Here is a 115343-nt window from a genome sequence, read left to right on the forward strand (position 1 = left end):
AACTACAGCCATGGGTCCGTAATTTACTGCGGTTTAGTTTATATCAAATTATGTATCTCGATCGTATACCGTCCCATGCAGCTGTAAATGAGGCTGTTAATATAGCGAAGAAAAAAGGCCACCAGGGAATCTCAGGGATGGTTAACGGCGTGCTGCGCAGTGTATTGCGTGCTGGTGATCTGCCAGTTCTGCCTGAGGGGCTAAGTCAAGCGCAGCGGATATCGATATTATATTCACATCCGTTGTGGTTAGTGGAACGTTGGATTACCGAGTACGGTGCCGACACGGCGGAAGCTATTTGTGCATCAAACAATGAGCCGCCTGCGGTCAGTGTACGCGTGAATACAACGATGATCTGTCGTGAAGCTCTGCTGAACCAGATGATTGAACAAGGTCTGCAAGCTTCAGCATCTGATGTTAGTCCCTATGGCATTGTTGTGAAAGGCGGCGGAAACCTGGCACTCACCTCCTGGTATCGTGATGGATATATCTCCGTTCAGGATGAGAGTTCTATGCTTGTAGCTGAAGCGGTAGCTCCGGAGCCTGGCATGAGAGTGCTTGACTGTTGCGCTGCTCCTGGGGGCAAAACAGCACATATGGGCGAGCTCATGAAAGATGAAGGATCGATTTATGCTAATGATCTGCATTTGCATAAAGCGAAATTGATCTCAGATCAAGCAGAACGTTTAGGTCTTGATTGTGTATCTACAGGCAGTGCAGACGCGCTGGAGCTGGAGCACACGTTAGAGCATCAATCCTTTGATAGAATTCTTCTCGACGCACCTTGCTCTGGACTCGGCGTAATTCGCCGTAAGCCAGACCTCAAATGGCGTAAGCAGTCGGAAGATGTGGCTAGTGTAGCATCATTGCAGCGGGAGTTGCTGCAGTCGGTCTCTAAACTGTTGAAACCGGGTGGCATTCTGGTATATAGTACCTGTACGACTGAACAAGCGGAAAATAGTGAAGTAGTAGCTGACTTTTTGAAGCAGAATCCTGATTTCACCGCAGTGACCTTTGCTTCACCATTGTGGGACAGGCTGGAGGGTACCGCGCTGGCTGAGGGTGATGGAATTCAACTGCTGCCCCATCATTATGGGAGCGACGGGTTCTATATTTCTAAGCTCCAGAGAGTCTTGTAATATAGCAAATTTTCTGACAATTGTAGTATCCTCCGCCCGCCGGGCTACCGTACGGCGGGCGTTTTCTTTTACCGTCTCTGAAATTTGTGTTAAAATAGGAAGAATGAGAAATAATACGCATATCCTTATGAAAGAACAGGTGTAGATAATAATGAAACCTTTAATATATGATTTTTCTTTAGAAGAGTTACAACAGTGGGCGAAAGATAATGGTGAGCCTGCTTTTCGTGGTGGACAAATTTTTGATTGGCTGTATGTAAAACGTGTGAATGACTTCGAAGCAATGAGCAATTTGTCCAAAGGGCTTCGCCAGAAGCTGAATGAACAATTCTCTATTGCAGCACTAACTGAAATTACTAAAATGGAATCTAAAGATGGAACTGTAAAATTCCTGTTTGGATTGCATGACGATCATGCTATCGAAACAGTTATCATGAAACATAATTATGGCAATAGCGTTTGCGTAACAACCCAAGTAGGATGCCGAATCGGCTGTACTTTCTGTGCTTCCACACTCGGTGGATTAAAACGGGATTTGACAGCGGGAGAAATTGTAGCTCAGGTTGTACGTTCCCAACAAATCCTGGATGCGCGCGGCGAACGTGTCAGCAGCATTGTTATCATGGGTACTGGTGAACCGTTTGAGAACTATGATGCAACAATGAGATTCCTGCGTCTTATGATTCATGAGAAGGGCTTAAATATCGGACAACGGCATATTACTGTTTCCACCAGCGGTATTGTACCGAGCATTTATAAATTTGCAGAAGAAGATACCCAGATTAATCTGGCGATTTCGATTCATGCGCCTAACGACGCCTTGCGTTCAAAGCTAATGCCTGTTAACCGCCGTTTTCCGTTTGATGATGTAATTGAATCATTGCGTTATTATCAAGCTAAGACGGGACGACGTGTCAGCTTTGAATATGCCTTGATCGGCGGGGTAAATGACCAACCGGAGCATGCTGAGGAATTGGCTGGGGTGCTTAAGAGCATGCTGTGCCACGTCAATTTGATTCCGGTAAACCATGTGCCTGAGCGAAAATATGTACGTACTTCACGCAATGATATCTTTGAGTTTCAACGTATTTTGGCTGATAACGGGGTGAATGTTACTATTCGCCGTGAGCAAGGCCATGATATCGCGGCCGCATGCGGACAGCTGCGTGCCAAACATATGGAGTTGGGGTGAGGATATTTGATCAGAACAGTTCATGCCAGCGATATTGGCCGAGTGCGCTCTGTCAATGAGGATTCGGTCTGGATCGGCGCGACGCGCCACGGTTATACACTCGGTATTATTGCCGATGGGATGGGTGGACATCAGGCTGGTGAAACCGCAAGCAGGCTCGCTTTGGAGACAATGAGGAATAACCTAGACGGGTTAGAGTCTGGCCTTCAAGACGAAGCTCTGCGTGATGCGTTGTCAGCTGCTATTTTGGAAGCTAACAGCACTGTGTTCAGGGAGGCTTCCGGTGACGATAAGTATCATAATATGGGTACTACTGTCGTTGCTGTTCTTTTGAATGGATCAAACGGATATATTGGCCATATCGGAGACAGCAGAGCCTATTTAATAAAAGACAGTGCGGCAGTTCAACTAACCGAGGATCATACGCTAGTCAATGAGCTGTTCAAGAACGGTCAGATCAGTGTGGAGGAATTGGATAATCATCCGCGTCGTAATGTGCTGACGAGGGCACTTGGAACAGATGCTGAGGTTGAAGTTGATATGGCGCCTATAGCTCTGCTACCTGGGGAAATTTTGCTTCTATGCAGCGATGGTTTAAGCAACTTTGTCACAAATGAGCATTTAGGCAAAGTAGCAGGTATACATGAGATATCGTTAGAGGAAAGAGCGGACCGTTTACTTCAGCTGGCACTGCTCGCCGGCGGTGGCGATAATATTAGCGTCGCTTTGTTAGAACATCATGGAGAGGCCGCTGTGCCCGAAACAAAGGAGTGGGATTGATGATCGGTCACGAATTGGGCGGCCGTTACCAAGTCATCGAACGGATCGGCGGAGGTGGAATGGCGCTCGTCTATAGAGCACATGACATTCTTTTAAACCGAAATGTCGCCATCAAAGTATTGCGCAATCAGTTTGTGCATGACGAGGAATTTATTCGCCGTTTTAGGCGTGAGGCGCAATCTGCCGCATCTTTGTCTCATCCGAATGTCGTCAGCATATACGATGTAGGACAAGAAGACGAAATTCATTACATTGTCATGGAGTATATTGAGGGTCAGAATCTTAATGAAATTATAAAAGAACGAGCGCCATTGCAGGTTGATGAATCCGTACGGATCGCTTCACAAATCTGTGATGCCCTAGATCATGCGCATCAGAATCAAATTATTCATCGTGATATAAAACCACATAATATCCTGATCGGACGCAACGGCCGGGTGAAAGTAACCGACTTTGGGATTGCCCGCGCAGTTACGTCAACAACCATTACACAGACCGGTTCTGTGGTTGGTTCAGTACATTATTTCTCGCCAGAGCATGCCAAAGGTGTCTCTACAGGAGAAAAGTCTGACTTGTATTCATTAGGTATTGTACTTTATCAAATGCTTACCGGAAGCCTGCCCTTCTTGGGAGAGAGTCCGATTAGTGTAGCTTTAAAACATCTGCAAGAAGAGTTTGAAGAACCAAAACTTCTGAATCCACTCATTCCGCAAAGCGTTGAGAATGTAATTCTGAGATCAATGCGTAAAAATCCGGAGGAGCGGTACGACTCTGCCAAAGAAATGTTGCAGGATTTGGAAACATGCTTATTGCCGGAGCGCCGCAGTGAGGCGAAGATTCTGTTCAACGATGAAGAAGATGAGGATCGTACGCGGGTTATCCCGGCGATAAAACCGATTCAAAGAAGCAATGGTAATCGTAATCATCGTGAGGAACGGATGGTTCGTGATGAAGATGATGAACCGGTGCCTTCAAGCAAAGGTAAAAAACAATGGGCAAAACCCACATTATGGATTGGGCTAACCTTGCTGTTGCTGTTGGCTATGGCCAGTCTCGTATGGTACGTTAAATCACAGCTAGTTGTTCCTGAGGTTTCCGTTCCTTATGTAGTAGGTAAACAGATAGAACAAGCACAAACTGAGCTTGAGGATTTGGGGCTTGAGGTTGCTGATCCTATTCTGTATGACTACAGTCCGAATTTTGAAGAGAATGTGGTCATTAAGCAAAGTAGGGAAAAGGATGCCAAAGTGAAAAAAGGAGCGTCCCTAATACTCACTGTGAATACGGCTAAGCCACTACCCAAGATGCCAGATGTAGTTAACAAGAGCTTTGATGATGCGGTTAAAGCATTGATGGCGCTGGGTGTAGCCCAGGACCGGATTGATAATAAACCTCTCTATGACGAAAATACAGATGAAGGTCTCATTGTAAAATCTGACCCTGCATTAAATACAGAATTCGATCCTGAGACGGTTCAAATCACCCTTTACGTTAGTAAAGGAGAAGAAAGTGTACTGTTGCCAGATCTCATCGGTAAGACGGAGAGTGAGGCAAAGGCGCTGCTGGAAGGTGCCAAGCTTGTTCTTGGAGAAGTTAAACAAGAATCCAGCTTCAGCATTGAAGAAGGTAAAGTAACAAAGACTTGGGCATTTGATAAGGGGACAGGTACTTCTGTTCCACCTGGAACAGCGATTACGATTTACTTAAGTACAGGTTATCCACCTGAAGCCCTGAAGTATACCTTTAATGTGCCAGTCGCTCCTGCTCAGGATGGGAAAAAGAGCAAGATTCGTATCGAATTCGTGGATGCGCGCAATAATGGAGAGAAGCAGGATTGGGGAACACGTACCATTGGAAAGAGCCAAGTGTTATCTGTGAATCTAGTATTGGCTCCTAATAAAGATGGTTCAGTTATTGTTACCCGTGACGGTGTACTTTTGGATACTTATGTTATTCCTTATATCGATGCTAAGAACGGAACCGTTCAGGAGCCTGAACCACCAGTTATAGCAACACCACAGCCAACTCCAACACCTTCTGCTGAACCTACGCCTACAATTGAACCTACGATTGAACCGGAGATCTTGCCAGGTTCAGGTTCAGAGAATGACGGAGGGAATAACGGGGCGGTGAATCAGACAGGGTTCGTAAACAATAGTTCTATAAATAGTGAATCGACTAATAATGGCAATAATAAGCACAACAATAAAGGCAAGGATAAATCTAAAGATAAAAACAACAACTAAACAGGGTTTAACCTGAACGGTTGGCGTAGCGAAATGACCCGGGGATATCAGACTTGGGTCATTTTCGCAAAATCAGGAGAGGAAGGCTCACTATGTATGCCTGAAGGTATAATTGTTAAGGCGTTAAGCGGTTATTATTATGTGAAACCGCTCCGCGAAGGATTAATTGCGACTGAAGAGCATTCTGTTCAATGCAGAGGCCGAGGAATTCTTAAGAAAAAAGGGATCGCTCCGCTAGTTGGAGATCGGGTTATTTATATTCTTACTGAGCATGGAGAAGGAATGGTGGATGAACTTCTACCTAGAGAATCTGAACTGATTCGTCCACCTGTAGCGAATGTTAAGCTCGCAGTCCTTTTATTCTCCGTTCGGGAGCCCGATATGAACCTGAATCTGTTGGACAAGTTTCTAGTTCATATTGAGCATTCAGGTCTGGAACCCCTAATTGTTCTGACTAAACAGGATTTGGCGGATGATGATGGTGAAGCTACTCGTTATGTTAAAGAACTTTATGAGGATATCGGATATGAAGTGATGGTCACAAGTTCACTTACTGGTGCCGGAAGCGATGAGCTAAGACAACGGCTTACTGGTGGTATTAGCGTATTTGCGGGTCAATCGGGGGTTGGTAAGTCCACCTTATTGAATCGTATTGTTCCAGGGCTTAAACTGGAGACTGGAGAGATCAGTTTACGATTGGGACGTGGTCGCCATACGACCCGTCATGTGGAGCTGATGGATATTGGTGGTGGAGGTTTTGTTGCAGATACCCCAGGTTTTAGTCAGCTTGATTTCTTAGAGCTTGGTGTAGAAGAGCTGTCCACTTGTTTTCGTGAATTTGCTCAATATGCATCCGATTGTAAGTTCCGGGGCTGCAGTCATCAGCATGAACCAGGCTGCCGTGTAATAGAGGCTTGGAAAGCAGGGAAAATTGCGGATAGTCGCTATGATCATTACAAACTGTTTTTTAATGAAATGAAAGATAAAAAGCGGAGGTACTAACATCATGATACGAATAGCACCATCTTTATTGTCGGCGGATTTCGCGCGTTTAGGTCCAGAAGTAGCAGAGGCGGAAGCCAGTGGTGGAGATTGGATACATGTGGATGTAATGGACGGTCATTTTGTGCCGAATATCACATTGGGTCCACCTATTGTAAAAGCTGTATCGTTACATACCAAGCTGCCACTTGATGTTCACTTGATGATTGAGTCGCCAGAACGTTATATCCCTGATTTTGCTGCAGCAGGTGCAAGTGTGATCACCGTTCACGCTGAGGCATGCGTTCATTTGCATCGTGTGGTTCATCAGATCAAGGAGCTGGGGCTGAAGGCAAGTGTAGCAATTAATCCGGGTACTCCGGCTTCAGCGGTGCGTGAGGTGCTGGAGGATGTGGATATGATTCTGGTGATGACCGTTAATCCAGGCTTTGGTGGTCAAGCATTCATTCCTAACACTTTGCGCAAAATCATTCAAATTCGAGAATGGGCGAATGAAGTGAATCCAGATTTATTGATCGAAGTAGATGGTGGAGTCTCGGAAGAGACAGCACCCTTAGTTGTGGCAGCTGGAGCCGATGTTTTGGTAGCGGGGAATGCAGTTTTTGGCCGGAGTGATCGTGCTGCGGCGATCCGCGGAATTCGAGAAGCAGCCGAATCTGCACTGCGTTAAAAAAATAGGCTATTGAGACTAGAGGTATAGGCCAAGTCCTCGGTGCATAAATATGGTTACATGAGCAGAAATCTCATGTAGCCTTTTTTGTTTTGGCAGGGAGGACTGCAGTTCGTTTCCGTTATTGACAAGAGGAAAGTCTCCTGCGTACGGCATGAATTGATGGGAGGGTAAATCATGAAATTTTACACGTTTAAGCTGCCAAGGTTTTTGGGAGGTTTTGTTAAAGCAATATTGAACACATTTCAGAAGAGTTAAGCCGCTAACAGAAAAGAAAACATGAAAAAAAGCACCTTACAAATGTAAAGGGTGCTTTTTGCTTCATATAAGTTATCGTTCGGTCTTAAAATTGCTAAAGACTAAACGCGTTCAACTTTACCGGCTTTCAAAGCACGGGTGCTGACGTACACGCGTTTTGGTTTACCGTTCACGAGGATACGGACCTTCTGAACGTTAACTCCCCAAGAACGACGGTTGCGGTTATTAGCGTGAGACACGTGGTTGCCGCTGCTCGGTTTCTTGCCTGTTACTGCACATTTGCGGGACATAGATTACACCTCCTTATTCCTAACACCTGCATAAACAATACTTATCTATAATATCACAGCAAATTTTGCTACGTCAACCGATTCAAAAACATTTATTTCTTTTAATACTTATAGTACAATGTAAATTAGTGCATTATGTCCTGTTAATCATAGAATGATTAGGCATGAAGTTAGGAAGGGGAATTCTCAATTGAGTAAGCGTTCTATAAACGGAACAGATTTTACCGCTATGGTATTGGCTGGAGCGGATAAGCTGCAACAGCATGCAGAACACGTCAATTCCCTAAATGTTTTTCCGGTCCCAGATGGAGATACCGGCACAAACATGAATTTGACGATGACCGCAGGTGCGAATGAATTAAAGAAAAATAACACCACTTCTGTGGGCCAATGTGCAGGTGTACTCTCCAAGGGCTTATTAATGGGAGCTCGTGGGAATTCCGGCGTTATTTTGTCCCAGTTATTCAGAGGGTTTAGCAGGTATGCGGCTCAACATGATGAGCTTAATACACAGCAGTTCGCTGCTGCGCTGCAAACCGGAGTGGACGCTGCGTATAAAGCAGTTGTAAAGCCCGTAGAGGGAACTATTCTTACTGTAGCTAAAGAGGCTGCAAGACATGCTGTTTATTATGCCCGCCGTACTACTGACGTTGTGGAGCTGATGACAGAGGTATTAGCCAAAGCAAAAGAAGCCTTAGCTTATACGCCTGAGCAATTGCCTGTATTGAAGCAAGTCGGTGTTGTAGATTCTGGCGGCCAAGGTTTGGTCTACATTTATGAAGGGTTTCACCAGCATCTGACGAATGGAAGTACTACCGGTCTGTCTGAATCTGTGCAAGGACAAACCTACACACCCGTTGCACCAGCGCCTAAACCCGTATTAACGAAACCTGAAAGTGAACTGTTTTCTGTACAGTCTTCTGCGCAGTCACAGCTATCTACTGAAGATATAGAATTTCTATATGATATGGAGTTTTTCATTAATCGCCAGTTAGGCGTTAACGTGAGAACCAATTTTGATGAGGAAGCTTTTAGGAAAGCGTTGTCAGTTAATGGCGACTCCATTATTGTTATTTCGGATGATGAGACGATTAAAGTGCATGTGCACTCTAAGGCTCCAGGTGAAGTGATGAACTTGGCTCTTCTTTATGGGGAGATCACGCAGATTCACATTCTTAATATGCGAGAGCAGCATCGTGACCTGCTGACTGCGGGCATGGATATTGCACCAATGCCTGATGTATTCGCTGATATGCCGAATGAGAAGAGCGCAGTGCAAATGTCTCCTGCTGAACCACCGGCCGATGATTTGGCGCCTTACGGCTTCATCGCGGTATCATCTGGCGCAGGTATTGCTGACATTTTCAAAAGCCTTGGAGTGGACGTAGTCCTAGCTGGCGGTCAGACAATGAATCCTAGCACTGAGGATTTCGTGAACGCGATTTCTTCCATATCTGCGAAGCATGTTTATATTTTGCCAAATAACTCGAACATTGTTCTTGCCGCTCAACAAGCTAAAGATCTTCTAGAGGGCGAACGTGAGATTACGGTGATTCCAAGTAAAAGTATTCCGCAGGGAATAGCAGCAGCTTTTGCATTCCAAGAGGAAGATGCAGTGGAGACTAATTCTGAGAATATGCTGGAAGCAATCTCTCATGTGAAGTCCGGACAAGTAACGAACGCTGTGCGTGATACAAGCTTTGATGAGCTGGAGATTAAATCGGGCCAATTTATTGGGATTTCTAATTCCAAAATTGTTGCTGCTGCAGATGATCTTTTGGCTGCAAGTCAGGCGCTGTTATCCAATATGCTGGAGAATGGCGACGAAATCGTTACGATCCTTATTGGTGCAGAAACAGAATCCGAGGCTACTGATTCTTTGAGTGAGTGGCTGGAAGAGACTTATCCGAATGTGGAAGTTGAGATTCATGAGGGTGGCCAACCCCTGTATTATTATCTGTTCTCTGTAGAGCCATAGGTAGGAATTAATGGTTCTTTAACAATGGAGTAGAAATTTGTTATTGCGTAGTTGGCAAAATTATAGCTTGGGGGAGAAAATCCATGAATCGTACCATTATCGTCACCGACAGCACTTCAGATATCCCGCCAGCAATGGCGGAAACGTACGGAATTGAGGTAGTACCGTTGACCTTAATGTTCGGCGAAGAGGCTTTTAGGGACAATCTGGATATGACTCCGGAGCAGTTCTATGAGCGTCTTCCCCGTACCTCACAGCTGCCGACTACTTCTCAACCCTCACCGGTTGAATATATGAATGTGTACCGCAGTATTCTGGAGCGTAACCCGGGCTGTTCTATCCTTTCCTTTCATATTTCTTCTGGACTGAGCGGGACTTATCAATCTGCATTGCTGGCTAAATCGATGCTGGAGGAAGAGGGAGAAGGAATCACTGTTGTGGATTCTCTCTCCGCTTCTTATGGTTTTGGATTTATGGTAGTGGAAGCTGCCAGAATGTCTGCTGAAGGCAAAGGACCTGAAGAGATACTTGAGGCTGTAGAAAGCCTACGTCAATCGCGTAAGCTTTACTTCTTAGTAGATACACTTGAATATTTACAAAAAGGCGGGAGAATTGGGAAAGCCTCCGCTATTCTGGGGACACTTCTGAATATTAAGCCGATCCTGTCCATTGATGCAGAAGGAATTATTTATGCGGTGGAGAAAGTTAGAGGCCGTAAGAAGGCTGTCGCCCGTATGATTGAACTGTTCAAGCGGGATCTGCAGGGTGTAAACAAAATCAATGTGGCCGTGGGTCATACGGCTGAACCGGCTTCCGGCGAAGAATTCTTGAATGAGCTTGCGGGACACTTCACCTTGGAAGAAAAAGTGCTGACGAACGTCGGCCCTGTCGTGGGCAGCCATGTCGGTAACGGTACATTAGCTGTGTTCATTTGGCCTGCAAAATGAGGGATAAATATGACACTGGCATTAAATCAAATTGAAGTAAAAAACATAACTGGCGTGAGTGCTCAAAAGCAAAGCGAGCTTCACGCCTTTGGCGTCTTTACAGTAAAGGATTTATTAGAGTATTATCCGTTCCGCTACGAGGATTATCGGCCCCGCTCGCTGAGTGAGACTAAACACGGGGATAAAGTGACCGTTGAGGCAAAAGTAATCGGTATCCCTGTACTGCAGCGTTTTGGCGGCAAGTCACGTCTTAGCTGTAAGATGGTTGCAGAGCCATGGATGTTCACAGCAACCTGGTTTAACCGCCATTATGTAAGAGAGCAACTCACTGTGGGACGGGAAATTGTGCTGACCGGGAAATGGGATCAGAAGCGCAATCAGATTACAGTGACTGATTATGAATTTCCGGATCGTGGTGAAGGGAAGACGGGAACACTGCAGCCAGTCTATTCGGTAGGTGGTAAGATCACTCAGTCCTGGATCAGGAAGGTTATTAATCAGGGACTTCAGCAGTATGGGGATCTGATTCCGGAGATTTTACCGCATTCTATTATGAGGGAATATGACTTCATGCCGCGTAAACGGGCCATTGCCACTATCCATAGGCCTGAGGACACTCGTGAGGGGCAGCAGGGGCGCCGTAGGATGGTATATGAGGAACTATTCCTGTTCCAGTTGAAGATGCAAGCGTTCAGGGTTCTGAACCGCGGGCGGATGGATGGGGTAGTCCACACAGTGGATAACGCGACGGTACGCCAGTTCGTTCGCAGTCTGCCCTTTGAGCTTACAGATGCACAGAAACGTGTAGAGCTGGAGATTTTACATGATCTGCGTTCACCATATTGCATGAATCGTCTGCTGCAAGGAGATGTTGGCTCGGGTAAAACAGTGCTTGCGGCTGTGGCGCTTTTTGCTACGGTAAGATCTGGTTTTCAGGGCGCACTAATGGTGCCCACAGAGATTTTAGCAGAACAGCATATGCGTTCACTTACCAGGATGTTTGAGCCGTTTGGGATTACTGTAGGACTCCTGACGGGCAGTGTGACTGGCCGAAAACGTAAAGAATTATTGGCCTCGTTGCAAATGGGGATGCTTGATATCGTGGTAGGAACACATGCTTTGATTCAGGAGGATGTATTTTTCCGTGATCTGGGTCTTGTGGTAACTGATGAGCAGCATCGTTTTGGTGTGAATCAGCGTGGTGTATTGCGGCGAAAAGGATATAATCCGGATGTACTGACGATGACTGCGACGCCTATTCCACGTACACTTGCGATCTCTGTTTTTGGCGATATGGATGTATCCACTTTATCTGAAAGGCCGAAAGGCCGAGTTCCTATAACTAGTTATTGGGTAAAACATGATCTCATGGATCGTGTGCTGAATCTGATTAAGCGTGAAATTGATCTGGGTCGTCAGGCTTATCTGATCTGTCCGCTCATTGAAGAGTCAGAGAAGCTGGATGTGCAGAATGCTATTGATTTGCATATTCAGATGAGCCAAGCTTTCCCTAGCTATAAAGTTGGGCTTTTGCATGGGAAAATGACTCCCGCTGAAAAAGATGAAGTGATGCGGGCGTTTTATAACAATGAGCTGCAGCTGCTTGTGTCCACTACGGTGGTGGAGGTTGGTGTAGACGTTCCTAATGCTACATTGATGATCATTATGGATGCGGATCGTTTTGGCCTGTCACAGCTGCACCAGCTGCGTGGACGGGTAGGAAGAGGGCAGCATGCCTCTTTTTGTGTGTTGGTAGCTGATCCAAAATCTGAAATCGGACGTGAGCGAATGACTGCCATGACCGATACGGATGACGGATTTGAGATTTCCCGAAGGGATTTGGAGCTGCGTGGACCGGGGGATTTTTTTGGGACAAAGCAGAGTGGATTACCGGAGTTTCGGCTGGCAGATATGACGGCTGACTTTGAAATTCTGGAGCAGGCGCGTGATGATGTCGCAGAGCTGCTTAAGGATGAAGCTTTTTGGACATCACCTGAATATGCATCTCTTCGGCATTATTTACAGAGTGAACAGATCTTCCAAGGAGAATTAATTGACTAACTAGGCACATGTAGCACTGAAGGCTCATATACTGTGAAAGATTGGATATGACGGGAGGTGCTACACTTGGGTTATCAACAATTCGGAATTAGCCCTCAGTTGGTGGATCGCATCAAGCTGAAGATGAAAAACTCGACTGTGAAGGATCGTATCAAAAGTATGATTGAGGGCATCTCGAAACAGGAGCTGCAGGATCCTGCGGTTGTTCGCAGATTGGTACGGAAAGCGTCAGGTGTACTGAACGAGAAATTGACCTCGACACAGGAAGAACAAATTGTAAAGTTTATCATCGCGCAGAAAATCGATCCGAACAACACCTTTCATTTAATCCGCTTGTGGGGAATGTTCCGTTAAGTAGCGGATTAAATGAAAGTAGGGGTTGTCCATGGGTGTTTTTTTCATCGTATGTGACAGTCTGCAAGCAGCGATCCTCCTATTACTGGAGGATCGATGCTTTGCGTTTTTGGCCGTAGTTACGGCATGCTGCAATATGTCTCTAATCCGGATAAACCGATGCCACCGAACATAGTCATTCGTCGTCCGGTAACGCCTAATCATAGTCAACCGCCGTCTGATGTCACTGAATCATAGTTCCGCTTATCCGATACCGCTGAATCACATTCAACCATCTTCGGACGCTACCGAATCATGGTCATCTGTCGTCCGATCCCGGCGAATCACATCCATCCATCGTCGATGCCCCCGAATTACATACCTCCATCGTCCGATACCACCGAATCATGTTCATCCACTGTCCGATACCGCCGAATCACATTTACCCATCGTCCGATCCCACCGAATCATGTACATCCGCTGAAGCTTTCGGACTCCAATGACGTTATTCGCAAATATATCGCCTTTGGAGCAAGGTTTCGGACCCCAGTGCAGCTATTCATAAGAAATAGGCTCGTAGTTGGCGTTTTTTGTGCCAATAGGGGCTATGCGGTCCGATGTCATCCAAAATTCGAGATAATTCCGCATTTAAGGTCCGCTGTGTCCGATACCACCGAATCATAGTCAACCGCCGTCTGATGCCACCGAATCATAGCTCTCCGCTTATCCGATACCACTGAATCACTTTCATCCATCGTCCGATACCACCGACTCATGTTCATCCACTGTCCGATACCGCCGAAATATGATCATCCGCTGAGGTATTCGGACTCCAATGACGTTATTCGCAAATATATCGCCTTTGGAGCAAGGTTGCGGACCCCAGTGCAGCTATTCATAAGAAATAGGCTCGTAGTTGGCGTTTTTTGTGCCAATAGGGGCTATGCGGTCCGATGTCATGCAAAATTCGGGATAATTCCGCATTTAAGGTCCGCTGTGTCCGATAGCTGCCTCATGCGCGTAAACGTCTTCGAATAATGCGAAATTTGAGTTCTCGCAAGAAGTTTGGGGTCTCGAACAAGAAGTTTGAGGCCTCGCTCAGAAAAATTGCTTGCGATCAAAGACTAAATTCAAAAAGAAGGGAGCGCTCCAGCCATTTTCATGGCTTAAGGGCGCTCCCTTTTTTTATTCGTGTAAGCGTGTTTGTCTATGATCTTTAGTGGCTGATCTGAACACGATTTGGCTCTCTGAATCACACTGTAGAACGATTGCCCGAAGATGATCTTCTTCCATTCTGTTTGTCAGACAAAACAACGTGCTAACCTCTCCATCTTGCCCTGAACCTTCGGCAATCGCAGCTTCTCGGTTTAGAGAGGTTGCGATTGCTTGCTGAATGTCCAAACATCGGCTGCTGGTAATCCAAGCAGTGCGGGAGTGGGATAATCCCCGTAGTGAGATACGAACACCTTCGAAAGCCAGCAGGTAGGCAATAATAGAATACATTGCTTGCTCCCAACCGAACAATGTACCTGCAAAAAGCAGAATTGCACAGTTCAGGATCATAATGACGACTTCCGTTGATTTTGGAGGTCCGCCGCTCAGCAGAGAATACCCCTGGTCACTGGCTTGTTTATTTACACCGCCGAATCTCACAGATATTCCAATACCTACTCCAAGACAGATGCCTCCTGCCATTGCGGCAGGTAAAGGATCGCTAATCACAGCAGGAAAACGATGCAGTGCAAGAGACGCGATGGTTAGGCAGGTTAATCCCAAAACAGTGTAAAGAGCAAAGCGGAGATTTACTTGTTTTCGCGACATAAATATAAAGGGCAGATTGAATAGAAATAGAAACAATCCAAGCTGCATTTCAGTAGTATGAGCGAATAATGCGGATAAGCCTGTAATCCCGCCGACAACAAGGCCATGTGGCATTAAAAATAATTCCAATCCTACAGCAGCAAGCAATGCGCCGGCAATGACGGTAAGAACTCGGAAGGTAGAGCTTCTTTGTAGCTGTTGACGTTGATTTATTTTGTTCTGCATAGTTTTTCCTCCTTCAACAGGGGAAACGACCTTACTCATTTTCAGTGGCTATGGCAGATTTTTTGGATATTCGTGCATCATGTCGTTTCTCAAAGTTGAATACTTTATCCATTATTTATAAATCTATTTAGATTCCTTCGTCAGACAATGTCCAAGGAGAACAAGGATCAGCACGTAAATGGCTGCGAATGGCTGCAAATGGTTGCAAGTGGCTGCGAATGGCTACAAATAGTGAAGAATAGCCAGCACTCCGCAATGCTTTACCCAAATTGGCCATAATTATTGAAAATTCATCCCGCGCGGCTATGGGCATCCAATGTTGGATGAAGCATGAAGGCTGTGACCAACGCTACGTCCGGCCAGCAAGCCTGCAATAAAGTTGCCATTTAGCGTAACGATAACTGCTGCAAGGGAGTACCAGAGCGCCTCACTGCCTAAGGTGAGTGGATCTATGTCAGTCCGAAGCTGAAGCAGAAGATGACACTGAAGAAATCACGAAACAGGATCACCAGATTTATCAATCCGTTTCACATGTTCGGTTTCAGCGAGGACAAGTCCACTAGTAGTGCGCCAATAACTTCTGTCTGCTAGATGAATGGTCTCGGAGAATCCAGCAATCAGGAATAGTGCTGCGAATATTACTAATGCAAAAAGCTCACCGGAAGAGATATTCAGGACACGTTTCAGCCAAAATACTTGCTTTCTTCCGGTGGAGGATGAGCAATGCGAGCATGTATACCAACCGGTAAATCCGCTTCTCTATAATTCATGAATCATAAGATTATTTATCAATCGAAGTTCTAAAATCCCTTCAGCAGACATTCAATTAGGGCAGAGGTGAACTTCGCTAGGGGAGTGATATTAGAAAATGAGAAGTGAATTTTAACAGGTACAGCCGAAGTCGAAGCAGGAATTTATAAATCACTGGACGGAACAGTAAAGAAAGTACAGGGAGTATTGCAGCTACCGCAATAGACTTCGTTCCCCACTGTTCAGCTATTTTGATGGCTCCTACCTGAGGGGTTATTTGAGGTGCAATCCTTACGGGAGGTGTAAACTTTCGCTCGTAGCGTTCATTTTCGGATGTCGTTGATTCTTGCTCCGTAGTGAATGATCCTCCAGACCAGGCAGGTGGAAAAGAAAATATCATCCCCAGAATTAGGACTATACGAAGAAACCAAAGTAATGACAAACGCGCTATATATTGCACCGAAATAACACCTCCCAACTGCATGTAGTATAAAAAGCATACCATACCTTTTCCTTTGAATCCAAATTGTTTTGTGAAAAAAATTCATATATAGATGATGAAAACATGAAACCGAACGGGAAAAATGACGTATTTCGCAGCATAGATAACTTTTATTATCTTGTTTCAGTCAGGAGGGATAAATTTGAGCGAATGGCAGGATTTTAACGGTTTTGATGAGCGCAGCTTTTTCGGAAGTTTCATTCATGAGATGCCACTGTTTTTTAAATTATTTGCTTTGCTTTTTCTTGGCCTTTTTGTTTTTATAATTGTTAAATCAGTGAGAATCTGGATATCCAATAACGCAAGTCCTTTGATAAAAGCAAACTGCACAGCGGTCACCAAACGAACCGAGGTATGGGGGGGATCCGGTGAATCGAGAGCAAATACTAGCTATTTTGTTACGTTTGAGTTTGCCGATGGCTCTCGATTGGAGTTGCAGGTAAGAGATCAGGATTTTGGTCTGATTGTGGAAGGGGATCGAGGCGAACTCCTGTATCAAGGGACCAGGTTTAAAAGCTTCAATCGCGATTTGAAGAAAGAACATCTAAATTTCTAAAAAAGTACATACCATTCAAGAATCACCATGCCTATTTTGGGTAAAACTCATATGAGAGGTTTTACCAGATCTCAATTCTGGAAGGAGGCTATGGTTTGAATTCAAATAATCCACAATCGCAAGGGCTGGTACCCTTCCATACACTGATCGAGGAAGAAGTGCTGAATAGGCTGGAAACTCGGAAAGAGGGTTTATCTTCCGATGAAGCGTCCAAACTTGTGGAGCGATATGGGAAGAACGTACTTCAAGAAGCGAAGACCAAATCGCTATTAGGAAAGTTTATCGAACAATTTAAAAATGTAATGATCTTTATTTTGCTAGTAGCAGCTGTATTGTCAGGAGTCTTGGGGGAATGGACGGATACGATCATTATTTTGCTTGTAGTCATTTTGAACGCGGTGCTTGGAGTTATTCAGGAAAATAAGGCTGAGCAAGCACTCGATGCGCTAAAAAGTATGTCCTCTCCACACGCCAGAGTAAGACGTTCCGGCCAGGTTACTGAGATAAAAAGTGAAGACCTTGTGCCCGGGGATATCGTATTGCTGGAAGCTGGAAATGTAGTTCCGGCGGATATAAGACTTTTGGAAGCCGCTTCGTTGAAGACGGAGGAAGCCGCGCTTACCGGAGAATCATTGCCCTCTGAAAAGCGGGCCGGTGTGCTTGAGGGTAGCGACATTGTAATCGGCGACCGCACCAATATGGCTTATATGAGCAGCAGTGTAACTTATGGCCGCGCAATTGGTGTAGTTACAGCTACAGGAATGCAGACGGAGGTCGGTAGAATTGCCGGTTATATCTCGGAAGAAGATACAGATGTAACACCGCTGCAAAAAAAGCTGGATGAGCTAGGTAAATATTTTACCTTTATTATTCTTGGCGTCTGCGTGATTATCTTTGCCGTTGGGATCTTCGAAGGAAGAGAGCTGCTGGATATGCTACTTACCTCGATCTCACTCGCGGTAGCGGCTATCCCGGAAGGGCTGCCAGCAATTGTTACGATCATTCTCGCGCTTGGTGTGCAGCGAATGGCGGGACGAAAAGCGATTATTCGCAAGCTTCCCGCCGTGGAGACACTTGGAAGTACAGAGATTATATGCTCCGATAAGACAGGTACTTTAACATTAAATAAAATGACTGTCGAAAAAGTGCATGTCAACGGAAAGACCACTGATTCCAGTGCAGGGCTTGAAGGGATTCCTGGTGGCGAGTTATTGCTTCAAGCTATGACGCTTTGTAATGACTCCAGTATTGACGAAGGAAAGACTCCTAGTGAACCTGAAGCAAAAGCTGGAGCTAAGGACCCACAAACCAAGAGTGGAAAAGCAATCATCGGCGATCCGACGGAGACTGCGTTAGTCGATTATGCGCTTAGTATAGGCACTGACAAAAGGGAGCTGGAAAAGAAATACCCACGTATAAATGAGCTGCCTTTTGACTCCGATCGCAAGCTGATGACAACGGTTCATGAGGTCGAAGCTGGACGTTATCGTGTGCTGACAAAGGGTGCACCAGATGTACTTTTGTCCAAATGCAGCCATATCTATGTGGATGGAGAAATTGTAACTCTACAAGACGAACATAAGCGGAATATCATGGAAAGTAATAAATTACTTGCGAATGATGCACTTCGAGTCTTGGCATTTGCTTTCCGAGATGAGGAGCAGCTGCCGACCGATCTCTCACCAGATACCACGGAGAAAGAGTTAGTATTTATTGGTTTGGTCGGTATGATTGACCCGCCGCGTGAGGAAGTACGGGATGCGGTAGCTATCTGCCGTAAAGCGGGAATTAGACCTGTAATGATTACAGGCGATCATCGTGATACAGCAGCGGCTATTGCCAAAAGATTAGGGATTATTGAAGATGAATCAGGTGTATTAACGGGTAGTGAGCTGGATAAATTCAGCGAAGAGGAATTTGCGGAGAAGGTTACCGATTATTCGGTTTATGCACGCGTCTCTCCTGAACACAAGGTTCGTATCGTTAAGGCTTGGCGACAAAAAGGAAAAATTGTGGCGATGACCGGAGATGGTGTAAATGATGCTCCTGCACTTAAATCATCCGATATCGGCGTGGGCATGGGAATAACCGGAACGGATGTTGCCAAGGGTGTATCAGATATGGTGCTTGCCGACGATAACTTTACGACTATAGTTGTTGCCGTAGAAGAAGGACGGAAGGTTTACAGCAATATCCGCAAGGCTATCCAGTTCCTTCTCTCCGCTAATCTTGGGGAAGTGCTGACATTATTTATTGCCACTATGATTGGCTGGCGTATTCTAGAGCCGATCCATATTCTGTGGATTAATCTCGTTACGGATACCTTACCTGCACTTGCCCTCGGACTTGAGAAAGCCGGCGAGGATGTAATGGCGAAGAAGCCGCGTAAAGCAAGCAGTAGCATCTTTGCGGGCGGCGTGGGGATCGGGATTATATATCAAGGGATTATAGAAGCGGCGCTTACGTTGATCGTGTATCAATGGGCGCATACGCATTACAATGAAGGTATTGCGGTTACAATGGCCTTTGGTACATTAGGATTACTGCAAATCGCTCATGCTTTTAACGTCAGATCCAATAAAAAATCGCTATTCCAGATCGGTTGGTTCAGCAATCGCTATATGTTATGGGCTTCGCTGATCTCTATACTAATGCTTGTGCTTGTGATCATCATCCCGGGCTTAAACGACTGGTTTGGTGTTTCACATTTAAGTGGATTACAGTGGGGAATAGTATGTGCAGCGGCCGTAGCGATTATTGTTATAGTTGAACTTGTAAAGCTGTTTGTCCGGATGAGCGGAAGGGGCAAGAGCTGGGATTAAGAAACTGGATAAAAGTTATAGTCAAAAAGCCTGAACCCCTTCAATAGGGATTCAGGCTTTTTGAATGATTTCTTTTAAAGTATGGGAAGCTTATAAAACACGTTGCATATGGAGGATTACATTACTCCAATAACCTGAGTCGAGGTCACTGATCTGAACTCCGGGTTCACCCCAGGTGTGGATAAACTTTCCGTCTCCAATGTAAATACCGACATGACCAGGTATAGCATCACTTTCAAATCGACCGGGAACGGTAAAGAAGATAAGATCTCCTACATCCAGTTCGTCTCGACTTACACGGGTACCTAAATTGTCCTGATCTTTAGCTAAACGAGGTAAGCTGACTCCGAATTTTTTGAATACATGCCTTGTAAAAGAAGAGCAATCAAATTTTTTGGTTTCTTCATAAGATCCAGCGCCAAAGTCGTAGGGAACACCCAAGAAATTTTTGGCAAAAGAGATTAACTCCTTTTTATCCGCTTCAGAAATACTTTGAATGCGTAAAGATTTAGATTCACTCGTGGATTCGACCGTCGATAATTTTTCGATAGTCTTACGTTCGGACGGTGTAGCAATGTTTATCTCACCCGACTGGGGATTCCAGCCTACTTCTGTTTGCAAAAATTTGGACAAGGCTAAAGGGGTGATATAGATTTGCCCTTCTTGCCGTCTAGGGGCTTGTGGCAGTGTGATTTTTTCCCCAAGTGAGAATACCTGTGGAGAGCCAGGGCGCAGCATATACATAACATCGCTATAACCGATTTTAGTGTATCCATCACTAGAACCATCATCCTTCATCCGATATCCGAGCGAAGTAACCGCAGGCTTGAGTGGAATCCAGTACTTTCCCTGAGCGTCAGTAATTGCAGATTGTTCATAATAACTGGAGGCATTTTTACCAGCAGGAGTTAGCGCGTTAACCTTAGGTTTTTGCGATTGAGAAGAATAACCGCAGGATGAACTCGTTAAAGCGACAGCAAGCAATACAGTAGCGGTGGTTAGTAGTCTTTTGTGATTATTAGCCATTTAACACGCTCCATCTTCAAACTGTAAATTAAGTTTGTGCAGGGCGATTTTTTTTATGTAAAAGAAACGAAGGCAATCGCTGTAAGAGACAACCAAGCATTACCTCTTTTGATGTCATATATTCTTCAGAATTTGAAATCTATGGAAATATGATAAGTGATTGACGGATAAACAACCTCCATATAATATAGGTTTAATAGATTTCTATCATTAATGTGAGGTACGTGTAAGCTTATGCTTTAATGCTTTTATCGATAAAAGTGATAATGCTGAGTCGCTCACCTTGATGTATGCGTTAATAAACTAATGAAATGGGGTACTTTGATGAAAAAGAGAAACATTTTGGCGGGATTAAGCTTATGCTTCATGCTCGTAGCAGCTGGTTGTGGCAACAATAACACCGCTGAAAACTCAGGAAATGCAGCGAATTCCGGTAATTCCCCTACGAATGCAGGAGCAGCAGATTCAAAAACGTACAAAATTGCGATCTCACAATATGTGGAACACCCCTCACTCGATGCTACACGCGAAGGAATTCTCGCTGCTTTGAAGGATGCGGGAATCGTTGAAGGCGAGAACCTGAAGGTTGACCTTGAAAATGCTCAGGCTGACCAAGCGAATAACTTGTCCATTGCTCAAAAGATTGCCGCTGACTCAAATGATTTGGTATTGGCAATTGCAACGCCTTCCGCTCAATCAATTGTTCAAGCACTCAGCAAAGCAAGTAAGGATACACCGATTTTGTTCGCAGCAGTAACTGACCCACTCGACGCAAAGATTGTCACGGATCTGGAGCATCCAGGTGGAAATGTATCAGGTGTATCGGACACCAATCCCGAAGCGATTAACAGATTAATGCAATTTATAGCTACCCAATTTCCTAACGTGAAAAAGCTGGGCATCGTTATTAATGAAGGTGAACCCAATGCAGTAATTATGGCTGAGATTGCTAAAAAAGAATTGGATAAGCATGGAATCGAGCTAGTGAAGGCTGCCATCACGAATACCTCTGAAGTCAAACAAGCTGCGGAATCACTTGTGGGTCGTGTAGATGCATTCTACATTACTTTGGATAACACAGTCGTAAGTGCAGTGGATACCATTATTCAAACGGCTAATGACAAGAAAATCCCGTTCTTCTCCAGTGACCGTGATACGGTTGAAAAGGGCGCTTTTGCCACCGTTGGTTTTAAATATTTCGATCATGGTTATCAAGTGGGTCAAATGGCCGTGGATATCTTGAAAAATGGTAAAAAGCCAGCTGATATGAAAGTAACCATGCAAGAAAAACTTGATCTCATTCTTAACCTGAAATCTGCAGCAGCACAAGGCATAGAAGTGACTGATGCAATGAAGGCAGAAGTTGCCGATCAAGCTAACAATATTATTCAATAAGCCATTATATAGGGGCGATTTCGTGAGAACGCCCCTTTCCGCTCGAAGGAGGAAGTCATCTATGTTAAATTCGATGCTCGGGGCCGTTGAAATGGGTTTGCTTTACGCATTTATGGCTTTAGGTGTATACATTACCTTTCGTATTCTTGATTTCCCTGATTTGACTGTAGATGGGAGCTTTACCACTGGTGGCGCCATTGCCGCTGTTATGATTACTAACGGTTATGCACCATGGCTTGCTACCTTGGCCGCTATTGCTGGTGGAATGCTGGCAGGAATGTGCACGGGCCTATTACATACGAAAGGCAAGATTAATGGACTGTTATCCGGTATTTTGATGATGATTGCACTTTATTCCATTAATCTGCGGATATTTGGTGGCAAACCCAACTGGTCTTTAATGGGCGACACTACCTTGTTCACTTCCATTGATCCTCTGCTCGTACTGCCGTTTGTAGTTATTTTTGTGAAAATAGTAATGGATTTATTCCTGCGTACGGATCTTGGACTTGCGCTGCGGGCTACCGGAGATAATGCAAGAATGATCCGTAGTCTGGGTGTAAACACGGATAATACCACTATTCTTGGTGTCAGTTTATCCAATGGAATGGTGGCGCTCTCGGGAGCGTTAATTACTCAGTATTCTACTTTTGCGGATTCCTCGATGGGTATTGGGATGATTGTAATCGGTTTAGCTTCGGTCATCATCGGTGAAGCCATATTTGGTGCCAAAAATGTATTTCGGGCCACATTGGCTGTTGTGCTCGGATCCATAGTTTACCGGATCGTAGTTGCACTTGCCTTGCGGGTACCGTGGCTGAAAGCTTCGGATCTTAAGCTGATCACAGCAATTATCGTTATTTTCGCTCTTGTATTCCCGTCGATTCAGCGTTTCCTGAAGCAGAAGAATATGGCACGGAGGCGTTCCGTTGAATTAGCTGAGCAAGCGCTAAGCAGCAAGAGAGGAGGCACCATCGATGCTTAAACTGGAGAACGTATCTAAGCTGTTCAATCCCGGAACACCAGATGAGAAAATAGCGCTGCTCGGCATTGACTTGGAGCTTCTTCCCGGTGATTTTGTCACCATCATTGGAAGTAATGGAGCTGGTAAATCTACGTTGATGAACATTATTTCCGGTGTCATGAAGCCGGATCTGGGTACAGCCAGCATTGAAGGAAATTCAATCAGCCATTTGGCGGAATTTCAACGGAGTCGCTGGATCGGCCGGGTCTTTCAGGACCCAATGGCGGGTACGGCTCCACATATGACGATTGAAGAAAATTTAGCTATGGCTTATAAAAGAGGCAAAAGCAGAGGGTTAGTCTTTGGCGTAAATAAAGCAAAAAGAGCCTTGTTTCGCGATGAGCTAAGCCGTCTGGGGATTGGGCTGGAGGATCGCCTGCGGGCAAAAGTAGGGTTGTTGTCAGGTGGAGAGAGACAAGCGCTAAGTCTGCTAATGGCGACCTTTACTCAACCGCAAATTTTGCTTTTAGATGAACATACAGCAGCCCTTGACCCTTCTCGTGCGGAGCTGATTACTAAACTGACAGAGTCCATTGTCCGTGAGATGAAGTTAACCACCCTAATGGTTACCCATAACATGGAGCAGGCCATTCGTCTTGGCAATCGTCTAATCATGATGGATAAGGGCCGTATTATTTTGGATATCGACGAGGTTCGTAAAAAAGATCTTACCGTAGAACGGCTGCTCGGAGAATTCGAGACAATCAGCGGACATAAATTGGCAGATGACCGAATGATGCTTGGTTAGTCTGTTGTAGGTGTGAAGGTAGCTCAATATAAGGGCTTGAAGTGAACTCTGATTCTGGATTTCATTTCGAGCCCTTTTTTACATAGGATTTTTTTCGCCGAGCCATTATACTATCCTTATCTTTCAGTTCACGTAAATTTACCCAAATGGAACATTATGGTTTATAATGGAATTATAGTGATAATAAATGAAAATTATCATATTTAGGGAGCGGAGAAAACAGATGATTTGGAAAAATGTTAGCGCTTACAGAAGTTCGGGCATTTTCAACAAAATGATACTGATTATTTCCTTTTTGCTTCTACTTTCTTTTTTATTCTCGTTGACCGTTTTGCAATATGTGTATCGTATCTATGACAAGCAAATTTATGAAAAGGCCTCTGAGGTACTGGGGATGTCCTCTATAAGCATCGAAAATGCCCTAAGAGAATTGGATCAGCTTTCTTTTACAGTGGTGTCTGATGAGCAAATCCAAGAATGCCTGCGCCAATTGCAGAATGATCCACAGCCTTATGAAAGACAAGTTCTACATAACAAGATCATAAACAGGCTGGTTGCTTTTGCAGGGGCAGAGAAATACGTTTATTCCATGATGCTGATGGATACGAGTGGCGGAGTAATGACTGCGGGCAATCGTGAAGGGGTATCACAGGATCTGCAGGATCAGTTAAAGCCGTTAGCTGCGGAAGCTAGCGGGAGTATAGTGTGGTATCCGCAAGGAAACAGAAATTCACTTTTGGCGGTTCGGCAGATTAAATCTTATACAGGGTCAACGTTTACGCTGGATGATCTGGGAACACTCGTGATCCGTATTCGGATCGATCTAATCATTGCGGATAGTACGAGCGATACCGACCAATTAATAGCTGTTGATGCCACGACGGGACAGGCGATCTATCCTGAAGCACCGATTCTTTTGCCAGAAGAGCTTAAAGAAGAGACAGAACGTCCGGAGCTATATCGCACGGCCAAATATCAAGAAGGTACTTATTTTATAACCAAGACGAAATCATCTTATATAGATTGGATCTACATCAATGCAACTCCATTTAATGAGATGTTCAAACATATTACTTTTGTCAAAAAGCTGGTCGTCATCATATTCGCACTAATCTTATTAATTGGTCTCCTTTTAGGCTACAGGCTTGCTCGTAGTATTGTACGTCCGATCTCTAAGCTGACCAAAAAAATGAAGCAAATCGAGAAGGGCGATCTGGACAATCTGGAGGAACAGTCATTAGGTGTGGTTTCACAGACTGCGCAGGACGAGGTTAGTCAGCTAAACCGGACTTTTAAAATGATGATCCGCAGGATCAGAGAGCTTATTGATGAGAACTATGCGAAGCAGCTGATTATTAGAGAGACCGAGCTGAAAGCATTACAGGCACAGATTAATCCGCATTTTTTGTACAATACACTGGAATCGATCAATTGGTTAGCCAAAATGAACAAACAAGCCAAAATCTCAGAAATGGTAGAAGCGCTCGGTTACTTGTTCCGCAGCTCTATTGGTCTCAAGGATCCGCTAATTACACTTGAAAAAGAGATCACTATCGTGCGAAATTATGTCATTATCCAGAAAACACGGTTTGATGAGAGGCTTGATTTCCGGATGGATGTACCTGAAAATCTGCATGATGCATTAATTCCGAAGCTGACCTTGCAGCCTTTAATCGAAAATGCTATTCGCTATGCGCTAGAGCCTAATATTGAGCCGTGCACCATTTCTATAACAGTTAGTGAAGAAGATCAGGGCCTCGATATCAAAGTCAGTGATAATGGACCGGGGATGAGCGCTGAATTTATCAAAGATTTACAGATGGGGAGAGTTAAGACACGTGGAGAAGGCATCGGCTTAGCTAACATCGCGGAGCGTATTCAAATCGTCTTCGGCCCTGAATGGGGCACAGTCATAGAAAGTGAGCCGGGTCAAGGAACAACTATACATGTGCGTATACCTTACTTAAAAGGAGTGCTAGAGAATGTATAAACTGCTGCTGGTGGATGATGAACGCTTGATTCTGGAAGGGATATCGCAGGTTGTGGACTGGGGAAGAGCGGGAACAGAGCTTGTAGGCACGGCGCGGAACGGGATTGAAGCTTTGGTGAAAATTGAGGAGCTTAACCCTGAAATTGTGATCACGGATATTTCTATGCCTGGTCTAGATGGCCTGGGACTGGTGCAAAAATGCAGTGAACGATTTCCAGAAGTGAAATTCGTTATGCTGACTGGTTATAAGGATTTTGATTATGCTTGTATTGCTATGCAGAACGGGGTCAAACATTATCTTTTAAAGCCGTGCAATGAGAATCAGATCCATGAAGCACTGATTGAGCTGGTAGCGGAACTCGATGAGCAAAAGAGCAGAGGCGAATTCGTAAATCGTATGAAACAACGTCTTCAGAAGGTATTGCCCCATGTGAAAGAACAATTTTTGAAGGAATGGATCTCTAATAAAACTTATGGAAGTCAGGATCTAGAGTATTATCAGGAACTATTCGGCATTGAACTTAATGACAAAACGGTGCGCTTGCTCCTGTTCCGACTAGAAGGTTCTTACGAATATGAGCAACTGTTCGCTCTGCAAAATATTGCCCAGGACGTACTTCAGGAAACACTCCTGAGTGCGACGATAGGCGGTCATTTATTAATTTTACTAGAAGACGAAGGAAATACGGTGCAGAATAGCCCCCTGCTTAAACGTATCGCTGAAGTAAGAGAGGTATTCTGTAAGTTTTATAAAATGGATGTGACAATCGCGATTAGTGATGCTGACCTTATGATTCATTCCCGGAGATTGTATCGTCAGACCTTGCAGTGCCTGAACCATCGTTTTTATTTGGAGGCGGGCGGTTTGATTACCGGGAGTGATATCCCAAGTGATGAGCTAAGTGGAAGAAATGATATCGAGCTAGATGAAGAGCATATTTGTCTACTTATAAAAGCAGGCGATCAAAATACGGTTGAGCTGGAATTGGAACGATTATTCAACTTGCTCGCAGATGAGCGGTTAGATATTAACGTGACGCGTTCTTATGTTTTACAGTTATATTCCGCTATGATTCGTTTAGCAGTCCCTGATGAAAGAAATAGCTTCACATCGGGCTTGGCGGAGCTTGCCGAAATTAGAACCTTGGGAGGTTTAAAAGCATACGTCAAAGAGGCAGCGGTTCGCTTAACAGCGATGTATGACCGACATTTTAGTTCCCGGCAATCACTTATTGTAGACAAAATGTTCAAAATTATCGCAGAGGATTACAAGAATGCAGAGCTGTCGCTTAGCTCGGTCGCTGCTGAAATGTTATATATGAATCCCGACTATCTCGGCAAAATATTCAAAAAAATTACCGGGGAGAAATTCTCGAATTATGTAACCAATTACCGGATTGCTAAAGCATCGGAGCATATTTTGAGAAGTGGGGATGTGAGAGTATTTGAGCTGGCTGAAATGTTCGGCTTCGGTGGAAATGCACAATATTTCAGTCAGGTTTTTAAAAAAGTAACCGGCCAGACCCCTACAGATTTCATGAAACCCCCTCAAGCGAACTGATTATTGAACAAACAAGACGGTTTTTTGTATTCAATAATCACGGAATATTTGAGAAAATTTAACCAATGAAAGCGCTACCTAAAGGGATCAGAGCCTTTACACTATCATAGGAAAAGGGGACATGAAATTGAAAAAGAGATTCGCTTTACTAGCCGTACCATTATTGCTGTCGTCGATGTTAGCTGGTTGCGGTGGAGGTAACAACAATAACAATGCTGCCGCTACGGATTCCGCTACAAATACTCCTTCGGAAACGAAACCTGCGGCTACGACCTCAGCAGAACCAGTAACCTTGCGAATCGCATGGTGGGGTGGAGATACAAGACATTCTTATACACAACAAGTTATCGATATGTATGAAGCCAAATACCCGAATGTAACCATTGAGCCTGAATATGCATCCTTTGATGATTACTGGAAAAAGCTTGCTCCGCAAGCCGCTGCAAATAGGCTTCCTGATATCGTTCAAATGGATATTTCTTATATCAATCAATATGGATCTAACGGACAGCTCGAAGACTTGAAACCTTATTTGAACTCTCAGATTCAAGTCGGCGATGTGAATGAGAACGTGCTGAGTACTGGAGTGATCGGTGAGAAGCAATACGGAATTCCGTTAGGGGTTAACGTACTTGGTTTTCAATATGATCCAGAATTGCTGAAAAAGGCAGGTGTTGATTCTATCCCAGAGAATTGGACTTGGGATCAATACAAGGAAATCGCCGCAAAAGCTAAGTCGGCTGGACTGTATATGGACGGTTCCATGGCAGCAGACGTGTTCTTCAACTATTATCTGCGTACAAAAGGGCTGGCACTCTATAACAATGATGGTTCCGCACTTGGCTATGAGGACGATGCGTTGTTCACTGACTTTTTCGGAATGTTGTCTGGTTTGATTAAAGATGGAGCGGTCCCATCACAAGACAAACTGAGCCAAAATAAAGGGGTTATTGAAGAGTCGGATATTGTTAAAGGGACAGGTATCGGTGTATGGCAATGGTCGAACCAATACGTTGCTTTGCAAATCGCTGTAAATCGTCCTATGGAGCTGGCACAAATGCCTGGTCCAGATATGGATAAAGGGCTTTACATGCAGCCAAGTATGTACTGGTCAATTACTTCTAACTCTAAAGTGAAGGAAGAAGCAGCGAAGTTCGTTGATTTCTGGATTAATGATGTGGAAGCTAACAACCTGATCAAAGGCGAACGCGGAGTACCGATTTCAAGCAAAATCAAAGAATCTGTAGCTACACAATTAACTGATTCCGGTAAGCAAGTATTTAAGTTTGTTGCTGACATGGAGCCTACTACTTCACCTATGAGTCCACCGGTAGGATCACCAGAGGTTGTAGCCCTGCTTACAGACCTTGCTGAACAAATGAACTTCGGAAAAATCGATCCAGCAGCAGCAGCAGCACAGTTCCGAAAAGAAGCGAACTCTATTCTCTCCAGCCGTTAATCGTAGGGTAACAGATAACTATACTGCGTCTCACATGGGAAACGGCGTGCCATTTCGCTAGGCGGCATCCCGTTTCCCATATTATTCACATAAAAAGGAGTTGGAGACCCTTGGCATTAACGAATCCCCTACCTTCGAATCCATTGGCTGTTAAGAAAAAGAACCTCACCGGCCGGCGGTTACGAAGCAACCTTACAGGATATGCCTTCATCAGTCCGTTCGTCATTGGCTTCCTTTGCTTCACACTGATCCCGATGATCATTTCGCTGTATCTTTCTTTTACCAAATACAATTTATTCGCTCCACCTAAGTGGATTGGATTTGATAATTACATCAAAATGTTCTCAAATGACCCGAAATATTTGCATTCACTAAAGGTTACGCTGCTTTACGTATTTATCGGTGTGCCTTTACGTCTAACCTTCGCATTATTTGTGGCCATGATTCTAAATACGAAATCACGTATGGTAGGAGCCTATCGGACAACTTATTATTTACCTTCTATTATAGGGGGTAGTGTGGCGGTCTCCATCATGTGGCGTAATATTTTTAGTGATACTGGAATTATTAACGGCATGCTTGGCTTTTTCGGAATTGGACCGGTAAGTTGGTTTGGCAATCCGAACGCTGCGCTTATCATGTTGATAACTCTATCTGTGTGGCAGTTTGGCTCATCCATGTTGATCTTTCTGGCAGGTCTCAAAAATATTCCTGGTGAAATGTATGAGGCAGCTAGTGTGGATGGAGCCGGATTCTTCAGAAAGTTCTTCAAGATTACTATGCCACTCTTAAGTTCAGTGATTCTGTTTAATCTAGTTATGCAGACGATCAGCGCATTTATGACCTTTGTTCCAGCTTATATTATCTCTAAAGGTGAAGGCGGACCTATGGACGGCACTATGTTGTATTCTCTCTATTTATTCCGTCAGGCTTTTATGTTTAATAATATGGGTTATGCTTCGGCTATGGCTTGGGTGATGTTGTTGCTTGTCGGCATCATGACCGGAATCTTGTTCAAGACATCCAAATCGTGGGTCTTCTACGAGTCGGAAGGAGGAAAATAATCCATGGCGAAAATTAAACTGAAATGGCCGCTTTATCACATCCTTATAGGTGGCCTCGCTATCGTTATGCTGTATCCGATTCTGTGGATGATCATGAGTTCTTTTAAAGAGAGCCGGCTTGTGTTTGTTACAGCGCAGCACCTTATACCTGATCCATGGGAATGGGGGAACTATGCTAAAGGCTGGGAAGGTATTGCAGGTTACTCCTTTGGTGTCTTCATCAAGAACTCTTTCGTAATTGTCATTGTCGCAACACTGGGCGCAGTCATTTCATCTTCACTGGTTGCCTTTGGTTTTGCCCGCAATAAATTTGTAGGCCATGGCTTATGGTTCGGAATCATGATGATGACCCTGATGCTTCCTTCCGATGTGGTGCTCGTCCCTCAATACATTATCTATGCCAAATTGGAATGGCTCGACAGTATCAAACCGATCGTTGTTCCACAGTTCTTCGGTGTCCCGTTTTTCATTTTCCTAATGCTGCAGTTTATTCGGACCATTCCTGTTGAACTTGATGAAGCGGCTACCATCGATGGTTGTGGGAAATTTGGACTTTATTTCAGAATTATACTTCCGCTTATCCGTCCTTCTATGGCTACTGCGGCAATCTTTTCCTTCTATTGGCGTTGGGAAGACTTGCTTGGACCGGTATTGTACTTGAACTCACCTTCTAAATATACAGTTTCGATGGGGCTGAAAATGTTCCTGGACAGTGAGTCCGTATCCAACTGGGGTCCAATGTTCGCCATGTCTGTTCTAAGTTTGGCACCAGTCATGATTATCTTCTTTATCTTCCAAAAGCAGATTGTAGAAGGAATCAGCACCAGTGGTTTGAAAGGTTGATTTCAGCAAATGAATATAAATGTTTTGAATCTCTAATTAAGAAAGGTGCGGCTGAATTTGGATAGCTATCGTTTTGATTTTGGGATTAAGGAAGCTGAGCCTGGCTACACCAAAATTCGGCCGGACACATCTTATTCTAAGGAAATAGGGTATGGTTTCACTTCTGATTCCACCGTCTTTGGTCGTTTCAGAGGGGGAACAGATATACTGCGAAGTGATTGCTGCATCCCACAGAAAGCAGTTTTTCTTCTGGATCTCCCGAATGGGATCTACCGTGTTACGCTGCTGTTGGGTGATGCTCTGGCAGAGACCAGCACATTTATCAAAGCTGGAGAAGGCAAGTTCGTATTGGACACTCTAAATGTGCCTGCGGGCCAATATTTACGCGAATCCTTTGCAATTAGAATTAAGGATGGGCAGCTAAAGCTATCGTTCTCGGGTGCGGCACCGCGTATTAACGCCTTGGACATTCAGATGGACAATGAAGCGCTAGTCTTGTTTCTGGCGGGAGATTCCACGGTGACCGATCAAGGGGAAGAAGGTTATCCCTATGCGGGGTGGGGTCAACTGCTGCCACGCTGCTTCAAAGCGGGAATAGTTGTTGATAACCGAGCACTTTCTGGACGCAGTTCCAAGAGTTTTATTGAGGAAGGGCATTTGGAGGGCATTGCCGCAGATATCAGACCCAGAGATTATCTGTTCATCCAGTTTGGACATAATGATTCCAAAACTGATGATTTAAGACATACCGAGCCCTTTACTACATATAAGGAACATTTGCTCCGGTTGATTACAGTCGCCCGAGAAGCGGGGGCCTATCCGGTTCTTGTGAGCTCTGTACATCGGCGAAGATTTGATAGTGAAGAAGCAATTGTAGACACGCATGGAGATTATTTAATCGCCATACGGGAACTCGCAGATACCGAGCAGGTTTCACTGATTGATTTAGCCGAGAAGAGCCGCAAGCTCTTTGAAGCTTATGGCTCAGAGGGCTCAAAAGATTTATTCATGTGGAGCTATCCAGGAGAATTTATTGCGCATCCAGGTGGCGTGCAGGATAATACACATTTTCAGATTTTAGGGGCTCGTCTTCTAGCTGAACTTATAGTGGAAGGGATCCGGGAAGCCGGATTAAACGATCTCATCATTCATCTTCGTCAGGGAGAATAATAATCCTAAAGGAAAAGTAAATATCTGTCGGTTCAACTTCTGTATGCAAGGTTAAGGTTAAGGAAAGAACTTAACTGGAAGACTTGCATGATAAGAAGGAGGATATCACGATATGGCAGATAAAAAGCTTGTAGGTAAGGTTGCAGTTGTAACCGGAGGCGGCTCAGGAATTGGCCGGGCAACCGTGCTTGAGTTCGCACGTAACGGAGCCAAAGTTGTATTATTGGACAGAACTGTGGAGAACGCTGAAAAGGTTAGACAGCAAGTGGAGAAAGAGGGCGGAGAAGCCCTAGTTATCGAATGTGATGTTGCTGAACCACCACAAGTGGAAGCGGCGATAAACAAGGCGGCCGCGAAATGGGGTCGTCTTGATGTTGTTTTTGCCAACGCAGGGATTAATGGGGCGATGACGCCTATTGAAACGATGGATATTGAATCTTGGGATCAGACCATTCATATTAACCTGCGTGGAACCTTCGCGACTGTAAAATATGCGATACCGCATCTAAAAGAAAGCGGAGGCAGCATCCTGATCAACAGCTCCATTAACGGAAATCGTGTGTTTTCCAATGTTGGTTTTTCTGCTTACAGCACGACTAAGGCAGGACAGGTTGCTTTTATGAAAATGGCGGCACTGGAACTGGCTCAATTTCAAATCCGCGTAAATGCGATCTGTCCTGGGGCTATAAAGACCAATATAGATGACAACACTTTTCCATCAGAGGATCTGAAAGAAGTGAAAATCCCAGTAGAATTTCCTGAGGGAGATCAACCGCTGGAAGAAGGTCCGGGGCGACCTGATCAAGTAGCGAAGCTGGCTCTGTTTCTGGCGTCGGAAGATTCAGATCATATTACGGGGACGGAAATTTATTGTGACGGTGCAGAGTCGCTTCTGCATGGTTAATTTTCCAACATAATCTTGACCTCTCATAACGGATTCCATCCTCGTCGCTATGCCGGACCACACGGGTCGAAAGAGCATAAGCGCTGAGGATGGTTATACCGTTTTTTGTTGTAAAATAAAGCTAATCATTATCTCCAATTTCCGTTATAATGGAGTATCTCTGGAGAAAGGAGATTGCGATATGGATTTTCAATTGGAATCATTAATGAAGTTACTAGTGGCCATGCTGTTCGGGCTGTTCATCGGGATTGACCGACAGATCAAGCAGAAACCGCTGGGGATACGGACCAGTATGGTCATAAGCATTGCGAGCTGTCTTGTCACAGTGGTGTCTATCCATGCCTTTGATAAGTTCGCAGGGCCAGAGCATCCAAACATGGACCCAATGCGGCTTGCGGCTCAGATTGTCAGCGGGATTGGTTTTTTGGGTGCGGGTGTTATTCTGCGTAGAGGCGGAGATGCCATTTCGGGCCTTACTTCGGCAGCACTCATCTGGACAGCTTCTGGAATTGGTATAGCTGTGGGTGCGGGATTCTATATTGAAGCAGCATATGCGGTTATTCTGCTGATGTTTGCTGTGAATTTAGTTCCTCATTTAATCCGATCGCTAGGACCAGAAGTACTGAATAAACATGAAGTTTCAGTGAGGATCATTATGGAAGCTAATTTCGTGCTTACAGAAGTGATCCAAAAAATCGAGCGGCCTCAGGTCAGCTCGCAGCGTAGTACTAGAGGTCCATCCCGAGCGATTCGAAGAATGAAAATTAAAGATTTGGAAGATGGCAGACAAATGATCGATATGGTGATCTCAGCCCCGGATCGAGATTACGCAACAGAAATTTATTACGATGTGAAGAAAATTGAACATGTAATGAGCGTAGAAGTGGAGCAATTGTAAAAAGAGCATGTCACCTCATGACTAGATGTGGTAATCTATCAAGTGGAGACAATTATCAGACACTGGAAGGGAGAACAATATATTATGTCAATCACAGCGTATGAAGGACAATATGAAGGAGAAGCAGCTATCTGGTTGAAAGCCGGTCGTTATGAGGCAGCTATTCTGCCAGGCATTGGCGGCAACCTGATCTGTTTCCGTGATACCGAAAACGGATATCGCTTCCTGCATGAGCCTGGAGCTGAAGAAATGGAAGCCTTCAAGGCAAGTCCGGGGATTCACGGAATTCCTGTATTATTTCCTCCAAATCGTTATGAGGATGGTAAATTTCCATGGAATGGTCAAACTTATCAATTCCCCGTAAATGAAGTTGCAACGGGCAACCATTTACACGGATTTTTACATACTGCAGCTTGGGAAGTCGAAGAATTTGGCAGCGGTAAGACTGAAAGCTTCGTAACCGTATTCATCAAGGTGGATGAGAATCATCCTTCTTATCAATATTTTCCACATAAGTATACGATCAAATTGCGTTACACCCTCGGCGAAGGAGGATTATCTCAACAGGTGCTGGTACACAATGATGGAGATGACGTGATGCCTTGCTTGCTGGCATTCCACACTGCCATTAACGCACCATTCGCACCAGGAAGCTCGGCACAAGATTACCGCGTAAAAGCTACTATTGGTGAGCGCTGGGAGCTTAACGACCGCATGCTGCCAACAGGCAAATTCCAGGCGTTGGAGCCAGGAGAAGTTCAGCTTCGTGAAGAAGGTGTGAATCCATATTTTGCATCGATGGACAATCACTACACGGCTGTACCTCAGAACGGACGCAACCGGATGGAGCTTACCGATAGCAAAGCTGGAGTAACCTTGGTGTACGATGTAGGGACTTCGTACAAACAATGGATGATCTGGAATAACGGTGCTACAGAACAGTTCTTCTGCCCTGAGCCACAAATTAACTTGGTGAATGCGCCAATGGTAGACCTTCCTGCTGATGATATCGGCTTGTTCAGCCTGAAACCAGGCGAATATTGGGAAGAAAGCAGCCGCCTGTACGTAAAATAGAGTTCATGTGAATATGAATAGGTTATAAAGAAGGGGCTGTCTCAAACGTAGTTTTTCTACGATTAGACAGCCCCTTAAATTTATCTCTTACTAATAATCTCTTCATTAATCTGTTTAATGATGTCTTGGATACTCTTCGAACCAAGATCACCTTCACCACGTTTTCTTACAGAGACAGTGTCGGAATTTTTTTCGTTCTCCCCCAGTACGAGCATGTAAGGTGCTTTTTCAAGCTGAGCTTCACGAATTTTGTAGCCTAACTTCTCATTTCGAATATCTACTTCGACACGAATGCCAGCCTTCTCCATTTGATGCTTCACTTGCAGTGCATAGTCAACATAGTTCTCAGAGACTGGCAATAACTTCGCATGAACAGGTGCGAGCCACAGTGGGAAAGCTCCAGCGAAATGCTCAGTAATAATCCCCATAAAACGATCGATCGATCCATACACAGCGCGATGGATTACGACCGGGCGATGTTTAAGATTATCTTCCCCGATGTAAGTAAGATCGAATTTCTCTGGCATTTGCCAATCTAGTTGGATTGTTCCACATTGCCAGCTTCGTTTTAGCGCATCTAAGATATGGAAATCAATCTTAGGTCCATAGAACGCGCCATCCCCTTCATTCACTCGATATTCGATCCCGAGATTGTCTAATACATTTTGTAAAGATTGTTCAGCCTGATCCCATAATTCTTCAGATCCCATATAATCTGCCGGCCGAGTAGATAATTCAATCTTATACTCAAAGCCGAACACTTGATAAATATGGTCAATCAGTGAGATTACCCGTCTTATTTCATCCTCGATTTGCTCTGGCAAAACGAAGAGGTGAGCATCATCCTGGCAGAAAGTGCGGACTCTCATCATCCCGTTAAGTGCTCCAGAATATTCATGGCGATGCACTTGACCGAATTCCGAGATACGGATAGGCAGTTCCCGGTAGGAATGCAGATTGTTTTTGAAAATTAGCATATGCCCAGGGCAGTTCATCGGCTTAAGGGCAAATTTTGTTTCATCTACATTTGTGAAATACATATTGTCCTTGTAGTGATCCCAGTGCCCCGACTGCTCCCAAAGCCGATTGTTCATCATCAGCGGTGTACGAACTTCATCGTAATCTCTCTGTCTTTGTAATTCCCGGGCAAAGTTCTCAAGCTCTGTACGGATTGTCATTCCCTTGGGAAGATAGAAGGGCATGCCTGGCGCTTCTTCAGAGAACATGAACAACTCAAGTTCTTTGCCGAGCTTACGGTGGTCACGTTTTTTAGCTTCTTCAAGAAACAGTAAATGTTCCTCTAACTGCGCTTTTTTAGGAAAGGCAGTTCCATAAATACGTTGCAGCATTTTGTTATTGGAATCTCCACGCCAGTAGGCACCCGCTACATTCAACAGCTTAAAGGCTTTGACCAAGCCAGTTGAGGGAAGATGTGGCCCACGGCAAAGATCGGAGAATTCACCTTGATCATAAATAGTTAATACTGTGTCTGCCGGCAGATCATGAATAAGCTCCAGCTTTAAAGGCTCATTCAACTCTTCAAAAAGTTTAATGGCCTCTGCGCGGCTCACCACACGGCGGACAATCTGGTGATTCTCTTGGATGATTTTCGCCATTTCTTGTTCGATTGCAGCAAGATCATCAGTGGATAGAGGTTTCTCAATATCAATGTCATAATAGAAGCCGTCTTCGATAACAGGACCTATGCCTAGCTGGACAGCTTTATCTCCATATATACGTTTTATGGCCTGCGCCATGATATGTGCAGTACTGTGTCTATAAACCTCAAGACCGTCTTTGCTATCCAACGTAACAATATCGAGCCGGCAATCATGTTCGATCGCTTGGTTTAGATCAACAGATTTTCCATCAATTTTTCCAGCTACAGCATTTTTTTTCAGACTGGTACTTATGGCACCTGCTGCTTCTTTAATCGTTGTTCCTTGCAGTACCTCTCTAAATGTTCCATCTTGCAGTGTTACCTTGATCTTCATGATTTTAGCCTCCGTTTCTCAAATATTGTTAGTTGTGAACGCAAAAAAACGCATCTCTCCCAGAAAGGGACGAGTGCGTTCAGCTCGTGGTTCCACCCTAATTCGACCTGTCACATGGACAGGACCTCATTGGTATCCGATATCGGGGATAAATCGGTGCCGCATACTACCGAAAAACAAAGTTCTACGGATTCAGCGTCACGGCTACAAAGGGGTAACTTCACAACCGGTAACTGGAGAAGCTTGCAGCCTGGACTTCTCTCTCTGGACAGTTCGTGTAGGAAATCATGTCTTTGATCATTGCCATATTCTGTTGCTAGTTAATATTACTCAATAGTATTCGATAAAGTCAAGGGGGGAGGTGCACAGAAAGCGGATGATCGTTTCTCCGCGTTCTTCATTTGCTTATTGGTAAAGGAAATGAGGAAGGGCTTGGCGAATTTATATTTCAACATGCTTAAGGAGGATTGTAATGCAGATTATTGCCATGCTGACGATGCTAATCGACCATATTGGCTATATCTTTTTCCCGGAGAATCTTGCTTGGAGATATGTAGGGAGAATAGCTTTTCCGATTTATTGTTATGGGCTTGTGCAGGGACATATTCATACTTCATCCAGACCTAAATATTTATTACGGTTGCTCTTGATAGCGATTATTGCTCAGATTCCCTATAATTTAGCGCTAAATTCTGGTGGCTGGAACGTGGTGTTTACGTTATTGCTGTCGGCAATCGTACTGGTTATTTTGGACAAACTGCCTTCACTATGGCTAGGTATACCTGTGGTAATTGCTGCTATAGTGTTAATGGATTATTACCCTATAGATTATAACGCGTACGGTTTGCTCTTAGTATTGATTTTTCGTTATACGAAATCGTACTGGCTTGTTGGAGCCCATTTGGCACTGAATCTATTCTATATGTTTTATAATTATTGGGTTGTACAGATGCTAAGTATTTTACCAACCTTGCTGATTGCTTTTACGCCTTTGATTTGGAATCGCTTGGAGCGGCATCGGGTTCCGCGCTGGGTGTGGTGGTCATTTTATCCTGCACATTTACTGATGTTGGCAATAGTTAAGGCTGTAATTTACAAGGAATGGGCTCAGATCGAATGGCGAAGTTTGTTGAATATTTAAACATTTTACAATAAAAGGAACTTTGATTTACAAAACTTACCTTAGCTGAGATAATGGATTGATTTCACAAAATAAGATGAAGGAGACATGCTATGAGTAGAGTTAAAGCAAAAATGAAGTGGTTTTTGCCTTTTGTCGCACTGATGCTAGTTCTTGCCGGCTGTCAGTCGGTAGGGGGGTTCGATGTTAATAAGGCGTTGATTGGGGATGTTGATGTTAAATCATCAGAATCCAGTATGACTTTTTCCATGAATGCTGAGCCCATAGAGGGAATTAGCACGGAAGATAAGGAAATGGTTGATCTTATTAATTCTTTTTCCTTGAATATTAGTAAAGCTAAGTTACAAGATAATGGGAGTTTATCGGCCCAAGGAACTGTTGGTTATAAACAATTGGATATTCCATTCACCTTGTTTATGGACAAACAAACACTTGCTTTTACAGTTGAAGGAGCAAAACAACCGTTCTACTTCCCTGTACAAGGATACGATGAAATCTTAGGTGAAGTAGGCTTGGATACGGCAAAAGCTGAAGATGTCAGTAAGCTGTTGACGAAATTCGTTGTTAAGAATCTTCCTAATCCTGGCGTAATCAACATTACACCGGTTAGTGATGCTGTGTATGGCGAGCAGTTGAACATGACGAAGCTGCATGCAGAAGTGACTGGTGATGAGCTTCCTGCACTGTTAAAAGGCTTCCTGAAGTCTGTCTCCAAAGACACAGAAGGTTTTACTGAATTGGTAGGTGGTCTTTACGACTATCTGTACCCTGTGATCAAAGCTATGGATGAAGACGGTTCTGGCGATATTTTCAATCTTGGATTCGGAGATATTCCACTGGATGATAAAGAAGCTGTCGTAACTGTATTGCATGATGCTGCCAAATTGGCTGTTGATGCATTGCTGCTAGTATATGACAATCAAGTGGACAGTCTTTACAAATCAACTCCTGAGATTAAGACTGTGTTGAGTAAGGATACGAAGTTATCTGTTGATATTTTCGTTGATAGTGCTCTGCATGTGCGTAAACAGAATGTTGATCTGAAAGTGGCGCTTCCGGGTACCGAGGATTTCCCACTGAAGAGTCTCTCGCTTAAAGCTTCCAGTCAGGTTTGGAACATTGGCGGTGCTGTAACTGCTGATCCAATCAGCACTGAAGGTGCACTTGATATTTCTTCCGGGCTTACACCTGGAGAGACTTTGAGAAACTTTGCCCCAGATTCTGATGTATATCGTATATTGAAGGATGATCTGGGCATTACGAAGAGAACCATTGTTATCGAACCTGATGACGAATATTATTACCCGATTGTAGACAAGAACACTACTTATATCCCACTGCGTTATTTGGCAGAAGATTTAGATGCTACTGTAGAATGGGATACTGTCAATCGTGCAATTAACGTTACTGATGGTGTGTACGGAGATAAACTGGTGTTCAAAATCGGTTCTTCCGAAGCCTTGATTAACGGCACGGCTGTAAAGCTTGCCCAACCTGTATTTGTTGACGAGTATGGCGATGCATATGTATCCTTGCGTCTGCTTGCTGAAGCGCTTCATGCTACTGTGTCGGTAGATGAAGATGGTTGGATTACTATTGTACGGAACTAGTTGCATCTTAACGATCAATTAACACAATAAACCCAGCTTCCATCTGACGCATAAATGCGAGTGGAGGCTGGGTTTTTTATATGAAATACATAAACCAGTTATTGCTTCGTTAATACCACCTCTAAAGCTATATTACTAAGCTCTTTATCCTCTGTCATACTTTGGATGTATCCACCTAAGAAACCTTCTTGTAGGCCTTCCCAAAGCTTGTAACCTGGCATCGCTTTAATATCTTCTGAGGAGCTGCCGGCTGTCCCCGCGAAGTATCTTACATTTAGCTTGGCCATTACCTCTGCCATCGATGCCTTTTCAGACTGCGTAAAGGAACTCTCCTTTAGACCATCCATAGCTTTGTTATAAGAGTTTGTAGCAAAAATATCCTCAGCATAGGTCTTAAAGTTTAAAAGATTCTGATCTGTAATGCCATTAGCTTTAGCCCATCCTTCTACATTTAAGGGCATTGCTTCATAATTGACGGTTCTGCTCAGAGGATCGAAGGTCATCGCTCCATATTGATGTGGATAAACAGCCATTGCACTTGTTGCGATATCATAAATTGGCATTACTTCCGAAGAAGTTGCCGGGTCTACCCGGATGTCCTGCATATGGATATGGCCTGACAAGACTAAATTAAGTTCATTTTCACGAAGTAACTTTATTGTTTCCTGACTGTTGTTAAGTTTAAAGCCTGAAACAGACATAGAGGTGTGGCTTAGTAGGTTGTGGTGCATAACCGTGAGGACAGAAGCATGCTCCTTGGCAGCTAGTTTAACAGAATTATCTATCCATGATAGGGTAGAGGCGGTCAGGCGTCCGTCCGTTTGGGGGAAACCGTATTTCTGATTGTTATGATATTGGCTGCTGTCAATCATAAGGAGCCATAAATTTGGAGCTGCTTTAACGATGTAACTTAGCGATTCTTTATCACGTGATACAGCCTCTTTGTAGCCGAAATTCTCATACATCTTGGTAAAGTCTTTGTCTGTAATAGAATCCGTAACGAGCTGCTTATCCCCGCTGAAGGATCTGGCCCAAGGATTAAATAAATCATGGTTGCCTGGAATGACATAAACAGAGGTTCCCTGCGCTTCAATTCGCTTTAGTTTTTGGGTTAGCTCCTGATGGCTGCTGCGTTCTCCGTTATTTGTTAAATCTCCACTGAGGATGAGAAAATCAGGCTTCTGCTGCTCAGTATCATAAACCAAGGTTTCAAGGATTTCATCACTGTAAGGCAGCATTTTTCCATCACCGCCAGTTACATATTTCTGAAAAGCTGTACCGCCATCCTGAAGCTTCTTATCTAAGAAGTGAGTATCCGTTGCCACCCAGAAAGTGAGGGGGTGAAGATCAGTCGGATCTAGTTCTGTAAAGGTCAAATTAGACGAATTTGTGTCTTTACAGCTAGTTAGAGCCAAGCTCAGGAAAAGGAGCAGCAACAAAGAGGTAAAGACTGATTTTTTATGTCGAACAAGGGCTTTCTTGCTCAGAAAATTCATGATTATAACCTTCCTTCTATACATTTGCTGCACTATTGTAGCGCATTTTAGCTCGTAGTGTATATCGGAAAAGGAAGAGGGCAGTTTCTAGCCCGCATGAATTGATTAATGATTAATAGATCAGGTGCATAATTAAGCCCATAAATGCGACAATAAGAGTTGGCAACGAATATATCCGACAAAATAAGTTGTGAATAACTGTTGTGTTTTCAGAAAAAAGGTGCTAAGATATACAAAAGTAAGTTACTAAAATTAATGGAGGTAGTTATTTTATGTCTAACAATTTCTTTGAAGCAGTAAAAGGAAGACGTTCCATATATGCCATCAGTAAAGAAACTACGATTTCGGATGCACAAATTGTAGAAATCGTTGAACAAGCGGTGCTACATAGCCCAACTTCATTCAACTCTCAAAGCTCAAGAGCCGTTGTTCTTCTTGGTGAACAACATGATAAGCTATGGGATATCACTACAGAAACATTGCGTAAAATCGTTCCTGCCGAACAATTTGAAGGAACAGCGCAAAAATTAGCGTCTTTCAAAGCAGGTTACGGTTCCGTACTATTCTTCGAAGATCAAACGGTAGTGAAGAGCCTGCAAGAGAACTTCGCTCTATATGCTGAGAACTTCCCAATTTGGGCTAACCAATCCTCTGGTATTCTGCAATTTGTAGTATGGACAGCACTTTCTGAAGCAGGTGTAGGTGCATCCTTGCAGCATTATAATCCACTGATTGATGATGAAGTAAAAGAAGCATGGGGCATCCCGCAAGAATGGAAATTGATTGCTCAATTGCCATTTGGTAAAACCGTTACTCCTGCTGGTGAGAAACAATTCCAACCGGTTGAAGATCGTGTTAAAGTCTTTAAATAAGTAAGATAAGCGTTTGAAACCTCCTTAACCAGGCTAAGTATGTATATAGACTGGTTAAGGAGGTTTTTTGTATGCCATGGAACAAAGAGGATTATCCAGAATCATTAAAGAACTTCACAGCACCTGTTCGCAATAAGGCAATCGATATTGCGAATGCGCTCCTCGAAGATGGTTATGAGGAGGGGCGGGCGATTTCAATTGCCACAGCGCAGGCGAAAGAGTGGGGGGAGAACCACGATAAACAAATCCGTAAAAAAGGCCATTAAGGCTTAATCAAAGGCCTGAGCATAGAAATAAAAAAAGCAGGACAGCGTTTATTAACGCTTGTCCTGCTTTTTGACGGGCACAATTATTTAGTAGATTCATTTCCTGCTGCTGCGCTTGCAGTTGGCTCAGCTGTTGCAGCTGCATCTTCTTTAGCGTCAGTAAGTGTGTTCGTAATTTTTGCTTTTTCAGTTGTTTCTGACAACCAAGTGGAGGACAGAGTGGAAACCTTTTGCGAAACTAGAGTTTTACGAATTTCATCTTTCTTTTCTTCCAGTGTATAGTCTTTAGCATCTTTATGGTCGGTTACTTTAATGATGTGATAACCATAATCGGATTTCACAGCATCACTGGTTTCACCAACTTTTAGCTTAAAGGCTACATCAGAGAATTCAGCTACCATATCGCCACGTTTGAAGAAGTCTAGATCTCCGCCATTATCCTTGGAACCCGTATCAGAGGATTTTTCCTTGGCAAGAGTAGCGAAATCTGCGCCTTCTTTCAGTTGTTTCAGAATTGCATCTGCTTCTTCTTTAGTCTCAACGAGAATGTGGGAAGCGCGAACTTGTTCTTCTTCACTGAAAGTAGCTTTATTTGTGTCATAGTATTCTTTGATTTCATCATCCGTTACAGTGACTTGTGGCTCAAGGATTTTACGCAGCTTTACTTGCAGCGGCATTTGCTTTTTCAAGTCGTCTACAGTCATTGAGCTTTGGGACAAAGCAGCATTAAAGGCAGCCTCTCCGCCGAATTGTGCTTTAAGATCTTCAAGTTCAGTGTTGATGTCTTCATCTGTAACAGTTACGTTGGCTTTTTTAGCCTCTTGATCAACAAGCTCAGTAGTAATCATAGATTGCAGCGTGCTTTCTCCGCCTGCTTCGATCAATTTATCATAAAGTTGTTCTTTTGTAATTTTTGTTCCGTTTACTGTTGCAACAGCTTTTTTGCTGTCGTCTTTTTGGACGACCAGAACAATGATTAGTGCTGCAGCTAATACGATAGAGGCAATCATCCAAGCTTTATTGCTTCTAGGAGCAGTCGGAGGTGTAGGAGGCGTAGCGTTGTTCGCACCGACTTTGTTCATTACTGGAATACTGTCTGCTTTTGTTGTATTCACAGGTTCCTCAGCAGCTGCTTGCGCTACTTCAACCTCTTCATTGATAATCTCGGAAGTGTTCAAATCTTCTTCCGTGGTTCCGTTGTTTTCTAAGTTCTCATTTCCATTCAGATCTTTTTTGTCCATTATTAGTAATGACTCCCTTCAATATAGGTGTTGCTTGTCTATTTACAACTTTAACAGAAATCCTAATCCTAAACCTTAAGAAAGTATAAAAAAAGGCAGGATCTTTTTAAGTTTCTATTAATAAAAAGCAAAAAGCCGGAAATGGCATCAGTAACATGCCCTTCCGGCTAATGGGAATAAGATGTCTACTTCAGTCCTTTCAGAAGATGACGAATGCTTTCTTGTTTTCGTCTTGGGACACGTACGTTTTTAGCATACAGGCCCATTTCACCGAAATAAATGCAGTCATCTGCGATAGAGCTGATCTTGTTCAGGTTGACATAACAGCCACCGTACACATGATAATAACTTGAATTGGACAACAATCGATTTAATTGCTCGGCAGTCATTCTCTTTTTTATGTTATAGTTTCTGCCGTGAAAAATGACCAAATCATGGTCCCCGACCTTAAAGAACAGAATGTCTGTCTCCACCTCGAAGTCCTCGTACACATTTCTGGCTTCCAGCAGGATGCTACTCATTCATGTTCCCCCTTTATACGGAATAAAAGACTAATGTTAGCGCTTTCATTATATCACAACAGTTAATCGTTGGAAAGACCCATTTTTGAATTGTTTCGTACATTTCTAACTTTATCGTTTGTAATTAACGTTTAAAAATTGTAGATTATATAGATGATCACATCTAATGAGTGTGAAGTAGCAATACTTTGAGGAGGAATATAGAGATGAATGAGCAGAATAAGTTATTGCTGTTTACAGGTTCTTATGCAAGTGCCGCAGAAAGCGGAGTGCAGGTGTTTGAATTCGATGGAGCTGCAGGTGGTACGCTAAAGCTGCTGGATTCGGTGCAGGGCTTAACTAATCCTACCTTTGTTAATGTAGATGCCGCAGAGAAACGTCTATACGCAATAGGAGAAAAACCGAATGGTGAGGGTGGAAAAGAAGGCGAGGTTATTTCCTTTGCTATTGATCTAAAGGACGGGAAATTGAGTGAACTGAAACGCATTCCCTCCATGCCTGCCTCTGGCAATCGTCAAACAACCACCTGCCATATCAATAGAGATTTGAATGATGAATACGTGGTTGTATGTAGTTATCATGGTGGAAGTGTTGGCTTGATCAAATTAAATGAAGATAAAGCTGCAGATCAATTAGTTGATGTGGCCGTACATTCAGGTCATGGCCAACATCCTGAACGGCAGGACCGCCCTCATCCCCATTCCGCTATTTTCAGTCCGGACGGGCAGTATGTGTTTGTATCTGATCTTGGGCTTGATTTAATTCGGGCCTATAGAATCAATAGAGAAACCAACAAACTAGAGGTACATGGTGATACGGCGTTGCATCCAGGAGCGGGACCACGCCACTTCACTTTCCATCCAGACGGAAAGTCTGCTTATGTAATTAACGAGGTGGATTCCACCATTACATCGTTTACATATGACAGTGCCGCAGGCACTCTGCACACTGTAGATACAGTGCCGACACTGCCTGATGATTTTGACGAAGAGAATACATGCGCTGAAATCGCTATTTCCAAGGATGGGAAATATCTGTACGCTTCAAACCGTGGGGCTGATAATATTGCCGTATATGCGGTGGATAATGCTTCTGCTAAGCTTACACATCTTGAATATGTATCTACTCGTGGAGGACATCCACGTCACTTCGCATTGACACCAGATGGAGCTTATCTTATAGTAGCGAATCGTGATGCGAATAACCTGGTTGTATTTTCAATAGAAGCGGCTAGTGGCCGACTCGAATTTACTGGAAATACAGCTGAAGTATCCAAACCGGTATGTGTGAAGCCCGTAATTGTTCCTGTATAAAGTTACTCCGCTTGAAGAGTGAATAAGTGATCTTGGGAAATGCTAAAGGGAACACCGGATATAAAGTCCGGTGTTCCCTTTTTTTGAAAATAAAAGCCTGTGATTATCTGGTTGATGAGGTGAATGAGGGAGAAGACTATTTGAGCGAAACGGGCTTAAGAGGTACAATAGTGGATACTGCAGATTTGAATAGCACATTTTGCCTGCCATCACCTTGACCTTGTAAAGTGATTGTGAAAGCATCGTACGAGGTTACGAGCCCTTGCATTTTCACACCATTCGTCGTAAAAATCGTCACAGGCACCTTTGTGGAAATGAACTGGTTCAACAATCGTTCTTGCAATTTTAAACTCTCCACTTTGGCAGCACTCCATCTTCTGTGAATTTTTTTCTCTCAATAATTATAACATGGGTTAGTCCCTCACTGGAAATGAGATCAACAGTCACCAGAATAGACATGGAGGTATTTATGCTTTATTATCAGAACTGGTCTAGAGCTTTTCGCTTTTTTTTAGGTTTTGCTGCGTGTTTCGCCGTTATAGCTGTCCTTGTAAGTATGAATAAGGTATCAACCTTTGATAACTATATTATTGATTGGGTACAATCAGCGGAATCACCGGGGTTGACCTCATTCGCCAAAGGTTTATCTCTAATTGGTTCCTCTAAGATCGCTATTGGCATATCTATCGTTACCATGGCACTGCTCTATTTTTTGCTGAAACACCGGTTTGAATTAATCTTGTTCCTATGGGTTGGATTAGGCTCACAGCTCTTGAATACAATAATGAAGTTATGTTTTCACAGAGAACGTCCGAATTTACATCGTATTGTCGAAGAGATTGGTTATAGTTTTCCGAGCGGGCACTCAATGGCAGCCTTCTCTTTGTACGGCGTTATTGCCTTTATACTGTGGCGTCATCTGCGGCGGAGGCATGAACGGGTCTTATTAATAATGTTCGCTGTATTCATGACCGTGGGGATTGGCTGGAGTCGTATCTATTTGGGTGTTCATTATCCGAGTGACGTTATTGGGGGATATATGGCTAGTGGCGCTTGGCTGATGTTGTCCATTTGTTTATTTCAAATCTACAAGAGCTTGCGTACGAATTAGGATAGATACAAAAACGGATATCTTTCATAGCGCATGAAGATATCCGTCTTTATGTGGAAGAAGATTGGTTAAGGGGTCGTCACATGTTGTTCAGATGTTTTGCGATCCTGGAATTGTCCCATTTTGCTTATTTTTTGCTTCAGCATCGCAGGAAGTCCTGCTTTAAGCTTTTGGGCTTCGTCTTTTGTCAGACGTCCTTCGGTGATGGCTTGATCCAGCCGTTGGTTTGCCGATTCGCAGAGCTTCTGAATATATTGATCTTCCGTCCAGCCTTTTTTCTCAAGAGCAAGCTGCGGGAGCGTTTTGCCTGCTTTCAGGCTATTGATTAGCTCTGTACGATCCATTTCCAGCAGTTTAGCCGTTTCAAAAATAATGAAATGTCCACCAGCCCTAACCTTTCCGTCTTTTCCTGGATGGTGACCGTGACCTTTCTCTGAAGGGTGGGCACCAGGTGCGGTGGCTGTGGGGGTTACTTTCTCAGCAGAAGCACTTCCAATTGGCGCAAGAGCTGGAGACAGGCTGAGAAAAATAACGGTTGTGAAAGTCATTAATCTTTTGATATGGTTATTCATTCACTCACCTCGTATGTTATGTGATAGGCACTACTCGGATTAGTATTCCCTGAAAGCTGAAAGAAACATGAGTGAGAGCTTAAATGTTCTTAAAATTCATCAACTCCAGGCTGGGGTAATTAGAAGTACGAGGGTTCGCTGATGTTCATATTGTAGCGTGGGCTAATTTTTAGGAGGGATAGGTTTGGCTTTAGGAGCTCGCATATTTAAAACAGGTTTGGCCGTTACGCTAGCCCTGTATTTAGCTGTAATGCTTCAATTTCCTTCTGCCGTGGGTGCAGGGATTGCGGCGATTTTCGCTATGCAGCCCTCTATTTATCGCTCTTGGCGTTATTTTCTTGACCAGCTCACGACTAGTACAATGGGGGCCGTTCTGGCTTTACTCGGAGGGATGCTGTTATCCAATAGCCCAATAGCAGTCGGTTTGGTCTGTATTCTAGTCATTATGATCAGTATGAAAATCAACCGGGCGGATACGATAAGTCTTACGTTAGTTACTGTAATAACAGTGATGGAGGCTTCGGGTGAATGGCAATTCGCACTTAATCGCTTTTTATTAACTTTGACAGGTATTGTTTCTGCATTTCTAATCAATATTATTGTCGTTCCTCCAAAACCTCGTAAGCAATACATTAAGCAAATTGAGAATGTTTTTTCAAGCCTCTCTTTATTGCTGAGAACAGCGGTTTCTCATGAGATGAAGGAAAGTGTATTTCGTGATGAAAAAAATGCCTTACATTCATCCATAAAATCGTTGGCGGATAAGTATGCATTGTTTGAGGAGGAGCAGAAGCAGTTAAAACGGGCCAAGTATAGCCAGACTAGACAAATGGTTGTGTATAAGAACCTGTTAGCTTCTTTGCAAAAAGGTTACGATGTTCTCGAGGCTGTAGATCGGCATTATTTCCAGGCGGATCGGACCGAACATACAGATGCTCTATTTGATAATCATTTGGAACATTTAATCAAATATCATCAGCACATCTTACTTAAGTTTGAAGACAAATTAAAGCCCAATGCCAATGATTCCGAACCCTTGGGAGAAGACAATGATGATTTTCTGAATACCGCGATTTTGGGGTATAATGCAGAGAAAATAGGTCAGCTGCGTTTATATGTTGTGGCAGCGGCGATTTATGATTACGGATATCAATTGGAGCGCTTAGATAAAGTGGCCGATCAGATGAATCGTATAGCAGAGGAGAAAGAATCTGTGCACGAAGCCTAAACATAACCTTGTGAAGAGCAACATATAAGCTTTGTAACAGTAAAAAAATCCGGTTCCTTAGGGACCGGATCATCTATTTAAGAGAATACTTGAAATCTCAACTTGTAATTGCTAAAATGAGAAGATATCGAATAAACATGCATTTAAAAACATAAATATGCAAATTTATCATATCACGATTCAAATGGAATGTCAACCTTCCAAAAGGGGATGAAATGTAGTGGATAACAATGAAAGTCAGTGGAAAGAGGAACAGCAACGGGTTGACGGAGTAACCAAACTTCTGTCAGCCCATATTCGCCATTTATCAGAGGAGCTTGGACTTCATCGCAGTGATGTAGTGGATATGCGGAAAGACTTCTGGGAAGAGGTAACCGTAAACTTCAGTAGCCCGGATGATTTGGGAGAAACCTCAACAAGTCTTCGCCAACAGTCCCAAATCCTAAATGAACGGGAACGTCATCATTTGCAATCAAGCAAAGCGCTGAAAAAATATAAAAAGCTGGTTGTCTCTCCTTACTTTGGCCGAATTGATTTCACCGAGGAACCAACTGGCGGGCTGGAAAAGATTTATCTAGGAATTGGATCATTGATGGAGGATGATGGTACCTTTTTGATTTATGACTGGCGCGCGCCTATTTCCAGTCTGTATTATGACGGAGCCCCTGGTCCCGCTGCTTATGAAACACCTGGAGGATTAGTCTCCGGAACAATGAACCTTAAACGCCAGTTTGTTATTGCTGACGGTGTAATTGAAGTTATGTTTGACACTGGGGTTACGATCGGGGATGAGCTGCTGCAGCAGGTGCTAAGTCATAGTGCTGACGATCGGATGAAAAGTATTGTTGCTACAATTCAGAAAGAGCAAAATGCAATTATCCGCAACGACAAAAGCAGGATGCTAGTTGTGCAAGGAGCAGCGGGAAGCGGGAAAACGTCTGCTGCATTGCAGCGGGTAGCTTATCTTCTATATAAATACCGTGAAGTATTATCAGCAGATCAAATGCTGCTGTTCTCACCGAATCCGCTGTTTAACAGCTATGTATCTACAGTGCTCCCGGAGCTAGGCGAAGAAAATATGCAGCAAACAACGTTTCAAATGTATTTGGAACATCGTCTTGGCCATGAATTCCAGCTCGAAGATGTCTTTAGTCAGACCGAAAGTCTACTAAATGCTCCTGATGGTCCTGAGGTGGCTATACGCAGAGAAGGCATTGCCTATAAATCGTCTGTACCTTTCCTAGATGTGATTCGGCGATATGCTACGTTGCTGGAACAGGAGGGCATGCTTTTTAAACCTTTAATGTTTCAAGGGAAAGCAGTGGTCAGTAAAGAAGAAATGGAACGCCAATTCTACGCGTACGATCCTGCCATAAAGCTTGCGAATCGTGTGGATTTGATGATCCGCTGGCTGCTTAAGAAGATCGCAGATTTTACCCATGAGGAAAGAAATGCACAGTGGGTTGAAGATCAGATCGAGCTGCTGGATTCCAGCGATTATCACCGTGCGTATCAGATGTTGCGCCGGAAGAAGAAAGCTTCGCAGGATAGCTTTGACGATTTTGATACCGAAAAAGAAGTGTTATCTCGTTATGTAGTCAGCCAGCGGCTCAAACCACTGCGTGGTTGGACTAAACGGGGTCGATTTGTGGACGTTAAGGGCTTGTACAGCACGTTATTTACAGATCGCGAACTTATGGAGCGCCTCAATGGTGATTATCCTTTACCAGAGGTGTGGGATGATATCTGTGAGCAGACATTGGAATCTATTGGAGTGAACGAGCTTGCTTATGAAGACGCTACGCCATTCCTTTATCTGAAGGAGTTAAGCCAAGGCTTCCGGACCAACACACTGATCCGCCATGTGATTGTAGATGAAGTACAAGACTACTCTCCATTCCAATTAGAGTTCATGCGCCGTTTATTTCCAAGAGCAAAAATGACCGTATTAGGCGACCTGAACCAGGCCATTTATGCACAAGGTGAGGTACTGGGGGATTTGTCTAGTCTCGTAAGTATATATGGTGAAGAAAACACAGAAGTGATCTCGTTAACCCAAAGCTACCGTTCAACTTTTGAGATCGTGGAGTTTACGCGGTCAATGATCCCTGGAGGAGAACGGATCGTACCGTTTAATCGGCGGGGAGAAGAACCCCAGCTAAGTGTGGTATCCAGCGAGAAGGAGCTCCTGAATGCTGTAGAACAGGATATCCGGAAGCTGCATTCTGAGGGATATCATTATGTAGCTGTCATCTGCAAAACAGCGGAGGAAAGCGCAAGGGTTCATGCTGAACTGAATCGTAGCCTGCCGGTAAGACTTGTTACAAAGGAAACGCCGAATTTTCAGAAGGGGACACTGGTTCTGCCTGCTTATTTAGCAAAAGGTGTGGAGTTTGATGCGGTCGTCATCTTTGATGGCTCGGCTGAACAATATGGCAGAGAAAGTGAACGCAAATTGTTTTATACGGCTTGCACTCGGGCTATGCACTTACTGCATATTTTTAGCCTGGGTGAACCTAGTCATTTTATTCCGTCCGCTAATGTGGCATCTTTAAGCGCCGGATCGCTGTAACCATAGATCTCTTCATTTTAAGATCGTCCTTTTCGCAGCAGCGGAGGGACGGTTTTTTTGTTTTCATGAATAAAGAAGAGCGAACAAACCACAATAAAGAATGTTGTACACAATGACAAAGGTGGTCAGTTCATGAAGGAAAGAAAATGGGATCTGCTTGCCTTAGCATCAATCCCACTAATAATGACCCTCGGTAACTCCATGCTGCTGCCTATTCTGCCGCAGATCTCCAAAGAACTAGGCATTAGTGCTTTTCAAGTCAGTATGCTGATTACCGTGTATGGATTGATGGCAATTGTAATGATCCCTATTGCAGGTTATCTGTCAGACCGTTTTGGGCGAAAGAAGGTTATTCTTCCTAGTTTAATCATTGCCGCAATTGGTGGTGCCGTCTGCGTGGTAGCTGCTTGGTTTATGAAGGGGGTTAGCGCTTATTGGGTGATCTTAGCGGGGCGTCTGTTGCAAGGAATTGGTGCAGCGGGTGCTTTTCCAATTGTAATACCCTTTGTAGGCGATTTGTTCAAGGAAGAAGAGGATGTGAGCAAAAGTCTGGGAATCATTGAGACCTCCAATACGTTTGGTAAAGTTCTCAGTCCAATTCTTGGTGCCTATCTTGGGATATGGCTCTGGTTTGCTCCTTTTATTGCAATTCCCATTCTATGTCTAATTTCATTTTTTTTAGTTTTATTTCTCGTCCGAAAGCCCGAAGCGAAGGATGAACCTGAGAAACAGGAAATCCGAGCGTTTTTAGCTGGAATTGTGAGTGTTTTACGTAAAAAAGGGCGTTGGCTGTATGCTATTTTTGCCATAGGCGGCATTTGTATGTTTGTGACCTTTGGTGTCCAATTCTATTTATCAGAAATGCTGGAAACTAAATATAAAATGCACGGGGCGACGAAGGGGTTTGTGCTGGCGATACCGCTTGCCCTCTTATGTCTGTCCTCCTATGGCACAGGAAAGATCATTGGTCAGAATAAAACGCTAATGAAATGGCTGGGCTTTGGAGGAATGGTGTTACTGACTGCGGCCATGATTTGTGCGGGATTCAACAAAGGCATTTATTTTTTAGTAGGATTTATGGGTTTAGGCTGTGTTGGAATCGGGATTGTACTTCCTTGTATGGACGCTTTAATCACGGAGGGGATTGAGAAGGAGAACAGCGGCACGATAACCGCTCTTTATAGTAGTATGAGGTTTATAGGGGTAGCGTTGGGACCGCCGGTGGTATCGCTGCTGTTAAGCAGTGGGCATTGGGTATTGTTCGCGTTGATGGCTACAGTAGGGGCAATTGGTGGATTGCTGACCTTATTTGCGGTAACTCCGAGTAAGGGGGAAAAGGGAGAACCAGGCGTTAAAGATACAGAGAAGATAATTCCTCCGATCTGGCCGAAACGTGTTCGCCAAACCTCTGCAATGTCTCTGGATGGAAAAAAGGGCTATCCCTAAGCTGCGTTGCCGCAGCTTGTGGGATAGCCCTCTTGATAAAAGAATAAAAGATATTCTTAGGCTTGTGGAACGGATTCCCAATCCTTCAAGAAACGTTCAATACCGTTATCTGTCAGCGGGTGCTTCCAGAGGGTTGGCAGAAGTGAGCCTGGGATTGTAGCGATGTGAGCACCAGCAATAGCTGCTTGCTCAACATGTGCAATGTTGCGGATACTTGCTGCAATGATCTCGGATTTCAAGTTGTAGTTAGTCAGGATAGTCTTCAGATCCTTGATCAGCTTCATTCCATCAACACCGATATCATCCAGACGACCTACGAAAGGAGAGATATAAGTTGCGCCTGCTTTAGCAGCCATCAAACCTTGAGCCGCGGAGAATACTAGTGTAACGTTAGTTTTGATGCCTTTTTTAGTAAGCTCATAACAAGCTTCCAAGCCATCTTCAGTCATAGGGAGTTTAATTACAACGTTTGGAGCCCATTCAGCAATTTCGTATGCTTCTTTGAGCATTTCTTCTGCTGTAAGTCCGATTACTTCTGCGCTTACAGGTCCTGGAACGATTGCAACGATTTCTTTGATAACATCCTTGAACAATCTTCCTTCTTTAGCGATCAGCGAAGGGTTAGTCGTTACGCCATCCACTAGTCCCAGGCGAGTAATACGTTTGATTTCTTCAATGTTTCCGGTATCCAAGAAAAACTTCATTTTAAATTTCCTCCCTTGATTTCCATATGGATTGACAAGCAACATTCATATTTACATTATGAGACATGCAAATCAAAGTTTCAACTGTTATTTTGAATATTTCAAAATAACTTTATAGAACCAGTATTACCTGTATGCGCTGAATTTCAGATAATATAAGATTGGCTTAGGCCTCCCTCCATGATAATATATAACCGGAATTGTTATTTTGGAGTGGGGGGTGGGGATGGGATGATGTATGCGATATTGCTTATTTTACTTGTGCTTGTGCTGGCAGCAGCGGGATTCCTTGCCTACCAGAACAGCAAGTTGGTGTCTAATCAGAAGAAACTCGGTACTGCATCAAGTGATCCTTCCCTTATGTATTCTATCTTTGACCAATCTAGTGCAGCTGGTGTTGAAGAACCTGAGGCCATTCCGTTATTTCAATACACTGTATTTGCGCGGTCGAATGGAGCGGTTGTTGTGAACAAGCCTGTAGCTATGATTATTCTGTGCAGAGTTGCTGCGGGTAAAGGTGATTACTTACTGGCCGATGTCGAGCGTAATATGCTTGACAAGATTAGTAGGCCAATGCCTTTGAATGCGTATTCTGAGCATAAAGCCTACTTACACAGGACGGCTAATCACACAGAAAAAGAGATGGTTCTCAATCTAGAGGATGCAGTGAATTTACAATATACATAGAGTAGGGTGAAAGATATTGATTTTTTGCTCTGCGCAAAGCATAATACAAATTTGGATATAAAAAAGAATCAAACAGCCGGTATGTTAAACACGGCTACCGGCCCAGTGATTGATTATTAATGGATGCCAGTCAGCACTTAGGCATGATATCTCCCTACGGGTGCATTAAGCACCCATTCCAGCATCATGATCATATCTTCTACTCTAGTGAGCTGAGTTTGTAGGTTATCTTGCTGTGGACTGTCTTCTGTTAATGAAGCTAATCTTGATTCCAGAGATCTGCGCTGCAGTGTCAATTCGTTGATTTTAGATTGAATTTGGTTTTCGGTTCTCATCCGGAATCCTCCTGAACAATAGGTGATTTCAACATCATCATAGATCATTATAACGGATAACATGGGGGTAATAAAATGAGTATCAATGTTAAACAATTAGCCGCGGAAAAAGCAGTGGAATTTGTAAAAGATGGCATGAAGATCGGCCTTGGCACTGGATCTACTGCCTATTGGGCGATCAACAAGCTTGGTGAGCGCGTCAGTGAAGGTCTAAAGATTACCGCTGTAGCAACCTCCCGTGCTTCCGAAGAACAGGCGCGTGAACTTGGGATTCCAATCGTAGCTTTTGGGGATATTGATAGTCTGGACCTGACCATTGACGGAGCGGACGAGCTGGACAGCAATCTGCAGCTTATTAAAGGCGGCGGTGGCGCACTGCTTCGGGAGAAGATTGTTGCGAGTAACAGTACTCGTATGATCGTTATCGCCGATGAGAGTAAAGTGGTAAATACACTCGGCAAATTCCCGCTGCCTGTAGAAATTGTTCCTTTTGCATGGGAATGGACTGTGGCTGAACTTGCGAAGCTGGGTTGCAATCCTGAATTGCGTCGTAGTGGAGAAGAGCTGTACAAGACAGATAACGGCAATTACATCGCAGACTGCCGGTTCGAAGCGATTGAGTCCGCACCGAAGCTGGCACTGGCCATCCAAAGTATTCCGGGAGTTGTAGAACACGGCCTATTTATCGAAATTGCAGCTATGGCTATTGTGGGTAAAAAAGATGGAAGCATTGAAATTATAGAAGTTAAACCGGGCAATTGATCGTTCGTAGATCTAGAGAATCTAGCAGTTTACGGAAGCTGAGAGCATTGACACGGATAGGGCTGACTCTGTATAGTGCTACTGTTATCTATTGGATGTTCATCGGTTTTGGGCGTGAGATTCATACAGGTGGCCCGCTTCAGTACAATTTGATCCCATTACGTACGGTGTCACTTTATTTCGACATGAATAACGGGTTATCGCGGATCAGCCGGTTTGTGAATCTGCTTGGAAATGTTGTTGTGTTTATTCCATTTGGTATACTAATTCCACTTGCAAAGACACGGCCAATTTCTTGGATAAGAATCTCTTTATATGCTGTTACTTGCATCCTGCTTTTGGAGTCTCTGCAAATGCTGCTGCATGTGGGAAGCTTTGATATTGATGATTTATTGTTAAACATGTTAGGGATATGGACAGGTTACGGTATGTTTCGAATCGGGTACAGAAGCAACAGAGAAGGAGGAATGTGAACAATGTTGGTAGATCTTAAATCCCTTATTGGTTCGCCTGAGGTGAACGAGCTGTTGACGTATGCGGTCATTGATGACCCCAACGCTTTGGAGCAGACTTCGTCTGAGTACAACGAACAAGCCGGGCTGCAGTTATATGGCTGGGAAGAAGAAGAACTCCTGCTTGGTCTTGTAGGCTTCGAAGAAACCGAAGACGGTTCTTTGGACATTCGGCATATTGCCGTCTTGCCAGAGAATAGAGGGAAAGGTTATGCACGGGGGATGATTCTGGAGCTGCTCGCTTCTCGTCAGCCGCGTTATCTGGTAGCTGAGACTGAGGATGAAATCGCCGCAGATTTTTATCGCAGTCTAGGTTTTATGGTGTACAGCTTAGGAGAGAATGCAGCCGGAATTGAAATGTTAAGATGTGTATACGAAGTTGAAGAGACCGAGGAAGAGGACTAAAAAGTCTTTGGAGGTCATAAAATGGCAGGTCGAGAGAAATCTCGGCCTGTTTTTTTGTGCATTTCGCCTTTAAATGCCCGAAAAAAGCCAATTGACTTTTATAAAGGCAGGTATTATAGTTTGACAATGAAACTGTTCGACAGTTGAACTATATTTTGGAGGTAGGAAGCTTTGGATAACGAAGTGCAACATTGGATCAATCGCTACATGGATGCTTATTTGATTGTGACCAGACAAGTAGCAGCAAGAATTAAAGATAGTATTGCTGCGGAGACAACAAATGATCAGTATCAAATTCTTCGGTTGATTAATGCTCAGGAACAATGTACGTCTACATATCTTGCTGAATCTTTTTGCGTGGGTAAAAGCTCCATTACAGCAATCATCAACAGATTGGTGCATGCGGGTATTATCGAGCGAACTCGTGACGAGAATGATCGCCGCCAGGTGTATTTATCGATGTCTGAGCACGGGAAAAGAGTTTTTGAAGCAGCGGAGACGCAGGTACATGAAGTGATTTCCCCGTATTTGTTTCATTTTGAAGAGAAGGATATTGAAATGTTCGTCATGATGTTCGAGAAACTGGCGAATTTAATTCAGAATGATGATGGAGGGAAGAATCCATGAAGACGATTCTAAAAGCAAGATGGGCGGTTATCGCAATCTGGCTCGCTGTGGCCGTAGTTTTGGTCATGACGGCCCCTTCGTTCTCTGATCTTGTACGTGAGAAGGGGCAGGTTACTGTACCTGATGGCTATTCCTCTTCTAGAGCGGCAGAGATCTTAAAGGAAGCGGCGAATGACAAGGGCGGAGAGACACTGCATCAGGTAGCTCTTGTATTCAATAATCCTGAGGGAATCGGAGCCGATGAAACAGCCAGTATCCAGCAGGGTGTTGAGAAGTTGGCTGCGAATAAGGAGACGCTGCAGATTGGTTCCATCACCGATCCTTTTTCACAAAGTGAACTTAAGGATACGTTGATTGCCAAGGATGGCAAGACGATTATGGTGGCTTTGTCTATCAAAGGCGGAGGAGAGTCTGTCACCGCACTTCCTGATAAAGTGGATGAATTACTCTCAGATGTTAAGGCGGATCATTATTTAACCAGTGAGGGTCTGATTACTGAGGATATGATTGCTAGCTCGGAAGCCGGGCTTAAGAAATCGGAATATATTACGGTAGTATTTATTTTACTTATCCTGTTCGTGGTGTTCCGTTCGTTCGTGGCACCGTTTGTTCCGCTACTGACCGTAGGACTCAGCTATATTGTTTCTCAGTCTGTTGTGGCTTTTTTAGTAGACCGTTATGATTTTCCATTATCTACGTTTACTCAAATCTTTATGGTTGCGGTCATGTTCGGGATTGGTACGGATTATTGTATCCTGTTGATCAGTCGTTTTAAAGAAGAAATGATGACAGCAGAAGATACCAAAAGTGCTATTATTGCAACCTATCGTAAGGCTGGCGGGACGGTGTTCTATTCCGGACTTGCGGTATTCGTAGGTTTTGTAGCGATTGGATTATCCAAATTCATTCTGTATCGCTCGGCGGTAGCCGTTGCCGTGGGGATTGCGGTTATGCTGCTGGCGCTTGTAACCATTGTTCCATTCTTTATGGCGGTACTTGGCAAAAAGCTCTTCTGGCCTTCACGCGGCAAGCTGGAGCACAGTGAGAGCCGTATTTGGGGAGCAGCAGGTTCTTTTTCCTTAAAAAGACCATGGGCCGCGCTGCTAATTGTTGCAGTAATCGTAGCTCCGTTCCTTGTTACCTATAGCGGAAAGCTGTCCTTCAACAGCTTGGAGGAAATTGGCTCAGAATATGCCTCGGTAAAAGGATTTAACATCATTTCGGATAGCTTCGGGCCGGGTGAATCCATGCCTGGCAAGATCGTAATCAAAAATGATGACCGGATGGATACTTCAGAATATCTTGGACTTGCAGAAAAAATCAGCCGCGAGCTGGAAAAAGTGGACAGCGTAAAATCGGTGCGCAGCATGTCTCGTCCAACGGGAGAGCTGATCAGTGATTTCTTAATCCCGAATCAGGTGGGGACTTTATCTGACGGTCTGGATCAGACCAGTGAGGGACTGACCAAGATTCAAACGGGATTGTCTGAAGCAAGTAAACAGCTGAGTGAAAATGCACCTAAGCTTACGGAGGCTGCTCAAGGCAGCGCTAAGCTGACGGAAGGCACAGCAGAGCTGAAAGATGGTATCGTCGCGTTAGGTGATGGGCTGGCACGTATTGAGAACGGAATAAAAACCGGCTCAGCAGGTGCAGGAGAGATCAAAGCAGGACTTCAACAGGCAGCTGCTAGTGCTAAGCAGCTTGCGGATGCCAATACGAAGCTGCTGGAGGGCTATAAAAAAATCGGCAGCGGTTTAACTGCGTTGGATCAAGGGCTTGGGCAGCTTCCGCAGCAGCTGCAAGGTGTGGCAGAAGCATTGAAGGGACTGGATGGTTCTTTTACGGGTCTTGAGAGCAGTTATCCGGAAATTCTGCAGGATGTTAATTACCTGACGATTAAAGGCACCGTAACGCAGAGTGGTACTGGGGCAGCGCAGCTGGCGGCGGGTCTCGGGCAGATCTCAGAGCAGCTTAAAGGAGCAGCAGCAGGCTTAAACGAGGCGAATGCTGGTTATGCCAAAGCTTCGGCAGGGCAAAGCGCACTCGCACAAGGTTTAGCTAAGCTCGTTGCGGGAATCGGTCAGCTGCAATCTGGGCTGGAGCAGGCCGCAACAGGCCAAGGACAGATCGTAGATAAAATTCCATCCATTACTAGTGGCCTAGATCAATTACAAGGCGGACAGCAGCAGCTTGCAGATGGTTTTGGTCAATTAACAGGGCAGATAGGAGCCTTAACTACTGGGTTAAGCGACAGTGCAAACGGCTTGAAACAAATTACCAGTGGGCTGGGTTCCGCACAAGATTATTTGAATCAGATTCAAGCGGCTAAGGATGATGAGCTGAGTGGATTCTTTGTACCGGCTGAGGCTCTTGAAGCTGAAGGCATAGAGCAGGTATTCGATACCTACTTGTCTGATGACCGTAAGGTGATGACGCTGGATGTGGTATTCACTGAGAATCCATATAGTTCAGAAGCTATCGACAGTGTTGATGATATTCAAGCAGCAGTAGATCGTGCAGTGAAAGGAACGAAGCTGGAAAATGCGGAGTCTGCAATCAGCGGGGTTACAAGCAGTCAGAACGATTTGCGTAATATTTCCAACGAAGACTACACACGTACAGTAATCTTAATGCTGGGTGGGATCTTCATCATCTTGGTGTTGCTGCTTCGTTCAATCGTAATGCCGATTTACCTTATTATTTCTCTTTTGATTACTTATTTTTCGGCATTGGGTGTTACAGAGGCTATATTCGTTCACCTTCTGCACTTTGAAGGGATTACCTGGACAACGCCATTCTTCAGCTTTGTTATGCTGATTGCGCTTGGTGTAGATTATAGTATTTTCTTAATGGCCCGCTTTAACGAATATAAAACATGGGATGTTCGAGAAGCGATCCTGCATGCCATGCGCAATATGGGAACAGTCATTCTTTCAGCGGTAGTTATTTTGGGCGGCACCTTCGCATCGATGTATCCTTCAGGCGTATTGTCGATGATGCAGATTGCAACAGTGGTGCTCGTAGGGTTGGCCTTGTATGCGCTAATCTTCTTGCCATTTTTTGTCCCTGTTATGGTACGGATCTTCGGCCGTGGGAACTGGTGGCCATTTGCGGTCAAACAAAGTGGAGAACCCACTAAACAAGATGTAAACATGTAATCACTCTACACAGCAAAAAACCTCTAGTGTTCGCCTAAATAAATAGGCGGCTAGAGGTTTTTTGGTTGAAATATAAGTGCAAAGGTTATTTCATCTTGGCAAAAAAGCTACGTAACGCCCAGCCGCGTTCTTGCCGTTTTTTATATTTGGGTAGCGAACGGTAGATGGCGGTGGATTCGTCGAAAGCACGTTTAGCATCCTCGGTTCTGCCCAATGCTTTGTACATGGAGCCGGCTAAATAATAGGCTTCACTAGAGGAAGACTGAATCTCTTGAAATTGAGTAACGTAATGCAACGCTTTATCGTGATCTGTATGGCGAAAGGTTTCCGCTAACCGAAGATATGGCTGACCATATTGGGCCTTTCGGTTGATTTCTAGACCACGAAGCATCTGATCTTCGCCTTCTTCAAAAGCGCCCAGCTTAAGATTCACATGACCCAGCTCTACCCAATATTCGGCAGACTGTTCGTAACGGTCTTCGATCTGTAGCAGAATATCTTTGGCTTCCTTATACTTTTTACGTTCTGACAGATTCCGGGCTAAATCAAATTTAGCAGAAACATCATTTGGATTCAAAGATACCGTTGTGCGCAGCTTGGAGATTTGCCGCACTCGTTTGAAGGGCTTTGTAATACTAGGGAAGATCCCCACGTATCGCCGATCTAAGAAATACAAGATAACAAGCAGGATGAATAAAGCCAGAAAAGGGTTGCCCACTAATCTGAAAAGCATCATAATACCTATAAATTTAAGCATGATTTCCCTCCATGATCATTTGGTTCCGGTATTGCGGTTGAATAAGAGCAGATCTAAGGCAGCGTAATTATATCATAATTCAAACCAATCTGAATCCCGGGATTTAAGATAAAGTACAACTTTTGTCAGCTTTATAGCGTCTTAGTGTAATAGAAATAATAATTACAATAATATCATAAGAAGGGAAAATCAAGATGCACTTATTTGCAAGGAAGCTAAGGCTGCTTAGTTTGTTGGTTTGTTCAACTCTGGTGACTGCATTGTCTGTCCCTCAAGTTATAAGTGCAGCTCCATCACCTGCGAAGTTGAGTGGGATTAAGGAGATTGTTGCTTCGCCAGGTTTCTGGGGTGGAAGCTCCTTCGCAGTGAGAACTGATGGAACTGTTTGGTCATGGGGGAGTAATGTTTTTGGTCAATTTGCTAATGGTGCCGCCGGGCCTGAGGGTTGGACGATTACTCCCCATAAAATAGCTGGGCTTGAACATACGAAACAGCTGGCGATCGGCGAAGCGTACTATGTAGCGCTGAACGAAGACGGCACGGTTAAGGCTTGGGGAGATTATCGGGATAAGAGTGTTGCAGAAGCTGGCAATGGGGCAAGTGCTAAACAACACAAGGTTCTGCTTCCTCAAGGGATCTCTGGAATGACAGATGTGGTTAGTATAACGTCAGGATTGCATAGTGCATTAGCTTTGAGAAACGATGGAAGCCTTCTCCAGTGGAATCCTCCAGAAGCTTCAGATGTGGGCTATACAGAGCTGCCTGCTGCCACTAAGGTACAGGGTTTAAGCGAAGTGAAGTGGATCGGAAGCAGTATTTATCATGCCGCCATTCGAACTAACGGTACCCTGTGGATTTGGAGTGCTATCCCGCAAACAGAGAACACGAACGTGATGAAGAAACCGACCCCAGTTAAGGATTTATACCATGTGAAGTCTGTTTCCATGAGCGATCGCAGTATACTGGCTTTAACCGAGAGCGGGAGCGTCTGGGGAACAATTGACAGCAATAATTATAACGAAGTCACGATGAGCAAGATGCCAGGTCTTACGGATATTGTATCTGTCCAGACGAAAAACGGCTTCAACCTTGTTGCCAATAAAAAAGGAGAATACTGGGTATGGAAAGCTGGTACCTCACTACAAGGTCTGCAAAAGATTACAGCCGTAAAATCGATCTCGAAACTTACGCTGGATTTAGGCAACTTTGTAGCTGTTAAAAAAGATGGCACCGTGTGGACTTGGAGTACCCAACCTACAACCGACAACCGTTTGGTTTTTACGCAGCCTAAGTTAATAAAAGGACTAAGTGATCCTGTTTCTTTTGCCAAGGGTGAGAATAGTAAGTATGCAGTCCTGAAGGATGGTACAGCTGTGGCTTGGGGAACGAATATGTTTGGTCAACTCGGAATTAGTGCTGTTGATTCACGTCCTTTTGCTATATCTCCTATTTTAAAGCCTGTTACTGTAATTGTAGATGGTCAAAAAATTGACTCCGTACAGTCCGCTATTTTTAAGGATGGTAGTGTAAAAGTACCGATTAGGGATGTAACAGAAAGTCTGGGATTTACCCTCTCTTTGGAGGGGGAACTGACGTTGACGAAAGCTGGAAAGAAAATTTCATTACCGTCAGCAGAATCCATTAAAGTAAGCTATACTTCGCTAGTTCCAGCAGCAGCTTTGGCTAAAGCTCTAGGTCTTTCTGCGGATTGGAATAGTACGCTGTACCAATTAACATTACAGACAAAAAGATGATTTTCATTTAACACTTATATTAATATTCTGAGGTACAATAAGTGAATTAATCTCAATTGCACCATAATAACCAGTCTGGAGTGATAGGAATGGCTTTTACAATATGTGTGTTTGCCGGATCGAATCCAGGTCTTAACTCTGAATATACGGAAATGGCTAGGGAATTAGGTTATCATATAGCGGCACAAGGCTGTAGGTTGGTCTATGGAGGTTCGCGGAATGGCCTTATGGGACAGGTTGCGGACGGGGTACTTGCGAATGGCGGCGAAGCTGTAGGAATTATGCCAGTGGATCTTTTTCAAGATGAAATCAGACACTCCGGATTGACGAATTTGATTGAGGTCTCCAGTATGCATGAACGTAAGGCGGTAATGAGCGGTATGGCGGATGCTTTTATTGCTTTGCCGGGAGGTCTTGGAACCTTTGATGAGCTGTTTGAAATTCTGTGCTGGATGCAGATTGGTATTCATCAGAAGCCTATAGGGCTGCTGAATGTTCGAGGTTATTTTAATCCATTGCAAGCCTTGATTTCACATAGTGTGGCTGAAGGTTTTGCACCAAAAACTGCACTCCAAATGCTGCATACGAACTCAGATCCCGAATATTTGCTTGAACTGATGCGCGGTCGGATTGATCATAGTAATGAAACGAAGGGGAAAGCAAGGTTCCCGTCACAACGCTAAAACAATAAGGAATATGAACAACCTCCAGCTGTTTTATATGGCTTGGAGGTTTTTTTTGACATTAGGGGGAGATAAAACTGTTTGAATTTTGGCGAAGCTGGGTAAATAAGCCGTAAGTAATTAAGCAGAAATGCAAAATTCAGGAACATCACGGAAGGAGGTTGAAATCCAATGAATGTGATCGTACATAATCTTATGGCTTACAATCATCAGTTTTTTAGACCTCAACCCGTGGTCAATCCCAAGCAAGGGAAAGCAGACAAGAAGAGAATGAGTTTCCAGGAAGTTCTGAATGAGAAAATGAAAGTGTACAGCACCTACAACAAAAATTAAGTATGAAAGCTATAACCTATGTTTGTTAAAGAAAGCCGGAACGCGATGATCTTAGAGATCATTGCATTCCGGCTTTCTTTAGGGTCTGACCTCAAAAAATTCGCAGCTCTTGCGAGAGTAGTAAGTCAGATCACTAACTCTAGATTGAATAACAACATCAAAATCAGTGAAGCGGACAACGGTAGCTCCTGAATTTACTAAATGATCGTCCTGAAATACACGAACAGGTAATTTGCGGTCAACGGCTTCTTGGAAATCGCTGTCGGTTAGCAGCGGGCGATTAATTGGCATGGGGAATAACTCCTTTGATCATGTAATGAAGTAAGAAATAAAAATAGTATACCTGCGGAAGCACAAGAAATCCAATTTAAGATGAAGTACATGTATCCTGTGAGGAACATAATTGGACAAAATTCTATACTCCCTCCTTAGCAGGTATAGGCCTGTACGAAATATTTGTTTGAGCTTTTCCGCGTTTCGTAATTATTTCCACCATAAATCGGAAGTTTACCTCCTCAAAAAAAGAATTTAAACCCTGTACACTAATTCTTGTAAGAGAAACCTTTGAAAGGGGTACAGGGGAATGAATAAAGTAAAACACTTGGCGCTATCGTTAGTCGCTATCATGCTCGTAGGTTCACTGGCAGCATGCGGAGGCAACAACGCCGAGAACAACAACACATCGAACAAAAATACAGGTAACAACGCAGCAAGCACTAGTGAACCCACTAAAGATGAGGGAACAGAACCGGCTGAGAAAATCGAACTTTCTTTCTGGACGTTGGGCAACGTGAACTACGAGGATTTAGCGAAGGAGTACACTAAGGAACATCCAAACATTACGATCAAAGTGCAAAATACCGGTGACCAAACCGCTCACCATAATAATTTGACCACTGCTTTGTCGGCAGGATCGGGTGCACCTGATATTTTCCAACTTGAAATCGGTTTCATGGAACGTTTCATCAACGCTCAGGACAAGTTCTATAACCTGAATGATCTGGGTGCCAAAGATATTCAAGCCAACTATCTGGATTGGAAATGGAAACAAGCATCTTCCGTAGATGGCAGCTTCCAGCTGGGTCTTCCAACAGATATCGGCCCAACGGTCGTATATTACCGCACAGATTTGGCTGAAGAGGCTGGACTGCCAAGTGATTCCGAAGGATTCGGCGCTGCTATTGACACTTGGGATAAGTTCGCAGCTGTTGCCAAAGCTTTCAAAGAAAAAACAGGCAAACCATTTGTAGACCTTACGGATCTTACCTTTAATGCTTTGCGTGACCAATCTGCTGATGAAATCTATTTCAGCAAAGCTGATGGCAGCTTTATTGGAGATACCAATCCGCAAGTCAAAAAAGCTTATGATTTCACGGTTAAAGGTATTCAAGAAGGCTGGATCAGCAATGTTATGCTCTGGTCTCCTGAATGGGGTCAAGGCATGAACGACGGTTCATTTGCAGTAGTTATGGGACCAGCTTGGATGGCAGGAAATGTTAAGAGTAATGCTCCAGACTCCTCTGGGAAATGGAAAATTGCTCAGCTCCCTGAAGGTGCTGGTAACTGGGGTGGTTCGTTCCTGACGCTGCCAAAAGAAGGCAAACACTCGAAAGAAGCTTATGACTTTATCGCATGGATGGATAACAAGGAAAACCAACTGGAATCGTTCAAAACTAAAGGACTTATGCCTTCCATTCCTGCACTGTATGAAGATCCTGCATTCGTAGATTTCAAAGATGATTTCTTCGGTGGTCAACAAACCGCTGTAGAATTCGGTAAAGCAGCAAACCGGGTAAAACCTGTATACTACGGTCCGCTTCATGACCAAACCGATACTTTCTTCAAAAACGCATTGAAAAATGTGTTGGAGAAAAAAGCAGATCCGACCAAAGAATGGAACGAAGCAGTAAAACAAGCGAAAACATTGGCTGAACGCAGCTAAGATTTCAAGCTTTTGAAATTTAATTTCTAGAAGGTCCGGATTCATAGAGTGAAACATTCTCTGTGAATTCGGATTTACACGTTAGATTACCTGGAGGTGTGACATGGCACAACCTGTTATTTCAAGTCCGCATGCCGAGAGCAAGCGCCGCTTTTTAACTGAACAAAGAAGGAGCCGCATCACTGCGTACACATTTATTTCGCCCTTTTTTATTCTGTTCTCGATATTTGGACTATATCCGATCTTTTTCACGATCTATCTCTCGTTCTTTAAATGGGATGCCCTGAATCCTATGAAATTTGTAGGGTGGAAAAACTATGATCTGGTCACAAGTGATCCGACTTTCTGGATTTCTTTTAGCAACACTTTAATTATGGGCCTTATGGGTACTGTTCCACAGATATTACTAGCTCTATTGATTGCTGTTTTGCTGAATTCAGCGATGACTCGCTTTAAGAAGACTTTCCGGGTTTTATTTTTTATGCCTAATATTACGTCTATCGTTGCGGTTACGCTCGTGTTCAGTACACTGTTTGGCAACAACGGAATGATCAACTGGATTCTAAACGGCTTGGGATTAGATAGTATGGCCTTCAACTCTGGTTGGTGGGGCGTTAAAATCGCGATTTCTACGATGGTAATGTGGCGCTGGACGGGGTATAATGCCATTATTTTTCTATCAGGATTGCAAAGCATCCCTACGGATCTATATGAAGCCGCTCGTATTGATGGTGCGAACAGAAGACAACAGCTAACCTTTATAACGTTACCGCTATTGAAGCCATTCATTGTATTTGTTACCTTGCTTTCTACTATAGGTGCCTTGCAGCTGTTCACTGAGCCTTATGTATTTTTGGGCCAAGCGGGAACTGGATCTACACGTCAGGAAGGAATCACTATGGTTACTTATTTGTATAGCGAAGCATTCCGTAACGGATTTTTTGGTACGGCAGCAGCTACGGCAGTCTTGCTGTTCCTGGTCACGATTATTTTCTCTGTCCTCAATATGCTGGTCTCAAATCGCATGGGTGGAGATACGGGAGGGGGTAAAGCGTGAGTACGCTGCGTGTATTTAAAAAAGATCCGGATGATCTAGGGATCATCGGCAAGTTAGGATTTTATCTATTGCTGATTGTTGGTGCGCTCGTGTCCATCTTTCCTTTTTATTGGATGTTTGTAGTTGGCACTAATGACAGAGGCGCAGTATTCCATGTGCCACCTTTACTTACGGTTGGAGACCAGTTTTTTGAGAATTTCCAGCGGGTACTGGACAAAACGGACTTCTTTCAAGCCTTGGGCAACTCTTTATTTGTCTCTTCTATGGTTACAATATCAGTCGTGTTTTTCTGTACACTGGCAGGTTATGCCTTTGCCAAATATGAATTTCCGTTTAAAAATTTTCTGTTCTACTTTGTAATTGCTACATTATTTGTGCCACAGCAGCTTGGTGTATTACCTACTTACGTAATTATGGCCAAGCTCCACTGGATAGACTCCTTCAAGGCACTTATTGTTCCGGCGATGGTTAATGCTTTCGGGATCTTCTGGATGCGGCAGTATATCACTACAGCTGTACATACGGAATTGATTGAAGCAGGTCGGATCGATGGCGGCGGACATTTCCGGATCTTCTGGAACATCGCTATCCCGGTCATTACTCCAGCTATGGCAACACTAGGTATCCTGAACTTTATGACCGTTTGGAATGACTTCTTCTGGCCTTTAGTGGTACTGAAGAATCAAGAGCATTTCACAATTCAAATTGCGCTCCAGCAGCTGTTCTCCAATCGCGATGGTCTAGACTACGGAATGATCATGTCAGCAACATTTACGGCAACCTTGCCACTGCTGATTGTATTCCTGTTATTTAGCCGCTGGGTGATTGCTGGACTTACTTCTGGAGCTATTAAGAGCTGATCTTACTTTTTGATCTTTACAGGGAATAGGCGGTTTTGTGAAGAATACTAGAGGACAGAGACAGCAGGGGGAAGGGGAATATCATGAAACTCCGCCGTAAAATCTTGTTCGCTATTATTCTTCTCGTCTTTATTCCGGTTATTCTGATGGGGATCGTCACTTACGTTAATTTTTCTAATGCAATGGAGAAAAAATCAAGCAACTTCTACTGGATTTCACTGCTTGAAACGGATCGAAAGCTTAAATTCGCGCTTAGTGAAATCACCTCAATCACGAATTCAAAAATTACGCAGCCGGTTGTTCAGCAATCACTGAAGCAGAAGAACTTTGTAATCACTTATGATCGAAAGCAAGAGCTTAGCAGTTATCTTATTGATCATCCGATGATTACTTCATTTAGTTTTTATAGTAAAGATCGTTTAATTTATCAATACAATGCATCGATGTCCTTTGAGGACTTGAAAAGACAAAGCTGGTTTGACGCGATGGAAGGCGCCGAAGGGCGGCCCGTGTGGTCAGGACCGGGAGAAAATGGCTCGGAGATCTCCGGCAATCCGGTACTTGTACAAGCAAGAGTAATCAAAGATTCATATTCTCTCGAAGATATCGGATATCTGGTTGTTAATGTAAAACCTGATTTATTGGATCAGATTTTCTGGGAAGCAGCAACCCTCAAGAAGGGGGATATTTTGCTGGTCAACAAGCTAGGAAATATTGTTTTTAATAAATCCGGTGAACATATTGGACAACGCACAGATTTCCCCTTTTTACAAAATGATTATGCTAAAGAACATGACTATTACATCGACAACTATCAGGGGGAAAAATCACTTATAACCTTCCTACCTTCTCATAATGCAGCCTGGTATTTAGTAGCCATTACACCTATGAATCTAATCTCGTCAGAATCTGTATCCATCCGAAATATTGCGATTATTTTAAGTACTGTTTCGCTGTTGTCCGCCATTTTGTTCGACCGCTATTTCGTACGGAGGCTCGTTCATAGTATTAATAGTGCGGTTAACGGGATGAAGCGGGTGAAGCAGGGGATATTTACACCGATCACTACACCCTATCGTGCTGATGATGAAAGTGATTTGCTGATTGATGGCTTTAATCGGATGAGCACGCAGATCAATGAGCTGCTTGTGCAGGTGGAGACTGAGCAGGGACGTAAGAAGGAAGCAGAAATGCAAGCGCTAATGGCGCAGATTAACCCTCATTTTATTTATAATTCACTTGAATCGATTAATTCGATGGCAGTGTTGCAAGGCAATAAAGATATTAGCAAAATGGTCATCTCACTCGGCAAGCTGCTGCGAATCAGCATCAGTCAGAATCAGGAGCTGATTCCGCTGCATATGGAGTTCGAGCATGTCCGTCATTATTTGGATATCCAGAAGTTTCGTTTTGAAGATAAATTCTCGTATATCATAGATCTTTCGGATGGTCTTAAGACGTTCATGACACAAAAGCTGATCGTTCAGCCGATTGTAGAGAATGCGCTGTATCATGCGATTGAGCAGATGGAGGACCCAGGGATCATTGAGATTACGGCCTATGAAATGGGCACGGATATGATCATTATCGTAAAAGATAACGGCCCCGGCTTTGACCTTTCCAAGATGATGAGTCTTTGGGATAACGAGGGAAGTGCTCAGAAGAAATACAGTGATAGCGGCGTGGGGCTTAAAAATGTGCATGAACGCTTGAATATTCGATTCGGCAGTCCATACGGCATACTAGTGTGTTCTTCCCCCGGCTTTGGTTCAACCATCCGAATCCGAATACCAAAAATACTGCCGTAATCGACCGTGCGGAAAGAAGGGGGAGATTGTTATCAAAAAATGGTTATTGAAATGGGGCTGGATGTGGTTATATCTAGTGCTGATTTCGGGTGCTGTTTTATTTATAACTTTAGGAAAGCAAGAACCCATTGAAGATGATTCACCAGAAAAAATCACATTAACTTTCCGTCATTTCTGGATTAAAGAGCATGATCGGCCACTGTTGACTATTTATGAAGATATCGTGGACAAATATCAATCAGAACATCCAAATGTGAAAGTTAACTTTGAAGGTTTAGATCAGACGTTGCACCGTGATCAAAAGCTGAAGAACGAGATGGTTACTGGCACCCCGCCAGATATGTTTGTTTTGTTCGGTGGAGCGGAAATTGAGCCATATGTGCGCTCTAAGCGCCTGATTGATCTGACTGATTTCGTCAGGGAGAATGCGCTGACCAATCAATTCAAGGATCTGGATCTCTGGACCTTTGACAACCATATTTATGGCTTGCCTATTGAAGGGAATGCTGAACCCTTATATTTTAATAAAACCATATTCGAAAAGCTGGGTTTGAAGCCGCCAGAAACGCTGCAAGAGCTTGATGCTGCCATACTAAAGCTGAAGTCGGCTGGGTATATTCCATTTGCACTTGGCAACGAGGATCGTTGGCCCGCAGGGATTTTTGCACATTATTTAATGGATCGTTATGCCGGCGCCGACTTGATCGAGAAGCTAATTACTGGTGAAGATCAAGCCAGCTTTCAGAATGAGGTCTATTTAAAGGCTTTTCAGCACTTGGAGCAATGGATTAAAGAAGGTGCCTTCAGCACGAAATCAAATGTGTTATCCACAGAAAATGCGGTGGGACTATTTACGAGCGGCAAGGCTGCGATGTATCTAAACGGAAACTGGGATATCAATTTATTTGCCGGCGCAGCTGCTCCTACGGATTTTCAAAATGAGGTAGGTGTTATTCCTTTTCCCACATTGAAGAAGGGGGAACAACCTTCGATAGCCGGCGGTTATACATTTGGCATCGGCCTTTCCTCCGAACTAAGCGGAGCGAAGCGGGAGGCTGCACTCGATCTCATGAAAGCTTTTTACACCCAGGAGGTTCAGACACGGATTGTATATGAAGGGTTGAGAATTCCGTCCATGCGCATCGCCTTTGATCCTGAGAAGACAGGACCCGTATTCGCGCAAGTCATGAATATGATGGAAGTTAACCGCAAGAGCTTTGTCCCTTATGATAATGTATTGTCACCAGAAGTGAAAAAAACGTTCCTGAGTGTTATAGAACAGATGATTAACGGAGAAATGTCAGCTGAGCAAGCGTTAAAGCAAGTGCAGGCATCCTCCATTCAATATTGGAATTTGATCCAAAGCTCAAGTGTACAATGATCCTGGAGGTGCAGGGAATGGATGAGTTACAAGAGAAATATAAAGTAATAATCGTGGATGATGAGCCGATTATTCTTCGTAGCTTAAAAGCAGCCATTCCATGGAATGATCTTCAGATGGAGATTGTGGGAGAGGCACGAAATGGAGAATTAGCTCTTCGCTTAATAGAAGACACTTCACCACATATCGTGATTAGTGATATTCGCATGCCCGTAATTGACGGGATTACGTTGATGAAGGAAGTATTGTCTAAAAATCCGAAGCTGGTGTTTATTTTTATAAGCGGGTACGGAGAGTTCGAATATGCAAGAGAAGCATTACGTCAAGGCGCTTTTGATTATTTATTGAAGCCGATCGATCATGATGAACTGGTTGAAATGTTAAACCGCGCGAGAACCAAGCTGGATGAACAGAAGCAAAATGATCAGCTGATTCATTCTGTGCAGATGCTGTCACTGCTTGCACGTGAACGTCTGTTTGCAGAAATCACTTTGGGAAATGCAAGGCCGCTTGAGCATCTGAAATGGCTGGAGAACAGTGAACTGGAGAGCGGATATTTCATGGCTGTTGTCCAGTTAGATGATTACTCCACACTGAGCAATCAATGGAGTGTAGAAGAAAAACGGCTATGGCTGTTTGCAATCCGCAATATTGTGGAAGAATGGTCACTGGAACATGGAGTGCTGACGGTTTTCCCGTTTCATAATGGAGAGTGGATACTACTGTTCCCTGGATCTTTAAGCGCCAGCAGAAGAGAACTTGGTGAACATTTGATAGCGGGGATCAAGAGATACTCTAAGCAGTCTTGTTCCGTAGGCATCAGCCGCACCACACAAGGCATTGATCAATTAAGTACGGTTTACCCTCTGGCTGCGAAGGCCTTATATCAACGGTTCTATTCGGGTCTTGCCGGGGTCTTTATTGATGAAGAGATATCGTTCCCTAGCAGTAAAGAGGTGAAATACCCAAAAGAGCTGGAAACCGCGTTGATTGAAAGTATACGTACCTTAAATAGAGACCGGATGTGGTCTTTATTTGATGAGCTTGCTTTATTTATTGAGTCACAAGCTGTTCCTAAGGATATGGCTGAACGTCTTCTTGTTGAAATGATCGTTGTGTTGTACAGAAATTATGAGTATTTGAATATAAATTCAGATTGGTCTTTACATGGATTGCTTAGCAAGATGCACAATCTTGGCACTTTAAATGAAGTGATCTCTGCTCTGAAAGAAGAATTTGGTGTGCGATTGGAGCAAGGGAACAAGCCTGTGAATCGCGAGGATACGCGTAGCGCCATCGAGAAAGCGAAACGTTATATTGAGAGTAATTACCATAAAGATTTGAGTATTGAGGAAGTAGCGGAGCTGGCTGATCTCAGTATCAGTCATTTCTGTACTTTATATAAACAAATAACGGGCTATACCTTTTTGGAGTATGTTACACACTGCCGGATGGAGAGGGCGAAGTATATTTTGCAGAGCAGCAACGTAAAAGTGTATCAGATAGCTCCTCTCGTCGGTTATCAGGACCCGCGTTATTTTACACAGGTTTTTAAAAAGGCTAGTGGTCAAACACCAACAGAATACCGAGAAGAGCATACTAAGCAGATCCATTAACAAGGAGGTAAGGGATGGAATTTCATTTGGAGATGATTGTTAAGTGTTTAACGAACCACAAGCTGCAGAAATATTGGAAAGGATTCGAGGCTGTTTCTTTTGCATTTTATAATAAGGATAACGTGTATCTGTACAATCATCCCAAATTTAAAACGGTAGGATATCATCCACATTTGCTTCCTTGGAGTAATGAATTCTCAGGAGATACAATCATTTTATATGAGGATCACCCTACAGCCATCGTTAATCTGGAATTACATGAAGAATTCGAAGACTTGTACGCAATTTGTGTACACGAATTGTTTCACGGTTATCAATTCCTGATGGGAGATGAACGTTATGCAGATGAATTATTGATGATTACCTACCCTTTATCCCTCGAAAATATGGAATTGCGGATTCAAGAAAGACATCATTTATATCTTAGTGTAATGGCAGCTACTATTGAAGAGCGTAATCAAGCAATGTACAGATTTCTTGCCTTACGTCAACAAAGAGAACAGCTGCTCGGGGAGTACGTGCTAAATGAATATCTTATTGAAACGCTGGAAGGACCCGCTTGGTATGTTGAATTAAATGCCTATGCCGAGAAATCCACACTTCCTAATGAGGAGGTATTGCAGAAGTTCAGTTCGTATTTAATAGATGAACTTGAATCATCGGCAAATATTAGAAGAAGCTGCTATGGTTCTGGACTGTTTATATGTTTGCTGCTGGATGAGCTTCGCACCGATTGGAAAGAAGAGTTTATGAAGTCGGAGTTAAGTTTATATGCGTTTTTTAAGCAATTTGTGGATCAAGTCATCATTCCCTTCGAGGAGATATCCATCAGCAAAGAAACGGAAGATATTATGCAATCGGTCAAAACAATCAGGGAGAAGGAATTCATTGATTTTATCAGCCTTGAAGGGTACCACCTGTATATTGAAGGAGATATAAAATCTACGGGTTTTAATCCTATGGGTATTATTGGTGGAGATGAGAAATGTATTCATAAGAATAATTTACGAATCCAAATCAATGATGCGGAGTATTTTCTGGAAAAGCCAGTGATTAGCTACTATAAAGCTGACCTTCGAAATATTAATAAACTGCACTTAGTATTAGATGAACCTCCAACTTTTAATAAAGATTCGTTAATCCTTAATGGAATTGGTGAGATCAAAGGTCAATACGAAGTGAAGGAAGATGGATGTTGGCTGCAATGCTGACGGAAATTGATTAGAATGAGAGTATGACATTTGTCATACTCTCTACTTGATGTTTATGACTTATAGGATGATACTTCATCGCCTATACTTAGAGTAGATGAAAAGATCCTTAGCCGGACACATCAAGGAGGAAACGATATAGATGACTACAAAACAGACATCACAGCTCTCCAGCCTTAAAAAGAGTGTAGCCCCTTACGAGAAAAATGACCGCAACGCAAGTATAAGACAGCTCATCAATACTTTAGGACCACTTGTGCTGTTATGGGGCGGAGCTTATTTCTCTTTATCCGTTTCCTATTGGCTCACCCTTCTGTTAGCTATTCCTGCAGCAGGATTTGTAATTCGAACTTTTATTATTTTTCATGATTGCACACATGGATCGTTTTTTAAGAATCGTAAAGCGAATGATATTATCGGAACGATCACAGGTGTACTGACACTGGTTCCTTATCGGCAGTGGAAACATAGTCATTCCATTCACCACGCCAGCTCCAGTAATCTCGATAAAAGAGGGATCGGCGATATTTGGATTATGACGGTCGATGAATACGCAGCAGCTTCCTTCTGGAAACGTCTATATTACCGGATTTACCGCAATCCCATCGTGATGTTTGGTCTTGGACCGATTGCTGTTTTTATGATTCAGTATCGTTTTAATGTTAAAGGTGCTAGACGCAAAGAGCGGATGAATACCTATTTGACGAATATTTCAATCGCAGCCCTTTATGGCTTGCTGATATGGGCTATTGGCTGGCAGGCATTTCTTATGGTGCAGCTGCCTGTAGCATTTGTATCAGGGTTTCTCGGCATATGGTTGTTCTACGTCCAACATCAGTTTGAAGACTCTTATTTCGAGAATGAATCCGAATGGAGTTATGTGATGGCCGCGGTTGAAGGCAGCTCATATTATAAGCTGCCGAAGGTGCTGCAATGGATTACGGGCAACATCGGCTTCCACCATGTGCATCATTTAAGTCCAAAGGTGCCAAACTATAATTTGGAAAAAGCGCATAACGCGACTCCACCGCTACAAAAAGCAACAACGATTACGATTGGTACCAGCTTGAAGGCTCTTCACTTCCGTCTTTGGGATGAGGAAAATAAACGTTTCATCAGTTTCAAAGAGATGAAGTCCATATTAAATAAACCTAAAACAGCAGGCGAGGTCCTGCAAGTTCATAAGCCCAGACTCCAGGGAGAATAATGGTCCACATTGTAATCAAATAGCAGCAAAATGGAAGGTTAGAGCCGGAGAACTCATTCGCGCTCTAATCTTTTTTCTCTTTATCGTTGTGGTTCACCGGATTTTACCGGATTTATGCTAGAATAGGGTGAGTGGCATATGGCAAAAAGGAGAGCGAACATGCAGAAGTGGCATCATATTTTTCATAAAAGTACAGGTCTTAGCCCTTATGTATGGGTCGTATTTTATATTCTACCGTTTTATTTCATCTTTCGGTCCTCCTCTCCCTACCAGGTAGTTTCGGGAATCTTGATGATCGCTGTGTTTTTTGTTTGTTATGTGCTTTCTTTTGTCTCCAAGGGTTGGTTAGTTTATTTTTGGACGAGCGTGCAGATACTTGTCTCTATAACGATGACGTTGTTGTTTGGATATATGTATTTTGCGCTTTTTTTAGCCTTTTTTATTGGGAATATCCAGAATCGAGTAGGGTTTTTCACCCTATACTCCATTCATTTGCTGACTACGATTATTACGATCAATTATGAGCTGCTGTCGCGTAATCCCGTATTTATCAGCCAGCTTCCGTTTGTGCTTGTCAGTATGATTGCAGTGATCCTGCTGCCAATCAGTACCTATAACCGCAATAATCAAGGGAAGCTGCAAGACCAATTGGAGGATGCTAATAAGCGAATCTCTGAATTGGTTAAGCTCGAGGAACGCCAGCGGATTTCACGTGATCTACACGATACATTAGGTCAGAAGCTTTCGTTAATTGGTCTGAAAAGTGATTTGGCAGGAAAGCTTATCGACAGTAATCCGACGCAAGCAAAAGCCGAGATCAATGATGTACGTCAGACGGCAAGAAGTGCACTGAAAGAGGTCCGGGAGATGATTACGCGAATGCGCGGCATTCGGCTTGAGGACGAGCTCGTTCATATTCAGCAGTTTCTTGCGGCTGCGGAGATCGATTATGTTTTGCAAGGCAATCCTAAACTTTCTAACACTTCATTGATTACGGAGAATGTGCTCAGCATGTGTATTAAGGAAGCTGTCACAAATGTTGTGAAGCATAGTAATGCACAGTCCTGTTCAATTATCATCGAACCTACGCGTACAGATCTGATCATTAAAGTGAAAGATGATGGAACCGGCATCCCGGGCAATGATCTTTATTTTAAAGGACATGGGCTGCAAGGCATGCGGGAACGTCTTGAATTTGTGAATGGCTGTATGGATATCGTGCAAGATGGGGGAACTACGATCGTGATTAAGGTCCCTAATGCATTTAAGCATCCGGAACAGGAGGTAACCTTATAATGATTAAGATTGTAATCGCTGAGGATCAGCGGATGCTCCTTGGAGCGCTGGCATCTTTGTTGGATTTAGAAGAGGATATGAAGGTAGTGGGCCGGGCAAGCAACGGGGAAGAAGCTGTAGCGATGGTTCAGCAGCATAAGCCGGATATCTGTATTATGGATATTGAAATGCCAGCGATGAGTGGTCTCGACGCTGCGGAAGCGCTGAAGAATAGCGGCTGCAAAACGATGATATTAACCACCTTTGCCCGTGCGGGATATTTCGAACGTGCGCTCAAGGCGGGAGTTCATGCTTATTTGCTGAAAGACAGTCCTAGCGAAGAACTGGCACTTTCGATACGTAATGTGATGGCAGGCCGACGCATGTATGCACCGGAGCTAATGGATGAAGCCTACAGCGGTGAAGTGAATCCTCTGACTCAGCGGGAGAAGGAAGTACTTGGACTCATTGCCGACGGTAAAAATACAAAAGAGATCGCCAGCCAATTGTACATTACCACGGGAACAGTCCGGAATTACATCTCTGTTATACTAGATAAGCTGGATGTAGGTAACCGCATCGAGGCAATCACTCGATTTAAGGAAAAAGGTTGGTTTAAATGAGCGTGGGTAAGAAACGATTAGTTGGCAGAAGCAGCTTGTAAACGTGAATAGCTAATCGCTGATCGCTGATCGCTGATTGCTAATCGCCAATCGCTGTTTATACTCACCAATCGCAAATAGATGTATTTCCTACAACTATATGCTATAAAATGCTCGGCAGATGCGATTTAGTTGCATTTCTTACATCTAAAAGTTCGCTTAGAGGGCATTTCCATTATTTTTCGGGGAAATAGTTGTAGAGAATGCAGTTAAAGAGTTGTCTAAGCAGAAAATATACTTATAATTGTACTGAGTGCAGCTATTTCTTTTATTCGCATTAATGAAATTCAATATAATCTGCTAAAAATAAAATTTTTAATGTTATTTTGATGTTAACACTCGCCAAATGTTCCCGCGCCGTATATCATTAATTATCGGCCTATTATTCACAATAGGACAGTTAATCAAAAGGAAGTGTATTTTCTGATGTCAAGAAAGCTAAGAGCCGGCATAGTTGGCGGCACAGGTATGGTAGGACAACGTTTTATTGCCCTTCTAGAGAATCATCCTTGGTTTGAAGTAACTGCGATTGCTGCCAGTGCTAGATCTGCTGGAAAAACGTATGAAGAATCGGCCAAGGGCAGATGGAAGTTATCTACTCCAATGCCTGAGAACGTAAAGAATATTATGGTCCAAGACGCTTCTAAGGTAGAGGAAGTAGCTGCGGATGTAGATTTGATCTTTTGTGCTGTAGACATGAAAAAAGATGAGATTAAAGCGCTCGAAGAGGCTTATGCTCGCACCGGAACGCCAGTAATCTCCAATAACTCAGCGCATCGCTGGACGCCTGACGTGCCTATGGTCATTCCTGAGATTAATCCGGAGCATCTTGAGGTTATTGCACAGCAAAGAAAACGTCTGGGAACAGAGACAGGGTTCATTGCAGTTAAACCTAACTGCTCCATTCAAAGTTATGTGCCTGCACTTCATGCGCTCAAAGACTTCAATCCATCTAAAGTGGTGGTCACTACCTACCAAGCTATTTCTGGTGCAGGAAAGACTTTTGCGGACTGGCCAGAAATGCTGGATAACGTGATTCCTTACATCGGTGGCGAAGAAGAGAAGAGTGAGCAAGAGCCTTTGCGGATCTGGGGAAGCGTTGAAGAAGAGGGTATCGTAAAGAGTGAAGCGCCAACGATTACTTCGCAGTGTATCCGTGTGCCTGTAGCGGATGGACATATGGCTGCTGTATTTGTTTCTTTTGAGAAAAAACCGTCCAAAGAAGAGATTCTGAATCTCTGGAAGAGCTTTAAAGGACGTCCTCAGGAGCTTGAACTGCCTAGCGCACCTAAACAGTTCATTACCTATTTTGAAGAGGACAATCGTCCACAGACCAAGCTGGATCGTGATATTGAGAACGGAATGGGCGTATCGACGGGCAGACTTCGCGAAGATGCCCTCTATGATTACAAATTCGTAGGTCTCTCCCATAACACCCTGCGCGGAGCGGCTGGCGGTGCTGTGTTGATCGCTGAGCTTCTGAAAGCAGAAGGTTATATTCAACCGAAATAAGTCCATGCATGAGCTGCAAAGCTGATGTGAATAGACACCTCATCAAAGCTTAGTCTTTGGTGGGGTGTTTTTATTTTAATTTTACATTTGGTAAAATAAGTTATGGAAGGAGAGGATACCTTTGAATAAATATTTATTAGCTTTTATTTGGTTACCATTAATCCTGTTTACAAGCGGTTGTACATCGTCAGCTCAAGAGGAACAAGAGTATGGAGTGTCATCTATAAATACTGAAATTCCAATTCCGAAGAATGCCAAAGAAATAGAAGTGATAACAAATTCAAATAACCCTAATATAAAAATTGGAGCAAAGTACGAGTTGGATAATATAGGGGGAGAACAAGGTCTTTATCGGCCTGACAGCTATTTTAATAAATTAAGCGATGATGGATGGATAGAGCTGGAGGACAAGCGGTTAGGGCATGTGCAATTTTTTGAAAAAAAGGACACCGTCATCGCCATCGAAATACATGAGGATAGCTTTGATATTCATGAAATGAATAAAGATGCTAAATTCTAAACAGTGGCTAGTTAGATGAAGCATTTGTTATTACTTAAACAGAAAGGTTGAGAGTGTGGTAAGATAGGTAAAGTGTATAAACTATACGAATTCTGAATGACTGACGGAGTGATATAATGGGTGCAAAAAGTAAAGGTGGCGGAACAGGCAGAGGTACGGGGAGTAAAGGCTGGACACGCTGGAACAAAACAGCAAAACCAGTTAAACCTGCTAAAGGTGACCCAACGACGGGTCCAGGTGCTAAAGGTGCAGGTGGAAGCAAGGGCAGTAACGTGAAAAAAAGCGGAAGCACCAAATAGCTCCAATAAACTGGGTTATTCCTGAAGGTTAACATCTGATTTTGATCGTTAAAATCAGGTGTTTTTTTATGACCAGATGTAAGTATATAGAGAGAAAGTAGGATCAGCAGTGAGAATCGATAAATATATAAGCGAAACAGGCTTTTGTTCCAGAAGGGAAACCAAACGATTAATTGCTGCAGGTCGAATCGCTGTGAATGGTATCGTCTGTGATGCGAACATTCTTATAGAGCCAGAGGATATCGTATGGATCGATGGGGAGCCGATAACAAGCAGTAAAGGGGAGCCAGTGTATCTCGCTTTGAATAAGCCGATAGGCATTACCTGTACAGCAGCCCCACATGTAGCTGGGAACATTATTGATTTTGTAGGGTATCCTTCACGGATCTTTGCGATCGGCAGATTAGATAAAAACTCGGAAGGCCTCATTTTGTTAACCAACGATGGAGAGATCGTAAATAAAATGATGCGTTCCGAGAATGGGCATGAAAAAGAATATGTAGTTAATGTAGACAAACCGGTTACGTCAGAATTCTTACAAGCGATGTCTAGCGGCGTGAACATTCTTGGAATCACAACGAAACCTTGTGAGGTCTATCGGATCACAGAATGTCAGTTTAGAATTATCCTAACTCAAGGTCTTAATCTGCAAATACGCAGAATGAGCAAGGAGTTAGGATATAGAGTACTAAAGCTGGAGCGCATAAGAATTATGAATATTACATTAGACGGCTTGGAGCTGGGACAATGGCGGCATTTAAGCAGTGAAGAGCTGAATGAGCTTATGTCCCGCTTAAACTAACTTTGTCAACAAAGCCTCTGGCAGTTGGGGTAATGTCTACAGCTCCGGCAATCGCTGAGATAACAGAGATCCCATCCGCACCGGCTGCTAATACAGGTGCAACATTTTGCAGCGTGATTCCCCCAATGCCAACCAAAGGGATGGTAATGCCTTTATTTCTTAGTTCTTCAATAATCGCAGTGCCTTGAACAGCTTTGGCATCCTCCTTGGATGACGTAGGATAAATGGGACCCACGCCCAGATAGTCGGCTCCATCGGCAATCGCCTGCTGAGCTTCAGCGAAGGAGTGAGCGGATACACCAATGATTTTATTCTCTCCTAGTAGCTGACGGATTGCCAATGCAGGTGTATCCTCCTGTCCTACATGAATTCCGTCCGCATCAAGCGCGATCGCTAAATCAATGTCGTCATTCACGATAAAGGGCACGCCATTGGCATGACAAATCTTTTGAAGTCGTCTCCCAAGATTAAGTCGAGCCTTATCGCTTAAGGAACCGGTACCCTTTTCACGGAATTGAAACATGGTTATGCCCCCAGCAACCGCTTCCTGCAGCACCTTAACTGGAGCTTTACGGCAATTTACACTGCCCATAATGAAATAGACTTTTAATAGATCTCGCAGATGTTCACTGTTCATTCGTTGCACTGTTAATCCCTCGCAGTCTGTTTTGATAAGCAAAATGATTGGTTGGTCCATGTCCAGCCCCTATACCCAGCTCGTCTTCAATCGCCGCTTGTATAAACGCTTTGGCAGTTTGAATGGCCTCAGCTACGGATTTGCCTTTGGCTAGCTCGGCGGTGACTGCTGCTGAATAGGTGCAGCCTGTACCATGCGTATGTCTGGTCTGAATCCGGTTACTCTCCAATAAGGTATATTCGTCACCATCATATAGAAGATCGGTTACGGCTGTGGTCGAGGTATCATGTCCCCCTTTTAGCACTACATATTTGGAGCCCATGCCATGAATGATTTTGGCCGCTTTTTTGCGTTCTTCGATGGTGGTGATCGTCATCTTTGTGATTATTTCGGCTTCGGGAATATTGGGTGTCGTCACCAATGCTAAGGGCAGCAGATGGCTGACTAAGGATTGAACTGCCTCCTGCAGCAGCAGTGTGGACCCTCCTTTAGCGACCATCACAGGATCAATTACAAGATTAGACCAGCCGTAATGCTTAATTTTATCTGCCACAATGCGGATGATGTCACTGTTAAATAACATCCCGGTCTTTACGGCATCTGGTTGCAGGTCAAGTCCTATAGAATCAAGCTGCTGAATTATGGCGTCCAGAGTCACTGGATAAACCCCTTGGACACCCAGCGTATTCTGCGCTGTCACAGCTGTGAGGACGGACATGCCATAGACAGAAAGCTCCTGAAAGGTTTTTAGATCGGCCTGAATGCCAGCACCACCGCCGCTATCGGAGCCGGCAATGGTTAGAGCTTTGGATATAATCATCGAATTCACTCCTTCGAGGGTCATTAACTGAGCTGTTTGATGCTGGATCTTTCTAGGAAGACTTCTGGCGTGACCCATGTCAGTTGATTTAGAAACTCAACCTGAAAGCTTCCCGGCCCTTGACCAGTCGTTAGTTCAGCGGCGATTTCAGCTGCTACTCCATAGAAGGAGAGGGCTTCCACTGCGGCCTCCAACGAGGCACCTCCACTTACCGCGAGAAATGCACCCACAACAGCGCTGAGTAAACAGCCAGTTCCTGTAATCTTCGTGAGAATAGGGTGACCGTTGCTGGCAATAAAAGTGTTTTTTCCATTCGTGATCACATCGTCTTTTCCAGTTATGATGACCACACAGCTTAACTTCCTCGCAGCAGCTTCAGCCAAAAGAACTACATCGCCTTCACCTTCGCCAGCATCCACCCCTTTAATGGACCAGCTCTCCCCAATGACATTAGCGACTTCAGCCACATTCCCCCGCAGTGCGGTGATTTGCATCTCATTCACTAGCTTTTGAGTGACAGCGGTCCGATAAGAAGTTGCGCCTGCACCTACCGGGTCAAGCACTAGGGGAACCCCGTGTTTATTAGCGGATTTACCAGCGAGCAACATTGATTGAATGGCGTAGTCATTGAGAGTGCCGATATTTAGAACGACAGCAGACGACATAGCGGCGATGTCGATCACTTCTTCGTGGGCATCCGCCATAAAGGGAGAGGCACCCAGCGCCAACAGACCGTTGGCTGAGAAATTGGCTACTACAATATTAGTGATGTTGTGGATCAACGGGTTGGCTTCCCGTACTTTGGCTAAATAACTCATCATAATTCCTCCTCAAGATTGGATAAATAATTAACTAAATGCTACAGATTGATAAAAGCTTCCTGTGCTTTAATATCTTCTGGTAGAAGATCGTTGGTGGATAACCACTGCTGAACCTTTTCCCAAGATGTCGGGTCTTGATATCCAAAAGATTGATTGCCAGCATTCATCAGCGGCAGCAGAATCTCAAGACTTTTTTTCTCAATCTCCTTGTCGAGCGGTGAAGTTGCATCTTCATGTGCAACCAGTAAATCCAGGGCTTGTTCAGGATTCTGCTCCACAAATTCCTGTCCTTTTGTAATGGCATTTAGAAATTTTTTAAAGTAGGCTTCAGAATTTTGCAATCCTTGTTCGCTGGCCACCAGCACAAGCTCATAATAGTCAGGTACTCCGTAATCCGTTGGATTAAGCGAAGTGACCGGATGTCCCTCTTTTTCAAGGATTAGTTGTTCATGGTTGATGAACCCGCCCATTATTGCGTCTACTTGTCCAGTAGAGATCGCAGGGATGAGGTCAAAACCTACGTCAATCAGCTTGGCGGATGAAGGATCGCCTCCATCACTCTGGATCATTGTCCGAATCATCGCTTCATAGAGCGGAATGGAGGAATAGCCGATTTGTTTTCCCGCGAGCTCTTTTGGACTATGAATACTGCCAGCCTGAGGAACCATCAGATGATTCAGTGGATGCCGCACGATTGCTGCAATCGAACGTACAGGGATTTTCTCGCCGCGTGCCATAAGTACCTGAGGTTGATAACTGAGCGCTAGATCAATTTGATTCGCTGCAACAAGCTTTAGGGAATCATTGCTGTCCGCAGGCATTTTGATCTCGACATCCAAACCTTCCTCTTGGAAAAAACCTTGCTGTTGCGCAGCGTATAGAAAGGAATGAACGGCATTGGGATACCAATCAAGCATAATCGTCAGCTTGTGTGACTGCTTATTTTCGGTATTGGAGGAACCGGTTTGGGCATTGTTATTTAGCTTGTCTGCCTTCCCGCAGCTGCTTAAGAGCAAAAGTGTGCATACTAGAAATACAGAAAAAAGTCCTCGTTGTGGGGATTTTAAATGATTCATTGGTTTGATCCTCTTTTCTTTAAAAATAATTGTTCGAGTAAAGCTATCGCCAGAAAAAGCACCACACCAAGCGCGGACAGCAGAAATACAGCCGCGAACATTTCATCGCTCTGCATATTTCCGGCCATTCTGCGGCTGAAGTAACCGAGTCCTTTACTGCCGCCGAGCCATTCCCCGATAGTAGCTCCGATGACGCAGTATACAATGGACAGCTTTAAGCCAGAGAAAAAAGCAGGCAACGCCAGTGGAATTTGGGTTTTGACAAGCAGCTGCCAGCGGTTTGCACCAAATGTTAATAATAAGTCCTTGTAAGTCTGGCCACTTGTACGAAGTCCATCATATGTACTCACTACGACTGGAAAAAAAGCCGTCAAAAACACCACAGCCACTTTGCTCCACAGCGAATATCCGAACCACATAATAAAAATGGGGGATAGCGCAATTAATGGGATCGTCTGGCTAATGATAAGAAAGGGATAGATGGCCTTTTCTATGGGGCGATACAGGAACATTCCAGTGCCCAGCAATACACCACAAATAACAGAAAGGACAAAACCCACCAGTATCTCCTGTAACGTCGCCAATAAATGCTGTCCAAATAATAATTGCCTGTGCTCGATCAATGCGATTCCAATAGAGGAAGGTGCAGGGAGAATAAAGGCTGGAATCATGTGAAGGCGAACAGCTGCCTCCCAGATTACAAGAATGAGCAGTACCAGAAGAAGGAAGGGACCATAGTTGTCTAGATGTTTTTTAAAAGGTATAGGTTGCATGCAATCTTCGCTCCAACTCTTCCCGTAGTGCTATAAACCGGGGTTCATAGTTCATCTTATAATGTCTTGGCCTTGGTAGATCCACAACGATCTCCTGTAATTCGCTGTGCGCACCGCCAGATAATAAATAAATCCGGTCACTGAGCAATAGTGCTTCTTCCAGATCATGAGTGATGAGCATAATCGTCTGATTCAATTCACCCCATAACTCCAACAGCCAACGGTGTATCTCGCGTTTGGTCATGGCATCGAGAGCGCCAAAGGGCTCATCCAGCAGCATAAGACCACTTCCGCCTCCAGCCACTAAGGTGCGCAGAAATGCGACTCGCTGTTTCATTCCTCCCGAAAGTTCATGGGGATAAGCCTTCTCTACATCTGCTAAGCCGAAGCGGGTCAACATTTCCCGAATCTGAGTGATCGTTTCTTGTTTATTGAATCTGGGCTTGATCTCCCAAGGCAAAAGGCAGTTGTCGAGCACTGTCCTCCAAGGCAGCAATAAATCCTGCTGAGGCATATAAGCGATCTGACCTAAACGACTAGCGGTTGACGGGTGCGTAGAGAGTTTTATTTTTCCGTGAGTAGGTTCGAGTAAACCGGCAATCGTTTTGAAAAATGTACTTTTCCCGCATCCGCTAGCACCTACTACGGAGACGAATTCCCCTTGCCTGATATCCATGGATAGATCTGCGAATACAGGGGGTTGCTCAGATTCCGGAAAAGAGTAGGTTAGGCCTTGAATAGATAAAATGGTCGTGATGATCTAACCTCCTAAAATTTTTGTGGAGCGCCTAAACAAATAAAGACCCATCCATTTCCAGAGGAAATGAATGGGTCAAAAAGTTCATTCTGCATAATAACACTTAACATGCTTGATGAAAATTCTGCTCCACTTCCCTCCGCTGGTATGATCCAGATCAGGTTCTAAGGGTCCGGAGCTTGAAGCTCCGTCTCAGTCGGCCGACTCCCCTAGTGAAATAACAGGTCCATATTAATTTGTTTATAAATATACCATATCTTTCTGAGAAGTAAAGAGAGAAAGAAGTGAAGGATTAATCCAAGATTGGGTAAGATATAGGTAGAAATCTAGTTAATATTATAATTCCGATGTATATAATCGGAAAAAAGTATTGACGATCATGTGATGGCAGTGTACTATTCAATTTACCGGAAAAAAACCGGATAGAGAGAGGGGATTTAAGAATGAAAAAATGGAGTTTAACTATTATATTGGCGTTAACCGTGGTCCTTGTAGCGGCTTGCGGCAATAATTCGAATACCAATACGGCTGCTGAACCAACAGCTGGAACGAATGGTGGAACAGCATCTTCAGCGCAAAACAGTTTGGAGGCTGTGAAGGCCAGCGGCAAATTGCGGATAGGTACAGAAGGGACTTATGCACCTTTTACTTATCATGACACTGCGGGGAAATTGACTGGTTTTGACGTGGAAATTGCTGAAGAAGTAGCCAAACGTTTAGGTGTTGAAGCTGAATTTTTTGAAACTCAGTGGGATGGTATTTTTGCTGGGATGGATGCGAAACGGTTTGATGTCATTTTCAATGAAGTTTCCATTAACGAAGATCGCAAAGTGAAATATGATTTCTCTGAACCCTATATCGTATCCAAAGCAGTATTGATCGTGAGCGAAGACAATGAGGATATTAAGACCTTTGCCGATCTTAAAGGTAAAAAAGCCGGACAATCCCTGACAAGTAATTTATCCGATATCGCTCGTGAGAACGGTGCTGAAATCGTAGCTACAGATGGTTTCAATCAAGCGATGGACCTGCTGACTTCGGGACGTATTGATGCAACTGTGAATGATGGCTTGTCTTATCTGGATCTAAAAAAACAAAAACCAGATGCAAAAATTAAAGTGGTTGATGAGATTCCTGAAGGATCACAAAGTGCCGCAGTATTCCTGAAAGGCAATGATGAGCTGGTGAAAGCGGTCAGTGATGCGATTACAGAGATGAAGAGTGATGGAACGTACTTGAAAATTTCCGAGAAATACTTTGGAGCTGACGTTTCAAAATAATACAAGGCTAGCAAGGCTAATTAAGCCTGGAAGCTAAAAAGGATGTCTGAATAATGGATGACCGCAAAATACAAATTTTCTTAGACACACTGCTACCCCTGCTAAAAGCCGGGGTGGCTTTTACCATTCCGTTGGCGCTACTTTCCTTTGTGCTTGGATTGATTTTGGCGATCCTAACCGCGCTGGCACGTCTTTCACCGTGGGTAATTCCGAAGCTAATCGCCCGTTTTTATGTGTGGGTTATTCGAGGAACCCCGTTGTTAGTGCAGCTATTTATTATATTTTATGGTTTGCCGGCTGTTGGTATTGTACTCGACCCCTTCATTGCCGCCACCATTGGATTTACCCTTAGCGTAGGGGCTTATTCATCGGAAATCGTACGCGCTGCTATCCTGTCGATACATAAAGGCCAATGGGAAGCTGCCTTCTCAGTCGGGATGACTCGTGGGCAGGCTCTGCGCCGCGTAATTCTGCCACAAGCTGCGCGCGTTTCTGTACCGCCGTTATCCAATTCCTTTATTAGCTTGGTTAAAGATACTTCGCTTGCAGCGATCATCACCTATACGGAGATGTTTAGAACCGCACAGCAGGTAGCCTCTACCACTTATGAGCCTCTGCTGGTATACTCCGAAGCAGGATTGTTTTATTTAGTGTTCTGTTCTGTGCTGTCGGCGCTGCAAAATTACTTGGAGAAACGACTCGATCGTTACTCTGCGACCTAAAGGAGAGATACTTGTGATTGAAATCATTAATTTGCATAAATCCTTCGGCGCACTCCAAGTGTTAAAGGGTATTGATCTGAAAATGGAGCATGGAAAGGTACTTGTCATTATTGGGCCATCTGGCTCCGGGAAGACTACACTGCTGCGCTGTTTTAATCTGTTGGAAATCCCGGATCAAGGCAGCCTGTCGCTCAGTGATATCACCATCAATTTTACAGATCATAAGAAAATTCCTCAGAATTCCGTATTGGCCCTTCGTCAGAAAACAGGGATGGTCTTTCAATCGTATAATTTATTTCCGCATATGACTGCGCTTGGCAATGTGATGGAGGGACAGGTAACTGTCCTGAAACGATCCAAGGAAGAAGCGCGCAAGCGGGGGCTTCAGCTGCTGGCTAAGGTGGGTTTGGCAGATAAAGCTGATAACTATCCACATCAGCTGTCAGGTGGACAGCAGCAGAGAGTGGCCATCGCCCGGGCTATGGCAGTAGATCCAGAAGTGTTATTGTTTGATGAGCCCACTTCGGCGCTCGATCCTGAGCTGGTAGGGGAAGTGCTTAAGGTCATCAAACAATTAGCGGCAGAAGGTATGACTATGGTGATTGTGACCCACGAGATGAAATTTGCCGCCGATGTAGCGGACCGGATCATTTTGATGGATGGTGGTCATATCTTAGAGCAAGGGACTCCGCAAGAAGTGCTGGAGCATCCGAAGAATCCCCGGGCTCTGCAATTTCTGAACAGACTGAATGGTGAAGAAGAGTAGAAAGACAATATACACGAAAAAGCAGCTCGGGAATCATCCGGAGCTGCTTTTTCATGTGTGGATTATTCAAATGAGAAGAGTATCTGAAATTTGGTTATACTCCAGTTTTCAGAAATTCCAAAGCGTTGTAGAGCATAATCGCTGCTTCGGCGCGGGTGAGTTCGCTTTTTGGATTAAACTTTCCGTTAGCATCCAGGCTATTGATCTTGTATTTCAGGGAGCGCTGAATACTGCCTTGATACGCAGGAGTCAGAGAAGCTTCATCAGCGATATCTACTGGAACGATATTGATCATCGGCAGATTGCCAACGCCTTCGATCGCTTGCACTAGATAGTTAGTGAATTGCTCTTTGGTCATAATGAGGTTAGGATCAATGTCTTTAGGAAGCTTAACTTCATTGTAATAAGCATTGATAAAGGCTTCAGCGTACCAGGCTTTGTCTTTTACTTTTGTGAACAAGCCGCTGGCAACAGGAGCTTTGTTAAAATCAATGGCCGCGAGGCTAAGCTGGAGACCGCCGGAGATAAACTGAATCCCTTGGGCTGTAGTTACCTTAGAGCCAGGGAGAAATTGAGATTCGCTGACACCTTTAATTAACCCTTGATTTTTTAAAGAAATGATTTTTTCTTTGCCGTTTATGTTATCAATATCCTTAAAGGTGTTCCCAGCTGCAAACATCTGACCACCCAAAGAAAAGGAGAAAATGGCTACGGTTGTGATCGCTGCTAGCGTGCTTTTTTTCATGTTCATGTCTTTTCACCTCGTTGTATGGATAGGCTCCTTAGCCTTTGTCACTCCTTTAACGTTGTAAATTATGGAAAGGTTGCGGTCTAATCTTTATTATTTCACGAAAAAGTAGATTTTAATAGAAATATGGGCCAGATTGGGGTGTAGTACTTTTGATAAGTGGCATGAAATGATATAATGATGTCAGGCTCTTTTCATTCGTGGTTAATTTTGTTATGATTATATCGTAACGATTACTATTTATGTATTGTCCAAACTGCATAAATAGGAGCGTCTCAGAGGGTACGGATGTTAAATCGTTCCGGGAAGGTAGGAGACCAAATGGATCAAATATCAAATATCAGTCAATTGTTTGCGGCGCAAAAATATAAATTAACGCCTCAGCGTGAAGCTATAGTGAACGTTCTGCTCGACAATGAGAAGGATCATCTAAGCGTAGAAGAAGTATATATGCTTGTTAAGAACAGCTATCCACATCTGGGCCTGGCAACGGTATACCGTACACTTGAGCTTTTATGTGAGCTACACATTGTAGAGAAGATGAACTTCGGAGACGGAGTTGCCCGTTACGATTTGCGCGGGAACGATCATTCGCATATGCATCATCATTTGATATGCAGCGTATGCGGTCGGTTGGAGGAAATTAAGGACGACTGGCTTGTGGAGCTGGAGAGAAGAGTGGAACGTGAATATGGCTTTAACGTCACGGATCACCGCCTTGATTTCAAGGGTACTTATGGAACATGTAAACGTACAGGCTGCAAAAAAGCAAAAGCAGAAGCAGATAAAGCAGTCTCGTAAGATCGCTTTCTAACCTAAAGACACAGGCTCCAAGCCTGTGTCTTTTTTGATTACTGCGTTTTAGGAAGTCTAGCTTCGAGTAGGTACAAAGGATTTGATCCACGTTCCGAAGCTGCCAGGGTTACGGCTCTGAACGAGAATTACACCTTCTCCACGAAAGCGGCACACAAGTGCTTCACCACTGGTTATGCTGTTTAGCCAGCCAGAGGCTGCCTTTTCTACCTTATAGTCCATATAATCTGGCCATGCTACGAGGTGTCCGTTATCGATAATCATTTCTTCACCAGGTCCTAAATTAATCGCATGGATAGCACCGAAGGAAGACAGGAACACCGTTCCTCTGCCACTGATTTCTACAATGAAGAAGCCTTCACCGGAGAAGAGCCCTCTGGTTAAATTCTGCATTTTGGTATTTACTTGAATGCCTTCAGTTCCGGCGAGAAATCCGTCTTTTTGAACTAACAGTTTATACGATCCGTCTAATTCTATCGCCTGAATATCGCCGAGTGAGCCAGGTGACAGCAATACCTCACTTTGACCACGGGTCGCTCTAAGTTCTTGAAAGAAGAATTTCTCACCGCTCAGCATTCTCCCGAGACCGCGCATTAAACCACCATCCACGGTTCCTTTTAATTCTACGTTAGGTGACATCGCGACCATTGCGCCCATTTCAGCCTTTACGCTTTCACCGGGATTTAGTTGGACCTTTAACATAGCAAAAGCACCTTCATACAAAACCTGGTAATTCATCCTTTAAACCTCCGCATCTATTTAGATAAGATAGAATACTAGCTTTGCTCTAAGTGTAACGGAATTCTTGCTTCGCTCATAGTCTGGAATATGTTAAAATGAAGTTGTCTTATAGATGTAAGATCAATAATCATTCACCCATGAATAGGAGAGTGGTGTCACATGGCACGAACCAAGACACAAAAAGCCTTGCGTAAGGCAGAGCGCTCCGGAGCCTGGTGCGCAGCACAAAGTCGTAGATCGAATAGTGATTATGGAGCCATTTCACAGCATGTACGGTTAACACCAAGCAAGCAGGAACAATTGAATAAGAATAGATATAAGGGGCAGATCTTCCAAGATGATGCTCCTTTTTTATTGGCTATTTGATAAGAGAACATTGCTCAGCGTATAGTAATTGAAGAAATAATATATAGGAGATGTATCCATGATGAAACAAAATAAATATGACGATTCGAATTTCTTCTCAGCCTACCAGCAAATGCCTCGTTCTATTGGAGGACTAGAAGCAGCAGGTGAATGGCATGTATTAAAGGCGCTTCTTCCAGACTTACATAATAAAAGTGTGCTTGATCTGGGCTGCGGCTTCGGCTGGCATTGCCTGTATGCCCGTGAGCAGCAGGCGAGTTCAGTTATAGGTGTGGATATCTCTGAAAAAATGCTGCAACAGGCGCGTGAAAAAACGAACGATCCTGCTATAACTTATATCCAGCTGCCGATTGAGGACATTGATTTTACGAGCGAGCAATTTGATGTGGTCCTCAGTTCATTGGCTTTCCACTATATTGAATCTTTTACAGCCATCTGCCGCAAAGTCCATGCGTTTCTTAAGCCTGGCGGAAGTTTTATTTTTTCAGTGGAGCATCCAATCTTTACCTCACGGGAAGAGCAAGACTGGTATTCCGATGAGCAAGGAAAACGTCTGCATTGGCCCGTAGATCATTATCAATCAGAAGGACTTCGTGAAACTAAATTCTTAACAGAAAATGTGATTAAATACCATCGCACGATTTCCACTTACTTCAATGACCTGATTGAAGCTGGCTTTACTATTAAAGCGGTTAAAGAACCAAAGCCTTCTGAAGAAATGAGTAATGATCCATGGATGAAGGATGAGGAGCGTAGACCGATGTTCCTGATCATTTCGGCTGTAAAAGAATAATTTCATTCTCATGTTTCTTCATTTACACCTGTTCTCTGCTGTGCACACGATATTCTCTTGGTGACATACCAAAACGGCTTCGGAAGACGCGGTGAAAATAGGTATAGTTCGCAAAACCACAAGTTTCTGCTACTTGCTCCAGCGGCATGGGACTGAAGGTTATCCGTTCTCTGGCCATTTCCAGTCGGACATCGTTTACATATTTAATAATACTGGTCCCAAAGGCTTCTTTAAATAAATGAACGGCTCGCGAGACGGATATACCCACAAAACCTGCTACATCCTCCAATAGAAAGGGTACGGTTGCGTGCTCCTCAACATATTGCTTCATTCGGTATGCCAAATAACCTTTTGGAGTAATTGCTGGCTGGTCTGTAATTAGCCGGTCGATTTCCATACATAGAATTTGCAGATAGCAGGCAGATATTTCTGGAGAGAAGTCGGAAAGTCGACGGTGCTCCAGAATTAACTGGCGAAACAAGCCAAGAAAATTCTCACTAAGCGGCACACTTAGGCGAGTGGGTCTTTGTGAACGTTGCCACCATTCATCAATCCATGTTCCCCCGCAAAAAATATGATAATCTCCGCTTTCAATTCGTGGCTTGCCTACAGGGTACTCTTCTTTATCTATGATCAAATAGTAAGGATCATTTGGAGCGAATAACATAATATCCCCGCTTTCCACAGGTGACATCACACCATCGATCAATGCACGGCTTCTTCCTTCCGTTTGCAGACGTATAAGAAAGTTCTGGTTCCCTTGACTTTGAGACATATGAAAAGGCTTGCGATGAAAAGAAAATCCGGCTGATAATACGTGACAGGTAGCAGAATGAGTCATAGGTCCTCCTAGGTGTATTGAAATGATAAGCAGATTGTTCATGTTTTAATCATATTCTTCATTTTAATATATACGCTTTCATATTACTATGTAGCTAAGCAATAAAGAAAGAAATCGACCATCAACGCTAGAAACAGTCGGTATTAGCTGTGCTTACAAGAATGACAGTTTAAGGAAACTGATGAGAATCAGATAAGTCAATTCTGTTACAGCATTATTGTTCAAGTGATTATCACTACAGAAAGCTAACTTTAAATCCAATTGGAGTGATTCGAAAATGCTGAAGATAGGCCTGCAATTGTATACGCTCAGAGAAGAACTGGAACAGGATTTTGAAGGGACACTGCGTAAAGTGGCAGCCCTTGGTTATAAAGGCGTGGAGTTTTTCCATTACTTCGGCCGTAGCGCAGCAGAAGTCAAACAACTGCTTGATGAACTAGGATTAGTTGCGCTGGGCGCACACCGTCCCTATGACGCGTTGTTAAATGATACAGAGGCAGAGATTGCGTACAACCTAGAGATTGGAAATCATAATCTGATTGTGCCGTATCTGTCAGAAGAACAACGTAACTATGAAGAAGTTGCTGCGAATCTGAAGATCATTGGAGAAAAGTGCAAGGCGCGTGGAGCGGTTCTTTTGTACCATAATCATGACTTTGAGTTAACTGATCGATATGGTGACCGTACAGCGTTTGACGGTTTGTTTGAAGAGGTGCCAGCTGATTTGCTGCAAGTTGAAATGGATACATGCTGGGTACATCACGCAGGTTATGATGCCGTAGAATATATCAACAAATACGCTGGCCGGTTGCCGATCATCCATCTGAAAGATTTGAAGAAACATGAGGATGGTTCACCGGAAACGGTTGTTCTAGGCGAAGGAGAAGTAAACCTTACAGCAATTCTTGATGCGGCTGTACAGGCAAAGGTAGAGTGGGCGGTAGTGGAGCAGGATTATTGCAGCCGTTCACCATTAGAAAGTGTAGAAGATAGTTTGAAATGGGTAAAAGCATACGCTAATCAAGGGGGAAATGTTCATGTCTAAAAAGTTGAGAATTGCTATTGTCGGTTGCGGTGGAATTGCTAATGGAAAACATATGCCAAGTTTGTCACGTCAAGCAGATGCTGAAATGGTAGCCTTCTGTGATATCGTCGAAGAACGTGCACAGGAAGCAGCAAAAACCTATGGTGCTGAAGGCGCGGCTGTATATACAGATTATCAAGAGCTTTTGAAAGCCGGAGGATTCGATATCGTGCATGTATGTACACCGAATGACAGTCACTCCGTGATCACAATCGCAGCATTGGAAGCTGGCAATCATGTAATGTGTGAGAAGCCTATGGCGAAGACTACAGCTCAAGCACAGGAAATGTTAGAGGCTGCTAAACGTACAGGCATGAAATTGTCTGTAGCTTATCAAAACCGTTATCGTGCGGATAGTGAATACCTTAAAGACGTTTGCGAAAACGGTGAGCTTGGTGAAATCTATTATGCAAAAGCGATCGCAGTACGTCGTCGTGCGGTTCCTACATGGGGCGTATTCCTGGATGAAGAAAAGCAAGGTGGGGGGCCACTGATCGATATCGGTACGCATGCGCTTGATCTAACATTATGGATGATGGACAATTATAAACCGCGTAGTGTTATGGGCTCGACTTTTCATAAGCTAGGTAACCGTAAAAACGGCGGAAATGCCTTTGGTCCATGGGACCCTGAACAATTTAAAGTAGAAGATTCAGCATTTGGATTTATTACCATGGAAAATGGTGCTACAATTGTACTGGAATCAAGCTGGGCTCTTAATGTATCGGAATTTGGAGAAGCGAAGACGCTCCTCGCAGGTACAGAGGGTGGCGCAGATATGAAGGACGGGTTACGCTTAAATGGTGACCGTGGTGGCCGTCTATACGAGACTAAAATTGACTTGTCCGCAGGGGGAGTAGCTTTCTTTAACGGAGGACAAGAGAGTGAATCCGATCGTGAAGCTCGCTTGTGGCTTGAGGCAGTTAGGGAAGATAAAGAACCAGTAGTTAAACCTGAACAAGCCCTTGTCGTTACCCAAATTTTGGAGGCTATTTACGAATCTTCCCGTACAGGTCGTGCTGTGTATTTTGACGGAACATCAGATAACTAAACGAGAAGCAGGTGTGAAGTTCATGAGTTCAAACAGACATTCTGTAGTCATTGTTGGTTTTGGAGGAATGGGAAGTTATCACGCAGGATTGATAAAAGAGACCTCTACCTTAATCGTAGTTGGAACGTACGATGTGCTTGAAGCACGTCGTACCAATTCCAACGACGCTGGCTACAAGGCGTACCAAAGTTATGAAGAAGTATTGGCAGATTCTTCGGTCGAAATTATTCTAATTGCCACACCGAACGATGTGCACAAAGAAATTGCGATTCGTGCATTACAAGCTGGCAAACATGTCATTTGTGAGAAGCCAGTTACTCTATCGAAGGTTGAATTTCAAGAAATACTGGCAGCCGCTGATGAAGCTGGACGTGTGTTTATGGTGCATCAGAACAGACGTTGGGATGAAGATTTTTTAACCATCAAAAAAATGTACGATGAGGAGACGATTGGATCCCTATTCCAGATCGAATCCCGCGTGCATGGAGCGAACGGAATTCCTGGAGACTGGCGTCATGTTAAGGCACAAGGCGGAGGGATGCTGCTGGATTGGGGCGTTCACTTATTGGACCAGCTATTATTCATGATTGATAGCAAAATCACCAGTGTGAGCAGTAGTCTAAGCTTTATTTTAGGAAACGATGTCGATGACGGCTTTGAAGCTATTCTGCAATTTGAGAATGGAATTAAAGCGATCGTAGAGGTTGGGACGACTAACTTTATTACATTGCCAAGATGGTATGTGAAGGGTATCGAAGGCACTGGAATTATTGAAGACTGGTCATTAACCGGAAGATTGGTGACAAGAAATAACGCAGGTGAAAAAATCGAACCGAAGCCGATTCGTGCAGGTGTAGGACTAACTAAAACTATGGCACCTCCATCGGAGGGGGCAACGATCACTGAGGAATTACCTCAGCCGTCGGAGTTAAGCTCTAGCTTTTATGATAATTTCGCTGCTGTCATTGAGGGTACTGCAGAACCTATCGTTAAGAACGCTGAGGTTATGCGGGTACAGAATTTGATTGAAGTTATTTTTGAAGCTGCTGAGAGTAATCAAGTGGTGAAGAATTTTGATATCTACGGTAAATAATAAGTAAACTATTTCCAAGAGGAGGTGGCCTACAATGAAACTTGGAGTATTTATGGTCTTGTTTGGAGGTCGTAAGCTGGAGGATGCTCTTGATTATGTAGTATCCAAAGGGCTAAAGGCGGTAGAAATCGGTACGGGAGGCAATCCTGGCAACAGCCACTGCGACCCTAAAATGCTGCTGGAGAATGAAACAGCCTTACAAGAATTCAAACATGCTGTGGAATCTCGCGGACTTACAATCAGTGCTTTGAGCTGCCACGGTAACCCATTGCACCCGCAAAAAGAACTTGCTCAAAAGGATCATGAGGATTTCGTAAACTCGGTCAAATTGGCGCAGAAGCTAGGGGTTCCGGTTGTGAATACCTTCTCTGGATGTCCTGGAGATCATGAGGGTGCTAAATATCCGAACTGGCCTGTAGCTCCATGGCCAAATGATTATCAAGAAATTCTGGACTGGCAATGGGAGAACAAGGTTATTCCTTATTGGAAAGAATGGGGTGCCTTTGCCGCTCAGCACGATGTAAAGGTAGGTCTTGAGCTGCATGGCGGATTCTCTGTACACACACCAGGTACTTTGCTGCGGCTGAGAGAAGCAGCAGGTGAAGTGATCGGTGCGAACCTTGATCCGAGTCACATGTGGTGGCAAGGAATTGATCCTGTGCAAGCGATTCATATTTTGGGACGCCAAGGTGCAATCCATCACTTCCATGCGAAGGATACCGTTATTGATCCTGTGAATGTCAACATGCACGGATTAACTGATATGCAGTCGTATACCAAGATGCTTGACCGTGCTTGGCAGTTCCGTTCTGTCGGTTTTGGACATGATCTTAAGACTTGGGCTGACATTATTAGTGCACTTCGTTTGGTTGGGTATGACTATGTGGTTAGTATCGAGCATGAAGATGGGCTGATGTCTATTGAAGAAGGTTTCTCCAAAGCTGTAAGTAACCTTCAACAAGTATTGATTGAGGAGCCACTGACAGAAATGTGGTGGGTTTAAACGAAATGGAGAGCTTCACGAAAGTTAAATTAAATGATGAACAGCTGGATATTTTGGTGAAAGCGGTTTTCGGTTCAGAAACTGCGGTTAACCTTAGTTCAGAACTTACCGGAGGCTTTTTTAATACAGCCTATGATTTGGAACTTAGCACTGGGAAATCTGTCATTCTAAAGGTTGCCCCTGCTGTAGAGACAGATACGTTAAGTTACGAGAAGAACATTATGCGAACTGAAGTGGAAGCTCTCCGAATGGTTGCAGATAAGGGTGTCGTGCCCGTGCCTGCCGTCTACCATTATGATGAAAGTCTGCTGCTCATTCCTATTCCGTATTTCTTTATGGAGAAGGTGGAGGGCCAGCCCTACAGTGATGTGAAGGAGAGTCTTTCACTTCCGGAGAGAGATGCTATCGAAACTGAGCTGGGGCGTTACAATTGCATAATCAATGAGATACGCGGAGAACGTTTTGGCATTTTTGGAACGGATTCAGAGGAGCCAAGAGCCTCGTGGAGAGAGACCTTTTCATGCCTGATGGAAAGTGTACTTGCTGATGCCAAGAGGCTGAATGCACAGCTCCCTGCGTCCTATGAAGAGATTATGCAGGAGGTTTCCAAGTATCTCCCTGCATTAGATGCTGTAACCGAGCCACGACTGGTGCATTGGGATTTATGGAATGGGAATGTATTTGTGAAGGATGGAGTCATCGTATCGCTGATTGACTGGGAGAGAGCCCTATGGGGCGATGTGCTGATGGAGTATTATTTTAGGCATTTTGAGAATTCTGCCAGTTTCTATAAGGGGTACGGAACAACCTACGACAGTCCAAACGAGATTCAGCGGAAGAAGCTTTATGATCTTTATCTTGATCTTATTCTTGCTATTGAATGTTATTCACGCAAATATGCAGACGAAGGTTATGTCCGTTGGACGCATGATAACTTGACTGAGGGTTGGAACCGTTTCAAAGGCAGCAGTGAATGAAGGTTATAGGTGTAAAAAATGACGTGCGAAAGCACGTCATTTTCCTGTATCTAATTAGATTGGAGGATTACCATGCAGCCGTTAAAAATACCGAGAGAACATAAGCTTCAGATTACAGCCAGTATTCAAGAATATTTTGATACAGAGCTGTCTAACGAAATTGGTCAATTAGCCAGCGAGAACCTTCTCGATTTTATGCTCAAAGAACTTTCGCCTTATATTTACAATCAAGCGTTGGCAGATGCACGAAAAGTGATTGAGCAAAAGATGATTTCTCTGGAAGAGGAAATGTATGCTCTCGAACAACCCTTATCCTCAGGCAGAAGATAATCCAAAAACACGATAAATTTTAGCGCAGATTTATAACAGTTACGTCTGGATCAGTATCAGCTTCGTAATCTACACCTTCAGTCTCGAAGCCAAATAGCTGGAAGAATTCCTGTTTATAGCTATGCAGATCCGTTAGGTCGTAGATATTGTCTGAAGTAAGCTGGTCCCAGATTTCGATAACTTCTTGCTGGACTGCCGGAGACAATTCCCAATCATCTATACGGATACGGCCTTCTTCATCCACAGGAGTTCCTTTCGCTGCATAGAGATGTTCAGCAAACAACCGATAGGTCTGCTCAATACAACCTTCATGAAGACTGTGCTCTTTCATGACTTTGTAAAGGGCGGAAATATAGAGGGGCACTACAGGAATCGCCGAGCTGGACTGTGTGACAAGACCTTTTGTGACCGCTACATAAGCTCTACCGTGAGTAACAGATAACGCTTCGTTAAGTGTTCTCGCCGTAGCTTCAAGATGGTCTTTAGCAAGTCCAATGGTTCCCTGGCGATATACCGCTTGAGTAAGCTCTGATCCGATATACGAATAAGCAATAGTGGTTGCGTGATCTGCTAATACTCCGGCTTGCTGGAGTGCTTCTATCCATAGCTGCCAATCATCACCGCCCATCACCCGTACGGTATCATGAACTTCCTTATCGGTCGCGGGTTCAATGGAGATTTGACTTACCTCACCGGTGTGGAAATTTACAGTTTTGTTGGTAAAGGTGTCGCCAATAGGTTTGAGAACAGAGTTATACACTTCACCCGTCTCCGGATCTGTACGGCGCCCAGAAGCAACACTGTAGATGACCAAATCGACTTGTCCTAATTCGCTGCGGATCAGCTGAATCGTTTTTTCTTTGGTCTCTTTGGAGTATGCATCTCCGGTAACGCTGTAGGATTGCAGGCCTGCAGACTCCGCAAGTTGTTCGAAGGCTGCAGAATTGTACCACCCAGCAGAGGCTGTACGGGTTCCATTGCTGCTGCTCGGCCGATATACGCCTACTGTGCTGGCTCCAGCCCCAAAGGCGGCTGTAATCCGTGAGGCGAGGCCGTAGCCTGTGGATGCGCCAATGACTAGCACCTTCTGTGGTCCTTTGATCTCGGGTTGTGCCTTAATATACTCAATTTGCCGCTCGACTTGACGAGCGCAGCCTTGCGGATGTGCGGTTGTACATATAAAGCCACGTGTTCTAGGTTTTATGATCATAATAATAGTTTCCTCTCTTTCATGAAAAGCAGCTAATGATACGTGTTATTTCTAATTTTAACAATTTTCATTCCAATGGAGAAGGATTGTTTATATTTCTTGTATCTAATACAATAAATCCTGGGCTTTTAAAAGGTTGGATTTTTGCATTTACTTAACTCTGTATGGTGGTGAAGTCTTGGAAAGTCAGACTAAAACAAAATTGACGGTTGAGCAGCAGGACATCCTGGTGTGTGCTGCTTTTGGAAGCCATGTGAAAATCATTCAAAGTACGGAATTGACGGGAGGTTATTTCAACGCAGCTTATGACCTCCTATTGTCAGATGGCAGGGCTGCGATTCTTAAGATATCGCCATCTGATGAGACAGACACGCTAAGTTACGAGCACGATATCATGGCTACAGAGGTTGCGGCAATGCAGCTAATGAAGTCTAAAGGAACGGTACCTGTGCCTGAGGTATACGCTTATGATAACAGCAGAAATTTAATATCTAGTGACTTTTTTTTCATGGAGAAAATAATCGGCCAGCCCTATAATGAAATTAAGGAAGAGCTTAGTCCGCAGCAAAGAAGTTGTATTGAGGAAGAATTAGGTCGTTATAGCCGGATTATTAATGAGATTCAAGGGGATCATTTTGGATTATTTAATGTATCCTCGAAGATAAAGGGGACTTCTTGGCGGGAAACCTTTCAAAATTTAATTGGCAACCTCCTTGATGATGCTCGGCGATTAGATGCAAAGATGCCCATTCCTTTAGAAACGATTGAGGCGGAGATCAACAGCCGTATACATGTGATGGATGTGGTGACTGAGCCACGTTTAGTTCACTGGGATCTATGGGATGGGAATGTGTTTGTACGAGAGGGAAGCATTGTTGCTTTAATCGATTGGGAACGGGCGTTATGGGGCGATCACCTTATGGAATATTATTTTCGCTATATTGAGAATTCTGAGTATTTCTGTAGAGGTTATGGGGACAGCTTTGATAGCCCTAATGAATGTGCACGCAAAAAGCTCTACGACTTATATATCGATTTAATTTATTTCATTGAGTGTTATTCGCGTAAATACGATAGCCAAGGCCATTTCCAGTGGGCACATGATAATCTGCTGGAAGGTTGGGACCGTTTCATGGGTTAGGACATTTTCAGCAAGATCACAACATAAGAAGGTAAGGAGGCAGAGTAGGAGAAGGGAGAGGATTCACATGTTTGAGTGGCTAAGTGTACATATAGATATCGTAAGTTTGCTGTGGCTGTTGCCGATCCTATTTATGTTTCATGATTTTGAAGAAATATTAACGATTGAAGCATGGGGTGCAAAGTATAGAACCAAGTTAGAGGCTGCAATTCCTTCGTTTATGCGCAAGACATATCATTCGATGTTACAAATGACTACACGTAATTTTGCAATGGACGTATTATTCGTGTATATTTTGATAGTGACGGTAACTTGTATTGCAGTTTTCTTTTCTAATTATTTATTGTACCTGGCAGTGCTTGCGGTATTTTTCTTACATGTATTTACTCATCTAGGACAGACGATATATTTAAAGGTATATGCACCAGGGGTAGTTACAGCAGTACTAGTAGTTCTTCCCTATTCTCTTTATGCGTATTATCGACTATTGAATGACAACTTGGTATCCCTTGGAGATATCGGATGGTCTCTACTGTTAGTTCTTTTGCTGCTTCCGCCAATATTGTGGTTGTTAGTGAAGAATAGAGCTCGCATTAAACAGAACTAGTACATAAGGCTGCTGCTGACCATATCTTTTTCAGAAAAATCTTGACTAGAACCCTTAGAACTAGATAAAATAATACTTATTGCTTACAACTTGGTGAGAATCATTATCATAATTGACGAGGAAATGAGAGGGTGACAAGATGGAGCGCCTTTTAGAGGTAAAAGATCTAGCGATATCATTCAAAACACACGGTGGAGAAGTACAAGCGATCCGTGGTGTTAGCTTCCATGTAGATAAAGGTGAAACTCTAGCGATTGTTGGGGAATCCGGTTCCGGTAAAAGTGTAACTTCACAAGCGGTAATGAAGCTAGTTCCAACGCCGCCAGGAGAATATAAACGTGGACAAATTTTATTTGATGGACAAGATTTGATCGGTAAGACTGAAAAGCAAATGCAGAAGATTCGTGGTAAAGAGATCGGTATGATTTTTCAGGATCCGATGACTTCCTTGAACCCGATGATGAAGGTCGGCAGACAAATTACTGAAGTACTGCACAAACATGAGAAAATCTCCAAAGAAGCTGCAAATAAACGTGGGATTGAGCTGCTTACGCTAGTAGGTATTCCTTCACCAGAGCGCCGCTTCAATCAATATCCACATGAGTTCAGTGGCGGTATGCGTCAACGTGTCGTTATCGCAATGGCACTTGCAGCAAACCCAAAGCTTCTGATTGCGGATGAGCCAACTACAGCGCTCGACGTAACCATTCAGGCACAGATTCTTGACCTGATGAAGGAATTACAGAAGAAGATTGATACGGCGATTATTTTTATCACCCATGATCTTGGTGTTGTAGCAAGAATGGCGGATCGTGTAGCGGTAATGTATGCCGGACAAATTGTTGAAATGGGAACTGCAGAAGAGATCTTCTACGATCCAAGACATCCTTACACTTGGGGATTACTTGCATCCATGCCAAGTCTTGAGAGCAAAGGTTCTTTGCTTACCGCGATTCCTGGTACACCTCCAGATTTGATCAAACCGCCTAAGGGTGATGCCTTCGCACTTCGCAGCACCTATGCTATGCAAATCGATATGGAGAAAGAGCCTCCAATGTATAAGGTTTCGGATACCCATATGGTGAAATCTTGGCTAATGCATCCGATGGCTCCTAAGGTGGAACCACCAACAGTTGTTAAGAATAGACAACGTGTGCTTAAGAACGCTTATCCAGAGCCTGTTTTAGTGCAAGAAGGCGCTAAGTAAGCAACTTGTTTTAACTAAATAATAAGAGGAAACGTTAGGCCATTTAGTTGGCTTAGCGTTTTTTTTATTTTCTAAAATGTTCACTATTATTTAAATAAGTATGAATTAATACGAACTTAATTAAATAAAAGGGTTGACTATTTATCGTTTTCATCTCAAAATGAAAAGGCATACATAGGGGGTATAACGATGAAGAAGATAATTATGACTACTTTACTTAGTGTTTCATTATTAGCTGTAACCGCATGCAACAACGACACGGCTAACTCTGGCAACACAAACAGCGGACCTGAGCCTGTTCAGCCTGTCTTTAAAAATGTTTCTGTACATGATCCATCCATTATTTTGGCTGATAATAAGTACTATGTGTTTGGCTCTCATTTGGCTTCTGCTAAATCCGACGACCTGATGTCCTGGACTCAATTGTCCTCTGGAGTTGTTGATGGAAACGTACTCATCCCGAATGTCAAAGAGGAATTAAAAGAGGCCTTAACCTGGGGAAAGACGGACACCTTATGGGCTCCGGATGTCATTCAATTGGCGGATGGCAAATATTATATGTATTACAACGCTTGTAAAGGCGATTCCCCATTATCAGCACTCGGTATAGCCGTGTCAGACCATATTGAAGGACCTTATAAGAACAAAGGGATCTTTCTGAAGTCCGGTATGGTGGGCGCAGGGGATGACGGAGAAACTTATGATGCCACACAAAAGCCGAATGTTGTAGATCCGGATGTGTTCTTTGATAAAGAAGGCAGATTGTGGATGGTGTATGGTTCTTATTCTGGTGGTATTTTTATTATGGAACTGGATACAAGCACAGGATTCCCACTGCCAGACCAAGGTTATGGCAAAAAGCTTCTAGGCGCAAATCATGCGCGGATAGAAGCTCCCTATATGCTGTACAGTCCTGAGACGGATTACTACTATCTGTTCTTATCCTACGGAGGTCTGGCTGCAGATGGCGGATATAACATCCGTGTAGCTCGCTCCAAGACACCTGATGGACCTTTTGAAGATTCTGAGGGCCAGGATATGATCCATTCACAGGGCACAGCTGGCGTATTGTTTGATGATCCTGCTTATGCTCCTTACGGAGTTAAACTCATGGGGAATTTCGAATTCCTGAATAATGACGATGAGCTCCCAGTAAGTGGGGAAGGATATGTATCACCAGGACATAACTCCGCATTTTACGATGAAGAGACTGGCAAGTATTATTTGATCTTCCATACACGGTTCCCGAATCGTGGTGAAAAGCATGAGGTTAGAGTACATCAAATGTTCATGAACGCTGATGGCTGGCCGGTGGTCGCACCACACCGTTATGGCGGCGAGAGCATTGATAAATATACGAAAGAGCAAATCGCAGGCGAATACAAATATGTGAATCATAATAAAGAAATTACGGCAGATATCGTGCAATCGGAGCTAATTCAATTGACGAAGAGTGGTAAAATCAAAGGCGCAGTAAAGGGCAAGTGGAAGCTTATCGACGATCATACTGCAGAGTTAACGATAGGTGGTTCTACTTATAAGGGTGTGTTCCTGAAAGAGTGGAATGAAGCTACAGCCAGTAATGTTATGACGTTCACCGCGGTTTCTAATGAAGGGATCTCTATCTGGGGAAGTCATGTATCACCTTCGGAATAAGATAGTTTAAAAGGATTAACAGCAGAAGGGGTTTCAACTAGTCATGTGTAATGGCTAAGTTGAAACCCCTTTTATAATGTAAGATTAGTCTACGAACTTTCGGATCACAATAACAGCATTATGGCCGCCGAAGCCAAAGGAATTGGAGATGCCTATTTCGAGATTAGCTTTTCGTGCATTGTTAGGTACGTAATCCAAATCACAGATGGAATCAGGCGTGTCCTGATTGATGGTAGGAGGAATGATTCCTTCTTGGATACTCTTAACTAACGCAATGGCTTCTAAGCCGCCAGCGGCCCCCAAAGCATGTCCAGTCATGGACTTATTAGCGGTTACGGGGATGTGGTACGCATGCTCGCCAAATAATTTTTTAATCGCTAGTGTTTCAGAGTGGTCTCCTACTACTGTACTTGTCGCGTGCGCGCTGATTACATCTACATTGTGGGGTTGGAGATTAGCTTCATTTAGCGCTAACTTCATAGCTTGATAGGCACCAATTCCCTCTGGATGAGTGGCAACCATATGATAAGCATCAGAGCTAGCACCATACCCGATCACTTCGCCGTGAATCTTGGCGTTTCTACGCTGAGCATGGGAGAGTGACTCAAGAATGACTATGCCGCCGCCTTCACCGATCACAAAGCCATCCCGTCCTCCATCGAAAGGACGACTCGCTTTCGTAGGCTCCTCATTTCGTGTAGATAAAGAGGTGGCATTCCCAAAGCTGGCCAGCGAGATGCCAGTAATAGCAGCTTCAGAACCCCCGGCTATAACGATGTCCGCACCGCCATAACGAATTAAACGGAAAGCCTCGCCAATCGCAGTATTGCCAATAGAACAAGCTGTTACTGGAGACATGGTCGGGCCGAGAGCTCCAAATTTAATGCTGATCATTGCTGCAGCCATATTGGAGATCATCATGGGAATTAAGGTAGGGCTAACTCGATCAGGACCACGATCCTTCAGGACCGTACCTTGATCCATCAAGGTCTGAATTCCTCCAACGCCAGATCCTACATAAACGCCAAGTCTCTCCTTGTCAATCTTATCAAGCTGGAGACCAGAATGTTTCCAAGCCTCTTCAGTAGCTGCGAGGGCAAACTGACTGAATCTGTCCATTCGGCGTGCCTCTTTACGGCCAAATCTGCCCTCGGCATCGAAATCACGTACTTCGCCAGCAATCCTCGTCTTAAAACCTGTTGTATCAAATGAAGTGATCGGGGATATACCCGACTCACCAGAAATTAGCCGATCCCAAAATTGCCCGATTGTATTCCCAAGTGGTGAGATTAAGCCCATGCCTGTAATCACTACGCGTTCCATAATGAACCTCCTCAGCTAGTGTATACTAGTATTTTTTCATTTTATTTATCCTATTACAAGTTATCGTTTATCCTAGTATAATTTGTACTATACTAAAGGAACAGGAATCCCAAAGTGGAGGTAGCCTATGGCTAATCAAACAAGATTACAAGCATTATCCGATTTTTTGAAAGCACGTCGTGCGGCCATTTCACCAAGCTCTGTAGGCTTGCCGGAAGGCACACGCAGAAGAACGCCAGGACTCCGCAGGGAAGAGGTTGCACAGCTTGCAGGGGTAAGCAGCACCTGGTATACGTGGCTTGAACAAGGCAGAGATATAAAAGTCTCGTCATCTGTTTTGGACTGTATTGCCACTGCACTTAGGCTGACTAAAGACGAGCGGAAGTATCTTTTTGCACTGGCTTTAGAAACTGGAACCGGCACCACACCCTATCCGCAAGATGAATCTTCTGTAATTAGTCCTTCGCTGCAGAAAATTTTACAGGAACTCAAATATTGTCCTACGATAATTTCTGATAGACGTTGCGGGATCGTCGGTTGGAATGATGCTGCCGCGCATGTTTTTCTTGATTTCTCAAAGCTGCCCATCGAAGAGCGGAATATGATCCGATTGTTATTTGTTCGTAAGGAGTTCAGACGCTTAGCGGTGAATTGGGAACAGTTCGTCAGCGGTTATCTTTCTATCTTCAGAGCGTATTACGGACAGTATGTAGAGGATTATTGGTATGATGAATTTATAGAGGAATTGAAAGAATTGCATCCGGCTTTTAATGAGATGTGGGAGCAAAGTCGGGTTAGCTCGGCCCCGGATGTGTTACTAGAATTCAGACATGCCAAGGCGGGGAAAATGTTATTTCATCTTACCTCTTTGCAGGTTCATGGCAGTGCCGATTTACGATGCAGCATCTATACTCCTGCGGGAGATTCGAATACTGAAACCAAGCTAAAGCAGCTTATGGAGCAGCATACAATAGAAGGATTAAGCTAGATTCACATAGAGAAGCATCCCTAGCTGAACTTTCAGCTAGAGATGCTTAATACTACACTATTAGAAATCTGATGTTGAAATTTCAATAGTTCCGAATGTGGTGCCAGCAGGAGTGCTTAAGAGTGCAGCTACCAAAAGGGCATGAACTGCAAGCGTAAGGCTATTGAACGCTGGAATCGTGTATGTGATAACTGGAGCATTCACACGAGTGATTACTAAATCTACTGGGAAGTTGGAGTTATTGTTCACAGTAACAGCAGCGTTAATACCACCTGCAAGGTTTTCATAATAAGATTTACCAATGACAGGGGCTAAATTGAAATATTGAATCGGTAATACGATGGCCATAGTAACGACCTCCTTTTCGTTTGATAGGATATTCTATGTTGAAAATCTATTAATGCTAGAGCGAATGCCATGGTGAATTAGCACTTTTTGATAGAAAAAACCGGGGATGTCCTATAGCCATTTAGAAAGTGGCTGGGACAACCCCGGTTTATTTTGGTACACTTAATTCGTTTTTTTTCGATAAATCAGATACAGTATCAATCCGAACAGCATGCCGACAAACGACATCGCGGAGATCGTTAAGTAAAGAGCTTTACCCCCAAAGTCATCATATAATGCCCCGCCAGCATAAGAAGCCAGGATACCTGATACACCGAAGAACAACAGTGCAAGTACGGTCTGGCCTGTAGCACGCCATTCCTCGGGTACAATACTGTACAGGTATTGAATAGCAGCCGAGTAGAACACAGGGAAGGTAAGAATTTGTAGAATCTGCAAATAGGCTAATAAGTGTGGATCAGTGATCCAAGCTGAAATAAAGAAACGAAGGAAATAGAAGCCTCCGGAAATCGATATGATGATCAGTTCTTTTCCTTTACGCAACCACCAGAAGCTTAATGCAAAGACAATGATTTCACTTATTGCCGCGAGGAAAAACGATTGGCCTACCAATTGAGGACTGCCACCAAGCTCACGAATATAAACTCCAATAAATGTATCGTTCATTCGTGCGGGTACAGAGCTAATAAATATGAGCACCAGAAACATCAATGTCTTTTTGTTGCCAAAAAAGTGCTTGAGACTATCCAGCGTGACCGGTTTACCTGTGACGGGGGCATCTGGCATGTTCCAGCTTACTATAAAGCTTATAAGGCAAATGGCAACAAACAGAAGAGCTATACCATGAGAGCCGAAAAAACCAAGCACATACCCAGTAATCAGAGCCATAACACCATAACCTAGCGCACCATATGTACGGATAGAACCATAGCTAATTCCAGCCGCCTCAGAGACTCGGAAATTCAAGCTTTCTGTCAGCGGATCAATGGGCATCAAGAAGAAATACAGCAGCATAGCAAAAAGAATGAGAACAATGTAACTGCTGGAATCGAATAAAAAGTATCCGGTTACCGCTGAGCATAACAGCAGAGCTAACAGCACTTTGCGGATGGTTTTTGTTTTATCACTAATCATCCCCCATAAAGGTTGAGCAATGATGGTAACAAAACCACCAGTTCCAATAATGAAGCCGATTTGTGATGGGCTTAGACCTTGTTCACTTAGATAGACTGGCAGAAAGGGAATAAACATGGCTAGCAGAGCAAAATACAAAAAGTTAAACCCTCGTAAAAGATTTGGTGCATTCATAAGTTTTTTTACCTCACGTGTTAGAAAATTTGTATAGAGTCAATTTTGCTATTGTATCATGGATAGTAAATGATTAGGATATAAATCTATTCGCGGAATTGCTCAAGATGACCCTAATCCTCTATAAATTTCTGGTCATTATATGATAAACTGGTTACTATCAAAGCAAAATGCAAGGAGAAACGTTAATGATAAAGTTGGTATCGTGGAATGTGAATGGCCTTCGGGCCTGTGTGAAAAAAGGGTTTGATGAATATTTTAAGGAAGTAGAAGCAGATATTTTCTGTGTTCAGGAGACAAAGCTGCAAGAAGGGCAGATTGTTCTGGAACAGGGTGAAGAATACAATCAATATTGGAATTATGCAGTGAAAAAAGGGTATTCAGGCACAGCTATATTCACCAAAATCAAGCCGATCTCTGCGAGATACGGAATGGAAGAGGATGAAGAAGCGGAAGGCCGGATTATTACGCTGGAGTTCGAACATTTTTATCTAGTGAATGTGTATACACCAAATGCCAAACGAGATCTGGCTAGATTGGATTACAGAATGGAATGGGAGGACCGCTTCCGCAATTACCTTCTGGAACTGGACAAGCTAAAACCAGTCGTTGTATGCGGCGATATGAACGTAGCCCATCAGGATATTGATATCAAAAATGCTAAAGCTAACCGCGGAAACTCTGGCTTTACCGATGAAGAAAGAGGAAAAATGAGTACGCTGCTGGAGTCCGGCTTCATAGATACCTTTAGATATTTTCATCCAGAGCTTGAAGGCGTTTATTCATGGTGGTCTTATATGCCGAAGGTGAGAGAACGGAATGTAGGCTGGCGGATTGATTATTTCCTAGCTTCTTCTAGACTTGCACCTAATCTGCTGGATGCCCAAATTGATTGCCACATTATGGGGAGCGATCATTGCCCGGTCATCCTCAAGCTTGCTGATTTCACAGACTAGGATCGAATATTTAAAAGGCCGCTAAGTCTCTTTAAAGGACGAAGCGGCCTTTTTTATTCATTAAGAATTATAGTCTGCCAATGATCTCAGGGAATTCAGTCGGTCCCATATTCACATTAAACTTTTGTTTAAGAATTAGCTGCTTCTCTAGTAAGATTATTTCAAGAGTTATGCAAAAAGGCATTTCAATAAACAATAAAGTGAGCTGTAGCTGATCATCAGCAACCCAAGTAAAGCTGGACATGATTCGGTTCAAGGAAGCATCAATGACCTGTGCGAAGCTTTCGAGCCATTTCCCTCGACCAAGACAGATCACAGAATCCTCTCCAGTCTTAAATTGTAAAGTAACTGCAGCTTCGTTGTTATTGAAAGAGATAGAGAAGGTGTCCAAGGCAAATTGGTTGTCATCGAGCTTATAGGTTAAGCCGTTTATTCGTTCTTCTTGTGATGAAGATGGCTGCAGTTGTGGCGGTTGGATAGATAAATACTTTAATTGTTCAACCAAGTGGGCAGAAGCAGCAGGCTCTAATGGCAAGGGTGCTTGCTCCATCGCGGGAAGCAGATGTTCCCACACAGCATTCAACATTCCTTGTATACTGTCTGATGCAGCAGTAGTAATAATTACGGCATCTTGCTCCGGAAGCACGACACAGAGTTGACCGAAGGCGCCATCTGCCCGGTAGGCACCGTGCTGGCATTGCCAGAACTGATACCCATATCCCATTGCCCAGTCATGATCGCCTTCGCCATTGGAAATATGTTTGGAAGTAGCCTCATTAATCCACTTTTCAGGCAGAACCCGTTGATTATTCCAGATTCCTTTTTGTAAGTATAGCTGGCCGAATTTAGCGATATCCTCGGTTGTAATGTTTAAGCCAAATCCCCCTGTGTTAATTCCGCGTGGACAAGACTCCCACGTTGCGCCGTGAATGCCCAGAGGAACGAAGAGGCGTGGTTCTAAATATTCTAGCAGTGTTTGGCTAGTAACCCGTTGAAGGATCGCGGCCAGCATGTAAGTAGCACCGGTATTATATAGGAAATGTGTACCTGGTTGTTTCTCGACCGGGACGGAGAAGAAAGCTTTCACCCAATTCCCGTCTGCACTTTTGCGAAGTGTGTCCATAGTATCCACGACATGCCCGGTACCCATCATCAATAGATGTCTGATTGTCATATTGGTTAGATTGTCTGTGATTGGATCAGGAGCATCTTCAGGGAAAAAGGATAGGACAGAATCATCAAGGGTGACGAGTTTCTCTGTAACAGCAAACCCGATTGCGGTTGAGGTGAAACTTTTGCTAAGTGAAAATAACATATGCGGAAGATCGGACCTGTAAGGGGCCCACCAGCCTTCAGAGACCACATAACCATGTCGAAGTAGCATAAAGCTGTGCAGGCCTAAATTTTGTTCCTCTACTGCACTAATAAAGCTGGATATTGCGGTTGATGAAATGCCCTGTTCTTCTGGAAGACTTCTAGATAACCGCAAGCTGCTTGTAGTTTCCATACGCTCATCTCCTAAATTTTGAGAATGCTCACCTCCTAATTCTATAATAATTTCCAATGTTAAAATACCCTTTAAAAAATAACTAGTTTAGCTTTCTACAGGGCTGTTGCGGGATACATCAGATTGGAGCCGTTTCTCTGGCCAAGAAATAACATGAGAAGTTTGACTTAGTTTCTCATATATTAACTGAGTTTCTTTTTTGAATATACTAATGACTAAATGAATAAAGAAAGCCAAGTCTATCAATAGAACAAACAGATGAATAAGCATATTCCATACGGAGGAAAGATGCCCTAGAAGCGCGGAATCAAGCAAAAGAGCGTGAGTCCCAAGCAGCAACCAATATAGCAGGCCATATCTGAGCATCAGAGCCCAGAAAAAAGCATGATTCCCGCTGCTCTTCACCCGAATCCGCACCATCCATTTCCCTAAGGTCCGTCCGCCCGTGAGAGCCGGAACAAGCATGAAGTAAATACCAGTTACAATCCAGAAGGCAGCTTTTATATCGAATCCGAAGAGTACCCCAAACCCGATGCTCCACACCATACTATCGATTAGAAAAGCTATTCCTCTGCGGGTATAGGAGACTCTTTTGGCAGAGCGGTCAATGTTTGTATCCAGTTGTTCTATACGTGGCAATAGCCCGGAGATCCAAATGGAAATTCGAAATCCAAAAATCCCTCCGATTGTGTTGGTAATGAGATCATCGACATCAAAAAGACGGTAAGGATGATCGAAGAAACCGTAAATCCCTGTAATCTGCGTGATCTCAAAGGACAGGGAAAAGGCAAAGGATAGTAGAATGCACACGACCCAGCGTGTACGAAAATAATAGCCCAGAAACATTCCAAACGGTACGGTCAATGCAACGTTAAAAATGACCTGTAAAAATGCAGGCTCACGCAGTAATGACCAGTAGGTCGAGATTTGATCAGGGATGATCGACGATCCATCCACAATATCCTGAATAAACTGAAGGGGTATGAATTGGACGATACTCCCAGAAGGTGCAGCATTGTGCCGGGAGGATGGAAAAGGAAGCAAGACAAGAAAATAAGCGTTCATCAGATAGAGCAGCAGCAGATATAGGATTAAAGCTCTGAGCTTATGTATATAGCCATGTCTGCGGTATTGTACGATAAGAAAAGGAAGTGTGAAGACCAGCGCTGCTATTGGAAACATCATGAACGCATACGAAATTGGAAATAAGTACGAATGAAACATAGGTCACCTGCCGTGGTATTGTTTTTATAAGAAATTTGACTCTACTTGGAAATAAGCTATCCCCGGCTCATTATAAGTTTTTATGATAGGGAACTCAACTAATTTATCGAACGTTTCCGGCATACATATGTCTATGAAGGAGCGTGAAGTGGATGGAGAAAAAGGTTCAGCAGTATTATCGGCTCAAGCAAAAGCAAAAAGATATTGAAAAAGAATTGGCCGAGCTTCGTCAGGATATTTTAAATTATTGTAGTGAGCAGGAAACCACCGAGACTGAAATTGGCAGCTATAAAGTGAAGCTGGTCGTGCAAAACCGCAAAGAATATGATGATGCAAAGTTATATGAGACCTTATCGGACCCTGAAGTGTGGCGTTTGCTCTCCAAATCAGATCCGGCAAAGGTGGCAAGCTTGACCAAGTTGAATGTAATTTCAGAGGATAAAATCATGCATACTTATACTTTGAAGACCGTAACACTGCTGCAGGTGGATAAAAAATAGTGATTCAAGTGAGCGGTTCCTTGTGGGAGCCGCTTTATTTGGCTGATAACTGTCCAGATTAAGGGAATATGTTACAGTATTAGGGTGGATGGGAGGTTGAATAGTGAAAAAAATAATCATCGGAGGCGTCATGGGCTTAACGATTTTACTTTTTTTCTTGTTTATCTTGCGGCATGATAATCAATCACTTGAGGTAAAACCGGATGTTATGTTCCCAACAGCGGAATACAGGGTGACTGATAGTAGTGCTCCAGGATTACCTATGCTTATAACTGCTGAAGGGGCGAATGTTATTAAGATACAGGTTACGTCCGGCAATTTATTGTTATGGAACCCCCCTGACTACAAGGTGCATAACAAAGGTCTTGAGCTGAAAATCAAATCTGGAGATCAAATTTATTGGAGTCCAATGGATGGAAATAATAAACAAATAGATGAGCCTCAGGATACCAAGATCATAGTGATTGCTTACCATAATGATAAGCAGATCGGAATGTCCAACGTAGAGATTCATAAGAATGATCTAGGTGTCTATACAGGGGAAATACCTGAAGTGAAGTAACTGAGAATCTAAATCGAATCGCAACTATCCTCGTTTTGCGTTAAAATAAGAAGTGAAGCTGACCGAGTGCTTATAGCAACCCTAGAGATGGAGGAAGAGAATTCATGAAAGATTTTGAAGTAATGCTGGAGAAATACGCGAACCTAGTTGTAAAAGTAGGAGTAAATGTACAGCCTGGACAAGTCCTTATGGTACATGCACCGATAGAAACCGCAGAACTTACTCGCTTGATTGTAGCGAAAGCCTATGAAGCGGGAGCTAAATATGTAATTGTTGACTGGGACGATGAAGCAACTACACGGATCCGTTATGAAAAAGCCCCAGAGGATTCTTTCGATTACTATCCACAGTGGCAGGCTGAGATGATGGAGAAATTCGCGGAAGAAAATGGTGCCATCTTACATATTAAAGTACCTGATCCGGAACTGTTTAATGGTATTGATTCTTCTAAGGTATCTAGAGCAGTCAAAGCAGCAGCTATTGCTCGCAAGAACTACTCCAAATATACTCGGAACAGCAAAATCAGCTGGTCTCTGGTCAAAGCGCCAACACGTGCTTGGGCGAACAAGGTTTTTGCCGATCTTCCTGAAGAAGAGCGGGTAGAGGCGATGTGGGAAGCTGTATTCCAGATGAATCGTGTGGGCAGCGATGATCCGGTAGCTGCTTGGAGAGAGCATATTGGTCAGTTGAAAGAAAGTCAGGATAGAATGAACGCTAAACGTTATAAAAGCCTGCATTACCGTGCTCCGGGAACGGATCTGCATGTAGAGCTTCCGGAAGGCCATTTATGGCGCGGGGGTGGCGGTGAGAATGATAAAGGTGTTTATTTTGTTGCTAATATGCCAACGGAAGAGATTTATTCCATGCCCCATCGTACTGGAGTGAATGGCACAGTTAGAAGCACGCTCCCTCTTAATTTGAATGGACGTTTAGTTGAAGGACTTTCATTCACTTTTGAAAAGGGGAAAGTCGTAGCTTATGAAGCTGAATCCGGACGTGAGCATTTAACCTCACTGCTGGCAACGGATGAAGGTGCATCTTATCTAGGAGAAGTAGCCTTAGTGCAGCATGATTCTCCAATCTCTCGCTTGAACCGCATTTTTTACAATACAGGGATTGATGAGAATGCCTCCTGCCATTTCGCGCTAGGAAGTGCTTATCCTGTAAATATTGAAGGCGGCACAAAGCTTACGAACGAAGAGCTTGTGGCTAGAGGAGCTAATGTCAGCTTAACTCATGTCGATTTTATGATCGGTTCGGCAGAGCTGGATATTGACGGAGAGCTGGCGGACGGCACGATTGAACCCGTATTCCGTAAGGGAAATTGGGTGTTGTAAGGAGAAGAAAAAAGCCGGATCTCTTCCAATGAGCTTCCGGCTTTTTTGAGTACCTATAAATATCATTTTTAGATTGAAAAATAGTTAAGACTCATAGCCTCACGTACTTCGGCCATTGTTTCCTGAGCAATGCTGCGGGCATGCTGTGTTCCAGAGATTAAGATTTCCTGCACAAGCTTGGGCTTAGTAGCATAATAGGAACGTCGCTCTCGCATCGGTTCTATAAGCTGATCTAGAGCTGTCGAAATCAACTGTTTGCAAGCAGAACAACCCATGGTACCCCGCTCACAGCCTTCACGAATTTCGGTTACCCCCGCTGAGCGAAAAGCACCATGATAAGCAAAAATAGGACAGATATCTGGATGTCCAGGATCATTTTTATGCACACGCGCAGGATCGGTTGTGGCTTTTCTTATCTTGAAGGTGATTTCTTCCTTAGTGGAGTCCAGCTCGATGGCATTGCCAAGGCTTTTACTCATTTTAGCGTTGCCATCCGTACCCACAAGTCTCGGCGTCTCACTGATCAGCGCTTTGGGTTCCACCAGTATCGGGCTGTACAGCTCGTTGAATCTGCGGACGATTTTACGGGTTAATTCCAGATGGGGGAGTTGGTCTTCTCCTACAGGAATGATCGTTGCTTTACAAAAAGTTATGTCAGCAGTCTGACTAACTGGATAACCTAGAAAACCGTAATACAATTCATCTAAGCTGGAATTTTTTGATTCGGCTTTAATCGTGGGATTATGCCGTAAAGAATTCACAGTAACAAACATAGAGAACAAGATGGTCAGCTCTGCGATTTCAGGGATCATCGATTGAATAAATATAGTTGTTTTCTCCGGATTTATACCCGCAGATAAATAGTCCAGTGTGATCTCATGCAGATGTTGACCCAGCAGCTGCGGACGATCAAAATGGGTCGTTAGGGCTTGAATATCCGCTAAAAACACAAAAGTTTCATATTGCTCCTGAAGGGCTACTCGGGTCTGCAAGCTGCCGGCGTAATGGCCAAGGTGAAGCTTTCCAGTCACTCGATCTCCAGTTAAGACACGTTCGTTCATCATATAAAAATTCCTCCTGTTATTTAGCATTTGGTTACACTCGAGTCGCCACCACCAGCCATCATCCATGGCCATCACCTCCTTTAAATGACAAAAAAACCTCATCCAATAAGGACGAAGTTGTCGTGGTACCACCTTAAATGATCGTGTCACCTTACGATTCTTGGCTTTCGATCTTCTCTTACCTGTACGGAGAGGTTGAATTAATTCTCGATACAGGTCCCTTGATAACGGCGGGAACCCCGGTTTTCCCTACTGCATCCATTAAAATAGTTCGGAAAAACAACTATAAAGGCCATTCGAGCATACGCTGGTCACCGGTTCGCACCTACCACCGGCTCTCTGAAGACCATGTTCGTCTGTCTACTTACCCTTTGTCATCGTTGTTCATGATATGTGAATTATTGTAATTCTGAACAGGGGTGTTGTCAATGAGTGGAAATCGTATGGTGATTGACAAGGTAACTAGGTTTATATGATCTAGCAAAGTATACCTTAAATGTATATAATCATCAGGAATTTAGTCCAATCTATCATTGCGGATTCACAATATACTACTCTATAACCTTGAAATGGAGTGATGATAAATGGCGACAATAATAAGTTATGGGTCACAGGCAAAAATCCCGTTAGATCCGTTTACTACAGCTATAACGGTTGCAGGGATTCCTGGAGCTGGAGCGGGTTTAGCCACAGCGCAAGTAAATATTAGTCCGGCTAATCCGGCTTCTTTCTCCAGTAGAGTCGAGTTAAATGGTAGTTTTAGTCTTACTGCACTTGCTAATAGCCAATTTCTTGTTATCATCCGACGAGCTGGAGTCGATATTTATAGATCCTTTTATCGTTTTACTACAATTACTGATATTCAATTAAGTGCTCAGTGGGTTGATGGTGCTTATATTGGAGTCCACAACTATGAATTGGTAATTCAGAATGATAGCAACTTGCCTATAAATCTATTTGGACCCATATCATTCACAGCAACTGCAATTGGAGGAGAGGGCGTAATTTAAGTTATGTTCCTGTGCGCCATTCAAGGGACGGGTGAATCAAAGCTTTGGACAGTTGAATCGATTTGATTCAGCTGTCCTTTTTTCATGAACGTATAATTGAAGTACAACTCTCGCAGCATAAATATCCAACCATACCCTTGATAGAGCGGTTTATTTATTTAAAATGTTATCCTCTAAAACAGCGTATTTATCGCCGAATTGCTTAATGATATGTTGTTCTCCCCAATTACATAATGCAGTCAAAATATCGCTTAAACTATCACCATATTCACTAAGCTCGTATTCTACTTTTGGTGGAACCTGATTATAAACAATTCGGTTGATGATTCCATCTGCCTCAAGCTCGCGTAGCTGCTGGGTTAACATTTTTTGAGTAATGCCGGGCATCAACTGTTTTAACTCGGAGGTGCGTTTTTTGCCATGAGTTAAATGACATAGAATTACGCATTTCCATTTCCCTCCGATGACCTCTAGTGTGGCTTCAACAGAAATATTGTATTTTTTCTTGACAGTTGTTGTTGGTGTTGTTGTCATGATAACCTCCATGGTATGGGTACTTTTTAGTGCCTATGGCACTTTTAAGTGCGTACTATTGATTATGTCCAATTTAACCTATCATAACATTTTTCGTTCAATTTTTATAGAATGCTATAATTTAGAGAGCTTTGGGCAAAAAAAGTTAAACGAAACAAAAACCGTTTCTATACCTCCCCCGTCTTAATCTATGAAAGGTTGAAGAGGGGAGGCTAAGGAAGGACATGACGATGACTAATGCAGAAATGAAAAAAGTAACGATTCTTGATACTCGGAGCGAGACGGATTTTTACGATTCGATATTGGTACATAGAGAACAACTGTACAGTATTGCTTATAGTTACTTGCGGAACCGAAACGATGCGCTGGAAGCGATGCAGGAAATGACT

At 43.7% G+C, this 115343-nt stretch carries 113 protein-coding genes, 1 pseudogene, 1 riboswitch and 1 other annotated feature (2 of these 116 running past the window's edge); of the genes and pseudogenes, 81 read left to right on the plus strand and 33 right to left on the minus strand.

What is annotated here, in order from left to right:
- The 7 genes from rsmB to spoVM all read left to right on the plus strand — a co-directional run.
- Positions 1–1139, plus strand: partial view of a 16S rRNA (cytosine(967)-C(5))-methyltransferase RsmB gene (gene rsmB, locus NSS82_RS14025; RefSeq protein ID WP_076273879.1) — the 3' portion only. The gene continues 316 nt to the left of window position 1, outside the view; 1139 of the gene's 1455 nt are visible here — the last part of the coding sequence; its start codon lies beyond the left edge, outside the window; the stop codon is at positions 1137–1139.
- A gap of 151 nt (positions 1140–1290) precedes the next feature.
- Positions 1291–2331 (plus strand): 23S rRNA (adenine(2503)-C(2))-methyltransferase RlmN, encoded by a 1041-nt coding sequence (rlmN, locus tag NSS82_RS14030; protein ID WP_036686196.1) that lies wholly within the window; start codon positions 1291–1293, stop codon positions 2329–2331.
- 6 nt (positions 2332–2337) lie between these two features.
- Positions 2338–3111 (plus strand): Stp1/IreP family PP2C-type Ser/Thr phosphatase, encoded by a 774-nt coding sequence (locus NSS82_RS14035; RefSeq protein ID WP_076099575.1) that lies wholly within the window; start codon positions 2338–2340, stop codon positions 3109–3111.
- Positions 3111–5357 carry a Stk1 family PASTA domain-containing Ser/Thr kinase gene (gene pknB / locus NSS82_RS14040; RefSeq protein ID WP_076273878.1) on the plus strand — a complete coding sequence of 749 codons (2247 nt, stop codon included), beginning with the start codon at positions 3111–3113 and terminating at the stop codon, positions 5355–5357. Before NSS82_RS14035 ends, pknB begins: the two co-directional genes overlap by 1 nt.
- A gap of 96 nt (positions 5358–5453) precedes the next feature.
- Complete coding sequence (gene rsgA / locus NSS82_RS14045) at positions 5454–6359, plus strand: ribosome small subunit-dependent GTPase A (protein ID WP_036686201.1); 906 nt, start codon at positions 5454–5456, stop codon at positions 6357–6359.
- A 4-nt stretch (positions 6360–6363) separates the two neighbouring features.
- Complete coding sequence (gene rpe / locus NSS82_RS14050) at positions 6364–7029, plus strand: ribulose-phosphate 3-epimerase (protein WP_036686202.1); 666 nt, start codon at positions 6364–6366, stop codon at positions 7027–7029.
- A gap of 177 nt (positions 7030–7206) precedes the next feature.
- Complete coding sequence (spoVM, locus tag NSS82_RS14055) at positions 7207–7287, plus strand: stage V sporulation protein SpoVM (protein ID WP_020431362.1); 81 nt, start codon at positions 7207–7209, stop codon at positions 7285–7287.
- Between the two features lie 101 nt (positions 7288–7388).
- Here the strand turns inward: spoVM and rpmB are convergent, their stop codons facing one another.
- Positions 7389–7577, minus strand: a complete 189-nt coding sequence (gene rpmB / locus NSS82_RS14060; RefSeq protein ID WP_036686205.1) for a 50S ribosomal protein L28 — start codon at positions 7575–7577, stop codon at positions 7389–7391.
- A gap of 190 nt (positions 7578–7767) precedes the next feature.
- Here rpmB and NSS82_RS14065 point away from each other — a divergent pair, with 190 nt between their 5' ends.
- The 5 genes from NSS82_RS14065 to NSS82_RS14085 all read left to right on the plus strand — a co-directional run bounded on the left by NSS82_RS14065 (position 7768) and on the right by NSS82_RS14085 (position 13154).
- Positions 7768–9555 carry a DAK2 domain-containing protein gene (locus tag NSS82_RS14065; RefSeq protein ID WP_076273877.1) on the plus strand — a complete coding sequence of 596 codons (1788 nt, stop codon included), beginning with the start codon at positions 7768–7770 and terminating at the stop codon, positions 9553–9555.
- An 83-nt stretch (positions 9556–9638) separates the two neighbouring features.
- The gene (locus tag NSS82_RS14070; protein ID WP_036686209.1) at positions 9639–10502 is read left to right on the plus strand and encodes a DegV family protein; all 864 of its coding nucleotides are present in this window, start codon (positions 9639–9641) and stop codon (positions 10500–10502) included.
- A 9-nt stretch (positions 10503–10511) separates the two neighbouring features.
- Entirely contained in the window at positions 10512–12563 is a 2052-nt protein-coding gene (gene recG, locus NSS82_RS14075; protein ID WP_036686210.1) for an ATP-dependent DNA helicase RecG, read from the plus strand.
- Positions 12564–12629: 66 nt separating this feature from the next.
- Entirely contained in the window at positions 12630–12917 is a 288-nt protein-coding gene (locus NSS82_RS14080; protein ID WP_036686212.1) for a stage VI sporulation protein F, read from the plus strand.
- 96 nt (positions 12918–13013) lie between these two features.
- Positions 13014–13154 carry a hypothetical protein gene (locus tag NSS82_RS14085; protein WP_178944327.1) on the plus strand — a complete coding sequence of 47 codons (141 nt, stop codon included), beginning with the start codon at positions 13014–13016 and terminating at the stop codon, positions 13152–13154.
- Between the two features lie 362 nt (positions 13155–13516).
- Here the strand turns inward: NSS82_RS14085 and NSS82_RS14090 are convergent, their stop codons facing one another.
- The 4 genes and pseudogenes from NSS82_RS14090 to NSS82_RS14105 form a co-directional block, all read right to left on the minus strand.
- Positions 13517–13678, minus strand: coding sequence for a hypothetical protein (locus NSS82_RS14090; protein WP_178944326.1), 162 nt, complete (start codon positions 13676–13678; stop codon positions 13517–13519).
- A gap of 403 nt (positions 13679–14081) precedes the next feature.
- Entirely contained in the window at positions 14082–14942 is an 861-nt protein-coding gene (locus NSS82_RS14095) for a YitT family protein (RefSeq protein ID WP_051491444.1), read from the minus strand.
- A 126-nt stretch (positions 14943–15068) separates the two neighbouring features.
- Positions 15069–15650, minus strand: a pseudogene (locus tag NSS82_RS14100) (cation:proton antiporter domain-containing protein); the annotation flags it as partial.
- 139 nt (positions 15651–15789) lie between these two features.
- Entirely contained in the window at positions 15790–16152 is a 363-nt protein-coding gene (locus tag NSS82_RS14105; RefSeq protein WP_038570328.1) for a hypothetical protein, read from the minus strand.
- A 184-nt stretch (positions 16153–16336) separates the two neighbouring features.
- On the opposite strand from NSS82_RS14105, the gene NSS82_RS14110 reads away from it, so the two are divergent.
- A complete protein-coding gene (locus tag NSS82_RS14110; RefSeq protein WP_249267720.1) occupies positions 16337–16750 on the plus strand; it encodes a DUF2500 domain-containing protein in 414 nt (137 codons plus the stop codon).
- A gap of 125 nt (positions 16751–16875) precedes the next feature.
- A complete protein-coding gene (locus tag NSS82_RS14115; protein ID WP_076273891.1) occupies positions 16876–19572 on the plus strand; it encodes a cation-translocating P-type ATPase in 2697 nt (898 codons plus the stop codon).
- A 90-nt stretch (positions 19573–19662) separates the two neighbouring features.
- Here NSS82_RS14115 and NSS82_RS14120 read toward each other — a convergent pair whose 3' ends face one another.
- Positions 19663–20598, minus strand: coding sequence for a C40 family peptidase (locus NSS82_RS14120; protein WP_076101653.1), 936 nt, complete (start codon positions 20596–20598; stop codon positions 19663–19665).
- A gap of 324 nt (positions 20599–20922) precedes the next feature.
- Here NSS82_RS14120 and NSS82_RS14125 point away from each other — a divergent pair, with 324 nt between their 5' ends.
- The 12 genes from NSS82_RS14125 to NSS82_RS14180 all read left to right on the plus strand — a co-directional run bounded on the left by NSS82_RS14125 (position 20923) and on the right by NSS82_RS14180 (position 34728).
- Positions 20923–21993 carry an ABC transporter substrate-binding protein gene (locus tag NSS82_RS14125; protein ID WP_076101654.1) on the plus strand — a complete coding sequence of 357 codons (1071 nt, stop codon included), beginning with the start codon at positions 20923–20925 and terminating at the stop codon, positions 21991–21993.
- A gap of 61 nt (positions 21994–22054) precedes the next feature.
- Positions 22055–22978, plus strand: coding sequence for an ABC transporter permease (locus NSS82_RS14130; protein ID WP_036686219.1), 924 nt, complete (start codon positions 22055–22057; stop codon positions 22976–22978).
- Positions 22971–23765 (plus strand): ABC transporter ATP-binding protein, encoded by a 795-nt coding sequence (locus NSS82_RS14135; protein ID WP_076101657.1) that lies wholly within the window; start codon positions 22971–22973, stop codon positions 23763–23765. The genes NSS82_RS14130 and NSS82_RS14135 overlap by 8 nt, the downstream gene beginning before the upstream one ends.
- A 223-nt stretch (positions 23766–23988) precedes the next feature.
- Entirely contained in the window at positions 23989–25755 is a 1767-nt protein-coding gene (locus NSS82_RS14140; RefSeq protein ID WP_038574396.1) for a sensor histidine kinase, read from the plus strand.
- Positions 25748–27316: a response regulator transcription factor gene (locus tag NSS82_RS14145; RefSeq protein ID WP_076141506.1), complete on the plus strand. Its 1569-nt coding sequence runs from the start codon at positions 25748–25750 to the stop codon at positions 27314–27316. The genes NSS82_RS14140 and NSS82_RS14145 overlap by 8 nt, the downstream gene beginning before the upstream one ends.
- A 121-nt stretch (positions 27317–27437) precedes the next feature.
- Positions 27438–28775: an extracellular solute-binding protein gene (locus tag NSS82_RS14150; protein ID WP_036686225.1), complete on the plus strand. Its 1338-nt coding sequence runs from the start codon at positions 27438–27440 to the stop codon at positions 28773–28775.
- Positions 28776–28918: 143 nt separating this feature from the next.
- On the plus strand, positions 28919–29839 hold the full coding sequence (locus NSS82_RS14155) for a carbohydrate ABC transporter permease (RefSeq protein ID WP_076105030.1): 921 nt from the start codon (positions 28919–28921) through the stop codon (positions 29837–29839).
- A gap of 3 nt (positions 29840–29842) precedes the next feature.
- Entirely contained in the window at positions 29843–30682 is an 840-nt protein-coding gene (locus NSS82_RS14160) for a carbohydrate ABC transporter permease (protein WP_038570347.1), read from the plus strand.
- A gap of 57 nt (positions 30683–30739) precedes the next feature.
- A complete protein-coding gene (locus tag NSS82_RS14165) occupies positions 30740–31852 on the plus strand; it encodes a rhamnogalacturonan acetylesterase (protein WP_038570350.1) in 1113 nt (370 codons plus the stop codon).
- Positions 31853–31964: 112 nt separating this feature from the next.
- On the plus strand, positions 31965–32756 hold the full coding sequence (locus tag NSS82_RS14170; protein WP_036686230.1) for an SDR family oxidoreductase: 792 nt from the start codon (positions 31965–31967) through the stop codon (positions 32754–32756).
- A 181-nt stretch (positions 32757–32937) separates the two neighbouring features.
- Positions 32938–33654, plus strand: a complete 717-nt coding sequence (locus NSS82_RS14175; RefSeq protein ID WP_036686231.1) for an MgtC/SapB family protein — start codon at positions 32938–32940, stop codon at positions 33652–33654.
- A gap of 84 nt (positions 33655–33738) precedes the next feature.
- Positions 33739–34728, plus strand: coding sequence for an aldose 1-epimerase (locus NSS82_RS14180; RefSeq protein ID WP_076141505.1), 990 nt, complete (start codon positions 33739–33741; stop codon positions 34726–34728).
- Positions 34729–34808: 80 nt separating this feature from the next.
- On the opposite strand, the gene thrS is transcribed toward NSS82_RS14180, so the two are convergent.
- Complete coding sequence (gene thrS, locus NSS82_RS14185) at positions 34809–36722, minus strand: threonine--tRNA ligase (RefSeq protein ID WP_076141504.1); 1914 nt, start codon at positions 36720–36722, stop codon at positions 34809–34811.
- Between the two features lie 472 nt (positions 36723–37194).
- On the opposite strand from thrS, the gene NSS82_RS14190 reads away from it, so the two are divergent.
- Together NSS82_RS14190 and NSS82_RS14195 are read left to right on the plus strand one after the other, a co-directional pair.
- On the plus strand, positions 37195–37863 hold the full coding sequence (locus tag NSS82_RS14190) for a TraX family protein (RefSeq protein WP_036686237.1): 669 nt from the start codon (positions 37195–37197) through the stop codon (positions 37861–37863).
- Positions 37864–37955: 92 nt separating this feature from the next.
- Positions 37956–39473, plus strand: coding sequence for a copper amine oxidase N-terminal domain-containing protein (locus tag NSS82_RS14195; RefSeq protein ID WP_081386764.1), 1518 nt, complete (start codon positions 37956–37958; stop codon positions 39471–39473).
- A gap of 98 nt (positions 39474–39571) precedes the next feature.
- Here NSS82_RS14195 and NSS82_RS14200 read toward each other — a convergent pair whose 3' ends face one another.
- Positions 39572–40969: a metallophosphoesterase gene (locus NSS82_RS14200; RefSeq protein ID WP_076101666.1), complete on the minus strand. Its 1398-nt coding sequence runs from the start codon at positions 40967–40969 to the stop codon at positions 39572–39574.
- A gap of 272 nt (positions 40970–41241) precedes the next feature.
- Between NSS82_RS14200 and NSS82_RS14205 the strand changes: the two genes are divergently transcribed.
- Entirely contained in the window at positions 41242–41841 is a 600-nt protein-coding gene (locus NSS82_RS14205; protein WP_038570356.1) for a nitroreductase family protein, read from the plus strand.
- 71 nt (positions 41842–41912) lie between these two features.
- Entirely contained in the window at positions 41913–42107 is a 195-nt protein-coding gene (locus NSS82_RS14210; RefSeq protein ID WP_036686240.1) for a hypothetical protein, read from the plus strand.
- Between the two features lie 83 nt (positions 42108–42190).
- On the opposite strand, the gene NSS82_RS14215 is transcribed toward NSS82_RS14210, so the two are convergent.
- Complete coding sequence (locus NSS82_RS14215; RefSeq protein ID WP_038570359.1) at positions 42191–43348, minus strand: peptidylprolyl isomerase; 1158 nt, start codon at positions 43346–43348, stop codon at positions 42191–42193.
- Positions 43349–43533: 185 nt separating this feature from the next.
- Positions 43534–43869, minus strand: a complete 336-nt coding sequence (locus tag NSS82_RS14220) for a LytTR family transcriptional regulator DNA-binding domain-containing protein (protein WP_036686243.1) — start codon at positions 43867–43869, stop codon at positions 43534–43536.
- A gap of 206 nt (positions 43870–44075) precedes the next feature.
- Between NSS82_RS14220 and NSS82_RS14225 the strand changes: the two genes are divergently transcribed.
- Positions 44076–45182, plus strand: coding sequence for a lactonase family protein (locus NSS82_RS14225; protein WP_076273876.1), 1107 nt, complete (start codon positions 44076–44078; stop codon positions 45180–45182).
- Positions 45183–45318: 136 nt separating this feature from the next.
- Here NSS82_RS14225 and hfq read toward each other — a convergent pair whose 3' ends face one another.
- A complete protein-coding gene (gene hfq, locus NSS82_RS14230) occupies positions 45319–45540 on the minus strand; it encodes an RNA chaperone Hfq (protein ID WP_036686247.1) in 222 nt (73 codons plus the stop codon).
- A 198-nt stretch (positions 45541–45738) separates the two neighbouring features.
- Here hfq and NSS82_RS14235 point away from each other — a divergent pair, with 198 nt between their 5' ends.
- Positions 45739–46293, plus strand: coding sequence for a phosphatase PAP2 family protein (locus tag NSS82_RS14235; protein WP_256718614.1), 555 nt, complete (start codon positions 45739–45741; stop codon positions 46291–46293).
- Positions 46294–46361: 68 nt separating this feature from the next.
- Here the strand turns inward: NSS82_RS14235 and NSS82_RS14240 are convergent, their stop codons facing one another.
- A complete protein-coding gene (locus tag NSS82_RS14240; RefSeq protein ID WP_076101670.1) occupies positions 46362–46865 on the minus strand; it encodes a hypothetical protein in 504 nt (167 codons plus the stop codon).
- Positions 46866–47049: 184 nt separating this feature from the next.
- Here NSS82_RS14240 and NSS82_RS14245 point away from each other — a divergent pair, with 184 nt between their 5' ends.
- The 3 genes from NSS82_RS14245 (at position 47050) to NSS82_RS14255 (ending at position 52111) form a co-directional block, all read left to right on the plus strand.
- Positions 47050–48093, plus strand: a complete 1044-nt coding sequence (locus NSS82_RS14245; protein ID WP_038570371.1) for an FUSC family protein — start codon at positions 47050–47052, stop codon at positions 48091–48093.
- Between the two features lie 220 nt (positions 48094–48313).
- Positions 48314–50665, plus strand: coding sequence for an RNA polymerase recycling motor HelD (gene helD / locus NSS82_RS14250; RefSeq protein ID WP_076273874.1), 2352 nt, complete (start codon positions 48314–48316; stop codon positions 50663–50665).
- Between the two features lie 132 nt (positions 50666–50797).
- On the plus strand, positions 50798–52111 hold the full coding sequence (locus tag NSS82_RS14255) for an MFS transporter (protein WP_080742475.1): 1314 nt from the start codon (positions 50798–50800) through the stop codon (positions 52109–52111).
- Positions 52112–52167: 56 nt separating this feature from the next.
- Here NSS82_RS14255 and fsa read toward each other — a convergent pair whose 3' ends face one another.
- Positions 52168–52815, minus strand: coding sequence for a fructose-6-phosphate aldolase (gene fsa, locus NSS82_RS14260; RefSeq protein ID WP_036686257.1), 648 nt, complete (start codon positions 52813–52815; stop codon positions 52168–52170).
- A 231-nt stretch (positions 52816–53046) separates the two neighbouring features.
- Between fsa and NSS82_RS14265 the strand changes: the two genes are divergently transcribed.
- Positions 53047–53502: a hypothetical protein gene (locus tag NSS82_RS14265; protein WP_076101672.1), complete on the plus strand. Its 456-nt coding sequence runs from the start codon at positions 53047–53049 to the stop codon at positions 53500–53502.
- Between the two features lie 137 nt (positions 53503–53639).
- Here NSS82_RS14265 and NSS82_RS14270 read toward each other — a convergent pair whose 3' ends face one another.
- Positions 53640–53837 (minus strand): hypothetical protein, encoded by a 198-nt coding sequence (locus NSS82_RS14270; RefSeq protein WP_036686261.1) that lies wholly within the window; start codon positions 53835–53837, stop codon positions 53640–53642.
- Between the two features lie 81 nt (positions 53838–53918).
- On the opposite strand from NSS82_RS14270, the gene rpiA reads away from it, so the two are divergent.
- The 5 genes from rpiA (at position 53919) to NSS82_RS14295 (ending at position 59301) form a co-directional block, all read left to right on the plus strand.
- The gene (gene rpiA, locus NSS82_RS14275) at positions 53919–54599 is read left to right on the plus strand and encodes a ribose-5-phosphate isomerase RpiA (protein WP_143761392.1); all 681 of its coding nucleotides are present in this window, start codon (positions 53919–53921) and stop codon (positions 54597–54599) included.
- A gap of 47 nt (positions 54600–54646) precedes the next feature.
- The gene (locus tag NSS82_RS14280) at positions 54647–55072 is read left to right on the plus strand and encodes a VanZ family protein (protein ID WP_081386763.1); all 426 of its coding nucleotides are present in this window, start codon (positions 54647–54649) and stop codon (positions 55070–55072) included.
- A 3-nt stretch (positions 55073–55075) separates the two neighbouring features.
- Complete coding sequence (locus NSS82_RS14285; protein ID WP_076273872.1) at positions 55076–55516, plus strand: GNAT family N-acetyltransferase; 441 nt, start codon at positions 55076–55078, stop codon at positions 55514–55516.
- 171 nt (positions 55517–55687) lie between these two features.
- Positions 55688–56143 carry a MarR family winged helix-turn-helix transcriptional regulator gene (locus tag NSS82_RS14290; protein WP_036686266.1) on the plus strand — a complete coding sequence of 152 codons (456 nt, stop codon included), beginning with the start codon at positions 55688–55690 and terminating at the stop codon, positions 56141–56143.
- Entirely contained in the window at positions 56140–59301 is a 3162-nt protein-coding gene (locus NSS82_RS14295; protein WP_076213027.1) for an MMPL family transporter, read from the plus strand. Before NSS82_RS14290 ends, NSS82_RS14295 begins: the two co-directional genes overlap by 4 nt.
- Positions 59302–59386: 85 nt before the next feature.
- Here NSS82_RS14295 and NSS82_RS14300 read toward each other — a convergent pair whose 3' ends face one another.
- Positions 59387–60058 (minus strand): tetratricopeptide repeat protein, encoded by a 672-nt coding sequence (locus NSS82_RS14300; protein ID WP_038570388.1) that lies wholly within the window; start codon positions 60056–60058, stop codon positions 59387–59389.
- Positions 60059–60252: 194 nt separating this feature from the next.
- On the opposite strand from NSS82_RS14300, the gene NSS82_RS14305 reads away from it, so the two are divergent.
- The 3 genes from NSS82_RS14305 to NSS82_RS14315 all read left to right on the plus strand — a co-directional run bounded on the left by NSS82_RS14305 (position 60253) and on the right by NSS82_RS14315 (position 62828).
- A complete protein-coding gene (locus tag NSS82_RS14305) occupies positions 60253–61812 on the plus strand; it encodes an RCC1 domain-containing protein (protein ID WP_076273871.1) in 1560 nt (519 codons plus the stop codon).
- Between the two features lie 89 nt (positions 61813–61901).
- Positions 61902–62495, plus strand: a complete 594-nt coding sequence (locus NSS82_RS14310; protein ID WP_036686273.1) for an LOG family protein — start codon at positions 61902–61904, stop codon at positions 62493–62495.
- Positions 62496–62666: 171 nt separating this feature from the next.
- Positions 62667–62828: a hypothetical protein gene (locus NSS82_RS14315; protein WP_169744764.1), complete on the plus strand. Its 162-nt coding sequence runs from the start codon at positions 62667–62669 to the stop codon at positions 62826–62828.
- 78 nt (positions 62829–62906) lie between these two features.
- On the opposite strand, the gene NSS82_RS14320 is transcribed toward NSS82_RS14315, so the two are convergent.
- Entirely contained in the window at positions 62907–63119 is a 213-nt protein-coding gene (locus tag NSS82_RS14320) for a hypothetical protein (protein WP_036686275.1), read from the minus strand.
- Positions 63120–63411: 292 nt separating this feature from the next.
- Here NSS82_RS14320 and NSS82_RS14325 point away from each other — a divergent pair, with 292 nt between their 5' ends.
- The 14 genes from NSS82_RS14325 to NSS82_RS14390 all read left to right on the plus strand — a co-directional run bounded on the left by NSS82_RS14325 (position 63412) and on the right by NSS82_RS14390 (position 78980).
- Positions 63412–64770, plus strand: a complete 1359-nt coding sequence (locus tag NSS82_RS14325; protein ID WP_036686277.1) for an ABC transporter substrate-binding protein — start codon at positions 63412–63414, stop codon at positions 64768–64770.
- Between the two features lie 103 nt (positions 64771–64873).
- Positions 64874–65827 (plus strand): carbohydrate ABC transporter permease, encoded by a 954-nt coding sequence (locus NSS82_RS14330; protein ID WP_036686279.1) that lies wholly within the window; start codon positions 64874–64876, stop codon positions 65825–65827.
- Entirely contained in the window at positions 65824–66687 is an 864-nt protein-coding gene (locus tag NSS82_RS14335) for a carbohydrate ABC transporter permease (protein WP_038570403.1), read from the plus strand. Before NSS82_RS14330 ends, NSS82_RS14335 begins: the two co-directional genes overlap by 4 nt.
- Before the next feature lie 83 nt (positions 66688–66770).
- Positions 66771–68495 carry a cache domain-containing sensor histidine kinase gene (locus tag NSS82_RS14340; protein WP_076273870.1) on the plus strand — a complete coding sequence of 575 codons (1725 nt, stop codon included), beginning with the start codon at positions 66771–66773 and terminating at the stop codon, positions 68493–68495.
- Positions 68496–68556: 61 nt separating this feature from the next.
- Entirely contained in the window at positions 68557–69876 is a 1320-nt protein-coding gene (locus NSS82_RS14345; RefSeq protein ID WP_038574400.1) for an ABC transporter substrate-binding protein, read from the plus strand.
- Positions 69877–69893: 17 nt separating this feature from the next.
- Complete coding sequence (locus NSS82_RS14350) at positions 69894–71492, plus strand: response regulator (protein ID WP_036686284.1); 1599 nt, start codon at positions 69894–69896, stop codon at positions 71490–71492.
- A gap of 14 nt (positions 71493–71506) precedes the next feature.
- Positions 71507–72703 (plus strand): hypothetical protein, encoded by a 1197-nt coding sequence (locus NSS82_RS14355; protein WP_076273869.1) that lies wholly within the window; start codon positions 71507–71509, stop codon positions 72701–72703.
- Between the two features lie 142 nt (positions 72704–72845).
- Complete coding sequence (locus NSS82_RS14360) at positions 72846–73910, plus strand: fatty acid desaturase (RefSeq protein WP_036686288.1); 1065 nt, start codon at positions 72846–72848, stop codon at positions 73908–73910.
- Between the two features lie 159 nt (positions 73911–74069).
- A complete protein-coding gene (locus NSS82_RS14365; protein ID WP_036686290.1) occupies positions 74070–75206 on the plus strand; it encodes a sensor histidine kinase in 1137 nt (378 codons plus the stop codon).
- Complete coding sequence (locus NSS82_RS14370; protein WP_036686291.1) at positions 75206–75808, plus strand: response regulator transcription factor; 603 nt, start codon at positions 75206–75208, stop codon at positions 75806–75808. The genes NSS82_RS14365 and NSS82_RS14370 overlap by 1 nt, the downstream gene beginning before the upstream one ends.
- 465 nt (positions 75809–76273) lie before the next feature.
- Positions 76274–77359, plus strand: coding sequence for an aspartate-semialdehyde dehydrogenase (asd, locus tag NSS82_RS14375; RefSeq protein ID WP_038570412.1), 1086 nt, complete (start codon positions 76274–76276; stop codon positions 77357–77359).
- Positions 77360–77480: 121 nt separating this feature from the next.
- Complete coding sequence (locus NSS82_RS14380; protein ID WP_076273868.1) at positions 77481–77879, plus strand: hypothetical protein; 399 nt, start codon at positions 77481–77483, stop codon at positions 77877–77879.
- Positions 77880–77995: 116 nt separating this feature from the next.
- Positions 77996–78178, plus strand: coding sequence for a DUF3934 family protein (locus tag NSS82_RS14385; protein WP_036686296.1), 183 nt, complete (start codon positions 77996–77998; stop codon positions 78176–78178).
- Positions 78179–78287: 109 nt separating this feature from the next.
- Entirely contained in the window at positions 78288–78980 is a 693-nt protein-coding gene (locus NSS82_RS14390; RefSeq protein ID WP_076101683.1) for a pseudouridine synthase, read from the plus strand.
- Here NSS82_RS14390 and thiE read toward each other — a convergent pair.
- The 6 genes from thiE to NSS82_RS14420 are packed head-to-tail and all read right to left on the minus strand — an operon-like array spanning position 78961 to position 83783.
- Entirely contained in the window at positions 78961–79617 is a 657-nt protein-coding gene (thiE, locus tag NSS82_RS14395; RefSeq protein WP_081382642.1) for a thiamine phosphate synthase, read from the minus strand. The two genes, NSS82_RS14390 and thiE, sit on opposite strands and share 20 nt — an antisense overlap.
- The gene (gene thiD / locus NSS82_RS14400) at positions 79607–80437 is read right to left on the minus strand and encodes a bifunctional hydroxymethylpyrimidine kinase/phosphomethylpyrimidine kinase (protein ID WP_178944324.1); all 831 of its coding nucleotides are present in this window, start codon (positions 80435–80437) and stop codon (positions 79607–79609) included. The genes thiE and thiD overlap by 11 nt, the downstream gene beginning before the upstream one ends.
- Positions 80438–80460: 23 nt before the next feature.
- Complete coding sequence (thiM, locus tag NSS82_RS14405) at positions 80461–81255, minus strand: hydroxyethylthiazole kinase (RefSeq protein ID WP_076273867.1); 795 nt, start codon at positions 81253–81255, stop codon at positions 80461–80463.
- Between the two features lie 41 nt (positions 81256–81296).
- A complete protein-coding gene (locus NSS82_RS14410) occupies positions 81297–82334 on the minus strand; it encodes an ABC transporter substrate-binding protein (RefSeq protein WP_081386762.1) in 1038 nt (345 codons plus the stop codon).
- A complete protein-coding gene (locus NSS82_RS14415) occupies positions 82331–83107 on the minus strand; it encodes an ABC transporter permease (protein WP_081386761.1) in 777 nt (258 codons plus the stop codon). The genes NSS82_RS14410 and NSS82_RS14415 overlap by 4 nt, the downstream gene beginning before the upstream one ends.
- On the minus strand, positions 83088–83783 hold the full coding sequence (locus NSS82_RS14420) for an ABC transporter ATP-binding protein (RefSeq protein ID WP_178944323.1): 696 nt from the start codon (positions 83781–83783) through the stop codon (positions 83088–83090). The genes NSS82_RS14415 and NSS82_RS14420 overlap by 20 nt, the downstream gene beginning before the upstream one ends.
- A gap of 198 nt (positions 83784–83981) precedes the next feature.
- Positions 83982–84085, minus strand: a riboswitch (TPP riboswitch).
- 222 nt (positions 84086–84307) lie between these two features.
- Here NSS82_RS14420 and NSS82_RS14425 point away from each other — a divergent pair.
- From NSS82_RS14425 to NSS82_RS14435, 3 genes are read left to right on the plus strand one after another with little or no spacing between them, the layout of a single operon-like run.
- A complete protein-coding gene (locus NSS82_RS14425) occupies positions 84308–85144 on the plus strand; it encodes an amino acid ABC transporter substrate-binding protein (protein WP_076273865.1) in 837 nt (278 codons plus the stop codon).
- Between the two features lie 53 nt (positions 85145–85197).
- Positions 85198–85866, plus strand: a complete 669-nt coding sequence (locus NSS82_RS14430) for an amino acid ABC transporter permease (RefSeq protein ID WP_036686309.1) — start codon at positions 85198–85200, stop codon at positions 85864–85866.
- A gap of 13 nt (positions 85867–85879) precedes the next feature.
- Positions 85880–86632, plus strand: coding sequence for an amino acid ABC transporter ATP-binding protein (locus NSS82_RS14435; protein ID WP_036686311.1), 753 nt, complete (start codon positions 85880–85882; stop codon positions 86630–86632).
- Positions 86633–86726: 94 nt separating this feature from the next.
- On the opposite strand, the gene NSS82_RS14440 is transcribed toward NSS82_RS14435, so the two are convergent.
- Complete coding sequence (locus NSS82_RS14440) at positions 86727–87383, minus strand: S-layer homology domain-containing protein (protein WP_038570438.1); 657 nt, start codon at positions 87381–87383, stop codon at positions 86727–86729.
- Positions 87384–87701: 318 nt separating this feature from the next.
- Here NSS82_RS14440 and NSS82_RS14445 point away from each other — a divergent pair, with 318 nt between their 5' ends.
- Positions 87702–88181: a Fur family transcriptional regulator gene (locus NSS82_RS14445; protein ID WP_036686314.1), complete on the plus strand. Its 480-nt coding sequence runs from the start codon at positions 87702–87704 to the stop codon at positions 88179–88181.
- 69 nt (positions 88182–88250) lie between these two features.
- Here NSS82_RS14445 and NSS82_RS14450 read toward each other — a convergent pair whose 3' ends face one another.
- Entirely contained in the window at positions 88251–88931 is a 681-nt protein-coding gene (locus NSS82_RS14450; RefSeq protein ID WP_036686316.1) for a TIGR00266 family protein, read from the minus strand.
- Positions 88932–89093: 162 nt separating this feature from the next.
- Here NSS82_RS14450 and NSS82_RS14455 point away from each other — a divergent pair, with 162 nt between their 5' ends.
- Complete coding sequence (locus NSS82_RS14455) at positions 89094–89300, plus strand: hypothetical protein (RefSeq protein WP_036686317.1); 207 nt, start codon at positions 89094–89096, stop codon at positions 89298–89300.
- Between the two features lie 61 nt (positions 89301–89361).
- Positions 89362–90093 carry a class I SAM-dependent methyltransferase gene (locus tag NSS82_RS14460; RefSeq protein WP_076105033.1) on the plus strand — a complete coding sequence of 244 codons (732 nt, stop codon included), beginning with the start codon at positions 89362–89364 and terminating at the stop codon, positions 90091–90093.
- Between the two features lie 22 nt (positions 90094–90115).
- Here NSS82_RS14460 and NSS82_RS14465 read toward each other — a convergent pair whose 3' ends face one another.
- The gene (locus NSS82_RS14465; RefSeq protein ID WP_036686319.1) at positions 90116–90934 is read right to left on the minus strand and encodes an AraC family transcriptional regulator; all 819 of its coding nucleotides are present in this window, start codon (positions 90932–90934) and stop codon (positions 90116–90118) included.
- 277 nt (positions 90935–91211) lie between these two features.
- Here NSS82_RS14465 and NSS82_RS14470 point away from each other — a divergent pair, with 277 nt between their 5' ends.
- From NSS82_RS14470 to NSS82_RS14495, 6 genes are all read left to right on the plus strand, one after another.
- Positions 91212–91979: a sugar phosphate isomerase/epimerase family protein gene (locus NSS82_RS14470; protein ID WP_036686321.1), complete on the plus strand. Its 768-nt coding sequence runs from the start codon at positions 91212–91214 to the stop codon at positions 91977–91979.
- Positions 91972–93069 (plus strand): Gfo/Idh/MocA family protein, encoded by a 1098-nt coding sequence (locus NSS82_RS14475; RefSeq protein ID WP_036686323.1) that lies wholly within the window; start codon positions 91972–91974, stop codon positions 93067–93069. The genes NSS82_RS14470 and NSS82_RS14475 overlap by 8 nt, the downstream gene beginning before the upstream one ends.
- A 22-nt stretch (positions 93070–93091) precedes the next feature.
- On the plus strand, positions 93092–94162 hold the full coding sequence (locus NSS82_RS14480; RefSeq protein WP_038570443.1) for a Gfo/Idh/MocA family protein: 1071 nt from the start codon (positions 93092–93094) through the stop codon (positions 94160–94162).
- Positions 94163–94196: 34 nt separating this feature from the next.
- The gene (locus NSS82_RS14485; protein WP_076101695.1) at positions 94197–95165 is read left to right on the plus strand and encodes a sugar phosphate isomerase/epimerase family protein; all 969 of its coding nucleotides are present in this window, start codon (positions 94197–94199) and stop codon (positions 95163–95165) included.
- The gene (locus tag NSS82_RS14490) at positions 95153–96142 is read left to right on the plus strand and encodes a phosphotransferase family protein (RefSeq protein ID WP_051491449.1); all 990 of its coding nucleotides are present in this window, start codon (positions 95153–95155) and stop codon (positions 96140–96142) included. The genes NSS82_RS14485 and NSS82_RS14490 overlap by 13 nt, the downstream gene beginning before the upstream one ends.
- 72 nt (positions 96143–96214) lie before the next feature.
- Positions 96215–96472 (plus strand): DUF2164 domain-containing protein, encoded by a 258-nt coding sequence (locus NSS82_RS14495; RefSeq protein WP_076105022.1) that lies wholly within the window; start codon positions 96215–96217, stop codon positions 96470–96472.
- Between the two features lie 19 nt (positions 96473–96491).
- Here NSS82_RS14495 and fabV read toward each other — a convergent pair whose 3' ends face one another.
- Positions 96492–97682, minus strand: a complete 1191-nt coding sequence (fabV, locus tag NSS82_RS14500) for an enoyl-ACP reductase FabV (RefSeq protein ID WP_036686328.1) — start codon at positions 97680–97682, stop codon at positions 96492–96494.
- A 178-nt stretch (positions 97683–97860) separates the two neighbouring features.
- On the opposite strand from fabV, the gene NSS82_RS14505 reads away from it, so the two are divergent.
- The 4 genes from NSS82_RS14505 to NSS82_RS14520 all read left to right on the plus strand — a co-directional run bounded on the left by NSS82_RS14505 (position 97861) and on the right by NSS82_RS14520 (position 102293).
- Entirely contained in the window at positions 97861–98823 is a 963-nt protein-coding gene (locus tag NSS82_RS14505) for a phosphotransferase family protein (protein ID WP_076273864.1), read from the plus strand.
- Positions 98824–98890: 67 nt separating this feature from the next.
- Positions 98891–99430, plus strand: coding sequence for an HXXEE domain-containing protein (locus NSS82_RS14510; protein ID WP_036686330.1), 540 nt, complete (start codon positions 98891–98893; stop codon positions 99428–99430).
- Between the two features lie 139 nt (positions 99431–99569).
- The gene (locus tag NSS82_RS14515; protein WP_036686331.1) at positions 99570–100637 is read left to right on the plus strand and encodes an ABC transporter ATP-binding protein; all 1068 of its coding nucleotides are present in this window, start codon (positions 99570–99572) and stop codon (positions 100635–100637) included.
- Positions 100638–100820: 183 nt separating this feature from the next.
- The gene (locus tag NSS82_RS14520; protein WP_370511328.1) at positions 100821–102293 is read left to right on the plus strand and encodes a glycoside hydrolase family 43 protein; all 1473 of its coding nucleotides are present in this window, start codon (positions 100821–100823) and stop codon (positions 102291–102293) included.
- Between the two features lie 84 nt (positions 102294–102377).
- Here NSS82_RS14520 and fabF read toward each other — a convergent pair whose 3' ends face one another.
- Positions 102378–103616: a beta-ketoacyl-ACP synthase II gene (fabF, locus tag NSS82_RS14525; RefSeq protein WP_076273862.1), complete on the minus strand. Its 1239-nt coding sequence runs from the start codon at positions 103614–103616 to the stop codon at positions 102378–102380.
- Positions 103617–103743: 127 nt separating this feature from the next.
- On the opposite strand from fabF, the gene NSS82_RS14530 reads away from it, so the two are divergent.
- Entirely contained in the window at positions 103744–104604 is an 861-nt protein-coding gene (locus NSS82_RS14530; protein ID WP_076141497.1) for a helix-turn-helix transcriptional regulator, read from the plus strand.
- A gap of 60 nt (positions 104605–104664) precedes the next feature.
- On the opposite strand, the gene NSS82_RS14535 is transcribed toward NSS82_RS14530, so the two are convergent.
- Together NSS82_RS14535 and NSS82_RS14540 are read right to left on the minus strand one after the other, a co-directional pair.
- On the minus strand, positions 104665–104952 hold the full coding sequence (locus NSS82_RS14535; RefSeq protein WP_036686338.1) for a hypothetical protein: 288 nt from the start codon (positions 104950–104952) through the stop codon (positions 104665–104667).
- A 162-nt stretch (positions 104953–105114) separates the two neighbouring features.
- Positions 105115–106260 carry an MFS transporter gene (locus NSS82_RS14540; protein WP_076273861.1) on the minus strand — a complete coding sequence of 382 codons (1146 nt, stop codon included), beginning with the start codon at positions 106258–106260 and terminating at the stop codon, positions 105115–105117.
- Positions 106261–106451: 191 nt separating this feature from the next.
- Here NSS82_RS14540 and NSS82_RS14545 point away from each other — a divergent pair, with 191 nt between their 5' ends.
- Positions 106452–107216 (plus strand): exodeoxyribonuclease III, encoded by a 765-nt coding sequence (locus NSS82_RS14545; RefSeq protein WP_036686601.1) that lies wholly within the window; start codon positions 106452–106454, stop codon positions 107214–107216.
- A gap of 67 nt (positions 107217–107283) precedes the next feature.
- On the opposite strand, the gene NSS82_RS14550 is transcribed toward NSS82_RS14545, so the two are convergent.
- Together NSS82_RS14550 and NSS82_RS14555 are read right to left on the minus strand one after the other, a co-directional pair.
- On the minus strand, positions 107284–108723 hold the full coding sequence (locus tag NSS82_RS14550) for a serine hydrolase domain-containing protein (protein ID WP_076273860.1): 1440 nt from the start codon (positions 108721–108723) through the stop codon (positions 107284–107286).
- 87 nt (positions 108724–108810) lie between these two features.
- Positions 108811–109908 carry a VanZ family protein gene (locus tag NSS82_RS14555; protein ID WP_256718612.1) on the minus strand — a complete coding sequence of 366 codons (1098 nt, stop codon included), beginning with the start codon at positions 109906–109908 and terminating at the stop codon, positions 108811–108813.
- A 191-nt stretch (positions 109909–110099) separates the two neighbouring features.
- Here NSS82_RS14555 and NSS82_RS14560 point away from each other — a divergent pair, with 191 nt between their 5' ends.
- The 3 genes from NSS82_RS14560 (at position 110100) to NSS82_RS14570 (ending at position 112346) form a co-directional block, all read left to right on the plus strand.
- A complete protein-coding gene (locus NSS82_RS14560; RefSeq protein ID WP_036686343.1) occupies positions 110100–110447 on the plus strand; it encodes a hypothetical protein in 348 nt (115 codons plus the stop codon).
- Between the two features lie 103 nt (positions 110448–110550).
- Positions 110551–111009, plus strand: coding sequence for a hypothetical protein (locus NSS82_RS14565; RefSeq protein WP_036686345.1), 459 nt, complete (start codon positions 110551–110553; stop codon positions 111007–111009).
- Positions 111010–111113: 104 nt separating this feature from the next.
- Complete coding sequence (locus NSS82_RS14570) at positions 111114–112346, plus strand: aminopeptidase (RefSeq protein ID WP_036686346.1); 1233 nt, start codon at positions 111114–111116, stop codon at positions 112344–112346.
- Positions 112347–112414: 68 nt separating this feature from the next.
- Here NSS82_RS14570 and trpS read toward each other — a convergent pair whose 3' ends face one another.
- A complete protein-coding gene (gene trpS / locus NSS82_RS14575) occupies positions 112415–113410 on the minus strand; it encodes a tryptophan--tRNA ligase (RefSeq protein ID WP_038570477.1) in 996 nt (331 codons plus the stop codon).
- A gap of 104 nt (positions 113411–113514) precedes the next feature.
- Positions 113515–113797 (minus strand) — a binding site (T-box leader).
- A 197-nt stretch (positions 113798–113994) separates the two neighbouring features.
- Here trpS and NSS82_RS14580 point away from each other — a divergent pair.
- Positions 113995–114420, plus strand: a complete 426-nt coding sequence (locus NSS82_RS14580; protein WP_036686349.1) for a hypothetical protein — start codon at positions 113995–113997, stop codon at positions 114418–114420.
- Between the two features lie 150 nt (positions 114421–114570).
- Here the strand turns inward: NSS82_RS14580 and NSS82_RS14585 are convergent, their stop codons facing one another.
- Positions 114571–114954 carry a winged helix-turn-helix transcriptional regulator gene (locus NSS82_RS14585; RefSeq protein WP_036686351.1) on the minus strand — a complete coding sequence of 128 codons (384 nt, stop codon included), beginning with the start codon at positions 114952–114954 and terminating at the stop codon, positions 114571–114573.
- A gap of 224 nt (positions 114955–115178) precedes the next feature.
- Here NSS82_RS14585 and NSS82_RS14590 point away from each other — a divergent pair, with 224 nt between their 5' ends.
- Positions 115179–115343, plus strand: the start of a protein-coding gene (locus tag NSS82_RS14590) for a sigma-70 family RNA polymerase sigma factor (protein ID WP_036686352.1). It continues 372 nt past the right edge of the window; 165 of the gene's 537 nt are visible here — the first part of the coding sequence; its start codon is at positions 115179–115181; its stop codon lies beyond the right edge, outside the window.

Origin of the sequence: Paenibacillus sp. FSL H7-0735, assembly GCF_038008505.1 — a bacterium.
Lineage (GTDB): Bacteria > Bacillota > Bacilli > Paenibacillales > Paenibacillaceae > Paenibacillus_AQ > Paenibacillus_AQ odorifer.

Bases quoted from the DNA above. Each gene is read 5' to 3' on its own strand.
- NSS82_RS14425 (WP_076273865.1), top strand. From the start codon at position 84,308: ATGAAAAAATGGAGTTTAACTATTATATTGGCGTTAACCGTGGTCCTT.
- NSS82_RS14485 (WP_076101695.1), top strand. From the start codon at position 94,197: ATGAAACTTGGAGTATTTATGGTCTTGTTTGGAGGTCGTAAGCTGGAG.
- NSS82_RS14560 (WP_036686343.1), top strand. From the start codon at position 110,100: ATGGAGAAAAAGGTTCAGCAGTATTATCGGCTCAAGCAAAAGCAAAAA.
- NSS82_RS14350 (WP_036686284.1), top strand. From the start codon at position 69,894: ATGGATGAGTTACAAGAGAAATATAAAGTAATAATCGTGGATGATGAG.
- NSS82_RS14540 (WP_076273861.1), bottom strand. From the start codon at position 106,260: ATGAATGCACCAAATCTTTTACGAGGGTTTAACTTTTTGTATTTTGCT.
- NSS82_RS14480 (WP_038570443.1), top strand. From the start codon at position 93,092: ATGAGTTCAAACAGACATTCTGTAGTCATTGTTGGTTTTGGAGGAATG.
- NSS82_RS14455 (WP_036686317.1), top strand. From the start codon at position 89,094: ATGGCACGAACCAAGACACAAAAAGCCTTGCGTAAGGCAGAGCGCTCC.
- NSS82_RS14210 (WP_036686240.1), top strand. From the start codon at position 41,913: ATGCCATGGAACAAAGAGGATTATCCAGAATCATTAAAGAACTTCACA.
- spoVM (WP_020431362.1), top strand. From the start codon at position 7,207: ATGAAATTTTACACGTTTAAGCTGCCAAGGTTTTTGGGAGGTTTTGTT.
- NSS82_RS14385 (WP_036686296.1), top strand. From the start codon at position 77,996: ATGGGTGCAAAAAGTAAAGGTGGCGGAACAGGCAGAGGTACGGGGAGT.
- NSS82_RS14190 (WP_036686237.1), top strand. From the start codon at position 37,195: ATGCAGATTATTGCCATGCTGACGATGCTAATCGACCATATTGGCTAT.
- NSS82_RS14150 (WP_036686225.1), top strand. From the start codon at position 27,438: ATGAAATTGAAAAAGAGATTCGCTTTACTAGCCGTACCATTATTGCTG.
- NSS82_RS14340 (WP_076273870.1), top strand. From the start codon at position 66,771: ATGAAACTCCGCCGTAAAATCTTGTTCGCTATTATTCTTCTCGTCTTT.
- NSS82_RS14535 (WP_036686338.1), bottom strand. From the start codon at position 104,952: ATGGCCATCGTATTACCGATTCAATATTTCAATTTAGCCCCTGTCATT.
- NSS82_RS14460 (WP_076105033.1), top strand. From the start codon at position 89,362: ATGAAACAAAATAAATATGACGATTCGAATTTCTTCTCAGCCTACCAG.
- NSS82_RS14300 (WP_038570388.1), bottom strand. From the start codon at position 60,058: ATGCTTAAATTTATAGGTATTATGATGCTTTTCAGATTAGTGGGCAAC.
- NSS82_RS14440 (WP_038570438.1), bottom strand. From the start codon at position 87,383: ATGAACATGAAAAAAAGCACGCTAGCAGCGATCACAACCGTAGCCATT.
- NSS82_RS14570 (WP_036686346.1), top strand. From the start codon at position 111,114: ATGAAAGATTTTGAAGTAATGCTGGAGAAATACGCGAACCTAGTTGTA.
- NSS82_RS14495 (WP_076105022.1), top strand. From the start codon at position 96,215: ATGCAGCCGTTAAAAATACCGAGAGAACATAAGCTTCAGATTACAGCC.
- NSS82_RS14095 (WP_051491444.1), bottom strand. From the start codon at position 14,942: ATGCAGAACAAAATAAATCAACGTCAACAGCTACAAAGAAGCTCTACC.
- NSS82_RS14360 (WP_036686288.1), top strand. From the start codon at position 72,846: ATGACTACAAAACAGACATCACAGCTCTCCAGCCTTAAAAAGAGTGTA.
- NSS82_RS14205 (WP_038570356.1), top strand. From the start codon at position 41,242: ATGTCTAACAATTTCTTTGAAGCAGTAAAAGGAAGACGTTCCATATAT.
- trpS (WP_038570477.1), bottom strand. From the start codon at position 113,410: ATGATGAACGAACGTGTCTTAACTGGAGATCGAGTGACTGGAAAGCTT.
- rpe (WP_036686202.1), top strand. From the start codon at position 6,364: ATGATACGAATAGCACCATCTTTATTGTCGGCGGATTTCGCGCGTTTA.
- NSS82_RS14325 (WP_036686277.1), top strand. From the start codon at position 63,412: ATGAATAAAGTAAAACACTTGGCGCTATCGTTAGTCGCTATCATGCTC.
- NSS82_RS14175 (WP_036686231.1), top strand. From the start codon at position 32,938: ATGGATTTTCAATTGGAATCATTAATGAAGTTACTAGTGGCCATGCTG.
- NSS82_RS14145 (WP_076141506.1), top strand. From the start codon at position 25,748: ATGTATAAACTGCTGCTGGTGGATGATGAACGCTTGATTCTGGAAGGG.
- NSS82_RS14255 (WP_080742475.1), top strand. From the start codon at position 50,798: ATGAAGGAAAGAAAATGGGATCTGCTTGCCTTAGCATCAATCCCACTA.
- NSS82_RS14310 (WP_036686273.1), top strand. From the start codon at position 61,902: ATGGCTTTTACAATATGTGTGTTTGCCGGATCGAATCCAGGTCTTAAC.
- NSS82_RS14510 (WP_036686330.1), top strand. From the start codon at position 98,891: ATGTTTGAGTGGCTAAGTGTACATATAGATATCGTAAGTTTGCTGTGG.
- NSS82_RS14515 (WP_036686331.1), top strand. From the start codon at position 99,570: ATGGAGCGCCTTTTAGAGGTAAAAGATCTAGCGATATCATTCAAAACA.
- pknB (WP_076273878.1), top strand. From the start codon at position 3,111: ATGATCGGTCACGAATTGGGCGGCCGTTACCAAGTCATCGAACGGATC.
- NSS82_RS14140 (WP_038574396.1), top strand. From the start codon at position 23,989: ATGATTTGGAAAAATGTTAGCGCTTACAGAAGTTCGGGCATTTTCAAC.
- NSS82_RS14295 (WP_076213027.1), top strand. From the start codon at position 56,140: ATGAAGACGATTCTAAAAGCAAGATGGGCGGTTATCGCAATCTGGCTC.
- NSS82_RS14465 (WP_036686319.1), bottom strand. From the start codon at position 90,934: ATGACTCATTCTGCTACCTGTCACGTATTATCAGCCGGATTTTCTTTT.
- NSS82_RS14420 (WP_178944323.1), bottom strand. From the start codon at position 83,783: ATGGATATCAGGCAAGGGGAATTCGTCTCCGTAGTAGGTGCTAGCGGA.
- NSS82_RS14180 (WP_076141505.1), top strand. From the start codon at position 33,739: ATGTCAATCACAGCGTATGAAGGACAATATGAAGGAGAAGCAGCTATC.
- asd (WP_038570412.1), top strand. From the start codon at position 76,274: ATGTCAAGAAAGCTAAGAGCCGGCATAGTTGGCGGCACAGGTATGGTA.
- NSS82_RS14090 (WP_178944326.1), bottom strand. From the start codon at position 13,678: ATGAACATGAGTCGGTGGTATCGGACGATGGATGAAAGTGATTCAGTG.
- NSS82_RS14160 (WP_038570347.1), top strand. From the start codon at position 29,843: ATGGCGAAAATTAAACTGAAATGGCCGCTTTATCACATCCTTATAGGT.
- NSS82_RS14305 (WP_076273871.1), top strand. From the start codon at position 60,253: ATGCACTTATTTGCAAGGAAGCTAAGGCTGCTTAGTTTGTTGGTTTGT.
- NSS82_RS14445 (WP_036686314.1), top strand. From the start codon at position 87,702: ATGGATCAAATATCAAATATCAGTCAATTGTTTGCGGCGCAAAAATAT.
- NSS82_RS14330 (WP_036686279.1), top strand. From the start codon at position 64,874: ATGGCACAACCTGTTATTTCAAGTCCGCATGCCGAGAGCAAGCGCCGC.
- NSS82_RS14365 (WP_036686290.1), top strand. From the start codon at position 74,070: ATGCAGAAGTGGCATCATATTTTTCATAAAAGTACAGGTCTTAGCCCT.
- NSS82_RS14370 (WP_036686291.1), top strand. From the start codon at position 75,206: ATGATTAAGATTGTAATCGCTGAGGATCAGCGGATGCTCCTTGGAGCG.
- thrS (WP_076141504.1), bottom strand. From the start codon at position 36,722: ATGAAGATCAAGGTAACACTGCAAGATGGAACATTTAGAGAGGTACTG.
- NSS82_RS14070 (WP_036686209.1), top strand. From the start codon at position 9,639: ATGAATCGTACCATTATCGTCACCGACAGCACTTCAGATATCCCGCCA.
- fabV (WP_036686328.1), bottom strand. From the start codon at position 97,682: ATGATCATAAAACCTAGAACACGTGGCTTTATATGTACAACCGCACAT.
- NSS82_RS14550 (WP_076273860.1), bottom strand. From the start codon at position 108,723: ATGGAAACTACAAGCAGCTTGCGGTTATCTAGAAGTCTTCCAGAAGAA.
- NSS82_RS14195 (WP_081386764.1), top strand. From the start codon at position 37,956: ATGAGTAGAGTTAAAGCAAAAATGAAGTGGTTTTTGCCTTTTGTCGCA.
- NSS82_RS14475 (WP_036686323.1), top strand. From the start codon at position 91,972: ATGTCTAAAAAGTTGAGAATTGCTATTGTCGGTTGCGGTGGAATTGCT.
- NSS82_RS14450 (WP_036686316.1), bottom strand. From the start codon at position 88,931: ATGAATTACCAGGTTTTGTATGAAGGTGCTTTTGCTATGTTAAAGGTC.
- NSS82_RS14345 (WP_038574400.1), top strand. From the start codon at position 68,557: ATGTGGTTATATCTAGTGCTGATTTCGGGTGCTGTTTTATTTATAACT.
- NSS82_RS14470 (WP_036686321.1), top strand. From the start codon at position 91,212: ATGCTGAAGATAGGCCTGCAATTGTATACGCTCAGAGAAGAACTGGAA.
- fabF (WP_076273862.1), bottom strand. From the start codon at position 103,616: ATGGAACGCGTAGTGATTACAGGCATGGGCTTAATCTCACCACTTGGG.
- thiM (WP_076273867.1), bottom strand. From the start codon at position 81,255: ATGAGTTATTTAGCCAAAGTACGGGAAGCCAACCCGTTGATCCACAAC.
- fsa (WP_036686257.1), bottom strand. From the start codon at position 52,815: ATGAAGTTTTTCTTGGATACCGGAAACATTGAAGAAATCAAACGTATT.
- NSS82_RS14555 (WP_256718612.1), bottom strand. From the start codon at position 109,908: ATGATGTTTCCAATAGCAGCGCTGGTCTTCACACTTCCTTTTCTTATC.
- NSS82_RS14415 (WP_081386761.1), bottom strand. From the start codon at position 83,107: ATGCAACCTATACCTTTTAAAAAACATCTAGACAACTATGGTCCCTTC.
- NSS82_RS14170 (WP_036686230.1), top strand. From the start codon at position 31,965: ATGGCAGATAAAAAGCTTGTAGGTAAGGTTGCAGTTGTAACCGGAGGC.
- NSS82_RS14355 (WP_076273869.1), top strand. From the start codon at position 71,507: ATGGAATTTCATTTGGAGATGATTGTTAAGTGTTTAACGAACCACAAG.
- NSS82_RS14130 (WP_036686219.1), top strand. From the start codon at position 22,055: ATGTTAAATTCGATGCTCGGGGCCGTTGAAATGGGTTTGCTTTACGCA.
- NSS82_RS14270 (WP_036686261.1), bottom strand. From the start codon at position 53,837: ATGAGAACCGAAAACCAAATTCAATCTAAAATCAACGAATTGACACTG.
- NSS82_RS14315 (WP_169744764.1), top strand. From the start codon at position 62,667: ATGAATGTGATCGTACATAATCTTATGGCTTACAATCATCAGTTTTTT.
- NSS82_RS14285 (WP_076273872.1), top strand. From the start codon at position 55,076: ATGTTGGTAGATCTTAAATCCCTTATTGGTTCGCCTGAGGTGAACGAG.
- NSS82_RS14240 (WP_076101670.1), bottom strand. From the start codon at position 46,865: ATGAATAACCATATCAAAAGATTAATGACTTTCACAACCGTTATTTTT.
- NSS82_RS14585 (WP_036686351.1), bottom strand. From the start codon at position 114,954: ATGACAACAACACCAACAACAACTGTCAAGAAAAAATACAATATTTCT.
- recG (WP_036686210.1), top strand. From the start codon at position 10,512: ATGACACTGGCATTAAATCAAATTGAAGTAAAAAACATAACTGGCGTG.
- NSS82_RS14580 (WP_036686349.1), top strand. From the start codon at position 113,995: ATGGCGACAATAATAAGTTATGGGTCACAGGCAAAAATCCCGTTAGAT.
- NSS82_RS14320 (WP_036686275.1), bottom strand. From the start codon at position 63,119: ATGCCAATTAATCGCCCGCTGCTAACCGACAGCGATTTCCAAGAAGCC.
- NSS82_RS14220 (WP_036686243.1), bottom strand. From the start codon at position 43,869: ATGAGTAGCATCCTGCTGGAAGCCAGAAATGTGTACGAGGACTTCGAG.
- rpmB (WP_036686205.1), bottom strand. From the start codon at position 7,577: ATGTCCCGCAAATGTGCAGTAACAGGCAAGAAACCGAGCAGCGGCAAC.
- NSS82_RS14430 (WP_036686309.1), top strand. From the start codon at position 85,198: ATGGATGACCGCAAAATACAAATTTTCTTAGACACACTGCTACCCCTG.
- NSS82_RS14120 (WP_076101653.1), bottom strand. From the start codon at position 20,598: ATGGCTAATAATCACAAAAGACTACTAACCACCGCTACTGTATTGCTT.
- NSS82_RS14200 (WP_076101666.1), bottom strand. From the start codon at position 40,969: ATGAATTTTCTGAGCAAGAAAGCCCTTGTTCGACATAAAAAATCAGTC.
- thiD (WP_178944324.1), bottom strand. From the start codon at position 80,437: ATGATTATATCCAAAGCTCTAACCATTGCCGGCTCCGATAGCGGCGGT.
- NSS82_RS14410 (WP_081386762.1), bottom strand. From the start codon at position 82,334: ATGAATCATTTAAAATCCCCACAACGAGGACTTTTTTCTGTATTTCTA.
- NSS82_RS14530 (WP_076141497.1), top strand. From the start codon at position 103,744: ATGGCTAATCAAACAAGATTACAAGCATTATCCGATTTTTTGAAAGCA.
- NSS82_RS14135 (WP_076101657.1), top strand. From the start codon at position 22,971: ATGCTTAAACTGGAGAACGTATCTAAGCTGTTCAATCCCGGAACACCA.
- rlmN (WP_036686196.1), top strand. From the start codon at position 1,291: ATGAAACCTTTAATATATGATTTTTCTTTAGAAGAGTTACAACAGTGG.
- NSS82_RS14225 (WP_076273876.1), top strand. From the start codon at position 44,076: ATGAATGAGCAGAATAAGTTATTGCTGTTTACAGGTTCTTATGCAAGT.
- NSS82_RS14215 (WP_038570359.1), bottom strand. From the start codon at position 43,348: ATGGACAAAAAAGATCTGAATGGAAATGAGAACTTAGAAAACAACGGA.
- thiE (WP_081382642.1), bottom strand. From the start codon at position 79,617: ATGAACAGTGAACATCTGCGAGATCTATTAAAAGTCTATTTCATTATG.
- NSS82_RS14235 (WP_256718614.1), top strand. From the start codon at position 45,739: ATGAATAAGGTATCAACCTTTGATAACTATATTATTGATTGGGTACAA.
- NSS82_RS14085 (WP_178944327.1), top strand. From the start codon at position 13,014: ATGCTTTGCGTTTTTGGCCGTAGTTACGGCATGCTGCAATATGTCTCT.
- NSS82_RS14265 (WP_076101672.1), top strand. From the start codon at position 53,047: ATGATGTATGCGATATTGCTTATTTTACTTGTGCTTGTGCTGGCAGCA.
- rsgA (WP_036686201.1), top strand. From the start codon at position 5,454: ATGCCTGAAGGTATAATTGTTAAGGCGTTAAGCGGTTATTATTATGTG.
- NSS82_RS14125 (WP_076101654.1), top strand. From the start codon at position 20,923: ATGAAAAAGAGAAACATTTTGGCGGGATTAAGCTTATGCTTCATGCTC.